Annotated in this window: 103 protein-coding genes (2 of these 103 cut by a window edge); 58 read left to right on the top strand and 45 right to left on the bottom strand. The window is 71.2% G+C overall.

What is annotated here, in order from left to right; all coding sequences use genetic code 11:
* A protein-coding gene (locus tag ABD331_RS09790) for an SDR family NAD(P)-dependent oxidoreductase (protein ID WP_344472828.1) crosses the window boundary here: on the bottom strand, positions 1–618 show its 5' portion. It extends 117 nt beyond the left edge of the window; the window shows 618 of its 735 coding nt (coding positions 1–618); the start codon lies at positions 616–618; its stop codon lies beyond the left edge, outside the window.
* Between the two features lie 77 nt (positions 619–695).
* Here ABD331_RS09790 and ABD331_RS09785 point away from each other — a divergent pair, with 77 nt between their 5' ends.
* Both ABD331_RS09785 and ABD331_RS09780 read left to right on the top strand, forming a co-directional pair.
* Positions 696–1,502, top strand: a complete 807-nt coding sequence (locus ABD331_RS09785) for a helix-turn-helix transcriptional regulator (RefSeq protein WP_344472825.1) — start codon at positions 696–698, stop codon at positions 1,500–1,502.
* A 484-nt stretch (positions 1,503–1,986) separates the two neighbouring features.
* Positions 1,987–2,724 (top strand): hypothetical protein, encoded by a 738-nt coding sequence (locus ABD331_RS09780; RefSeq protein WP_344472823.1) that lies wholly within the window; start codon positions 1,987–1,989, stop codon positions 2,722–2,724.
* Between the two features lie 270 nt (positions 2,725–2,994).
* Here the strand turns inward: ABD331_RS09780 and ABD331_RS09775 are convergent, their stop codons facing one another.
* On the bottom strand, positions 2,995–3,501 hold the full coding sequence (locus tag ABD331_RS09775; protein ID WP_344472821.1) for a cupin domain-containing protein: 507 nt from the start codon (positions 3,499–3,501) through the stop codon (positions 2,995–2,997).
* Positions 3,502–3,595: 94 nt separating this feature from the next.
* Between ABD331_RS09775 and ABD331_RS09770 the strand changes: the two genes are divergently transcribed.
* Together ABD331_RS09770 and ABD331_RS09765 are read left to right on the top strand one after the other, a co-directional pair.
* Entirely contained in the window at positions 3,596–4,501 is a 906-nt protein-coding gene (locus tag ABD331_RS09770; RefSeq protein WP_344472819.1) for a LysR family transcriptional regulator, read from the top strand.
* A gap of 136 nt (positions 4,502–4,637) precedes the next feature.
* Positions 4,638–5,384, top strand: coding sequence for an MBL fold metallo-hydrolase (locus ABD331_RS09765; RefSeq protein WP_344472817.1), 747 nt, complete (start codon positions 4,638–4,640; stop codon positions 5,382–5,384).
* Positions 5,385–5,393: 9 nt separating this feature from the next.
* Here ABD331_RS09765 and ABD331_RS09760 read toward each other — a convergent pair whose 3' ends face one another.
* Complete coding sequence (locus ABD331_RS09760) at positions 5,394–6,470, bottom strand: LacI family DNA-binding transcriptional regulator (protein WP_344472815.1); 1,077 nt, start codon at positions 6,468–6,470, stop codon at positions 5,394–5,396.
* A gap of 175 nt (positions 6,471–6,645) precedes the next feature.
* Here ABD331_RS09760 and ABD331_RS09755 point away from each other — a divergent pair, with 175 nt between their 5' ends.
* Together ABD331_RS09755 and ABD331_RS09750 are read left to right on the top strand one after the other, a co-directional pair.
* Entirely contained in the window at positions 6,646–8,484 is a 1,839-nt protein-coding gene (locus ABD331_RS09755; protein ID WP_344472813.1) for a DUF2264 domain-containing protein, read from the top strand.
* 39 nt (positions 8,485–8,523) lie between these two features.
* Positions 8,524–9,909 carry a S28 family serine protease gene (locus ABD331_RS09750; protein WP_344472811.1) on the top strand — a complete coding sequence of 462 codons (1,386 nt, stop codon included), beginning with the start codon at positions 8,524–8,526 and terminating at the stop codon, positions 9,907–9,909.
* Between the two features lie 39 nt (positions 9,910–9,948).
* Here the strand turns inward: ABD331_RS09750 and ABD331_RS09745 are convergent, their stop codons facing one another.
* From ABD331_RS09745 to ABD331_RS09725, 5 genes are read right to left on the bottom strand one after another with little or no spacing between them, the layout of a single operon-like run.
* Positions 9,949–11,070: a Gfo/Idh/MocA family protein gene (locus tag ABD331_RS09745; protein WP_344472809.1), complete on the bottom strand. Its 1,122-nt coding sequence runs from the start codon at positions 11,068–11,070 to the stop codon at positions 9,949–9,951.
* The gene (locus tag ABD331_RS09740) at positions 11,067–11,840 is read right to left on the bottom strand and encodes a ThuA domain-containing protein (protein ID WP_344472807.1); all 774 of its coding nucleotides are present in this window, start codon (positions 11,838–11,840) and stop codon (positions 11,067–11,069) included. Before ABD331_RS09740 ends, ABD331_RS09745 begins: the two co-directional genes overlap by 4 nt.
* A gap of 14 nt (positions 11,841–11,854) precedes the next feature.
* Positions 11,855–12,661, bottom strand: a complete 807-nt coding sequence (locus tag ABD331_RS09735) for a carbohydrate ABC transporter permease (protein WP_344472806.1) — start codon at positions 12,659–12,661, stop codon at positions 11,855–11,857.
* Entirely contained in the window at positions 12,658–13,596 is a 939-nt protein-coding gene (locus ABD331_RS09730) for a carbohydrate ABC transporter permease (protein ID WP_344472804.1), read from the bottom strand. Before ABD331_RS09730 ends, ABD331_RS09735 begins: the two co-directional genes overlap by 4 nt.
* 12 nt (positions 13,597–13,608) lie before the next feature.
* A complete protein-coding gene (locus tag ABD331_RS09725; RefSeq protein WP_344472803.1) occupies positions 13,609–14,835 on the bottom strand; it encodes a sugar ABC transporter substrate-binding protein in 1,227 nt (408 codons plus the stop codon).
* Between the two features lie 238 nt (positions 14,836–15,073).
* Between ABD331_RS09725 and ABD331_RS09720 the strand changes: the two genes are divergently transcribed.
* The 4 genes from ABD331_RS09720 to ABD331_RS09705 all read left to right on the top strand — a co-directional run bounded on the left by ABD331_RS09720 (position 15,074) and on the right by ABD331_RS09705 (position 22,290).
* Positions 15,074–16,081, top strand: coding sequence for a LacI family DNA-binding transcriptional regulator (locus tag ABD331_RS09720; RefSeq protein ID WP_344472800.1), 1,008 nt, complete (start codon positions 15,074–15,076; stop codon positions 16,079–16,081).
* 132 nt (positions 16,082–16,213) lie between these two features.
* The gene (locus ABD331_RS09715) at positions 16,214–20,167 is read left to right on the top strand and encodes a metallophosphoesterase (RefSeq protein WP_344472797.1); all 3,954 of its coding nucleotides are present in this window, start codon (positions 16,214–16,216) and stop codon (positions 20,165–20,167) included.
* Between the two features lie 61 nt (positions 20,168–20,228).
* Complete coding sequence (locus ABD331_RS09710) at positions 20,229–20,849, top strand: hypothetical protein (RefSeq protein ID WP_344472795.1); 621 nt, start codon at positions 20,229–20,231, stop codon at positions 20,847–20,849.
* 76 nt (positions 20,850–20,925) lie between these two features.
* Positions 20,926–22,290 (top strand): HAMP domain-containing sensor histidine kinase, encoded by a 1,365-nt coding sequence (locus ABD331_RS09705; RefSeq protein WP_344472793.1) that lies wholly within the window; start codon positions 20,926–20,928, stop codon positions 22,288–22,290.
* A 6-nt stretch (positions 22,291–22,296) separates the two neighbouring features.
* Here ABD331_RS09705 and ABD331_RS09700 read toward each other — a convergent pair whose 3' ends face one another.
* On the bottom strand, positions 22,297–23,499 hold the full coding sequence (locus ABD331_RS09700; protein WP_344472791.1) for a hypothetical protein: 1,203 nt from the start codon (positions 23,497–23,499) through the stop codon (positions 22,297–22,299).
* 252 nt (positions 23,500–23,751) lie between these two features.
* On the opposite strand from ABD331_RS09700, the gene ABD331_RS09695 reads away from it, so the two are divergent.
* A complete protein-coding gene (locus ABD331_RS09695; protein WP_344472789.1) occupies positions 23,752–24,039 on the top strand; it encodes a hypothetical protein in 288 nt (95 codons plus the stop codon).
* A 3-nt stretch (positions 24,040–24,042) separates the two neighbouring features.
* Here the strand turns inward: ABD331_RS09695 and ABD331_RS09690 are convergent, their stop codons facing one another.
* Positions 24,043–24,411 (bottom strand): STAS domain-containing protein, encoded by a 369-nt coding sequence (locus ABD331_RS09690; RefSeq protein WP_344472787.1) that lies wholly within the window; start codon positions 24,409–24,411, stop codon positions 24,043–24,045.
* Positions 24,412–24,592: 181 nt separating this feature from the next.
* On the opposite strand from ABD331_RS09690, the gene ABD331_RS09685 reads away from it, so the two are divergent.
* Positions 24,593–24,937, top strand: a complete 345-nt coding sequence (locus tag ABD331_RS09685) for a winged helix-turn-helix transcriptional regulator (protein ID WP_222871639.1) — start codon at positions 24,593–24,595, stop codon at positions 24,935–24,937.
* On the opposite strand, the gene ABD331_RS09680 is transcribed toward ABD331_RS09685, so the two are convergent.
* Positions 24,918–25,805: a DNA-3-methyladenine glycosylase family protein gene (locus ABD331_RS09680; protein ID WP_344472783.1), complete on the bottom strand. Its 888-nt coding sequence runs from the start codon at positions 25,803–25,805 to the stop codon at positions 24,918–24,920. The two genes, ABD331_RS09685 and ABD331_RS09680, sit on opposite strands and share 20 nt — an antisense overlap.
* A gap of 134 nt (positions 25,806–25,939) precedes the next feature.
* Here ABD331_RS09680 and ABD331_RS09675 point away from each other — a divergent pair, with 134 nt between their 5' ends.
* Positions 25,940–26,539, top strand: a complete 600-nt coding sequence (locus tag ABD331_RS09675; protein WP_344472781.1) for a TetR/AcrR family transcriptional regulator — start codon at positions 25,940–25,942, stop codon at positions 26,537–26,539.
* On the opposite strand, the gene ABD331_RS09670 is transcribed toward ABD331_RS09675, so the two are convergent.
* Together ABD331_RS09670 and ABD331_RS09665 are read right to left on the bottom strand one after the other, a co-directional pair.
* A complete protein-coding gene (locus ABD331_RS09670; protein ID WP_344472779.1) occupies positions 26,520–27,464 on the bottom strand; it encodes a MerR family transcriptional regulator in 945 nt (314 codons plus the stop codon). The genes ABD331_RS09675 and ABD331_RS09670 overlap by 20 nt on opposite strands.
* Before the next feature lie 33 nt (positions 27,465–27,497).
* Entirely contained in the window at positions 27,498–28,196 is a 699-nt protein-coding gene (locus tag ABD331_RS09665) for an SDR family oxidoreductase (RefSeq protein ID WP_344472777.1), read from the bottom strand.
* An 81-nt stretch (positions 28,197–28,277) separates the two neighbouring features.
* Between ABD331_RS09665 and ABD331_RS09660 the strand changes: the two genes are divergently transcribed.
* The 4 genes from ABD331_RS09660 to ABD331_RS09645 all read left to right on the top strand — a co-directional run bounded on the left by ABD331_RS09660 (position 28,278) and on the right by ABD331_RS09645 (position 31,452).
* Positions 28,278–28,640: a MerR family transcriptional regulator gene (locus ABD331_RS09660; RefSeq protein ID WP_344472776.1), complete on the top strand. Its 363-nt coding sequence runs from the start codon at positions 28,278–28,280 to the stop codon at positions 28,638–28,640.
* A gap of 41 nt (positions 28,641–28,681) precedes the next feature.
* Positions 28,682–29,497, top strand: coding sequence for a patatin-like phospholipase family protein (locus ABD331_RS09655; protein ID WP_344472775.1), 816 nt, complete (start codon positions 28,682–28,684; stop codon positions 29,495–29,497).
* Between the two features lie 25 nt (positions 29,498–29,522).
* Entirely contained in the window at positions 29,523–30,527 is a 1,005-nt protein-coding gene (locus ABD331_RS09650) for a 1-acyl-sn-glycerol-3-phosphate acyltransferase (RefSeq protein ID WP_344472773.1), read from the top strand.
* Positions 30,528–30,639: 112 nt separating this feature from the next.
* Positions 30,640–31,452: an SAM-dependent methyltransferase gene (locus tag ABD331_RS09645; RefSeq protein WP_344472771.1), complete on the top strand. Its 813-nt coding sequence runs from the start codon at positions 30,640–30,642 to the stop codon at positions 31,450–31,452.
* 11 nt (positions 31,453–31,463) lie between these two features.
* Here ABD331_RS09645 and ABD331_RS09640 read toward each other — a convergent pair whose 3' ends face one another.
* Positions 31,464–32,948: a cobyric acid synthase gene (locus ABD331_RS09640; RefSeq protein ID WP_344472770.1), complete on the bottom strand. Its 1,485-nt coding sequence runs from the start codon at positions 32,946–32,948 to the stop codon at positions 31,464–31,466.
* 125 nt (positions 32,949–33,073) lie between these two features.
* On the opposite strand from ABD331_RS09640, the gene ABD331_RS09635 reads away from it, so the two are divergent.
* A complete protein-coding gene (locus ABD331_RS09635) occupies positions 33,074–34,399 on the top strand; it encodes an MFS transporter (protein ID WP_344472769.1) in 1,326 nt (441 codons plus the stop codon).
* Positions 34,400–34,482: 83 nt separating this feature from the next.
* Here the strand turns inward: ABD331_RS09635 and ABD331_RS09630 are convergent, their stop codons facing one another.
* A complete protein-coding gene (locus ABD331_RS09630) occupies positions 34,483–34,764 on the bottom strand; it encodes an antitoxin (protein ID WP_344472767.1) in 282 nt (93 codons plus the stop codon).
* 147 nt (positions 34,765–34,911) lie between these two features.
* Here ABD331_RS09630 and ABD331_RS09625 point away from each other — a divergent pair, with 147 nt between their 5' ends.
* The 3 genes from ABD331_RS09625 to ABD331_RS09615 are packed head-to-tail and all read left to right on the top strand — an operon-like array spanning position 34,912 to position 37,824.
* Entirely contained in the window at positions 34,912–35,823 is a 912-nt protein-coding gene (locus ABD331_RS09625) for an ABC transporter ATP-binding protein (RefSeq protein WP_344472765.1), read from the top strand.
* Complete coding sequence (locus ABD331_RS09620) at positions 35,801–36,592, top strand: ABC transporter permease subunit (protein WP_344472763.1); 792 nt, start codon at positions 35,801–35,803, stop codon at positions 36,590–36,592. The genes ABD331_RS09625 and ABD331_RS09620 overlap by 23 nt, the downstream gene beginning before the upstream one ends.
* A complete protein-coding gene (locus ABD331_RS09615; RefSeq protein WP_344472761.1) occupies positions 36,592–37,824 on the top strand; it encodes a PucR family transcriptional regulator in 1,233 nt (410 codons plus the stop codon). The genes ABD331_RS09620 and ABD331_RS09615 overlap by 1 nt, the downstream gene beginning before the upstream one ends.
* A 208-nt stretch (positions 37,825–38,032) precedes the next feature.
* On the opposite strand, the gene ABD331_RS09610 is transcribed toward ABD331_RS09615, so the two are convergent.
* Together ABD331_RS09610 and ABD331_RS09605 are read right to left on the bottom strand one after the other, a co-directional pair.
* Positions 38,033–38,653: a LysE family translocator gene (locus ABD331_RS09610; protein WP_344472759.1), complete on the bottom strand. Its 621-nt coding sequence runs from the start codon at positions 38,651–38,653 to the stop codon at positions 38,033–38,035.
* Between the two features lie 36 nt (positions 38,654–38,689).
* Positions 38,690–39,637 (bottom strand): quinone oxidoreductase family protein, encoded by a 948-nt coding sequence (locus ABD331_RS09605; RefSeq protein WP_344472757.1) that lies wholly within the window; start codon positions 39,635–39,637, stop codon positions 38,690–38,692.
* Positions 39,638–39,744: 107 nt separating this feature from the next.
* On the opposite strand from ABD331_RS09605, the gene ABD331_RS09600 reads away from it, so the two are divergent.
* Positions 39,745–40,233: a hypothetical protein gene (locus ABD331_RS09600; RefSeq protein WP_344472755.1), complete on the top strand. Its 489-nt coding sequence runs from the start codon at positions 39,745–39,747 to the stop codon at positions 40,231–40,233.
* Positions 40,234–40,449: 216 nt separating this feature from the next.
* On the opposite strand, the gene ABD331_RS09595 is transcribed toward ABD331_RS09600, so the two are convergent.
* Together ABD331_RS09595 and ABD331_RS09590 are read right to left on the bottom strand one after the other, a co-directional pair.
* Positions 40,450–41,502 (bottom strand): Vgb family protein, encoded by a 1,053-nt coding sequence (locus ABD331_RS09595; RefSeq protein ID WP_344472753.1) that lies wholly within the window; start codon positions 41,500–41,502, stop codon positions 40,450–40,452.
* A gap of 275 nt (positions 41,503–41,777) precedes the next feature.
* Complete coding sequence (locus ABD331_RS09590) at positions 41,778–43,559, bottom strand: ABC-F family ATP-binding cassette domain-containing protein (protein WP_425565987.1); 1,782 nt, start codon at positions 43,557–43,559, stop codon at positions 41,778–41,780.
* A 127-nt stretch (positions 43,560–43,686) separates the two neighbouring features.
* On the opposite strand from ABD331_RS09590, the gene ABD331_RS09585 reads away from it, so the two are divergent.
* Entirely contained in the window at positions 43,687–44,223 is a 537-nt protein-coding gene (locus ABD331_RS09585) for a TetR/AcrR family transcriptional regulator (protein ID WP_344472751.1), read from the top strand.
* Between the two features lie 150 nt (positions 44,224–44,373).
* Here the strand turns inward: ABD331_RS09585 and ABD331_RS09580 are convergent, their stop codons facing one another.
* The 8 genes from ABD331_RS09580 to ABD331_RS09545 form a co-directional block, all read right to left on the bottom strand.
* A complete protein-coding gene (locus ABD331_RS09580; RefSeq protein ID WP_344472749.1) occupies positions 44,374–45,987 on the bottom strand; it encodes a serine/threonine-protein kinase in 1,614 nt (537 codons plus the stop codon).
* Between the two features lie 79 nt (positions 45,988–46,066).
* Positions 46,067–46,642: an RloB family protein gene (locus ABD331_RS09575; protein WP_344472747.1), complete on the bottom strand. Its 576-nt coding sequence runs from the start codon at positions 46,640–46,642 to the stop codon at positions 46,067–46,069.
* 62 nt (positions 46,643–46,704) lie between these two features.
* The gene (locus ABD331_RS09570; RefSeq protein ID WP_344472745.1) at positions 46,705–47,907 is read right to left on the bottom strand and encodes an AAA family ATPase; all 1,203 of its coding nucleotides are present in this window, start codon (positions 47,905–47,907) and stop codon (positions 46,705–46,707) included.
* Positions 47,908–47,948: 41 nt separating this feature from the next.
* A complete protein-coding gene (locus ABD331_RS09565; protein ID WP_344472743.1) occupies positions 47,949–48,554 on the bottom strand; it encodes an HAD family hydrolase in 606 nt (201 codons plus the stop codon).
* Positions 48,544–49,617, bottom strand: coding sequence for an ABC transporter ATP-binding protein (locus tag ABD331_RS09560; RefSeq protein WP_344472741.1), 1,074 nt, complete (start codon positions 49,615–49,617; stop codon positions 48,544–48,546). Before ABD331_RS09560 ends, ABD331_RS09565 begins: the two co-directional genes overlap by 11 nt.
* A complete protein-coding gene (locus ABD331_RS09555) occupies positions 49,614–50,462 on the bottom strand; it encodes an ABC transporter permease (protein WP_344472739.1) in 849 nt (282 codons plus the stop codon). Before ABD331_RS09555 ends, ABD331_RS09560 begins: the two co-directional genes overlap by 4 nt.
* Positions 50,450–51,277, bottom strand: a complete 828-nt coding sequence (locus ABD331_RS09550) for an ABC transporter permease (protein WP_344472737.1) — start codon at positions 51,275–51,277, stop codon at positions 50,450–50,452. The genes ABD331_RS09555 and ABD331_RS09550 overlap by 13 nt, the downstream gene beginning before the upstream one ends.
* The gene (locus ABD331_RS09545; protein WP_344472735.1) at positions 51,274–52,428 is read right to left on the bottom strand and encodes an ABC transporter substrate-binding protein; all 1,155 of its coding nucleotides are present in this window, start codon (positions 52,426–52,428) and stop codon (positions 51,274–51,276) included. The genes ABD331_RS09550 and ABD331_RS09545 overlap by 4 nt, the downstream gene beginning before the upstream one ends.
* A gap of 112 nt (positions 52,429–52,540) precedes the next feature.
* Here ABD331_RS09545 and ABD331_RS09540 point away from each other — a divergent pair, with 112 nt between their 5' ends.
* Genes ABD331_RS09540 through ABD331_RS09530 form a run of 3 tightly spaced genes read left to right on the top strand, consistent with a single transcriptional unit; the run spans position 52,541 to position 57,289 of the window.
* Positions 52,541–53,308, top strand: coding sequence for a GntR family transcriptional regulator (locus ABD331_RS09540; protein WP_344472733.1), 768 nt, complete (start codon positions 52,541–52,543; stop codon positions 53,306–53,308).
* Positions 53,309–53,366: 58 nt separating this feature from the next.
* Complete coding sequence (locus tag ABD331_RS09535) at positions 53,367–53,633, top strand: DUF6504 family protein (RefSeq protein WP_187414801.1); 267 nt, start codon at positions 53,367–53,369, stop codon at positions 53,631–53,633.
* Complete coding sequence (locus ABD331_RS09530) at positions 53,633–57,289, top strand: DNA polymerase III subunit alpha (protein WP_344472729.1); 3,657 nt, start codon at positions 53,633–53,635, stop codon at positions 57,287–57,289. The genes ABD331_RS09535 and ABD331_RS09530 overlap by 1 nt, the downstream gene beginning before the upstream one ends.
* 151 nt (positions 57,290–57,440) lie before the next feature.
* On the opposite strand, the gene ABD331_RS09525 is transcribed toward ABD331_RS09530, so the two are convergent.
* Both ABD331_RS09525 and ABD331_RS09520 read right to left on the bottom strand, forming a co-directional pair.
* The gene (locus tag ABD331_RS09525; protein ID WP_344472727.1) at positions 57,441–58,166 is read right to left on the bottom strand and encodes a DUF4328 domain-containing protein; all 726 of its coding nucleotides are present in this window, start codon (positions 58,164–58,166) and stop codon (positions 57,441–57,443) included.
* Positions 58,167–58,212: 46 nt separating this feature from the next.
* The gene (locus tag ABD331_RS09520) at positions 58,213–58,863 is read right to left on the bottom strand and encodes a response regulator (RefSeq protein ID WP_344472725.1); all 651 of its coding nucleotides are present in this window, start codon (positions 58,861–58,863) and stop codon (positions 58,213–58,215) included.
* Positions 58,864–58,955: 92 nt separating this feature from the next.
* Here ABD331_RS09520 and ABD331_RS09515 point away from each other — a divergent pair, with 92 nt between their 5' ends.
* Both ABD331_RS09515 and ABD331_RS09510 read left to right on the top strand, forming a co-directional pair.
* Positions 58,956–59,657 (top strand): ABC transporter ATP-binding protein, encoded by a 702-nt coding sequence (locus tag ABD331_RS09515; protein WP_344472723.1) that lies wholly within the window; start codon positions 58,956–58,958, stop codon positions 59,655–59,657.
* On the top strand, positions 59,654–61,597 hold the full coding sequence (locus ABD331_RS09510; RefSeq protein ID WP_344472721.1) for an FtsX-like permease family protein: 1,944 nt from the start codon (positions 59,654–59,656) through the stop codon (positions 61,595–61,597). The genes ABD331_RS09515 and ABD331_RS09510 overlap by 4 nt, the downstream gene beginning before the upstream one ends.
* A gap of 12 nt (positions 61,598–61,609) precedes the next feature.
* On the opposite strand, the gene ABD331_RS09505 is transcribed toward ABD331_RS09510, so the two are convergent.
* Positions 61,610–62,611, bottom strand: a complete 1,002-nt coding sequence (locus tag ABD331_RS09505; RefSeq protein ID WP_344472718.1) for an LLM class F420-dependent oxidoreductase — start codon at positions 62,609–62,611, stop codon at positions 61,610–61,612.
* 82 nt (positions 62,612–62,693) lie between these two features.
* Here ABD331_RS09505 and ABD331_RS09500 point away from each other — a divergent pair, with 82 nt between their 5' ends.
* On the top strand, positions 62,694–64,121 hold the full coding sequence (locus tag ABD331_RS09500) for a sulfatase family protein (protein ID WP_344472714.1): 1,428 nt from the start codon (positions 62,694–62,696) through the stop codon (positions 64,119–64,121).
* Here ABD331_RS09500 and ABD331_RS09495 read toward each other — a convergent pair.
* On the bottom strand, positions 64,118–64,816 hold the full coding sequence (locus tag ABD331_RS09495; protein ID WP_344472713.1) for a FadR/GntR family transcriptional regulator: 699 nt from the start codon (positions 64,814–64,816) through the stop codon (positions 64,118–64,120). The genes ABD331_RS09500 and ABD331_RS09495 overlap by 4 nt on opposite strands.
* Before the next feature lie 88 nt (positions 64,817–64,904).
* Between ABD331_RS09495 and ABD331_RS09490 the strand changes: the two genes are divergently transcribed.
* From ABD331_RS09490 to ABD331_RS09480, 3 genes are read left to right on the top strand one after another with little or no spacing between them, the layout of a single operon-like run.
* On the top strand, positions 64,905–65,636 hold the full coding sequence (locus ABD331_RS09490; protein ID WP_344472711.1) for a (Fe-S)-binding protein: 732 nt from the start codon (positions 64,905–64,907) through the stop codon (positions 65,634–65,636).
* Positions 65,633–67,024 carry a lactate utilization protein B gene (locus tag ABD331_RS09485; RefSeq protein WP_344472709.1) on the top strand — a complete coding sequence of 464 codons (1,392 nt, stop codon included), beginning with the start codon at positions 65,633–65,635 and terminating at the stop codon, positions 67,022–67,024. Before ABD331_RS09490 ends, ABD331_RS09485 begins: the two co-directional genes overlap by 4 nt.
* Positions 67,011–67,568 carry a LutC/YkgG family protein gene (locus tag ABD331_RS09480; protein WP_344472707.1) on the top strand — a complete coding sequence of 186 codons (558 nt, stop codon included), beginning with the start codon at positions 67,011–67,013 and terminating at the stop codon, positions 67,566–67,568. The genes ABD331_RS09485 and ABD331_RS09480 overlap by 14 nt, the downstream gene beginning before the upstream one ends.
* Here ABD331_RS09480 and ABD331_RS09475 read toward each other — a convergent pair.
* Together ABD331_RS09475 and ABD331_RS09470 are read right to left on the bottom strand one after the other, a co-directional pair.
* Positions 67,558–68,580 (bottom strand): baeRF2 domain-containing protein, encoded by a 1,023-nt coding sequence (locus tag ABD331_RS09475; RefSeq protein WP_344472705.1) that lies wholly within the window; start codon positions 68,578–68,580, stop codon positions 67,558–67,560. The genes ABD331_RS09480 and ABD331_RS09475 overlap by 11 nt on opposite strands.
* A 3-nt stretch (positions 68,581–68,583) precedes the next feature.
* The gene (locus ABD331_RS09470; protein ID WP_344472703.1) at positions 68,584–68,994 is read right to left on the bottom strand and encodes a DUF2795 domain-containing protein; all 411 of its coding nucleotides are present in this window, start codon (positions 68,992–68,994) and stop codon (positions 68,584–68,586) included.
* Positions 68,995–69,068: 74 nt separating this feature from the next.
* Between ABD331_RS09470 and ABD331_RS09465 the strand changes: the two genes are divergently transcribed.
* The 11 genes from ABD331_RS09465 to ettA all read left to right on the top strand — a co-directional run bounded on the left by ABD331_RS09465 (position 69,069) and on the right by ettA (position 86,070).
* Positions 69,069–70,148, top strand: a complete 1,080-nt coding sequence (locus ABD331_RS09465) for a GNAT family N-acetyltransferase (RefSeq protein WP_344472701.1) — start codon at positions 69,069–69,071, stop codon at positions 70,146–70,148.
* Positions 70,149–70,241: 93 nt separating this feature from the next.
* Positions 70,242–71,417, top strand: a complete 1,176-nt coding sequence (locus ABD331_RS09460) for a bifunctional cobalt-precorrin-7 (C(5))-methyltransferase/cobalt-precorrin-6B (C(15))-methyltransferase (RefSeq protein WP_344473397.1) — start codon at positions 70,242–70,244, stop codon at positions 71,415–71,417.
* A gap of 115 nt (positions 71,418–71,532) precedes the next feature.
* On the top strand, positions 71,533–72,378 hold the full coding sequence (locus tag ABD331_RS09455) for a sirohydrochlorin chelatase (RefSeq protein ID WP_344472699.1): 846 nt from the start codon (positions 71,533–71,535) through the stop codon (positions 72,376–72,378).
* Positions 72,379–72,430: 52 nt separating this feature from the next.
* A complete protein-coding gene (gene cobT, locus ABD331_RS09450; RefSeq protein WP_344472697.1) occupies positions 72,431–73,501 on the top strand; it encodes a nicotinate-nucleotide--dimethylbenzimidazole phosphoribosyltransferase in 1,071 nt (356 codons plus the stop codon).
* 10 nt (positions 73,502–73,511) lie between these two features.
* Positions 73,512–74,525: an agmatinase gene (gene speB, locus ABD331_RS09445; RefSeq protein WP_344472695.1), complete on the top strand. Its 1,014-nt coding sequence runs from the start codon at positions 73,512–73,514 to the stop codon at positions 74,523–74,525.
* 79 nt (positions 74,526–74,604) lie between these two features.
* The gene (gene cobA / locus ABD331_RS09440; protein WP_344472693.1) at positions 74,605–75,837 is read left to right on the top strand and encodes a uroporphyrinogen-III C-methyltransferase; all 1,233 of its coding nucleotides are present in this window, start codon (positions 74,605–74,607) and stop codon (positions 75,835–75,837) included.
* Positions 75,834–78,308, top strand: a complete 2,475-nt coding sequence (locus tag ABD331_RS09435; protein ID WP_344472691.1) for a dynamin family protein — start codon at positions 75,834–75,836, stop codon at positions 78,306–78,308. Before cobA ends, ABD331_RS09435 begins: the two co-directional genes overlap by 4 nt.
* Positions 78,305–79,927 carry a GTP-binding protein gene (locus ABD331_RS09430; RefSeq protein ID WP_344472689.1) on the top strand — a complete coding sequence of 541 codons (1,623 nt, stop codon included), beginning with the start codon at positions 78,305–78,307 and terminating at the stop codon, positions 79,925–79,927. Before ABD331_RS09435 ends, ABD331_RS09430 begins: the two co-directional genes overlap by 4 nt.
* A 464-nt stretch (positions 79,928–80,391) precedes the next feature.
* On the top strand, positions 80,392–81,432 hold the full coding sequence (locus ABD331_RS09425; RefSeq protein WP_344472687.1) for a single-stranded DNA-binding protein: 1,041 nt from the start codon (positions 80,392–80,394) through the stop codon (positions 81,430–81,432).
* Positions 81,433–82,486: 1,054 nt separating this feature from the next.
* The gene (locus ABD331_RS09420) at positions 82,487–83,782 is read left to right on the top strand and encodes a GGDEF domain-containing protein (RefSeq protein WP_344472685.1); all 1,296 of its coding nucleotides are present in this window, start codon (positions 82,487–82,489) and stop codon (positions 83,780–83,782) included.
* A 623-nt stretch (positions 83,783–84,405) separates the two neighbouring features.
* A complete protein-coding gene (gene ettA / locus ABD331_RS09415; protein WP_344472683.1) occupies positions 84,406–86,070 on the top strand; it encodes an energy-dependent translational throttle protein EttA in 1,665 nt (554 codons plus the stop codon).
* A 576-nt stretch (positions 86,071–86,646) separates the two neighbouring features.
* Here the strand turns inward: ettA and ABD331_RS09410 are convergent.
* On the bottom strand, positions 86,647–87,582 hold the full coding sequence (locus ABD331_RS09410) for a helix-turn-helix domain-containing protein (protein WP_344472681.1): 936 nt from the start codon (positions 87,580–87,582) through the stop codon (positions 86,647–86,649).
* Positions 87,583–87,960: 378 nt separating this feature from the next.
* Positions 87,961–89,271 carry an MFS transporter gene (locus tag ABD331_RS09405; RefSeq protein WP_344472679.1) on the bottom strand — a complete coding sequence of 437 codons (1,311 nt, stop codon included), beginning with the start codon at positions 89,269–89,271 and terminating at the stop codon, positions 87,961–87,963.
* Between the two features lie 154 nt (positions 89,272–89,425).
* On the opposite strand from ABD331_RS09405, the gene ABD331_RS09400 reads away from it, so the two are divergent.
* The 4 genes from ABD331_RS09400 to ABD331_RS09385 all read left to right on the top strand — a co-directional run bounded on the left by ABD331_RS09400 (position 89,426) and on the right by ABD331_RS09385 (position 91,905).
* A complete protein-coding gene (locus ABD331_RS09400) occupies positions 89,426–89,938 on the top strand; it encodes a VOC family protein (protein WP_344472677.1) in 513 nt (170 codons plus the stop codon).
* Between the two features lie 120 nt (positions 89,939–90,058).
* Positions 90,059–90,466 (top strand): Zn-ribbon domain-containing OB-fold protein, encoded by a 408-nt coding sequence (locus ABD331_RS09395; protein ID WP_148439789.1) that lies wholly within the window; start codon positions 90,059–90,061, stop codon positions 90,464–90,466.
* Positions 90,463–91,590, top strand: a complete 1,128-nt coding sequence (locus ABD331_RS09390; protein ID WP_344472675.1) for a thiolase C-terminal domain-containing protein — start codon at positions 90,463–90,465, stop codon at positions 91,588–91,590. Before ABD331_RS09395 ends, ABD331_RS09390 begins: the two co-directional genes overlap by 4 nt.
* 63 nt (positions 91,591–91,653) lie before the next feature.
* The gene (locus ABD331_RS09385; RefSeq protein WP_344472673.1) at positions 91,654–91,905 is read left to right on the top strand and encodes an SCO4226 family nickel-binding protein; all 252 of its coding nucleotides are present in this window, start codon (positions 91,654–91,656) and stop codon (positions 91,903–91,905) included.
* 44 nt (positions 91,906–91,949) lie between these two features.
* Here ABD331_RS09385 and ABD331_RS09380 read toward each other — a convergent pair whose 3' ends face one another.
* Together ABD331_RS09380 and ABD331_RS09375 are read right to left on the bottom strand one after the other, a co-directional pair.
* Entirely contained in the window at positions 91,950–94,031 is a 2,082-nt protein-coding gene (locus ABD331_RS09380) for an acetate--CoA ligase family protein (RefSeq protein ID WP_344472671.1), read from the bottom strand.
* A 5-nt stretch (positions 94,032–94,036) separates the two neighbouring features.
* Positions 94,037–95,191: an acyl-CoA dehydrogenase family protein gene (locus ABD331_RS09375; RefSeq protein WP_344472669.1), complete on the bottom strand. Its 1,155-nt coding sequence runs from the start codon at positions 95,189–95,191 to the stop codon at positions 94,037–94,039.
* A gap of 112 nt (positions 95,192–95,303) precedes the next feature.
* Between ABD331_RS09375 and ABD331_RS09370 the strand changes: the two genes are divergently transcribed.
* Positions 95,304–95,915 carry a TetR/AcrR family transcriptional regulator gene (locus ABD331_RS09370; protein ID WP_344472667.1) on the top strand — a complete coding sequence of 204 codons (612 nt, stop codon included), beginning with the start codon at positions 95,304–95,306 and terminating at the stop codon, positions 95,913–95,915.
* Between the two features lie 27 nt (positions 95,916–95,942).
* Here ABD331_RS09370 and ABD331_RS09365 read toward each other — a convergent pair whose 3' ends face one another.
* The gene (locus tag ABD331_RS09365; RefSeq protein WP_344472665.1) at positions 95,943–96,761 is read right to left on the bottom strand and encodes a MaoC family dehydratase; all 819 of its coding nucleotides are present in this window, start codon (positions 96,759–96,761) and stop codon (positions 95,943–95,945) included.
* 5 nt (positions 96,762–96,766) lie between these two features.
* Entirely contained in the window at positions 96,767–97,666 is a 900-nt protein-coding gene (locus ABD331_RS09360) for an SDR family oxidoreductase (RefSeq protein WP_344472663.1), read from the bottom strand.
* A gap of 74 nt (positions 97,667–97,740) precedes the next feature.
* On the opposite strand from ABD331_RS09360, the gene ABD331_RS09355 reads away from it, so the two are divergent.
* From ABD331_RS09355 to ABD331_RS09345, 3 genes are read left to right on the top strand one after another with little or no spacing between them, the layout of a single operon-like run.
* On the top strand, positions 97,741–99,171 hold the full coding sequence (locus ABD331_RS09355) for an MFS transporter (protein WP_344472661.1): 1,431 nt from the start codon (positions 97,741–97,743) through the stop codon (positions 99,169–99,171).
* A 23-nt stretch (positions 99,172–99,194) separates the two neighbouring features.
* The gene (locus tag ABD331_RS09350) at positions 99,195–99,617 is read left to right on the top strand and encodes an acyl-CoA thioesterase (RefSeq protein WP_425565977.1); all 423 of its coding nucleotides are present in this window, start codon (positions 99,195–99,197) and stop codon (positions 99,615–99,617) included.
* Positions 99,614–100,777 (top strand): MFS transporter, encoded by a 1,164-nt coding sequence (locus ABD331_RS09345; RefSeq protein WP_344472657.1) that lies wholly within the window; start codon positions 99,614–99,616, stop codon positions 100,775–100,777. Before ABD331_RS09350 ends, ABD331_RS09345 begins: the two co-directional genes overlap by 4 nt.
* Before the next feature lie 106 nt (positions 100,778–100,883).
* Here the strand turns inward: ABD331_RS09345 and ABD331_RS09340 are convergent, their stop codons facing one another.
* From ABD331_RS09340 to ABD331_RS09325, 4 genes are all read right to left on the bottom strand, one after another.
* Positions 100,884–102,404: a glycoside hydrolase family 13 protein gene (locus ABD331_RS09340; RefSeq protein WP_344472655.1), complete on the bottom strand. Its 1,521-nt coding sequence runs from the start codon at positions 102,402–102,404 to the stop codon at positions 100,884–100,886.
* A gap of 18 nt (positions 102,405–102,422) precedes the next feature.
* Positions 102,423–102,803 carry a globin gene (locus ABD331_RS09335; protein WP_148439799.1) on the bottom strand — a complete coding sequence of 127 codons (381 nt, stop codon included), beginning with the start codon at positions 102,801–102,803 and terminating at the stop codon, positions 102,423–102,425.
* A 10-nt stretch (positions 102,804–102,813) separates the two neighbouring features.
* The gene (locus ABD331_RS09330) at positions 102,814–103,737 is read right to left on the bottom strand and encodes a mechanosensitive ion channel family protein (RefSeq protein ID WP_344472653.1); all 924 of its coding nucleotides are present in this window, start codon (positions 103,735–103,737) and stop codon (positions 102,814–102,816) included.
* Between the two features lie 488 nt (positions 103,738–104,225).
* Positions 104,226–104,510 carry a hypothetical protein gene (locus tag ABD331_RS09325; RefSeq protein ID WP_253759101.1) on the bottom strand — a complete coding sequence of 95 codons (285 nt, stop codon included), beginning with the start codon at positions 104,508–104,510 and terminating at the stop codon, positions 104,226–104,228.
* A 274-nt stretch (positions 104,511–104,784) separates the two neighbouring features.
* Here ABD331_RS09325 and ABD331_RS09320 point away from each other — a divergent pair, with 274 nt between their 5' ends.
* From ABD331_RS09320 to ABD331_RS09295, 6 genes are all read left to right on the top strand, one after another.
* Entirely contained in the window at positions 104,785–106,341 is a 1,557-nt protein-coding gene (locus ABD331_RS09320; protein ID WP_344472649.1) for an NsdA family TPR-like regulatory protein, read from the top strand.
* On the top strand, positions 106,338–106,826 hold the full coding sequence (locus ABD331_RS09315) for a GNAT family N-acetyltransferase (protein ID WP_344472647.1): 489 nt from the start codon (positions 106,338–106,340) through the stop codon (positions 106,824–106,826). The genes ABD331_RS09320 and ABD331_RS09315 overlap by 4 nt, the downstream gene beginning before the upstream one ends.
* 352 nt (positions 106,827–107,178) lie before the next feature.
* Positions 107,179–108,390: a DMT family transporter gene (locus ABD331_RS09310; RefSeq protein ID WP_344472645.1), complete on the top strand. Its 1,212-nt coding sequence runs from the start codon at positions 107,179–107,181 to the stop codon at positions 108,388–108,390.
* A gap of 326 nt (positions 108,391–108,716) precedes the next feature.
* Entirely contained in the window at positions 108,717–110,315 is a 1,599-nt protein-coding gene (locus ABD331_RS09305) for a tetratricopeptide repeat protein (RefSeq protein ID WP_344472643.1), read from the top strand.
* Positions 110,312–110,764: a hypothetical protein gene (locus ABD331_RS09300; protein ID WP_344472641.1), complete on the top strand. Its 453-nt coding sequence runs from the start codon at positions 110,312–110,314 to the stop codon at positions 110,762–110,764. The genes ABD331_RS09305 and ABD331_RS09300 overlap by 4 nt, the downstream gene beginning before the upstream one ends.
* Positions 110,765–110,967: 203 nt before the next feature.
* Positions 110,968–111,738, top strand: a complete 771-nt coding sequence (locus tag ABD331_RS09295) for a hypothetical protein (protein ID WP_344472639.1) — start codon at positions 110,968–110,970, stop codon at positions 111,736–111,738.
* Between the two features lie 127 nt (positions 111,739–111,865).
* Here the strand turns inward: ABD331_RS09295 and ABD331_RS09290 are convergent, their stop codons facing one another.
* Together ABD331_RS09290 and ABD331_RS09285 are read right to left on the bottom strand one after the other, a co-directional pair.
* Positions 111,866–112,300 carry an NUDIX domain-containing protein gene (locus ABD331_RS09290; RefSeq protein WP_344473394.1) on the bottom strand — a complete coding sequence of 145 codons (435 nt, stop codon included), beginning with the start codon at positions 112,298–112,300 and terminating at the stop codon, positions 111,866–111,868.
* Positions 112,301–112,333: 33 nt separating this feature from the next.
* A complete protein-coding gene (locus ABD331_RS09285) occupies positions 112,334–113,317 on the bottom strand; it encodes a YbgA family protein (protein ID WP_344472637.1) in 984 nt (327 codons plus the stop codon).
* Between the two features lie 92 nt (positions 113,318–113,409).
* Here ABD331_RS09285 and ABD331_RS09280 point away from each other — a divergent pair, with 92 nt between their 5' ends.
* Positions 113,410–113,618, top strand: the beginning of a protein-coding gene (locus ABD331_RS09280; RefSeq protein ID WP_344472635.1) for an SDR family NAD(P)-dependent oxidoreductase. The gene runs 748 nt beyond the window's last position; only the first 209 of its 957 coding nucleotides appear in the window; it begins with the start codon at positions 113,410–113,412; the stop codon falls past the right edge of the window.

Genomic DNA, 113,618 nt, shown 5'->3' with positions numbered 1-113,618 from the left:
GGCGGCCCGGTCGTTGAGCTCGGTGCGCCGCAGCCCAGGGGCCAGCGCGTTCACCTTGAAACCGGCCTCGGCCAGGGTCTGGGCGTAGAAAAGCGTCAGCGCGTTCAGCGCCGTCTTGGACGAGCGGTACGCCGCGCCGGCGCCTCCCGCCACCGCGAACCCCTGCGCCGGGTCCGCGCTCAAGGTCAGCGAGCCGGTGCCGCTGGAGACGTTCACGATGCGGGGGGCGGGGGAGCGGCGCAGGGCCGGGAGGAAGGCGTTGATGACGGTGAGGACGCCGAAGAGGTTCGTCTCGAACGTGCGGCGGAAGCTCGCCGCGTCCGCCTCGTCGGGACGCCTGTCGTCCACCATGATCCCGGCGTTGTTCACCAGCACGTCCAGGCTGCCGACCAGCCGCGCGGCGGCGGCCACACTGTCGTCGTCGGCGACGTCCAGCACCAGCGGCCTGGCATCGCCGCCGATCTCCTCCGCCGCCCGCTCTCCTCTCGCGGCGTCCCGCGACCCGACGTAGACGGTCAAACCGGACGCCGCGAGCTGCCGCGCGATCTCCTTGCCGATGCCCTTGTTGGCCCCGGTGACCAGGGCGATGGAATCCTTCTTCGTCTCAGCGTCGTTCATACCGTTGACCCTTCCGCCCCCGCATTGGGCACATCCAGGGACAACCGATCCCTGGCAGCCAGTTTTGGAGGAGACGCGTGGCGAAACAGGAGCTGGCCCGCTTCCTGCGGTCGCGGCGCGAAAGCCTGCGGCCCGCCGACGCCGGCCTTCCCGCCTCCTCCCGCCGCACCCCCGGGCTGCGGCGGGAGGAGGTGGCCGAGCTCGCCCACATGTCCGTGGACTACTACGTACGGCTGGAGCAGGCGCGCGGGCCGCGGCCGTCGCCGCGCATCCTCGACGCGCTCACCGGCGCGCTCCGGCTCACCAGGGCTGAGCGGCGGCATCTGTTCCAGCTCGCGGGCACCGGCCCCACGCCTCCGCCCGGGCCGGTGCGCAGGGTTCGGCCGCAGGTGGCGGCGTTGCTGCACCGCATGCCCGACACGGCGGCCATCGTCACGGACGCCGCCTACGACGTGCTCGCCTGGAACCCGCTCGCGCAGGCCGTCCTGGGTTACGACCAGCAGCTCAACCTGGCCCGCCGCCGCTTCGCCGACACCGGAGGGTTCGGCTACGTCGAGTCGTCCAGCTTTGAGGAGTTCGGTCACATCGCCGTCTCCCGGCTGCGTCGCGCCGCCGAACGTTACCCGCACGACGAGGCACTCCAGCTGCTTCTGAGGGAACTACGCGCGGGCAGCGAGGAGTTCGTGCACATCTGGAACACCGACCCGGTCCACGAACCCGGCCACCGCACCAAGGTCGTGCAACACCCGGAGGTGGGAGCGTTGCGCCTCAACTGCGACGTCCTTCTCGTTCCTGACGACGACCAGCAGGTCGTCTTCATCACCGCCGACGCCGGTACCCCCTCCGCCCGCGCCCTCCGCCACCTGTCCGCCTCGGTACGGTGAGCAACCGCTCATCCCACCCCGATGTACGCATCAGCCCCCTGAACCGCCCGCCCCGAGACACCCACCACCTGAACCTCCGCCCCGAGACGCCCACCTGGCCCCCGGCCTGGCACGCCCGCCACCTGAACCCCGGCCCGATACCCCTCACCACTTGAACCCCGCCCCAAGATGCCCATCACCCTGAACCCCCGCCCGAGACCTCTCACCACCTGAACCCCGGGTGGCGGCGTCGGAGTGAGGTGCCGGGCGGGGCGCCGGGGTGAGGTAACACACGAGGCCTGAATTCCTACGCTGCACTCCCCGCCGTATGGCCTGGCTTTGTGGCAGTCGTTACGGATGAGCCGCAGGGGCAGTTGGGCCGGTTTTGACGCCGGAGCGGGATGGGACTTCCCGGCTCCAGGGCAGCCCGACAGGTGACTGCAGGACGACGGCTCTCCCACCAGGAGCAGCGGTCGCGGAGAAGCAGGAATCGGGGGTACCCGCGATGCGGACCACCATCACCAAGTTCGCCGTCGCCGGCGCCGTAGGCGTAACGGGTCTGCTCGGCGCTGCGGCTACGGCCCAGGCCGACGTGGGCGCGGGCCAGGTAAGCGCCCACGCCGCCCAGCCGGTGCCGCCGGACGACGACGATGACCTCCGGGTGGCCGACCCTGAAGGCGCGCCCGTACGTGCGGGGCCCGGGCCCGCGTACGAGATCGTCGATCGGATGAGTTACAGCGAACCGGTGCAGTACGAGGAGATGGCCGGCTACATCGAGATGACGCAGGAGGAGGCCGCCCAGATCGCCGGGATCATGCCGAGCGGCGAGATGCCAAGCGGGCAGATGATGCCCGGCGGGGAGATGCCCAGTGGCGAGATGCCGGGCGGGGAGACGATGCCGGGTGGGGAGATGCCCAGTGGCGAGATGATGCCTGGCGGCGAGGTGCCGAGCGGAGAGATGGTGCCCGGCGGGGAGATGCCCGGTGGCGAGATCGTGCCGGGCGGTGAGACCGATGGTGACGACACCTCCGGTGGTTCGGCGGCGCATGATGTGTACGGCGAGATGAATACCGGTGACCTGTCCGGTTCCTCCGCCGCCACACCCGGCCAGGCGACCACCAGCTACCCAGCCGCGTACGTCGTCCAGCAGGTCGCGAACGCCATCGGCCCGAGCACCTCGGAGGACGCCTGGCTGGACGTGGGCGACGGCTATGTCTGGCTCGGTGACGTGGAGCCGGATTGAGCCGCACGTCGGACGGCCCCGTCCCGGTGCGCGTGGAGTGCGCGCTGACCGAGCGGGGCCGTTCCCAGCGCGAGCAACTGCGGGTGCTTGGGTGATGAGCGGCAGGCCCTGCGGGTGCTCGGCCGGTGTGCGGCGGCCCCTGCGGGTGCTCGGCCGATGGGCGGGGGCCCCTGCTGGTGCTCGGGCGATGAGTGGCGGCCTCCCAGGACCAGAGACGGTCAGCAGCGCCCTCGACTCGTGCAGACGCGCCGCCGAGAGACGATCAGGTGCTCATTGAGCCTGCTCCCCCCGCCGCAACCTGGCGGATCGCCAGTCCGAATCGTCGACGAAGTGCACGTCGTAGCGCGTCTGCAGAGGAAGCAGGCTGTCGAAGGGTTCCAGACCGTGCTGGATCCGTCCCAGAGCACGGAAGTAGCCGAAGCGTTCGATGCCAGGGGTCAGCACCACCAGCAGGTCGGCAGTGCTGCCGGGCGCCGCGCCGAAGGCGTGCGGCAGGCCGGGCGGGATCGTCACGAGCCCGCCCCGCCCCACCTCGGTCAGGTGCCCGTCGAGCAGGAACTCCGCCGTCCCGTCGAGGACGTAGAACAACTCCGTGGACAAGGCGTGATAATGCGGGCGCGCGCCGTCGGCGCCCTCGCCGAGGACGAGCCGGTTGGCGCCCAGCGCGCCGCCGGTGCTCTCGCCGTCGGCCAGCAAGTGGAAGCCGCCGCCGCCGGGCAGCGCGACGTGTTCGGCATCGTGCGGCTGCAGGATCAGCGCGTCCGTGAAGGAAGACATGATCAGCTCCTCAGGTTGAGTCAGGTGTCCATTCGAACGCGCGAAGAGGGCGGCAACCAGAAGCGTTCGGCACGGTCATCGATCACTGATCGTGATGAATCGGGGGGCGCGGGTGGAGCTGCGGCAGTTGCGGTACTTCGTGGCGGTGGCCGAGGAGGGCGGGTTCGGCCGGGCGGCCGAGCGGCTGCACATCGTTCAGGCGGCGGTCAGTCAGCAGGTCGCCCGGCTGGAACGCGAGCTGGGCGTGGTCCTGTTCGAGCGATCCACCCGGCGCGTGCGGCTGTCCGGGGCGGGGGAGCGGCTGTTGCCCGAGGCGCGTGCCGTGCTGGCCGCCGCTGAGCGGACCCGGCGCGTGGCCGCCGATCTCGCCGCCGGTGAGGAGGCGGTGCTGCGTCTGGGCATCGTGCACAACGAGCGTGTCCACCGGCTGCTGAACGAGCTGGCGGCCGTCGCGCCCCGGCTTCGGGTACGGCTGCACCGGCTCGGCCCGGACGAGCGTTTGGCGGCCGTGCGGTCCGGTGAGCTGGAGGCGGCCCTGGTCCGTGCCCTGTCGGCGGCTCCCGGGCTGGAACTGCTGCCGGTGTGGGAGGACCCGCTGCTGGTGGCTCTCCCGGCCGGTCACGCGCTGTCCGCCGACCCGGTACTGAGCCTGGAACAACTGGGCGGTCTGCCCTTGCGGCTCGCGCCACGGGACGGCAACCCGGCCTTTCACGACCTGATCGTCGGGGCTCTGCGCGAGGCCGGGGTCGAACCGCGGCTCGGGCCGCCGTTCACCACGCTGCTGGACACGCTCACCGCGATCGGGCTCGGTGAGCCGTCCTGGACGGTCTTCTACCACGTGGGCGAACTGCCCGCCCTTCCACGGGTGGTCATCCGCGCGCTGGCCGCTCCTACGCTGACCACGTCACTGGCGGTGCCTCCCGGACCGCCCGCGCCCGCCCTGCGCCACCTCCTCCAGGCGATCACCGACCTGGATCCGGCACGCCCGACCTGGACATGACCGTCCGGGCGATGGCGTTTTGGAGGGATGTGGCGAGTGGCTGTCGGGGGGCTGGCGGGTGTGGCGAGTGGGCCGTTCGGGGGGTTGGCGTCTTGGTGTGGCGAGTGGCTGTCCGGGAGCCTGGCATTCTGGACGGATGCGACAGGTGACCGTCCTCGGCAGTTGCGGTGCGTTCCCCGAGCCGGGCCGTGCCTGCAGCGGTTTCGCCGTGGACTGGGACGGTTTCCGGCTGCTGCTCGACCTGGGCTACGCCACACTGCCGAGGCTGCTCGCGCACTGGCCGGACGGCGCGGTGGACGCCGTCGTCATCACCCACGAACACCCCGACCACTGCATCGACCTGCACGGCCTGTTCCGGATGCGGCTCTACGGCGCCCCCGGCGGCCCAAGGCTGCCGCTGTACTGCCCGCCGGGCGTGCTCGACCGGCTCGCCGGGCTGGAGCCCGACGTAGACCTGCACGCGGTGTTCGACGTGCGTCCGCTGCCCGGCACTTACCGGGTGGGGCCGTTCGCCCTCACCGGGCTGCCGCTGCCGCACTACGTGCCCAACGTCGGCATCCGCCTGGAGGCCGACGGGGTCGCCCTGGCCTACACCGGCGACACCGGCCCGGCACCGGCGCTCGCCGAGCTGGGGCGCGACGCCGACCTCTTCATCGTCGAGGCCACCGACAGAGAAGGCGAGACCGACCGTCCCACCCGCAATCTGATGGCTTCCACGGAGGCCGGTCAGTGGGCGAACGAGGCGGGCGCGCGCCGGTTGATGCTCACCCACTTCTGGCCGGGCAACGACCGGGACGCCGCCGTGGCCGCCGCCAGGAAGGAGTTCGGCGGTGAGGTGCTGGCGGCCGAGGAAGGACTCACTGTCCGGCTCGGGCGAAACTGATCAGCCGGCTCACCCCAGGGCGACCCGCACCGGCCGTACGGAGTCACGCACGATGATGTGCGTCCCCAGCAGCACGTGCTGCGCGGGCGCCACCACCTTCTCCTGCCGCCGTTCCAGCGCCAGCCGCACGGCCGTCCGCCCCAGCTCCTCGTGCGGCACGTGTACGGTGGTCAGGTCGATGTCCGCCGCCGGCGGCAGGTCGTCGAACCCGACCATGGACACGTCGTCAGGCACCCGCAGCCCGTGCTCCCGCAACGCCTGGCGAGCGCCGGCGGCGATGAGGTCGTTCCCCGCGAAGACGGCGGTGAAGTCGGGCGGCCCCGCCGCGAGCCGTTCCCTGATCATGCGGTAGCCCTCGCTCCGCTCCATCGTGCCGTCGGCCTCCAGCCCGGGGTCGTGCGGGACGCGGTGGTCGGCGAGGGCGTTGCGGTAGCCGGTGATGCGGCTGTCGGAGGTGGTGTAGCCCTCGTGCCGGCCGAGGAAGAGGATCCGCCGGTGCCCGGCCGAGAGCAGGTGGCTGGTGATGGCGTACGCGCCGCCGGTGTTGTCGTACTCGACGACGAGGGCTGGCACGTCGGGCCCCAGCGTGGGGCGCCCGCACAGGACGAGCTGGGAGCCGGCCGCCGCGAGCGCGCGGGCGTAGTCGGCCATGCGTTCGCGGTAGGCGTCGTTGTTGACGACGTTCCCGACGAGGATGACGCACTCGGCGTGCTCCTGCCGCATGAGCTGGACGGTGGCCAGTTCGCGCTCCGCGTCGCCGCCCGTGGTGCCGACGATGCACAGCTTGCCCTCAAGGGCGGCCTGCGTCTGCACCCCCTGTGCGACGTGCGCGTAGTGCGGGGAGACGACGGAGTTGACGATGATGGCGACGCTGCGGCTGCTGGCTCCGGCGAGGTTGCGGGCGTTGGCGTTGGCGACGTAGTCGAGCTCGCGCACCGCCTTCATGACCTTGCTGCGGGTCGCCGGGGCGCTCGGGTAGGAGCCGGACAGGATGCGGGACACCGTGGCCACCGACACGCCCGCGTGCGCGGCCACGTCGCGGATCGTCGTCGGCCGCTGCTCGCCGCTGTCGGACCGCCGGACCATGCCACCTCCCAGTGAAACACATGGGTAAACCGGTTACACGGATTGTTTCCGCCTGGCTGGCGCAGTGTCAAATCATCCCGCCGACCGTCGGCCTCAAGCAGGTAGGTAAAACGCTTGCATCGCCAAGCCCACTGAAGTCTCCATTTTCCCGGCTTATTGGCTTAGTATGCGCTTTATGTCGATGACCCGTGAGCGCTGGGAGGCCATGGCGGACCACCTGCTGGCCGCCGTGCAGCCGTACGCGACGGAAGGCTTCGCCCAGTACCGCCTGCCCGGCAAGGCCAGCAGGTCGGGGCCGGTGAGCGACGGGCTCGAAGGGTACGCGCGCACGTTCCTGCTCGCCGCGTTCAGGATCGCCGGAGCGCGCGGCGACGTACCGGCGGGGCTGATCGAGCGGTACGCGAGCGGGCTGAGCGCCGGCACCGACCCCGCGCACCCGTACGCGTGGCCCGCGCTGACCGACATGTCGCAGCAGCTCGTGGAGGCGGCCTCGATCGCGCTGGCGCTGCACGAGACCCGGCCGTGGCTGTTCGACCGGCTCTCGGCGGGGGAGCGGGAGCGGGTGGTGGAGTGGCTGGCCGGGTTCGTGGGGAAGCGGACGCCGGACAACAACTGGGTGATGTTCCGGGTGGTCGTCGAGCAGTTCCTGGCCGGGGTGGGCGGGCCGTACGAGCCGTCCGAGATCACCGGCGGCCTGGAGCGCGTCGAGGAGTGGTACGCGGGCGACGGCTGGTACTCCGACGGCAAGGGGAAGAACTTCGACTACTACTGCGGCTGGGCGCTGCACCTGTACCCGTCGCTGTGGGCCAGGATGAGCGGCGACACCGCCAGGCAGGAGCTGTACGCGGGGCGGCTGCGCCGCTTCCTGGAGCAGTACCAGCACTTCTTCGCCGCTGACGGCGGCCCGGTGCACCAGGGGCGGTCGCTGACGTACCGGTTCGCGACGGTCGCGCCGCTGTGGCTGGGGGCGCTCACCGGCGCCTCGCCCCTGCCGCCCGGCCGGACCAGGCGCATCGCCGGGCGGGTGCTGGAGCACTTCGCCGAGCGCGGCGCGCCGGACGAGCGCGGCCTGCTCAACCTCGGCTGGTACGACGCGTTCCCGCCCATCGCGCAGGCCTACTCGGGCCCGGCGTCGCCGTACTGGGCGAGCAAGGCGTTCCTCGGCCTGCTGCTCCCGCCCGGACACCCGGTCTGGACGGCGGCGGAGGAGCCCGCGCCCGTCGAGCTGGCCGACCAGTCGCTCACCATGCCCGCCCCCGGCTGGCTGCTGCACTCCACCAGCGCGGACGGCGTCGTCCGCCTCGTCAACCACGGCAGCGACCGCGACCGCGTCCAGTCTCCCGACGGCGACCCCGACCCGTACTACCTCAAGCTCGCCTACACCACCCACACCGGCCCCGACGTGGGCGAACACGCCCAAGGTGTGGACAACCACCTGGCCGTCATCGCCCCCGGCGGCACCGCGTCGCTGCGCCGTTTCATCGAGCCGCTCGCCGCGTCCGACCGCTTCGCCGCCTCGGCCTACCAGGACGGCCCGGTACGCGTGGTGACGGCCTCCGTCGTGGACGGCGCGGCGGAGATCAGGATCCACCGCGTCACCGCCCCGGCTGGGCACCAGGTGCGGGACGGCGGCCACGCCCTGGCCGCTCCGACCGCCCCCGACCTGCGAGAGGGCGACTCCCTGGCGCTGGCCCGCCGCCCGGACGGGCTGACCAGCGCCGTCCGCGCCCTGCACGGCTACTCGGGCACCGGCGTCGTCACGGCGGTGGACGCCAACGCCTTCGGCCGCCACTCCGCCGTCCCGTACGCCTTCGCGACGGCCCATCCAGGCGGCACCGCCCTCTACGCCAGCCTGGTGTGGCTGTCGGGGACGGCGGCGGAGCCGCCCGGTGTGTCCGTGCGGATCGAGGACGGCGAGACGGTCGTCCTGACCCTGGACGGGGGAGAGACGGTGACCGTCCACCTGGGGGACGTGCCCTCGGCGACCCGGGAGCTTCTGGCCGGAAGAGCATGATCGGTATACGTTCGGGCGATACCGGAAGGAGTGCGTATCGTGCGATTACGGTTTCTGGCCGCCTTGGCGGCCTCGCTGGCCCTCGTCCTGCCCGCGGCCCCGGCCACCGCCGCAGCCCAGGACGACCTGCTGGAACGGCTGAAGGCCATCCCCGGATTGACCGTCGTGTCGGAGACTCAGCCGTCCGGCTACCGGTTCTTCGTCCTGTCCTACACGCAGCCCGCCGACCACAGGAACCCCGGCCAGGGCGCCTTCCAGCAGCGGCTCACCCTGCTGCACCGCTCCGAGCAGGCGCCCGTCGTGCTGGCCACCGGCGGGTACGGGCTGCCGGTGAACCCGACGGCCTCGCGCAGCGAGCCGACCCGGCTGCTCGACGGCAACCAGGTGTCCGTGGAGCACCGGTTCTTCCGATCCTCGCGCCCCTCCCCGGCCGACTGGGACGACCTGACCATCTGGCAGGAGGCGACCGACGAGCACCGGATCGTCCAGGCGCTCAAGACGATCTACGGCGGCAAGTGGATCCAGACGGGTGTGAGCAAGGGCGGCATGACCTCCGTCTACCACCGCCGCTTCTACCCGGACGACGTGGACGGCGTGGTGGCCTACGTCGCGCCCAACGACCCGATCAACCCGCTGGACCACGCCTACGACCGGTTCTTCGCTCGCGTCGGCACCCCGGAGTGCCGTACCGCGCTGGAGAACGTGCAGCGTGAGGCGCTCAAGCGGCGTGAACGGATGGTGGCGCTGCTGGAGGCGGACGCCGCGCGCAACGGTTACACCTTCGCCAGGACACTGGGGACCGCCGACCGGTCGTTCGAGATGACGGTTCTCGACACGGCGTGGGCGTTCTGGCAGTACCTGAGCGTGAACGACTGCGCGTCCGTGCCGCCGGTGACCGCCACGGACGAGGAGCTGTACGCGTGGATCGACAACGTGGCCTCGTTCGCGTTCTACACCGATCAGGGCTTGGAGTACTACACGCCGTACTACTACCAGGCGGCCACCCAGCTCGGCTGGCCCGATCTCGCGTTCCGGCACCTGCGCGGGCTGACCAGGTACCGGGGGCTCTACCAGCCCAACTCGGTGCTGCCCGCCGAGCTGAGGTCCCGGCACGATCCGCGGCCGATGCCGGACGTGGACCACTGGGTGCGCACGCGCTCGGAGCGCATGTTGTTCGTGTACGGCGAGAATGACCCGTGGAGTGCCGAGCGGTTCGCGCCGAGCGGGAGGGACTCCTACCTGTACGTGGTGCCGGGGGCCAACCACGGGGCCAACATCGGGTCGCTGCCTGAGGCGGAACGGGCGGCGGCGACGGAGACGCTGTCGCGGTGGGCGGGGGTGCCGGCCGGTGATCGGCGGGCGCCGGAAGCCGTGCCTGCTCTTCCGGACGACCCCATGCTGCCTGATCGGCACCACCTTTCCTGACCACGCGGGTACACCGGGCTGCGCGGCAGCCCGGTGTCGTCAGCCCAGGACGGTGGCCACGGCGCCCCAGGACTTCAGCCGTTCCCGGACCTCGTCCCGCACCGGCAAGGCCAGCGCCTCCTCGTAAGCCTGCTCCATCAACGCCGCGACGTTCACCCGTTCCCCCGTCTCGGCCGACCGCACGGCCGCCTCGACCATGGCCAGGCTTCCCAGGTTCCCTCGGATGGCGCTGTCCGGCCGGCTCCCCGTCCGTACCGCCTCGGCGAACTCCGCGAGCGCGCCCGCGATCTGCTCGTGCGCCCCCGGCGCCACGTTCTCCTCCAGCCCCCGCACGCTGGAGGTGACGCGCGACTCCCCGTCCCAGGTGGCGGTGCCGCCGGCGGCGACGGCTCGCCACTCGCCGTTCCAGGACGTGTCGCGCCCCTCCGCGCACCAGCTCCCGGTGAACACGTACCGGGTGCCGTTGGAGAACAGGAAGGTGGCGGTCGCGGACGCGTCCCCCTGGAACCAGCTCCAGGACGGGTTCCAGCTCTCGCACACGACGGAGACCGGCTCGGCGCCGAGGAGGTGGCGGCTGGCGTCGAAGGCGTGGATGGCCATGTCGACCAGCAGCGGCTGGGGCATCTCCTCGCGGAACCCGCCGAAGTGCGGGGCGCGGTAGAAGTCGGTGGTGAGGAGGCCGGGCGGGCCGAGTTCCGCGACGCGTTCGCGGAAGGCGGTCAGGGCGGCGAAGTAGCGGCGGGACTGACTGATCATCAGCAGGTGTCCGGTCGCCTCGGCGGCGGCGGCCTGGACGAGTGCTTCGGCGAGGGTCGGGGCGGCGGGCTTCTCGCACAGGACGGGGAGCCCGGCGAAGAGCGCCTCGACGTTGACGGCGCTGTGGGCGGCGGGGACGGTGACGTTGACGACCGCGTCGGGCTCGACGGCCGCGAGCAGCTCGCCGAGCGACCCGGCCACCACGACCGAACCGCCACCGAGCCGGCTGCCCGAGCCCCCGGCCGAATCACAGCCGACCGACCGCACGGCGGCCTCGGCCCGCTCCACGTCGAGGTCCGCCACCCCCACCAGCTCGACCCCGTCCGCAGCCGCGATCGTCCGCAGCCACGCCACCCCCATCGCCCCGGCCCCCACCTGCACGAGCCGCAACGGCCGCACACTCACTGGGAGCCCTCCTTGTTGTGCATCGCCCCCCGATACCCGTGCCCGTTGAAGAAGTCCCCCGCCTCGTACCGCAGCAAGGTCGGCATCTCCCGCCGCGCCGGGGCAGCCCACTCCACCCCGTTGGCGATGACCTGCAGCACATCGGGATGGTGGTAGACGGGATAGTCCTGATCCCCAGGGCTGAAGTAGAAGATCTTCCCGTTGCCGCGCCGGAACGTGCACCCGCTCCTGAACACCTCACCCCCGGTGAAGGAGCTGATGAAGATGAGCTCGTCGGGGGTCGGGATGTCGAACTGCTCCCCGTACATCTCCTGCGCGGGAATCTCGATCGGATGCGGAACGCCGCGCGCGATGGGATGGCCGGGCATGACCGTCCAGATCAGCTCGCGATCGTTCTCGCTGCGCCACCGCAGCGTGCACGTGGTCCCCATCAGCTTGGTGAAGATCTTCGACCAGTGGCCGGAGTGCAGCACCAGCAGCCCCATGCCCGACAACACGTGCCGATGCACCCGTTCCACCACCTCGTCGGCGACCTCCGCGTGGGCGGCGTGCCCCCACCACGTGAGCACGTCGGTCTCGGCGAGCACCTCTTCGGTCAGGCCGTGCTCGGGGTCGTCGAGGGTGGCGGTCCGTACGGTGGCCCGCTCGCCGAGCCGCTCCTCCACCCCCCGCCGGATGGCGTTGTGCATGCCGTCGGGGTAGATCTTGGCCACTTCTGGCTCGGCCTGCTCGTGGCGGTTCTCGCCCCACACCAGGACACGGATCGTCATGTCGAAACAACTCCTCACTTGACGGCGCCGGCGACGGCGCCTGCCGCGATGTAACGCTGCGCGAAGATCAGGAGCAGGGCGGCGGGGACGGAGGCGAGGACGGCCGTGGCCATCACCGTGTCCCAGTCCTGGGTGTTCGCGCTGATGTAGTCGTAGATGCCGAGGGTGATGGGCCGCACTTCGGGCGTGCTGGTCAGGGTGAGCGCGAACAGGAAGTCGCTCCACGCCGACAGGAACGTGAACAGGGCGGCCGTCACGATCGCGTTCTTGCTGATGGGCACGACGATGGAGACGAACGCCCGCAGGTGGCCGGCCCCGTCCACCATGGCGGCCTCCACGAGCGCCCGCGGGATGGACCCCATGAACGCCCTGATGAGCAGCACCGCGAACGGGATGCCCGCGGCGGTGTTGGCGAGGATCAGGCCGAAGAGGTTGTTGATCAGGAAGAGGGAGTTGAACAGCGGGTAGAGCGCGTTCGCGATGACCATGGCGGGGATCATCTGGGTGATCAGCAGCACCAGGACGAAGGCGCTCGCGCCGCGTGAGCGCAGCCGCGACAGGCCGTAGGCGGCGGGGGTGGCGACGACCAGCGTGAGGACGACGGTGCCGAGGGCGATGAGCAGGCTGGTGACGAAGTTCTGCCCCTGCTCGGTGATGGCCTTCGCGTAGCCGGAGAAGGTGGCGTGCAGGGGGAGCCAGTCCCTGGTGGTGGCGCCGGAGCTGGACTGCAGGCTGCTGTTGAGCATCCAGTAGACCGGGAAGAGCATCACGGCCAGGAAGAGCACGCCCAGCGCGGTCATGGGGAGTCGTTTGAAGGTCATTCAGAGGGCTCCCTGCGCGAGAGGTACAGGTAGACCAGGGCGAAGACGAGCGAGACGACGATGAGCACGTTGCTGATCGCGGCGCCCTCACCGAAGTTGAACTCCACGAACGACTTGTTGTACGCGTTCGTCGCCAGCGTCTGCGTGGAGTTGGCGGGCCCGCCGCCGGTCAGGCCGAGGATGATGTCGACGACCTTGAGCGTGTAGACGACGCCGAGCACGATGACGACGCTGACCACGGGCCGCAGGTTCGGCCAGGTGATGTGCCGGAACGCCTTCCACCCGGTGGCGCCGTCCAGCGAGCCGGCCTCGTACAGGTCCTTGGGCACGGCCTGCAGCCCGCTGTAGAGGATGGCGACGTTGAACGGGATGCCGAGCCAGATGTTCACGCAGATCACGCCGACGAGCGCGAGCGTGGGATCGACCAGCCAGGGCACGGCGGGCACGCCGAACAGGCCGAGGAACTGGTTGAGCGCGCCGCTCTCCTGGTCGAGCAGCCATTTCCAGACCGCGCTGGAGGCGATCAGCGGGATCAGCCACGGCAGCAGCAGCATCGCGCGCAGGAACCCGCTGAGCGGGAAGTTGCGCTTGAAGAACAGCGCCAGCGCGAGCCCGATGGCGAACTGGAAGGTGATCGAGCCGATGGTGAACAGCGCGGTGTTCACCATCGTCGTGGTGAACAGGTAGCTCGACAGGATCGTGGCGTAGTTGGCGATCCCGACCCAGGGCGCCTGCCCGCTGTAGAACGTCGAGGTCGTGTACTCCTGGAAGCTCATGACGACGTTCTGGACGATCGGGTAGCCGAAGAACATCGCCACGAACACGATCGCGGGCAGGCAGAACAGCCAGGGCGTGGCCCGCCGGAGCAGCCTCGTCCACAGGACGGTGCGGTGTTCGCCCGCCGTGACCGGCAGGCTGAGATGGGCTGAGGTCATCAGCGGTGCTCCTTACTGCTCGCCCTGCGCCTGGCGCAGGGCTTCGGCGGGAGCGGCCTTGCCTGTCAGCGCGATCTGCACGGCGTTGTAGATCTTGGTCGCCGCTTTCGGCCAGTCGGGGCCGAGCAGCGCGGTACGCGAGCGCGCGGTGCGCACGGTGGTGACGAACGGGGCGAGCGCCGGGATCTCCTTACCGGCCTGCTCGGCGACCTCGGGGTTGGACGGCACCATCTGCTTGATCTTCGCCGTCCGGAGCTGGTTGTCCGTGGAGACCAGGCATTTCACGAACTGTCCTGCCTTGGCCATCCTGGCCTGGTTCCCGGTGCGCGGCACGGTGAAGACCTCGCCGCCGAGCGGGGCGACCGTGGTCTGCGACAGGTCGCGCTTGGGGATGGTGAACACGCCCCAGTTCACGTCCCGCTGCTCCTGGAGGGCGGGGATCTGCCACGGCCCGTTGACCACCATGGCCGCCTTGCCCGCGATGAACTGGTCGATCACGTCGTCCTGGCTCCAGATGATCGAGCTGCGCGACATCGACCCGTCGTTCTGCAGGTCGAGCAGGAAGCGCACCGCCTGTTCGGTCTGCGGGGTGGTGATGTCCTGCTCGGTGCCGCCGTTGCCCCACATGAACGGCAGGAACTGCCAGGTGCCCTCGTAGGTGTTGACGGTGCTCATCGCGAAGCCGTAGCGGTCCTGGCCGGTGAGCCGCTTCGCGGTGGCGCGCAACTCGTCCCAGGTCGTGGGCGGGGTCGTGATGCCGGCCTGCTGGAACAGGTCCTTGTTGTAGAAGACGCTCAGCGTGTTCACGGCGGGGGCGAGCCCGTACAGCTTGCCCGCGTACGTGCCCGCCTTCACCACGGCCGGCAGGATGCCGGCGCCGTCCACGCCGTAGTCGGACAGCGGGGAGAGCGCGCCGGACTCGGCGATCTGCTGCACGTCCGGGTTGTCGAGCATGAGCACGTCGGGCAGGGTGCGGGAGGAGCTCTGCTGGAGCACCTTGGGGATCAGTCCTGGCCCCGCCACGTGGCTGATCTCGATGGAGACGCCGGTGCTCTGCGCGCACGAGTGGTAGATCGGATCCTGGGCCTCGTCGTAATAGTCCTGAATGGTCAGCGTGTTGGGGGATTCCGTGCCGGAGGCGGCCGCTCCGCCGCACGCGGTGAGCGTGAGAGGGGCGAGCACCGCCGCCGCGACAGCCACTTTGGGCGCCCTTTCCGGGCGCTTCCGCGCTGTCTCCATGTGATGACTCCTGTCCCGTTGGAGCGGGTCGCGGAAATCGGCAGTGGAGGGCTTGTGAGCAGGGGGAACGAGGGTGATGGGCCAGACTCGCGCTGATCGATCAAAGCGCTTAACCGGCGTTCGCTTGTTGTGTATGTTGCGCTGATCTGTCTGTGATGTCAACAACAAGTTAAGCGTTTTGACGCAGGCGTCTCGGAGATATAGTCGCAGTGCTTCCTCACGGAAAGAGCCGGCAGCCATGGTCACGATGCGCGACGTCGCCGCGCGGGCGAATGTCTCCATCGCCACGGTGTCCTTCGTGCTCAACGGCACCAAACGGGTCGCGCCGGAGACCAGGGCCCGCATCGAGGCGGCCATCGAGGAGCTCAACTACCGGCGCAACGTCGTGGCGCGCGCCCTGGCCAGCTCGCGCACCCGCATCCTCGCCCTGCTCCACCCCGACCTGGAGTCGCGGGCGAACGCCACGGTGATCCAGTTCGTCATGGGCGCCGCGCACGGCGCCCGCGAGCGCGGCTACGACCTGGTGCTGTGGCCGGTCAACGACGACGAGCAGATGTCACACCTGCTCGCGGGCGGGCTGGTGGACGGCGCGCTGCTGATGGAGGTGCAGATCCGCGACTCGCGGGTCGAGCGGCTGGTCGCCTCCGGCCTGCCGTTCGCGCTGATCGGCCGTACGGAGAACGACGACCTGCCGTACGTGGACATCGACTTCGCCGCCACGATCCAGGAGGCGGTCGCCCATCTGCGCTCCTACGGCCACGAGCGCATCGCGCTGATCACCGACCGCGCCAGGGGCGGCCCGGGGCCCGGCCGGATCATGCGGGTCGAGTCCGCCTACCGCGACGCGATCGCCCCGCTCGGCGCCCAGCCCGTGATCATCGCCGTTGACAGCACGTCGGCGGGCGGGCGAGAGGCCGCGCGCACGCTGTGCGCGGAGCATCCCGAGTGCACCGCCGCCATCCTGGTCAACGAGGGCGCCTCGGCGGGGCTGGCCAAGGAGATCAGGGCGGCGGGCCGGTCCATCCCCGGCGATCTGTCCGTCATCTCGGCGTCCACCACGCGCGAGCTGGGCGAGATGATCGAGCCCGAGCTGACCGTGATGGCCGCGCCCGCCGCCGAGCTGGCCCGCCTGGCCGTGGACGCCCTCATCGACCAGCTCGAAGGCGTCCCCGACGCGCCGCCGCACACGCTCATCCCGTGCACGCTGGTGCCGGGGGAATCCGTGGGTCCCGTCACTGTTTCGTGACAAATGACCAGAATGAGTAGACATTTCCTGTTCTCTTCAGCCACTCCACGCTCAGCGTTCACACAAGCGCCCCAAGGTGCCCGGGGGCCGCCTGACCGGCGCCCCTGAACGTTTGAGAAGGGACTGCACCCGATGCAGCCAACGGCATCACGAAGGTTATTCGAGCGCGGACGGCTGGCCATTGCCGCCACGCTCACCGCACTGCTGGTCAACACCCTGGTGACGGCAGCGCACGCGGACCCGGAGCAGCAGGAGCGGGGCAGGCCGAGCCCCACCCCGACCACCTCCCAGAACCCGCCGGTGCTCACCCCGGCCGACGGCTCCTACCTCGAAGGCACGGTCAAGGCCGCCGCGGTCCCGGTCACGGCCGGCGACAGCGTCACGAAGCTCGCCGTGGACGACGCCGCGATCGAGGGCGCCACCCGTACCGTCGGCGTCTCCAAGCTCGCCTTCGACGTCGGCTCCAGCTCCACCGAGGCGATCTACCACAGCTACGTGCTGGTGAACGGCGCGTACAAGGCCGAGATCGGCAACTACGTCAGCCAGCGGGCGACGCTCGACATCCCCAACGAGCACCTGGTCAAGGGCGAGAACACCGTCGAGATCGTCGTCGGCGCCATCTCGTCGTCCTGCGGCACCAACTACGACGACTTCGTGCTGTCGGACGTGGGCCTCGAACTGCTCGGCGAGATCGCCGACGGCGAGGACAACCCGTACACGCTCTCGTTCGGCGACGGAAGCTGCGGCACGAACACGACGCTGCTCAAGCGGGCCACGCTGAAGTTCTTCACCCAGTCGGACCCGCAGGGCACCACCGGCCTCGCCGCCGACGTGGACACCACCAAGCTGGCCAACGGCCCGCACGTGCTCAGCGCCACCACCGCGGCCGGCGTCACGGTCAAGCACGCCGTGACCGTCAACAACGCCCCGGCCGGCGCGCCGCGCCTGCTGCCCACCGACGGCACGCTCGTCGCGGGCACCAAGGCCGTCTTCGCGACGGTCCCGGCGGGCAGCACGGGCGGCGTCAAGAAGCTCACCGTGGACGGCAAGGAGCCCGTCACCAAGGCGACCCTCGGCAACGGGGCCGCGATGCTCGCCTTCGACGTGGGCGCCGACCCGCTCGACGACAAGAACAACGACTTCCTGCTCGTCAACGGCAAGCGCGTGGACCTCGGCGGCTCGTACGCCAACGGCCGCGCCACCGTCGCCGTCCCGGCCCGCTTCCTGACGCCCGGCGAGAACACGATCAAGGTCGTCGCCGGCGACTACAAGGAGTCCTGCGGCAACGACCGCGACGACTTCACGATCTCCAACCTGGCCCTGACGCTCGACGGCGCCACGGTGACCGGGCAGGGCGTCGAGGCGTCGTACGCGATGGGCGACGGCACCTGCGGCAGCGACCAGGCGGCCAAGCGCGAGGCCGAGCTGCGCTACACCATCGACGCCCCCGCCGTGCACCTCGTCGAGACGCTCGGCTCCGGCGAGGCGAAGCTCAGCTTCACCGTGGGCAGCAACTCGATCGAGGCCCGCTACCAGAGCTACCTGCTCGTCAACGGCCAGAAGGTCATCGTGGACGGCGACTTCGTCAGTAAGCGCGTCGACCTGACGATCCCGAACGAGTACCTGGTGCCCGGCTGGAACACGGTCGACTTCGTGGCCGGCACGTACCCGACGTCGTGCGGGAACAACCGCGACGACTTCGCCATCTCCAACATCGCGCTGACCCCGGCGCAGGGCACCGCCACCGGACAGATGCTGAAGAGCTCGTACAGCATGGGCGACGGCAACTGCGGCGACTCGGTCAACCCGCTGACCGAGATCGACCTGGAGTTCCTCGTCGCTGCCCCGGCCGGCGGCCTGCGCGCCGACCTCGACACCACCGCCATCAAGGACGGCAAGCACACGCTGGCCGCCGAGTCGGGCAGCGGCGAGAGCGCCACCCGCACCCTCATCACCGACAACTCCGCGCCGAAGGTCACCAGGAGCGTCCCGGCAGCGGACGAGAAGATCAGGGCCACGGTCGTGCTGGACGTCAAGCTGGAGGACGCCTCCGGCGTGGTCACCGGGCCCGACGTCAAGCTCGACGGCCGGCCCGTCCAGCTCGGCACCCAGATCGGCCCCGGACTGAAGGCCGGAAAGCACACGCTCTCCGTGACCGGCGCCGACGGGCTCGGCAACACCGCGACGCGCGAGATCGTGTTCGAGTCGGCCGGCATCCCCGACGTGCCCGCCGAGCTGAGCCCGGCGCTGGGCGCCGTGGACGTCTCCGACCCCGCCACTCTCTCGGCCAAGGTGGCCGAGCCGGACGGCGGCCAGGTCACGGCCACGTTCTCGCAGGCCGAGATCCTCACCCCCGACGAGGTCTACCAGGGCACCGCCACGACCCTGCCCACCACGCTCAAGGTGCCAGGCGAGAAGAAGGTCAGGACCCAGGGGCTGGAGCCCGCCGACGGCCGGACCATCGACGCGCCCACCGGCCAGGACCTCGTCTACCAGCGCTTCGACGTCCAGGTGAAGGGCCACGCGGACAGCCCCGTGCTGCGCTGGGAGGGCTCCATCGACCCCGAGCGGCTGGCTTCGCTGCGGGTCTGGAACGCCGAGGCCAAGGCGTGGGACCTGCTGACCAGCTCCCGCGGCGCCGCCGAGGGCAAGACGGCGCTCACGGCCGTCGTGGACCCGAAGTACATCGACCGCCAGAAGGTGCACGTCATGGTGACGGGCGAGGACCCGTTCGCCGACGACATCGAGCCCGGCGACCCCAACGGCTTCGCCGACCCCTCGACGTACGACTTCTCGATCGTGCACTTCACCGACACGCAGTACATCTCCGAAGGCGCGGTCGAGCAGGAGACGGCCGAGGAGCGCGCCGTGTGGGAGTCCGCCTACGCCGGCATCGTGAACTGGATCAAGGACAACAAGGACCAGCGGAAGATCTCCTACGTCGCGCACACCGGCGACATCATCGAGAACAACATCCGCAAGCCCGCCGACGAGGCCATGCAGCGCCAGATCACCGGCGAGTTCGAGGTGTCCTCGAAGCAGCAGCGCGTGCTGGACGACGCCGGCATCCCCAACGGCGTCATCGCCGGCAACCACGACAACCAGTCGGGCACCGAGGAGGGCCCGGGGGCCATGTACAACCAGTACTACGGCCCTTCCCGGTACCAGACGGCCGCGCAGGGCTGGCAGCACGCCGAGTACGGCGGCCCGTGGAAGGAGGGCGACAACCAGAACCACTACGACCTGTTCTCCGCGGGCGGGCTGGACTTCGTGGTGGTCGGCCTGTCGTACGGGGTGACGAGGGACGAAGCCGAATGGGCCGACTCGATCTTCAAGAAGTACCCCAACCGCAACGGCATCCTGCTCTCGCACGACTACCTCGTGCCGAGCACCAACCCCGACGGGCGCGGCGCGGGCTTCTCCGCCCCCGACGGCTCGATGTTGTACAAGACGGTCGTCGAGAAGAACGCGAACGTCTTCCTCATCCTCGCCGGCCACGAGCACGGCGTGGGCACCAACGTCAAGCCGAAGGTCGGCCAGGTCGGCAACGGGGTCGTGGAGCTGCTGGCGGACTACCAGTTCTACACGGTCTCCGCCGACCGGCTCGGGCTCACCGAGATCGGCGGGTACAACCCGGCCGACCAGCTCCAGTTCGGCGCCAGCTTCCTGCGGATGCTGCAGTTCAACGTCAAGCGCTCGGAGCTGATCGTCGACACGTTCTCGCCGCTGCTCAACGAGTTCGGCGCGACCGAGTACGACCCGCTGCGCCGCTACAACGGCCTTGAGGACAACATGGTGCTGCCGGTCGACCTCAGCTCGCGCACGACGAGCCTGCAGACCGACTCGCTGGCCGTCTACAAGCCCACCCGCGTCATCGGGCGCGACCGGGTCGCCTCCGGCCAGGTCGCCTCCGTCAAGTGGGACCGGCTCAAGGACGACACGGCCTACGCCTGGTTCGTCACCGCCCGCTCCGCCGGCGGCGGCGTGACCGCGTCCGAGCCGAGCGTCTTCGTCACCAAGGACGAGCACGGCCGCCCCGGCAGGTGGGACGCCGGCTCGCCCATGCACCGCTGGTTCAACCGCTAGACGAACCTGCCGCCCCGGGCCCCGCGTCCGGGGCGGCAGCCCTTTTTCGCTGGAGATGCACATGTCCCGCTGGCTGCCCGCCATCGCGCTGCTGGCCGTCCTGCTGCTCCCCGCCCCCGCCGCCGCACACGATGCTTCCACGATCGCCCGTGCCGAGGTGACGGGCACGGGGGTGAACGTGCGGGTCGTGCTGGACCTCGAGTACGACGTCCTGATGAAGTCGGCCTGGCTGTACGCCTCCGCCTACGACGCCGAGGAGCGGGCCGAGCAACTGCGGCAGCTCGCGCTCAACCGCGACGCCGTGGCCGAGTACGTCACCCGCCGCTTCGCCGTCGCCTACGACGACCGGCCCTGCGCCCCCTCCCTGACCCGCGACGCCGACGTGCGCACGCGCGAGAAGAAGAGCTTCGCCGTGCTCGCCTTCGCCTTCGCCTGCCAGGGCGAGCCGGGCGGCACGCACGCCGTGTCCAGCGCGCTGTTCCCGGACGCGGAGACGTTCGTGCACAGCACGGAGACGGTCGTCCGGTACGACCTCGACGGGGAGCGCGGCTCGGCGGTCCTGGTCGCGGAGAGCCCGACCCTGAAGGTGGGGGAGCGGGCGGAAAACGGCCTGCCGAACTGGCTCCTCCTGGCCGTGCTCGCCGCCGCGGCCCTCCTGCTGATCAGGCGGCTACGCCGGTAGGCGGATTTGTCGGGGAATCTCCCGAGGTTGGCGGCGAACACGCCCGCTGTGTTCTGCTGATCCTCGGGGGAGGGGCGTGAGCAGACGGTTGGGCCGGTCCTTGCGGACGCGGCTGGCACTGTTGGCGAGCATCGCGATGTTGCTGCTGAACGTCATCGTGAGCGCCTTCGTGCTGTTCGGCATCCGCAACGAGGTGGCCGAGATCAAGGTGCGGGAGGTGTCGGGCCGGACGGTGCCCGTGCTGCTGCGGGTCAAGCGCGACAAACTGCCGCGGGTGCTGCCCCAGGACGGGCTCGACGGCCTTCAGGTGGTGGACCCGCGAGGCCGCCCGGTGGCCTGGTCGCCGAGCCTGGCGGGGGCGCCGCGGCTGACGACCGAGCTGCCGCGCCGCAACATGGCCAACGACTTCGCCAAGCTCTGCGACCTGCCCCGGTTCCCCGGTGAGTGCAAGACGGTCGTGGCGCTGGTGGCGTACCAGCCGGAGGGCGAGTGGGTGATCTACGGCGTCGGCCCGGCCGTGCCGTGGTACGTCGCGCCGCAGGTCGTCGCGTTCCAGGCCGCCGTGACGGCCGCGCTGGTGGCGCTGGCCTGGTTCGGGGTCTCCCGGGTGGTGGCCAGGACGTTGCGGCCGGTCAGCAGCATCACCAAGCGGCTGGCCGAGATCAGCGAGGGCGGCGGCGGGATGCGGATGCCCGTGCCCGAGACGGACGACGAGATCAGGGCGCTGGCCGAGACGGGCAACCGCATGCTGGAGCGGCTGGAGTCGGCGCTGCAGCAACTGCAGGTGGCGATGGAGCGGCAGCGCCAGTTCGCCGCCGACGCCTCCCACGACCTGCGCAGCCCCATCACCGCGATGCGCGCCCAGATCGAGGACGCCCTGCTGCACCCCGAGGACACCGACTGGCCGGAGACCGGCAACGAGGTGCTGACCAGCCTGGATCGGCTGCAGGCGATCGTGGCGGACCTGCTCACGCTGAGCAGGCTGGACGCGGGCGCGCCCGACGAGCGCGAGCCGCTCGACCTGAGCGAGCTGGCGGCGGCCGAGACGGCCAGGCCGCGCTCCAAGCAGGTCGTCACCACGTTGCAGACCGGCGTGACGGTCAACGGCGACCGGCTGCAACTGGCCCGCCTGCTGACGAACCTGCTCGACAACGCCGAGCGGCACGCCGAGTCGCAGATCATCGTGACCGTGCGGCGGCAGGGCGACGAGGCCGTCCTGGAGGTGGTGGACGACGGGACGGGGATCGCGCCCGAGCACCGCGAGCTGGTCTTCCAGCGCTTCGCGCGGCTCGACGCCTCGCGCAGCCGCGACGCGGGCGGCACCGGGCTGGGCCTGCCGATCGCCCGCGAGATCGCCACCTCGCACCTCGGCACGCTCACCATCGAGGACTCCGGCACCGGCGCCCGCTTCGTGCTCAGGCTGCCGGTGCAGGAGGCCTGACGCCTGTCAGCGATGCGACTGCAGGCTGTGAATGGGGTGCTCGCCCTCGGTCTGCAGCCGGTACTCCTCGCCGGACTTGGCGCGGTTGTCGTCGATGATCCGCTCCGAGGGCGCCTTCTCGCCGCCCATCAGGGCGTCCTGCATCTTCTCGAAGCGCTCGTGGGCCTCCTGCACGTAGCCGGTGCCCAGCGTGGTGTAGTCGATCTGGGTGGCGATCAGCTCCCGCAGGTAGGCCTTGTTCGGCTCGAACGTGACCGGCGCCGGCAGCTCGGGCGCGCACACCTGCTCGGGGTCGCGGCCGTCGTGCTTCTTGAACAGCTCGGCGGCCAGCCGCAGGTGCTCCAGCTCCATGTTCAGGTGCAGCTCCCAGATGTTCTTCACCTTCGGGTCGGACTCGGTCTCCAGGAACGAGTGGTACAGGTAGCACTCGTTGTACTCGTGGTTGAGCAGCATCTCCCACCAGCTCTCGCCCGGGTCGACCAGCGACTCGTAGTGGGTGACGTGCTCCTCCTCGATCAGGCCGATCTCCTGGTAGAGCTGGCGGGCGATGGGCTCCATGTAGGTGGGGCCGACGTTCATGTAGAAGTTCATCGTCTGCTGCTCGGCCGACATGATCGTCAGCGCGTGCAGCTTGCTGATCGGCGCGGTGTTCTCCCGGTCGTAGGGCTCGCGCACGTTGTCCACCGGGTCGCGGTGGTGCAGGTAGGTGGGCCGGCCCGGCATGACCTCGGTCAGGCCGTCGACGATCTTCTCGGCCTTGCGGTGCTCGATCATCTCGTACAGGTTGGCGTACCGGTACAGGTGGTCGAAGTCCTCTAGCACGCCGAACTGGTAGGCCTGCTTGAGGTAGGCGTCCGGCTCCATCCGCGCCACCCAGGCGGTCAGGTCCACCGCCACCTGCTCGTAGGCGATCGTGGTCTCCAGCACCGAGGCCAGGCCGGGCAGCAGCCAGTTGACCGCCTTCTGCTGCTGGGCCTCGATGTAGCGGACCCGGGCGAGCTGCTGCTTGAGCTCCAGGTCCGGGCAGTGCCGGGCGAGCTGGTGGCTGAACAGGATCGCCTCCACCTCGATCCCGTTCATCGTGATGATGCGGCACCGGGTGTAAGGGTCGGCGTGGTCCGGGTCGATCGGCGTGACGTTCAGCTCCCGCCAGTTCCTGAGCTGCTTGTCCAGCGGGATGCCCCGCTCGCGTAGTGGATTGAAGGTCATGTCCGTGACTTCCTCAGCGCTCGTCGTCGGCGTGCGACCTGTCCGCGCGCCCTACCCGAGGCTTCCCGGCTCAATCTCCGCGCGCCCTCGGCGCAACCTCCGGATCCGGTAAGGGATCTCCGCCGCGCTCCCGGGCGTCGTCGGGCAAGATCCTCTGACGGCGTCGCCGCGCCATGCTGCGGCATGACTGACCTCGCGGCGATCGGGGCATGGATCTCCGCACCAGGGTTGCGAGACCGGAGGGAGATCCACATGGACCAGCGGGGCATCGGCGGCGGAGACGTCCGTACCGTTGACGGGCGAGGGCCCGGACGCGTCCGCTGCACGCCTCCCGCCGCCGCCGAGCTGTTCGAGATCGCCGTACTGGACACCACAGGCGACGACGGCGAGGCGCGCTGGCACACGATCGGCTGGGGCGTGGACCGAGGTCACGCCGACAGCATCGCGGAGGCGTACGTGACGCGCCCGCTGTGCCCCTACGACGAGGCGCAGGTACGGCACAACGGTCACCTGGTGGGGGTGCACCGCCGCCCGGAGTAGCCGTCAGGCGGGCTCTGACGGGTTGACCAGGTCGAGGTCCGCGACCGCGGCGATGGCCTGCTCCACGTGGTCGTAGATCGTCACGGCGCGCTCGGCCCCGGTGATCTCCAGCAGGCGGGCCGGCATCGCCTGGAGCCCGGTCACGTGCACGCCCACGCCGTGGGCGCGCGCGAGCATGGCCGCGGCCAGCAGGACGGCCAGGCCCGAGCTGTCGAGGAACGACAGCTCGCTCATGTCGATGATGAGGTGCTCGTCCAGCCGTGCGCGGTGCTGGTCGATGTACTCCTCGAGCTGGGCGGAGGTCGTGGTGTCGACCTGCCCGGCCACGGCGATCAGCGTGGCGCCCGGGAGGTGGCGACAGGTGAGGTTCACGGGCACTCCTGGCGGTGGATGGAGCGGTGGTGGGGTCAACTGTTACCGCGGGTCTGCCTGCGTCGACCGCAACTCTATGCCCGTAGGTAGATACCGGAAAGACTTTTCGTCATAGGATCTTCGCGAAAGGTGTTTCGCTTGCCCGTCAAGGGCCGTGATCGGGGCCGAAGAGGCGAAGGACGTGAGCACAGCCGACGACAGAACGTCCAGCTGGACGTTCCTCACCCACCATGCCCGGGTGCTCGTGGAGATCGCCCGGGATCCCGACATCCGGCTGCGTGACATCGCCGCCGGGATCGGCATCACCGAGCGCGCGGTGCAGAACATCGTGCGCGACCTGCTCGAAGGCGGCTATCTCAACCGCGACAAGATCGGGCGGCGCAACCGCTACACCCTCAACCTCGACCAGCACTTCCGCTACCCGACCGAGGCAGCCCTGCCCATCAGCCTGCTGATCGACATCTTCACCCAGCACGACCTGCCGCGCGGCAGCAAGGCCGACGGGCTCACTCCCGATCGTCCATGACGCCGTACGCCGTCGCCCTGAACAGGAACGACGCCCACGAGCGGTAGGGCCGCCACGAGTCGGCGAGCTTCCTGTAAGCGGACGGCGGCGCGTCCTCCGCGAGCCCGTACGCCTCGCGCAGGATCGCGAACAGCCGCGGCTCGTCGCCGGGGAACGCGTCGGGGGCGCCCGCGCCGCGGATCAGGATCAGCCCCGCGGAGAACGGCCCCACGCCGGGCAGCGCCCGCAGCTCGGCCAGGGCCTCCTCAGGGGCGAGCGAGCGCAGGTGCTCGGTGGTCAGCAGGCCGTCGAGCGCCGCCCTGGCCAGGCCGCGCACCCACTCCTCCTTCTGCGCGGGCAGCCCGAGCCCGCCCGCGTCGAGCAGGGAGACGGGCGGCGGGAAGGCGGTGCACGGCTGCCCGTCCACCTCGACGCGCGCGCCGTACCGCTCGGCGATGCGCTGCTTGATCCTGGACGCGATCAGCATCGAGGAGCGCTGCACGATCACGGCCCAGCAGGCCGCCTCCCACGGGCTCCAGAAGCACACCGGGCGCAGGCCGGGGCGCAGCCGCTGCAGGTCGCCGAGCACCGGGTCGGCCTCGCCCAGCTTGGCGAAGCCGGCGCCGTCCACGTCGAGCGACAGGATCCGCGCCACCTCGCCCCGGATGCCGGGCCCGGCGGGGCGGGTGGTGGTGACCGTCACGCCGCCCGGCGCGCCCGTCACGCTCACGCCGATCGGCCGCCAGTCGGACTCCGCGCTGTAGGCGAAGCGCAGCGTCGTGCCGTCGGAGGGCAGCGCGCTCGTGGCGGGCCAGTCCTCGACGAAACGCAGCGAGTCGGCGAAGTCGAACGGCCCCTCGGCGGTCAGCGTGAATCCGTGCGTGGTCATGCGCGTATGGTAGGCGCGCCGTGCGACTACAGGCGGCAGCTGATCTCCATGCCGTCCTCCACCGGGAACGGGACACTCTGGTAGCCGTTGGCCGGTCGCGCACGTGGCCGAGGTAGGGCCGGACGCTGTCGAAGGTGGTGTCGTCGGCGGCGACGAGCGTGTCGCGGGCGTCGCCCTCCAGCACGGTGACCACGTCCGCCAGCCCGGTCTCGGCGAACGTGCGGCCGAGCGCCGCCTCCACGCGAGGGTCTTGGCGTCACCACGGCAACCGGCACGGCCGCAGTGAGGCCGCCCGGCAGGCGGTGCTCCAGGCGACCGACGACCTGCTGGCCGCGAAGGGCTTCGCGGGCGTCACCATGGAGGGCATCGCCGCGCGGGCCGGAGCCGCCAAGCAGACCGCCTACCTCGGCCGGCTCGCCCACGTGCTGAGCGCCACCGACACCGGGGCCGTGTTCAAGGCGCTGATCGCGCAGGCTCAGCACGACCCGGTCTTCGGGGCCGACTTCCGGGCCCGCTACCTCGACGAGCAGCGGCGGCGCGACCGGCTGCCGCTGGAGCGGGCCGTGGCGCGGGGGGAGCTGCCCGCCGATCTTGACGTGGCCGCCGAGACGGATCGGCTCGTGGGGCCGCTCTACTACCGTGTCCTGGTCACCGACGAGCCGATCGGCGGTGAGTACACCGATCGGCTCGCGGGGGACTTTCTGCGGCGGGTGGTCAGCGCAGCGCCTCAGTGAACCAGGCGAGTGCCGGGGCCAGGGGTCGCGGTGGTGGCCAGGCGTTGATCACGGCCAGCAGGTGGACGTACCGGTCCCAGCGCGGGTCGCCGGCCGTCTCCAGGCGGGTGGCCAGCGCCTCACGCTCCTCGCCGGTGGCCGTGACGAGCGCCGCGACGTACGGCTCCGCCTCCGGGGAGGCCGGGTCGAGGCCGGCCGCGAGGGCGGGGGCGGCGAGATCGCGTGCCATGGCGGCCGGGCCGGGCCGCAACACGGGCTCCCGGACGCGATCGCCTGCGCTGTCGCGTGCCCCGCCGCCTGCGCGGCCCTTGGCGCGTCCGGCGCGGCGGTCGGCGGCGTGGTCCGACGCGATGCGGCGCATCGCGGCGCGGAACGCCGGGTCGCGGGACAGCTCCGCCAGCTCGATCCAGGCCTCCACCTGCTCGTCCGACGGATCGTCCGGCAACTCGGGCGTCAACGAGGTCATGACCCCCGCGAATCCATCGCCCAGGCCGCCGAACGTCTCGGCGAGGAAGTCGCCGATCAGGCGGTGCCGCTCGTTCTCCGACAATCTGGCCAGCTCGTGCATCAGTTCCATCTCCTCCGGTGTGGAGCCGCGCCTGGCCACCGCCGTCAGCACCGCCCGCCGCAGCCGCAGCGTGCGGATCTGCGCCGCCAGGGCCTCGGCGTGCGCGGCCGCGACCTGCGGCAGCGACGTTTCCCGGTCCACCACCTTGCGGATGGTGGGCAGGTCGAGCCCGAGGTCGCGCAGTGTGCGCACGAGGTCCAGGCGGGCGGCGGCGGCGAGGTCGTACAGGCGGTAGCCGGCGGGGCTGCGGCAGGTGGGCGGCACGATCCCCGCGTCGGAGTAGAACCTGACGGTCTTGACCGTCAGCCCGGTGCGCCGGGCCAGGTCGCCGATCGAGTAGAGCGTGTCCCCGTCCATGCGCTCACTCTGGCGTCTCCCCTCGGTGGAGACTCAAGCGGCGTCGTAGAACGCGCGCGGGTCGCCGGCCAGCGACGCCTTGACGTGCGCGGACCACTGGTCGACCACGACCTCGTACGCGTCCGCTTCGACGCCGTCGAGCGCCGCCCGCGCGACGTCCGCCGGGTCGAGCAGGTCGCCCTCGTAGCCGGCCATCATGTCGGTGTCGGCGGCGCCCAGGTGCACGCCGGTGACCAGCGTGCCCTGGCCGCGCAGCTCCAGGCGGACGCCGTTGGTCAGGCTCCACGCGGCGGCCTTGGCCGCGGCGTAGGCGTTCGCGCCGTCGTAGGAGAACCACGACAGCGCCGACAGCACGTTCACGATCGCGCCGCCGCCGCCCGCGCCCAGGACGGGGGCGAAGGCGCGGACCATGGCGAGCGTGCCGTAGAAGTTGGTGTCCAGCTCCAGGCGGATCTGGTCGAGGTCTCCGGTGACGAGGTTCGTGTACGTGGAGACGCCCGCGTTGTTGATCAGCAGGGTGACGTCTCCCGCGGCCTCGGCCGCCGCCGCCACCGAGGCCGGGTCGGTGATGTCGAGCCGCAGCGCCTCCACGCCGGGCAGGTCGATGCGCTCGGGGTCGCGCGCGGCGGCGTACACCTTCTTGGCGCCCCGCTCCTGGAGCTGCTGGGCGAAGTGGCGGCCGATGCCGCGGTTGGCGCCGGTGACGAGCGCGACCGATCCAGAGATGTCCATGGCTTCCTCCTGTCGAGTGACCTGCGGATACGCTAAAACCTGACGTTGACGTCAGAGGCAAATCGTTGTGAGGGGGATCACGTGCGGATCGGTGAGCTGGCCGCCAGGACCGGGGTGAGCGTGCGCGCGCTGCGCTACTACGAGGAGCAGCGGCTGCTCGTCGCCGAGCGCAGCCCGAGCGGGCAGCGGGTGTATCCGGACAGCGCCGTGGACCGGGTGTCGATGATCCAGCACCTCTACGCGGCCGGGCTGCCGAGCAAGGCGATCGAACCGCTGATGCCGTGCGTGATGTCGGGGGAGGTGACGCCCGAGCTGCTGAAGCGGCTGCGGGCGGAGCGGCAGCGCATCGACGAGCGGATCGGCGATCTGGTCGGCACCCGAGACCGGCTCGACTCGATCATCTCCGTGGCCGCCGCCTACGAGGGAGGCGTCTGCCCGAGGTGAGCCCGTTATGAGCAGTCCGCCGGAGGGTACAGAATTCCTCCATGGCCGGGACCGCGTTCGTGCTGGGTGGCGGCGGCGTGCTCGGCGCTTACGAGGTGGGCATGCTGCGAGCGCTCGACGAGGCGAGCATCCGTCCCGACCTCGTCGTGGGCACCTCCGTCGGCGCGCTGAACGGCGCCGTCATCGCCGCCGACCCCGCTGAGGCCGTCTCCAGGCTGACGGGCCTGTGGCAGTCCGACGTCGTCCGTACGGCGTTCGCCGGGTCCTGGGTGTCGCGGTTGTCCACTTTGGCCAGGACGGGCACCCACCTGCACCCGATGGGCCCGCTGCGCGCGGTGCTGAGCAGGACGGTGGAGGTCGCCCAGATCGAGGAGCTGGCCGTGCCGTTCCAGTGCGTGGCGGCCTCGGTCGAGCGGGCGGCGGCGCACTGGTTCGACGGCGGGCCGCTGGTGGACGCGGTGCTGGCGTCGTGCGCGGTGCCGGGGCTGCTGCCGCCCGTCGTGATCGGCGGCGAGCACTTCTACGACGGCGGCCTGGTGCACAGCATCCCGATCGGCAGGGCCGTGCAGCTCGGCGCGGAGCGGGTGTACGTCCTGCACGTCGGCCGCGTCGAGCGCCCGCTGTCGCCGCCCAGGCGGTTCTGGGAGGTGGGCATGGTGGCGTTCGAGATCGCCCGCAGGCACCGGTTCGCCGAAGACCTGGCCACGCTGCCGCCGGGCGTGGAGGTGCACGTGCTGCCGACGGGCGTGACCGAGCCGCTGTCGCCGCTGCGCTACCGCGACGTCTCGCAGATCTCGGCCTGCATCGACCGGGCGTACCAGGCTTCTTCCAGCTACCTGCGGAACAGGGCAGGATGAAGAGGTAGCCCTGAAGGAGGCCCGGGTGCTTCCACCTCGGATCGTGCGCCGGCTCGTGCTGGCGCCCCTGGTCATCGTGCTGACCGTGTTCATGGTGGTGACGCTGCCGCTGTGGCTGGTCGTCGCGGCCGCCGCCGCGCTCCGGCTGCCGCCGCCGCAGCGCAGGAGCGCGCGGTTCGTCTGGTTCGCGGTGGTGTGGCTGACGCTGGAGTCGGCCGTGCTGGTCGCCTGCGCGTGGTTGTGGGTGGCGGGCGGGGCCCGGCGGCAGGAGCGTCACTACGCGCTGATCAAGTGGTTCCTGGAGAAGGTGTTCACAACCGCCGTGCACATCTTCCAGCTTCGTGTGGACATCGAGGAGCCCGAGCTGGCGGCGGGGGAGGGCCAGCAGGTCAAGCCGATCATCGTGCTGTCCAGGCACGCGGGCCCCGGCGACTCCTTCCTGCTGATCCATCACCTGCTGGAGCGCTACGAGCGCCGGCCGCGCATCGTGATGAAGGCCGCGCTCCAGTACGATCCCTCGCTCGACGTGGTCATCAACCGCCTGCCGAACGCGTTCGTCCCCCGCAAGTCCGGCCACACGCTGGTGATCGAGGAGATCCGCCGCCTGTCCGCCACGATGACCGGCCAGGATGCCCTGGTGATCTTCCCCGAGGGCGGCAACTTCACCCCGCGCCGCCGCCAGAAGGCGATCGCCCGCCTGGAGGAGAAGGGGCTGCTCGCCGAGGCCGAGCGGGCGCGCGGCATGGACCACCTGCTCCCGCCGCGCCCGAACGGCGCCATCGCGGCCATCGAGGCGTGCCCGTCGGCGGACGTCGTCTTCGTCGCGCACACCGGCCTCGACGACCTGGTCACGATCCGCGACATCTGGCGCTACCTGCCCGTCCGCGCACATATCACCGCCAAGTGGTGGCGGGTGCCCGCCTCCGCCGTCCCCCGCGAGCGGGAGGACAGGATCCACTGGCTGTACGACCACTGGGAGCGCATCGACGAGTGGATCACCGCCCAGCGCATGCCCGCCAGGCACGGTTGAGAGCTTCGGTGGCGATTCGTCCCTCATGCCCGGCTGTGGGCGTCTATGTTGATCTCTGACAGCAAGAGCACGGACTGACGGCACGAGCATGGACGCCGACGGGGAGGCACGAATGGGCGAGGGACCCGAGATCGACAGGGCGGCGGGGCTGGCCCGCATCGACACCTCAGTCCCGCACCCGGCCCGCGTGTGGGACTACTGGCTGGGCGGCAAGGACAACTACGCGCCCGACCGCGAGGTCGGCGACCAGATCGTGAAGGTCATGCCTGACCTGCCGGTCAACGCCCGCGCCGAGCGGGAGTTCATCGGCCGCGCCGTGCGCTTTCTGGCCGGTGAGTGCGGCGTCGACCAGTTCCTGGACGTGGGCACGGGAATCCCGACGGAGAGCAACACCCACGGCGTGGCGCAGTCGGTCAACCCCGCCGCCAAGATCGTGTACGTCGACAACGATCCCATCGTGCTCGTCCACGCCAGGGCCCTGCTGGTCGGCACCGAGGAAGGCCGAACCGACTATGTCGACGCCGACCTGCGCGAGCCCGAGCCCATCCTGCGCGAGGCCGCGCGGACGCTCGACTTCTCCCGCCCGATCGCGCTGATGCTCATGGGCGTCCTGGAGTTCGTCCCCGACGCGGGTCAGGCGCACGCCGCGGTCGGCACGCTGGTCAAGGCGCTGCCGCCGGGCAGCTACCTGGCGATCGCGCACAGCCTGCGCAGCCCGTCCATGGAGGAGGCCGCCGCCCGGTGGAATGCCAGCGGGGCGACGCCGCTCGCGTTGCGTTCCGAGGAGGAGCTGCTGGCGTTCTTCGACGGCCTGGAGCTGGTGGAGCCGGGGCTGGTGTCGCTGCCGAAGTGGCGGCCTGAGCCTGACACGAGCTTCACCGACCGCGAGGTGTTCCAGTACGGCGTCGTCGGCCGCAAGCCGTAACGTTCGGCCGCCTATACGGTGCCGGGCGGGAGTGTGGGCATGCCCCGCGGCGGGCCCTGCTCGATGAGGCGGAGCAGCGCGTCCGTGTCGAGGTGCTGCTCCACCAGGTCGCCGAGCGCGTCGAGCCGCTGCTCGCGCAGCCCCGCGAAGTCGGTCGCCGGGTCGGGGACGAAGTCGCGCCCCGCCCGCGCGGCCACGTCGGCGAGGAAGGCGCGGCGGAAGCCGTCGTTCTCCAGGGCGCCGTGCCACGTGGTGCCCCAGACGTCGCCGACCCGGCAGCCGTCGAGGAACGGCTCGCCGCCCTCGACCGTGGCGACCCCGTGGTGGATCTCGTAGGCCCGCACCGGCTGCCCGTAGGCCGTGCCCTCGGGCCTGGCCAGGCGCTTGTCCCGGCCGAAGCGCACCCGTACGGGCAGGATGCCCAGCCCTTCGACGCGCCCCGCGCCCGACTCGACCTCGTCCACGATCTCCCCGGCGAGCATCTGGTAGCCGCCGCAGATCCCCAGCACCGGCCCCTTCCTGGCGTGCAGGGCCGCCGCCAGGCCGGTCTCGCGCAGCCAGGCCAGGTCGGAGACGGTGGCGCGGGAGCCGGGCAGCACGACCAGGTCGGCGTCGTCCAGCTCGGCGGGGTCGGTGGCGAACCGCACCACGACGCCCGGCTCGGCGGCCAGCGCGTCCACGTCGGTGAAGTTGGAGATCCTGGGCAGCCGCACGACCGCCACCCGCAGGGTCTGCCGTCCGTACGGGGGGCGCACGGCGACGCGGCGGTTGTCGAGGGCCAGTGAGTCTTCGACGTCCAGCCAGAGCCCGTCGAGCCAGGGCAGCACCCCGTACACCGAGCGCCCGGTCAGCTTCCTGATCATGTCGAGCCCCGGCTCCAGCAGCTCCTTCGCGCCCCTGAACTTGTTGACCACGAACCCGGCGACGTGCGACTGGTCGGCGGCGTCCAGCAGGCCCACCGTGCCGTAGAACGCGGCGAACACGCCGCCCCTGTCGATGTCGCCGACCACGATGACCGGCAGGTTCGCGGCCCTGGCCAGGCCCATGTTGGCGAGGTCGCCGCGGCGCAGGTTGATCTCGGCGGGGCTGCCCGCCCCCTCGCACACCACCACGTCGTACCGATGACGCAGCCGCTCCAGCGCCTCCAGGGCGGTGTCGCGCAGCAGGTCCTTGAGCGCGCCGTACTCCATGGCGTCCACGTCCGCCACCGGGCTGCCCATGAGGACGACCTGGCTGCGGCGGTCGCTGCCCGGCTTGAGGAGGATCGGGTTCATGTCGGCGACGGGTTCGAGGCCGCACGCCTGCGCCTGCATGGCCTGGGCCCGGCCGATCTCGGCGCCGCCGGAGGTGACGTACGAGTTGAGCGACATGTTCTGCGCCTTGTAGGGCGCCACCCGGATGCCCTGACGGGCCAGCCAGCGGCAGATGCCGGCCGTGACCACGCTCTTGCCCGCGTCCGACGTGGTGCCCGCGACCAGCAATGCCCCCTTGACCATGCGATCAACGTAACATGGCGGGAATTTCCCGAAATTCCCCCTTCACGAACGCTGTGACTTCTGCCACTCTGGCTAGAACATTGCCCTAGAACTCAATTCTAGATTTACCTACGGAAAGGGTGGGCATGGTCGGGACGTTCGGTTCGCCGCGCACAGGCACCATCGACGCGCAGTCCCGCGCGCCATTCGGCTGGGCACCCCTCGTGGTGCTCTTCATCGTCGGACTAGTGGACCGGATCGAGCACAACCTGCTGTCGGGCGTGCTCCCGCTCATCCAGAAGGAATGGGGCTTCAGCGACACCGCCGCAGGCTCCATCCCGACGGCCGCCGCGCTGGCCGCCGTCGTGGTGTCGCTGCCCGCCGGCTACCTGGCGGACCGCTTCAGCCGCACCCGCATCATCGCGATCGTCGTCTTCTGCTGGGCCATCGCCACCCTCGGCTCCGGCCTCGCGACCGGCTTCGCGATGTTCTACCTCATGCGGGTGTTCCTGGCCGCGGCAGAGAACATCGACAACCCGGCCGCGGGCAGCCTGCTCGCCGACTACTACCCGCCGGTCAGCCGGGCCAAGGCGTACGGGCTGACGCGCGTCACCACGTACCTCGGCGGCGTCGGCACCCTGCTCGGCGGGGTGCTGGCCGACGCGTTCTCCTGGCGCACGGCGTTCCTCATCATGGTCGTGCCAGGCGTGCTCACGGCGGTGCTCGTATGGTTCCTGCGCGAGCCGCGGCGCGGCGAGCTCGACCGGCTCGTCGCCACCGGCGAGGCCGCCTCCGAGCCAGACGACGTGCAGCAGCCGCAGGTCAAGCCGCCGTTCTGGGCGCAGCTCCGCCAGGTGGTGGCCATCCCCACGCTGCTGTTCGTCTGCGCCGGCCTGGCGCTGCTCAGCCTCGGCCTGGCCGGCGTCTTCTTCTGGCTGCCCACGCTCATGGTGCGCGGCTTCGGCGCCAGCGTGGGCGCGGCCGGCTCCATCAGCGGCCTGATCACCATCGCGGGCACGCTGATCGGCACCCTCGTCGGCTCCTGGCTGGGCAGGAAGTGGCACGGCACCCGCAAGGGCGGCAGGCTGCTGGCGGGCGGCAGCGGCATCACGGCCGGCTCGCTGGTGCTGGCCGCGGCGCTGTCCATGGACTCCCTCGCCGGGCTCACGGCCCTGGTGCTGGTGGCCTGCTCGCTGATGTCGATCGCGATCCCCAACATGACCGCCTGCCTGGCCGACGTCGTCCCGGCCGCCTCGCGCGGCATCGGCTTCGCCGTCCTGCAGCTCCTGCTCACGTTCGGCACCGCGTTCGGCTCGCTCGTCGTCGGCATCGCCTCCGACCAGTTCGGGTCGCTGCTGTCCGGCATGTACGTCCTGGTCGTCCCCATGGCCATCGGCGGCCTGCTCACGCTGGGAGCCAGGGCCTCGTTCGAGCGCGACGCGCGCAAGGTCATGGAGGCCGCGGGCCGCTGACCACGGCATGGGAAGGGGGCGCGGCCCGGCCACGCCCCCTTCGCTCAGCCCTCTTGGCCAGCGCTCTTGGTCAGCGCTCTTGGTCAGCCTCGCCGCTCGCGCTCCTCCTGCGAGTACGGCTGAGCGGGCTGCTGCTGAGGCGGGTACGGCGGCCGTTGCGTGTTCCCAGGGCCGCTCTCGCCGGGCCCGCCGCCTCCGTAGCGGCGCTGCACGGCGTCCACACCCTTGGTGATCTGGTCGTCGTACTTGTGCCCGGTGCGCTCCTTCACGTACCGCTCGGCGCGGTCAAGCACCTGGTCGGCCTGCTTGGAGTGCCCTCTGGCAAGGTTCTCCGCCTTCTTCAGCCAGTCTCCTATGCGGCTCATGACCCATTCCCCGTTCCTTCAGACTCCGGTCCTTGCCCCTACCCCGGTAACCCCGGTTGATGTTTGCCGGGCTCCGGAAGCGAACCCGGGCACAAGCTGCCGTACCTTCTCCATGACGCCAGGCCCGGCAAGCGGGACGATGCGGGCATGACAGCAGTAGTGCAGGCCGAAGGGCTGACCAAGTACTACGGCAGGCGCCGGGGCCTGGAAGATCTCACGCTGGACATCCAGCCTGGGGAGATCTTCGGTTACCTGGGGCCGAACGGCGCGGGAAAGACCACCACATTACGGCTCCTGCTCGACGTGATCAGGCCCACCCGCGGCACGCTGCGCGTGCTCGGCGGCGCCCCGCGCGAGCCCGCCACCCGCGCCAGGATCGGCTACCTGCCGGGCGAACTCGTCCTGGAAGGCCGCGACCGCGCCGCCGACTACCTGCGCTTTCTCGGACGGGTGCGCGGCGGCGTGCCGGCCTCCCGCATCGAGGCGCTGGCCGAACGGTTCGACGCCGACCTGAACGTGCCGATGCGCAAGCTCTCCAAGGGCAACAAGCAGAAGATCGGGCTGATCCAGGCGTTCATGCACGAGCCCGAGTTCGTCATCCTCGACGAGCCCACCATGGGGCTGGACCCGCTGGTGCAGCAGGAGTTCCTGGCGCTGGTGCGCGAGGTGCGCACCTCGGGGCGTACCGTCCTGATGTCCTCGCACGTGCTGGCCGAGGTGGAGAGCGTCTCCGACCGCGTCGGCATCGTCCGCGCGGGCCGCCTCGTCGCCGTCGAGAACGTCGCCGCGCTCCGCGAGAAGGCCGTGCGCAGGGTCGAACTGCACTTCGAGTCGCCCGTCCCCGCCTCCGCCTTCGCGAACCTGCCGGGCGTGCGGGACCTGCGCGTCGAAGGGGCCGGCGTACGCTGCACCATCGACGGACGGCCCGACGCGCTCATCAAGGCGGCTGCCGCGTTCACGGTCGTCCACCTGGTCAGCGCCGAACCCGACCTCGAAGAGATCTTCCTGACCTACTACAGCGGCGAAGGGGAGCACGATGATCGCCAGAAGCCTGCGTGACCACCGGCGGATGCTGATCTGGTGGACCATCGGCATCAGCGCCTTCATCGCCCTGTACCTGAACGTCTACGCCAGCGTCAAACAGAATCCCGAGGTGTACGGCCCCGCCGCCGCCGCCAAGTTCCCCGGCCCGCTCCGCGACCTCATGGGCGGCATGACCGACATGGTCACCGGCGCCGGCTACCTCCAGACGGTCGTCTACCAGCTCTTCGTCCCCATGCTGTTCATCGCCTGCGCCACCCTCCTGGCCAACCGGGCACTCGCCGGGCCCGAGGAGACCGGCACGCTGGAGCTGATCGTCACCCTGCCGGTGGACCGGCGGCGGCTCGTCCTCGACAAGCTCGCCGCCCTGGCCCTCAGCCTCCTCCTCGTCGCCGCCGGGACGTTCGTCGTCGCCGCTGGGATCAGCGCCCTCGTGGACACGGGGGTGCCGCTCGACCGGATCCTCGCCGGGCACACCGGGGTGCTCCTGCTCGGCCTCTTCTTCGGCACCGTCGCCCTCACCGTCGGCGCCGCCACCGGCCGCCGGCTCGTCGCCTCCGCCGTCGTCGGCGTGTGGGTCGCGACCGGCTACACCGTCGTCACCGTGGGCCGGTCCGTGGACGCCATCGCCTGGCTGAAATGGGTATCGCCGTTCCACTACTACGCCGAAGGACGGCCCATCTTCGAAGGGTTGCCCGTGGGGGACTACCTTGTTCTGGCGGGGGCCACGGCCGTGCTCGCACTCACCGCGGTGCTCGCCTTCGACAGGCGTGACGTAGGAGTCTGATGGCGATCTCCGAGCCGGCCGCCGACCTGCTCAAGGGGCACTGGCAGCGGCTGGCCGACCACGCGGCGACCGGTCGCCTACCCGGCCGCGAGGCCCTGGACGCCTACCGCGCCGCCGGGACCAGAGCCGCCGAGCTGGGTGTTCCGCTGCGTTCGCTGGTCGATGCCGCGCTCGCCGCCGGGGAGGGGGTGCCGGGGGTGGTACCTGTGCTGCGGAGGGCTGTTCATGCGTTGATGGAGGGGTATGAGGCGGCGCAGCTTGCTGCCCTTCGTCGTGAGGAGGGGGCGCGGCGGGAGTTCGTGGATGATCTGCTGCAGGGGCGGGCTGAGCGGTTGGCTGAGCGGGCTGAGCATTTTGGGTTACGGCTGGCGGAGTCTTATGTGGTGGCCGTGGCACGCGGGTTGCGCCCCGGCGGCGGCTCCGAAGACGGCCATGGCTGTGGAAGCGGCGGCTCTGGAACTGGCCATGCCTTTGGAAGCGGCGGCTCTGGAACCGGCCGTGACTTCGGGGGCGGCGGCCAGGACGGCCGTGGCTTCGGGGGCGGCGGCCAGGACGGCCGTGGCTTCGGAAACGGGGATCAGGACGGCGATGGCCTCGGAGACAGCGCTGGGGACGACTTCGGCGGCACCGCACCGGACTGGGGCAGGATCGAACGCGACCTGATCGCCCGCTTCGGCTCCCACAACGTCCTCATCGCCGTACGCGACACCCTCCTCGTCTGCGTGGCCCCCGCCACCCTCCCCGCCGCCGTGGGCGAATTCACCCACCACGTACGCGCCCGCTTCCCACCCGGCTGGCGCGTCGGCGTCGGCCGCCCCCACCGCGGACCCGGGGGCGTCGTGACCTCCTACCGCGAGGCAGCCCAAGCCCTGGAACTCGCCGACGGCCTCCGCCTCGCCACCGACGTGGTCAAGGCCGCCGACCTGCTGGTCTTCCCAGTACTGCTACGCGACAGAAGCGCCATAGAAGACCTGGTGACCAGCGTGCTCAGCCCGCTGCTGGAGGCGCGAGGCGGCCACGAGCCGCTGCTGGAGACGTTAGAGGCCATCTTCGCCTCCCAGGGCAACCAGACGGCCGCGGCCCGGCGGCTGAAGGTCAGCGCCCGGGCGGTGACGTACCGGCTGGAACGCATCCGCCGCCTGACCGGCTTCTCACCCGACGACCCGACCCAACGCTTCACCCTGGAAACAGCCGTCCTGGGCGCCCGCCTCCTCGGCTGGCCCTCCACCTGACCAGCCCCCCGCCCGCCCAACCGACAACCCGCACCCCGTCCCCCACCGCAACCCCCTGACGGCAAGCCACCCAGCCCTTCACAACGGGCCGCCCCGCCCAGTCACGCATGGCAAGCCACCCACCGCCAGCCACCCAACCGCACGCGCCCCAGCTACCCGCGCCCCAGCCATAGGCCGCCCGGCCACTCACGGCGAGGTCGTACCCTGCTCACTCACTCACGGCGAGCCGGACGCCGAACCCCACGATCACCACGCCGGTCAGCCGGTCGAGGAACCGCCGGACAGCGGGCGACCGCAGCACCCCACCCATCCACGAAGCGAACCCGATCAGCAGCACACTCCAAACCAGCCCCTCCACCACATGCACCCCGGCCAACGCCAGCCCCATCAGCGCATGCGGCGCCCCCTCGGGAATGAACTGCGGCAACATAGCCACATAGAACGCCCCCACCTTGGGATTCAGCAGGTTGGTCAGCAGCCCGCGCCGCAACCCCTTCCCGAAGCGCATCTCCTCGGGCCGCTGCTCCTCAGGAAGCCGCTCACGCCTGGTCAGCAACATGCGCACCCCCATACACACCAGGTACGCCGCCCCGACCCACCGCAGCACGTCATAGGCAAGCTGCGAAGCCGCCACCAACGCCGACAGCCCGGCGGCGGTGAGGACGCCCCAGCAGAGCGTCCCGAGCTGGATCCCCAGCGTCACCCCCCAGGCGGGCCGCCGCCCACCCAAGAGGGACGTACGCAGGATCAGGGCCGTGTCGAGGCCGGGAGTCATCGTCAGCAGAGCGACCACGGCGGCGAACGACCAAATTGATCCTGCGATGTCCATGAACGGGAGGCTACAGCAGCGCCAAATGCGGATATTTCAGGGAATGAGAAGCAGCTTTCCGGTGGTGCGGCGAGCCGCCAGGTCCTCGTGCGCCTGCCGCGCGTCGGCCAGCGCATAACGGTGCGAGATGTTGATCGCGAGCTGCCCGGCGGTGATCCACCCGAACAGGTCGGAGGCCCGCTGCAGCAGCTCCTGCCGCTCCGCGATGTAGTGGACCAGCGTCGGCCGGGTGAGGAAGAGCGAGCCCTGCTTGTTGAGCGTCTGCGGGTCGAACGGCGGGACGGGCCCGCTGGCGGCACCGTACAGCGCCATGAGGCCGCGCGGACGCAGCGCCTGCAGCCCGCCGTCGAACGTGGACTTGCCGACACCGTCGTACACCACGTCGATCGTGCCGTTCAGCGCCTCGGCGAAGTCCTCGTACCGCAGCACCTCGTCCGCCCCGGCCGCCCTGGCCAGCTTCTCCTTCTCGCCGGTGGAGACCGTGGTGAACACCTTGGCGCCCTTGAGCTTGGCGAGCTGGATCAGCAACTGCCCCATGCCGCCGGCTCCGGCGTGCACGAGCACCTGGTCGCCCTCCTTGACCTCATGCGTGGAGTGCGTCAGGTAGTGGGCCGTCATCCCCTGCAACATCGCCGCGGCCGCCACCTCGGCCGACACGCCCTCCGGCACCGGCACCAACCGGTCAGCGGGCACGACGGCCTTCTCGGCGTAGCTGCCGAGCACGTTCGCCCACGCGACGCTGTCGCCCACGGCGACGTCCCGCACCCCCGGCCCGACGGCCGACACCGTGCCCGCCCCCTCCGAGCCGATGGGGGTGGGGAGGGACAGGGGGTATGCGCCTGAGCGGTGGTAGATGTCGATGAAGTTCACGCCGGCGGCGGCGACGTCGACCACGACCTCACCCTCGCCGGGGACAGGATCGGGGCGCTCGACGTACTCAAGGGCCTCGGGGCCGCCTGGGGTGGACACGATGATGGCATGCATGGTCCTAGTCAACTCCTCTCCTCGGGATCAATGCCACCCGGGCCGCGCCCCGTACGCTCCATGCCGACATCTCGCGGCATCGTTCGCGCCTGAAGGAGTGCAGCCGCATGGCGAACCTGCTCCACAGCCTGATCGACCACATCTCCATCGACCTGGGCGAAACGTTTCTCATCACCGAGATCACGAACGGAGAGATCACCGGCGACCCCGGTCCGGGTGACATCCCTCCGAACGGCAACTCGGACCTACGCGTGGGCCTCAGCGGCCTCCTCCTGACCAGCCGGGTCGATCAAGGCGACCAGCACTTCGTCCGTTATGAGCTGTGGGACGCCCGCCCGGACGCGCCGGAGGCCTGGGACGAGATCTGGATCGGCGAGTTACGGATCGACTCGGGGACGATCGCGATCGCGGAGTGGAATTCCTGGAGTGAGCCGATGGAGTTCCCGGTCTTCGATCTCGGAGAGACAGGATCGACCTGGTCCATCCGGGTGCTCACCAAGGTCATGAACAACACCGAGGAGCCGGACTTTCCCGAGGACATGTTCGTGGTCCAGCTCTACCGGCTGCAACTTTGGCTGGCGCCGGCGGCCATGTGAAAGGCGAGGGCCGCCGGGGATCGCGTCTGCCCGCCGGGATGCTCGGCTGCGCGCGCCGGTCCCCATCCTGCCGATCCCCTTTCTACGGTGAGTTCGACTTCTACGGTGCGTTCGACCGTAATCCGGTGAAGCTCGGGGGCACTCCTGCCGCACCGAGTAGCAGCGGCGGTCAGATGTGCCTTCGTGGGCATCGGCGATGTCCAGCTCCAGGACCGGCTACCGGCTACCGGCGCCGTTGGCCGGTCGGGCTGTTCGAGATCGGCCGGGTGCCAGCGCCGTTGGCCGGTCGGGCCGTTCGAGACCGACCGGTTGCTGGCGCTGTTCGTCGGTCAGGCCGTTCGGGGATCGACTGGTTGCAGGCGCTCCCGGTGTGGTCAGCCGAGGCGGGCCAGTGCGCCGGCCTCCAGCGCGACCCAGATCGCCCCATCCGGCCCGACAGTCAGCCCATGCGGCTCGGCCTTCCGCTGCTCCTTCTGCCCGTCCGGCTGATCCTCCGCTTCGCCCGGAACGCTGGGCAGCGGGTGCTCCTCGATGACGCCCTCGACGGTGATGCGGCCGACGCGGTTGGCCGCCCACTCCGTGAACCACAGCGCACCATCGGCCCCCGCGACGATCGCATGCGGCCGCGCCCCCCCGATCGGGAAGCGGGAACTCGGTGATCTTCCCGTCGGCGTCGATCCGCCCGACCTGCCCCGCCCCGATCTCGACGAACCACAGGGCCCCGTCAGGCCCGAGGGCGATCCCCACCGGCGCCGCTCCCTCGGTGGGCAGCGGGTACACGGTGACCTCGCCCGTCAGCGAGATGCGCCCGATCGCGTTGCCCTGATTGAGCGTGAACCACAGGGCGTCGTCGGGCCCAGCCGTGATGAACGACGGCATACCGCCCTCCACCGGCACCTCGAACTCGCTCATCGCCCCATCGGCGCCGATCCGCCCGATCTTCGTGGCTTCGAGCTGGGTGTACCACATCGCTCCGTCCGGGCCTGCGGTGATCCCGTACGGTGTGGCGGCTTCGTGGACGGTGAGCTGTCCGTCGGTGGTGATGCGTCCGATGCGTCCGCCCTTGTACTCGGTGAACCACATCGCGCCGTCGGGCCCCGGTGTGATCACGGTCGGTAGTCCGTCGGCTGGGTCGAGCTGGTGGATCGTGGGCTCCTCGCCCGGTACCAGCCTGCCGACGCATCCCTGGTGGACGAGCGTGAACCAGATGGCTCCGTCGGTGGCGGTCGTGATGCCGTACGGCGCACCTGCGTCGATCTTGGTCAACATGTGTGTCCCCCCGATGGTGGTGGTGGCTCTGGACGGTTGCCCGTTCGTGGCGGTCGAGGTCTTGGTCGAGGTGGCCCGGGTTTCGGGTGGAGCGGACGGGGTCTTGGGTGCTGCGGCCGGGACCTCGCGTGCTGCGGCCCTGGTTTCGGGTCGAGTCGGCTCTGGTTCCGGATGCTGTGGCCGGGGTCTTGGTCGAGTCGGCCCTGGTTCCGGATGCTGTGGTCTGGGCCTCGGGTGCTGGGCCAGGATTTCGGGTGCTGCGGTCGGGGTTTTGGTCAGCGTACGCGTCCTCCGACCAGCTCGATCTTGGTGCCTCGGAAGCGCCGGACGAGCGCGCGGTCGTGCGAGACCAGGACGAGCGCGCCCCGGTAGGTGGTGAGGGCCTGCTCCAGTTCCTCGGCGAGGACCGGCGACAGGTGGTTGGTCGGCTCGTCGAGCAGCAGCACGTCGTGCTCTCTGGCCAGCAGCCGGGCCAGCGCCAGCCGGCGCTGCTGCCCGACCGACAGTTCGCCCACCTTCTGGTCGAGGGTGTGGGCTCTGAAGAGGCCGGTGTTCAGGAGCATCGTGCGGCGTTCGTCCGCGAAACCCTCGCCGTACGCCTCCAGCACGCTCTGGCCGGGATCGAACGTCACCTCCTGCGGCAGGTAGCCGACCCGGCAGCCGGTCGCCCTGTCGGCCAGGGCACGCAGCAGGGTGGACTTGCCTGCGCTGTTGGCACCCTGCACCAGGAGCCGCTCGCCCTCCTGGATCGTCAGTGACTCGATGTGCAAGCGGTCGCCGATCCGCACGTCACGCAGCTCCAGCAGCATACGAGCGCCCACGCCCGCTCCCACGCCCGCAGCCACGCCCGCTTTCATGCCCGCAGCCACGCCCGTGCCCGTGCCCGTGTCTGCGTCTGTGTCTGTGCCCGTGCCTGCGTCCGTGTCCAAGGGTGTGTGGTGCTTGGGCTTGTAGGGCTCGTCGGGGGTTACGGGGGCGTTGAGGGGGGCGGGGGCGTCGAAGGTGCCTTGGAAGCGGAGTGGGGCCGGTGGGCGGGGGACCGGGTCGGATTCCAGGCGGCGGAGCCGTTCGTGGGCGTTGCGGACACGGGTGGCCACCGAGCTCTGCACCCGTCCGGCGTTGCGGTCGTAGGCCATTTTGTTGTTGTCGCGCATCGTCCGCCCCGCGGCCACCCGGTGGGCGGTGGTGGCGGCGTAGGCGCGGACCTGGCGGACCTCCTCGCACCACGCCGCGTACGACTGTTCCCAGCGAGCCCTGGCCGCCGCCTTGGACGCCAGGAAGCCCGTGTAGCCGCCGCCGAAGCGGGTGGCGGAGCCGTGTTCGACCTCGACGATCGCCGTGGCGACGCGATCGAGGAAGACACGGTCGTGCGACACCACGGCCACCGCGCCCCTGTGCTCGCGCAGCCGGTTCTCGAGCCAGGTGAGCGCGGACTCGTCGAGGTGGTTGGTCGGCTCGTCGAGCAGCAGCACGCGTGGTGCGGCGGCCAGTACGCAGGCCAGGCCGAGCCGTGCCCGTTCGCCGCCCGACAGGCTGGACATGCGCCGGTCGCGGCTCACGTGGGCGAGGCCGAGGCCGTGGAAGGCGCGGTCCACGCGGGCGTCGGCCTCGTAGCCGCCGCGCAGCTCGTACGCCGTGAGCAGTTCGCCGTACTCGTCCATAACCTCCGCGGTTGTGACCTCTGCGGCAGTGGCCTCCGCGTTCGTGGCCTTCCCGTCCGTGGCCTTCCCGTCTGTGGCGTCCGCGGTCAGGGTGGATTCCAGCTCTCGCATCCTGCGCTCCACGGCCCGCAGATCGGCCAGTGCGGTGTCGACGGCCTGCTGGACGGTGTGGGTGAGGGGCAGGCCGAGCTCTTGGCCGAGGTAGCCGACGTCGCCGGTCACCCGTACCTCGCCGTCGTCAGGGTGCTCGGTGCCGGCCAGCAGGCGCATCAGTGTGGACTTGCCTGAGCCGTTCTCGCCGACGATGCCGACCAGGTCGCCCGGGCCCGCGGACAGGGAGACGTCGGCGAGGACGGTGCGGCCGGCGTAGGACTTGTGGACCTTGCGGAGACTGATCAGGGTGGAGCTCCAATCGCAACTCGGGTAGCGTTAGTTTGGCATGGGGTTGGGGTTAATGCAACTGGAGTAGATTTTGCAGACGAGTAAGCGTCCCGGAGGGCGCAGTGCGCGGGTTCGTGATGCTGTGCGGCAGGCCACGCTCGCCGAGCTGGGTGAGAAGGGCTATCAGGGGTTGACGGTGGAGAACGTCGCCGAGCGGTCAGGTGTGCACAAGACGACCGTTTACCGGCGCTGGGGTGGTGTTGAAGGGCTGATCTCCGACGCTTTGGAGCTGGCTAGTGGCGAGGCGTGGCCCGTTCCCGACACCGGCTCGATCGAGGGTGATTTGCGGGGGGTCGTGCAGCTCGTGCGTAGTGGGTTCGCCGATCCGGAGCTGGGGCCGGTGTCGTCGGCGTTCGTGGCGGCGGCCGTACAGGATGCCGCTGCCGCGCGGGCGCTGCACGGGTTCTTCGCGGCCAGGCACGAGCAGTCGGCCGAGGTGGTGCGGCGGGCGGTCGCGCGGGGTGAGCTGCCCGGCGTGGTGGACGCCAGTGAGGTGATCAGGGTGGCGGTGGCGCCCGTTTACTACCGGTTGTTCGTCGCGCACGAGCCGGTGACCGAGCGGGACGCCGACCGCGCCGCCGACGCGGCCCTGGCCGCGGCCCGCGCGGGCGTCCTGTGAGCGCAGCGCTAGCCTGGGCGTCCTGTGAGCGGAGCGCTAGCCTGGGCGTCCTGTGAGCGGAGCGCTAGCCTGGGTGCTCTGTGAGCGGACGCTTCCCCGGGTGTCCTCGAACGGACGCCAACGCGGGCGTCGCCGTGAGCGCGAGAAGGGTCAGGGCTCCTTCGTGCCCCGCAGCTCGAAATCATCGAACGACATCTTCAGCAACGACTTGCCGTCCTTCGGCGTACGCGCGAACAACCCCACATACCCGTTCCCGATCCCGTTCGGATCCTCCACCTCGTGCACCCGCTCCCCGTTCACCCACATGGCGAGCCGCACCGCCGCCCCCGACTTCTCGCACGACGCCGTGACCCGCGCCTTCCCCGGCAGCCCCTCCACCTTGACGGGCTGCGCCAGCGTGCTGCCCGCCCCGTCGAAGATGCGCCGGATCCTCGCCTGCCCGGTCGTGTCGAGCCCGAACTCGTAGTACGTCCCGTCCTCGGCGGCATGGCAGTAGAGCCCGTACTCGCCCACCCCGGTGGCCTTCCTGACCTCGGCGATGGCGCTGACGACCACGGTCTCGGGCAGCATCGGCGTGGGCGTGGCCGACGGGTCGGGCGTGGTGGTCGGCTTGGCGATGAGGAAGGGCGCGGGCGCCTGGGCCCAGTCCTCCTCGTCGTAGGGCTCGACGTCCAGCCCGTACGTGCCGTCCGTGCGGTAGCCGCTGCTGGCCCTCAGCGTGGGGTCGTACGTGCCGCTCCAGCCCCCGGACGTCTGCGTGAAGTCCTCGGCGTACAGCAGGTTCAGCTCGGGCGGCCCGCTCGGCCGCAGCACGGCCCAGGCGCCCACGCCCACGGTCACCAGAACGGCCGCGGCAGCCGCCAGCCCCGCGTACAGCCGCCCGCGCCGCCGCCCCGCCGTCTGCGGCGCGGACGTGTAGGGGGTGGTGGACCAGGCGGCCTGTACGGTCTGAGCGGCCTGCTCGGGCGCGGCCGCCCGCCCGACGAGGTGGTCGAGCAGTTGCTGCGCGGTGGGCCGCATGGCCGGGTCCTTGCGCAGCGCCGCCGCGACCAGCTCGCGCAGGCCAGGTTCGACGGCGCCGAGGTCCGGCTCGGTGTTGAGCACCTGGTAGACGATGGCGGGCAGGGTGTCGCCGCCGAACGGCGCCCGTCCGCTGGCCGCGAACGCCACCAGGCAGCCCCACGAGAACACGTCGCACGCGGGGGAGACGGGCTCGCCCCGCAGCACCTCGGGCGCCATGTAGCGGGGGGTGCCGACGAGCTCGCCGGTGCCGGTGACGCCGCCGAGCGTGTCGAGCGCCCGCGCGATGCCGAAGTCGATCACGCGCGGGCCGACGGGCGACAGCAGCACGTTCGACGGCTTGAGGTCGCGGTGCACGACCCCGGCGCCGTGGATGGCGGTGAGTGCGGTGGCCACGCTGACGGCCAGCGCGTCGAGGCTGGAGCCGCGCAGGGGGCCCGACTGGCGTACGGCGGTGTCGAGGTCGGGGCCTGGCACGTACTCGGTGACCACGTAGAGCTGGTCGCCGTCGAGCGCGGCCTCGATCACGGCGGCCGTGCAGAACCTGCGCACCCGCTGGGCCGCGTCCGCCTCCCTGCGGAAGCGCATGCGGAACTGCTCGTGCTGGCTGAGCTCGGGGTTGATCACCTTGACGGCGACCCGTTGCCCAGCGGGATCCTCGGCGAGATGCACCGTGCCCATCCCGCCTCGTCCCAGCACGCCAAGCAGCCTGTAGCGCCCGATCCGGGAGGTATCACCGCTCACGGCGCGCTAGCTTACCGACATGGGGCTTCCCGCCGCAGACCTCAAGAGGCGAAACGCTCACAGCGCACAGGAGCAACGGTCAGCCACGCGTTCCTGATCGGCGGACGGCCTCGACTATCAGCCAGGCGTTGGTGGAGGGGTTGCGGCCCTTCCTGTTGGGCTCGCAATGCTCCGGGTCGGCTCGCCGGGCTCGATCGCGCGCGATCTCGTGATGAGCGAAGGGGAAATCCCGCCCCAAGTGCTTGTCGTAATCCTTGATGTGCTTTCTGAGCCGCTGCCGGACGCGTTCCTGATCGCAGGAGGCTGTGTGATCCTCGAAGTGGTAGAGGATCCACAGTTCGAAGCAGGGCAGGGAGATGACGAGGTTGACACGCCCTCTCCGGGCCTCGATCATGGCTTGGTCGAGGGTCTTGTGCTCATCGACGTCCACGACGCACCACACCTCGTCGTAGGCGATGTTGGCGTCCCGCTGCGTGCGCGCCTCCTTGTCCTTCTTGTCGCGTTCCCTGATGGCGTACGTGACGATGGCCGCCGGGTCGCGTCCGAGACCGATCACCTTGCAGTTGCGGATCTCCACGGGGAGAGAGCGGAAGTAATCGCGGACGCCTTGGAAGTACTCGACCTCCGTGACCTCGCCCTCGCACACGATGAGCACGCGCTTCTTGGGTGCTCGGCGGCCAGTGGGACGGTCAAGGCGTGGGGGGCTACGCCTGGGACTCATGGCTTCAGGACGGGCCCTTTCATGAAGATCTCGCGAATGTTGTCGAAGTTGAGATAGGGCACCGCTCCGTAACGGCCTTGAAGATAACCGCGTTCGATGTTCTCGTCGCGCCGGGTGTGGAATTCGGCGAGTGAGTAGAGGCTGGTGGCCCCGGAGTCGTCCTTCTCGGTGAACCAGACCTCGTCCCTGGCGAGGATCTCCTCCTCGAGCAGGGAGCCGAGAAGCGTGGTGTCATGCGAGGAGAAGATGAGCTGGGCGCCGTGCCGATTGATGCCGGGATCCTTGAACATCCGGATCAGCGTCGAGCTGAGCAGCGGATGAAGGCTGGAGTCGATCTCGTCGGCGAGCAGAGTGCCGCCGATGTAGAGGATGCTCAGCGTGTGCCCCAGCAGGGAGAGCCATGCCCTTGTTCCCGCGCTCTCCTCCTCCAGGCTCAGCGGCGGAGCGTCCATCCGGCGGCGTAGAACCACCTTCTTCTCCTGCGGGCCTGTCTCCACGAGTTCCATGCGCTCGACGCCCAGGTCCGCGATGCGGAGGAGTTCGTTGATGTCGTCCGTGACGTATTCCGCGTCCAGGATGTGCTTCACGACGTCGAGGCGGAACCTCTCGTGGATCTCGCCGTGCTGGATGAAGTGGGCGCCGCTGGACGTCAGGCTCTCGTAGAGGCCGCTGAGCAACGGATGATTGTTGGACGCCGCGCACGAGAGGTAGAGCGAGTTGGGGCGGGTGAGCTTGCGTATGCGCTGCGTCTCGCCGGTGAGGCCGCGTCCGAAGGTGAAATCGGCCGGCCCGCTGCGGTCCAGGAGCTTTCTGGCGCGGCCATGCGGAAAGGTGTTGAGCCATTCACCGCGCACCACTTCGTCATCGGCCTCGAAGCCGTAGGAGTAGCGGACGCCCTCGTGCAGGAAGTCAATCTCGTAGAACGACGGGGTCTCCCGTCCTGCGGGGGAGAGTTTGAACGGCCGTCGCGGCACGCCTCCCGTTGGCTTCCAGTGGGTGTGGGACAACCGGATGGCGTCGGACATCCACCGCATGGAGTCCAGGACGTTGGACTTTCCCGAGGCGTTGGCCCCGTAGATCCCGGCGACCTCGAGTGGCGCTGTCCGCTTGGCCTCTCCCCGGCGTGACGCGGCCGTCAGGGAGAGCGTCTGCTCGTCGCGGATCGACCGGTGGTTGGCGACCCGGAAACGCAACAACACAGCCTTCTCCCTGCCTTGCAGTCGACTGGAACCCTACACTTTCAAGCCTCCTCAGAGAGAGTTTCCCCGTAACAAGCGCTCCAAGCGCGAACAGCATGCAAAGGAGGGAGGCCCGTCTCCGGTGACGCCACCAGCACCCGGCACCCCGCCGCCCGGGCCGCCGCGATCCCCGCCGGGCTGTCCTCGATGGCCACGCACCGCGACGGCGCGGCCCCCAGCCGCCTGGCGGCCTCCAGGTAAGGGTCGGGCCACGGCTTGCCCCGCTCGGTGTCCTCGTTGGTGATCACCAGGTCGAACGCGTGCCCCAGCCGAGGCAGCACCAGCTCCACGATGCTCCGGGGAGAGGCGCTGACCAGCGCGGTGGGGATGGCGCTGGCGGCCAGGCCGGCGAGGAGTTCAGGCGCTCCACGCACGACGGTCAGGTCCTGGTGGATGCGTTCGGCGAAGGCGTCGGTGAGGGGGCCGGTGAGGGCGGCGGAGCCGAGGTGGGCGGCCACGTCCTCGATGGTGCGCCCGTGGACGAAGGGGACGTCCGCGTCGGTGAGCGGACGTCCCGCAACGAAGGCGACGGCCTGCCACCACAGCCCTTCGGTGTCCACCAGGGTGCCGTCCATGTCGAGCAGGACGGCCGCCGGGTCAGACGGCATCGGCGGCCACGACGGGGGCGGGGACGGTGACGGTGCGGGCCGCGACGAGGACGGGCCGCTCCACGAGGCGCACCTGGACGCGCGCGCCGGGGCCGAGCGTGGCGGCCTCGTGGCCGGGGACGTCGGCGAGCACCTCGCCGCCCTCGACGGCGAGCCGCAGCCGTACGGAGGCGCCGCGGAAGGAGGCGGCCAGCACCTCGGACGGCCCGTCGTCGGCAGGGACGACCCGTACGGCTTCCGGACGGACCAGCACGTCCACGGACGGATCCTCGGGAACGGGGCCGTCCACGGGCAGGAGCTGGCCGAGGACCGTGACCTGGTCGCCGGAGACCTGCCCGGCCAGGTGATTCATGGTGCCGACGAACTCGGCCACGAACGGCGTGGCGGGGCGGTCGTACACCTCGGCGGGCGCGCCGACCTGCTCCAGCCGCCCGTCGCGCAGCACCGCGACCCGGTCGGCGATCGACAGGGCCTCCTCCTGGTCGTGGGTGACGAAGACGGTGGTGATGCCCAGGTCGAGCTGGAGGCGGCGGATCTCCTCGCGCAGCGCGACCCGTACCTTGGCGTCCAGCGCGGACAGCGGCTCGTCGAGCAGCAGCACGCGCGGCTCCAGGGCGAGCGCGCGGGCCAGCGCGACGCGCTGCTGCTGGCCGCCGGAGAGCTGGTGCGGGTAGCGGTCGGCGTGTGTGGGCAGGCCGACGAGTTCGAGCAGTTCGGCGGCCCTGGCGTGCCTGGTGGCCACGGGGACCTTGCGGACGCGCAGGCCGAAGGCGACGTTGTCGCGGGCGTTCAGGTTGGGGAAGAGGGAGTAGGACTGGAAGACCATGCCCGCGTCCCGCTTGTTGGCGGGGACGTCGGTGACGTCCTTGCCGTCCACCAGCACGGCGCCGGAGTCGGGCCGTTCGAACCCGGCCACGCAGCGCAGCGCCGTCGTCTTGCCGCAGCCCGAGGGGCCGAGCAGGGCGACGAACTCGCCGGGCGCGATGACGAGGTCGAGGCCGTCGAGCGCGACCGTCCTGCCGAACGTCCGCCGCAGCGCCCGGAACTCCACCGATGCGGTCATTTCCCCTTCTCCCTACTGAAGACCGTGGACACGGCCAGCAAGAGCAGCCAGATGAGCAGCAGGCTCAGGATCGACACCGCGACCGAGAGCTGCCCCTTGGAGCCCGACACGGTCACGATCCACACCGCGAACGGCTCGTAGCCGAGCAGGCTCGCCACGGTGTACTCGCCCAGCACCAGCGCCAGCGTCAGGAACGACGCGCTGGCCAGCGCCGAGCGCAGGTTGGGCACCACGACCCGCACGAGCACGTACGGCCACGACGCCCCGAGGTTGCGGGCCGCCTCGACGAGGGTCCGCACGTCCATGGTGCGCAGCCCGGCGTCCAGCGACCGGTACACGAACGGCAGCACCAGCACCACGTACGCGAGCACCAGCACCACGGGGAACGCCGGGTCCTGCACGGCGATCAGGGTGGCCCAGAACGGCGTGGGGGCCAGCAGGTCGGTGCCGCCGCGCAGCGCCGTGCCGATCCCGACCACGAACGTGATGGGCGGCACGATCAGCGGCAGCGTGCACAGCACCTCCAGGACGGGCCGCAGCCGGGGCGCGAAGAGCCGGACGGCCAGCATCGCGGGCAGCGTCAGCAGCAGCACGAGCACGATGGTGGCCGCGGACAGCCCGAGCGAGAGCGACAGCGACCGCACGAAGCCCTCGGCCGTGAGCAGCTCCCCGTACGCCGACAGCGACACGCCGGCGGTGGGCGTGTGGACGGTGTACCAGAAGGCGGTGCCCAGGGGCACCAGGAAGTAGATCGCGGCGAGCAGGAACACCAGCCCGCGCCACCAGGCCCGCCGCGGGCGCGTGGCGGTGCCGGAGACCCGTTCCAGGCCGGTCAGTGCAGCCATCGGGAGGTCCTCCTCTGCAGCGGCAGGTAGATCGCCATGACGAGCCCGGCGACCACGACCATGTCGAGGCTGAGCGCCAGCGCGATGTTCTCGTAGCCGATCAGCACGTCGCCGGTCAGCGCGCTGGCGATCTTCAGGGTGACGAGCGGGACGACGGTGCCGACCATGGCGTTCGCGGTGGCGTACGCGGAGAAGGCCCCGCCGAACAGCAGCACGAACCCGCCGAGCATGGCCGGCGCCAGCACGGGCAGCGCGACGAGGCGCCAGTAGTGCCAGGCGGTGGCCCCGCTGTTCGCCGCCGCCTCGCGCCACTGCGGGCGCAGCCCGTCGAGGGCGGGGGCCATGGTCAGCACCATGAGCGGGATGGAGAAGTACAGGTAGACCACGACCAGCCCCCAGAACGTGTACAGGGAGCCGGAGGGCAGCCTCACCAGGCCGCTGACCACGCCGGAGTTGCCGAGCGTGGCGATCCAGAAGAACGCCAGCGGCACCCCGCCGAAGTTGGCCAGCACGCCGGACGCGGTCAGCACGGCGTCGCGCAGCAGCGTGCCGCGCGAGGCCACGACGGCGTACGCGAGGAATGTGCCGAGCACGGCCCCGAGCACCGCCACCACGGCGGACAGCCGCACGCTGCCGAGCATGGCGGTGAGGTAGCCGCCCTGGAGGCTCTGCGCCAGGTTGGCCAGGCTGGGCCGCCCCTGCGCGGTGAACGCCCCCGCCACCAGCACGATGGCGGGAACGCCGAACACGAGCGTGAAGAACGCCAGCAGCGGCAGCGCCCCGAGCCAGCCCCTGGACGATCGGGAGCGGGTCATCCCGAGATCGCGGTGTCCCAGCCGGCGGCCAGCTTGGCCTTGGCCGCGTCCACCTGCTCGGGCGTCGGGAACGCCGGCTCACCCTCGACGGCGGGCAGGTTGGCGGTCAGCGTCTGGTCCACGGTGCCGTCGGCGGTCATCGCGGGCAGCAGGACGGGGCGGGCGAAGCCCTTGAGGTAGAGGTTCTGGCCCTCGGCGCTGTAGAGGTACTCCTGCCACAGACGGGCGGCGGCCGGGTGCGGGGCGTCCTTGTTGACGGCCTGGGCGTACATCTGGAAGTACTTGCCGTCGGTCGGCACGTTCACCTTCCAGTCGATGCCCTTGGCGGTGAGCTGGGGCGCGTAGGCGGCGTTGTTGTAGTCCCAGTCGATGCTGATCTTGGTCTCGCCGTTCTCGATGGTGGCGGGCGTGGTCTCGACGGGGTTGTAGTTGCCGGCGTCCTTGAGCTTCTTGAAGAAGTCGATGCCGGGCTGGATGTCGTCGAAGGAGCCGCCGTTGGCGATCGCGGCGGCGTACACGCCGGCGAAGGCCGAGCCGGACTCGGTCGGGTTGCCGTTCATCGCGACCTGGCCCTTGTACTCGGGCTTGAGCAGGTCGGCGAAGCTCGCCGGGCAGGTCTTGATCTTCTTGGCGTCGCAGCCGATGGAGACGTAGCCGCCGTAGTCGTTGACCCACAGCCCCGTGGGCTCCTTCTGGCCCTCGGGGATCTTGTCGAACGCCTGCACCTTGTACGGCGCGAACAAGCCCTCCTTGGCCCCGCTGATCGCGAACGACTGGCCCAGGTCGAGCACGTCGGGGGCGCGGTCCTGGCCCTTGCGCGTCTTGACGGCGTTGATCTCGTCGGCGCTGGCCGCGTCTGGGGTCTCGCTCTCGATCTTGATGCCGTACTTGGCCTGGAACTTCTCGATGATCTCGCCGTAGTTGGCCCAGTCGGGCGGCAGGGCGATGACGTGCAGCGTGCCCTCCTTCTTGGCCGCCTCGACCAGCTTGTCCAGCCCGCCGAAGTCGGCGGCGGACGTCGCGGTGGCGGCGTTCACCCCGCCTTGCGAGGCCTGGGTGGTCTGCTGGGTGCTCGGAGCGGCGCCGCACGCCGCGGTGGCTAGGGTCAGGGTCGCGGCGACTGCGGCCGCACGGGCGCGAGGTGTGAACACGACGCCTCCACTTTCCAGGGGGTGTGGCAAGAACGTAGGGGAACTTGTACAAACAAGCGAGCACCAGTTAGTCGCATCAATGTTGCTCTTTCGTGAATGGGAAGGATCGGGGATGGTTGCGCGCTATGAACGGATCGCCGATGAGCTGCGGGGCGAGATCCTGTCCGGCGCTCATCCGATCGGTTCCCAGCTCCCCAGCGAGGCGGAGCTGGCGGAGCGCCACGGCGCGGCGCGCGGCACCGTACGCCAGGCGATCGCCGTGCTGGCCGCCGAGGGGCTGGTCGGCTCCCGGCAGGGCGCCAGGCGGATCGTGCTCGGCAGGACGCGCAGCCAGAGCTTCGCCGAGTTGCACAGCTTCGCCCAGTGGGCACGCGCGAACGGATACCGCTACGGTGGCCAGGTGATCGCCCAGCGCCGCAGGGCCGCACGGGGCCCCGAGTCAGCCAGGCTGGGCTCCTCGGAGGTGCTGGAGGTGCTGCGTGTGCGCACGCTGGAGAGCGAACCCGTGCTGCTGGAGCGGACGGTGTACGCGGAGTGGGTGGCAGGCGCGGTCGAGAAGCTGCCCGCCGACTGTGAGTCGGTTACCGAGGCGCTGTACGACTCCATCGGCCTCGTGTTCGCCTATGGCGAGCACCTCATCGACGCGGTCCCCGCGGGGGCGCAGGACGCCCGCCTGCTGGGAGTGCGCCGGGGCAGCCCGCTGCTGCGCCAGCGCAGGACCACGACCACCCACGAGGGACGTCCCGTGGAGTCGTCCGACGATCGTTACCGCGCAGGCAGCGTGGCCTTCAGCATCCGCAACTCGATCGGCGCCAACCCGCTCGTGCGGCAGGCCGGCGACTTGCGTTTCGGCGCCGGAGAACATATGTTCGAGTCATAGCGCCCGCCTTCCCCCGGGTGGCTCAACATACGGACCAGAGCCGCGGGGAGAAGCGATCTTGAGCAGACTCTATGGCGATCCGATAGAGGTGTGGACCCGAGACGGGGAGCCGACCCAGTTCGTCTGGCGCGACCGGCTCTACCTCGTCCGCCGCGTCCTCGATCAGTGGGTGGTCGCGCGCGAATGGTGGAAGACCGGCGAGGGCGACCCGGGCGAGCGCCAGTTCTGGCGGGTGGAGGCCAGCCCCGGCCGCGAGGTCGGCTCCTACGAGCTGCGTTACGACACCGCCGGCAACGGCTGGCTGCTGATGAGGGCGTGGGACTGATGGCGCCCCCGTTCCCGCACCTCGACGTGTGCTCCGCCTACTCCATGCGCTACGGCACCGCCTTCCCGCGAGCACTGGTGAGCCGCGCGGCGGAGCACGGGATGGACATCCTCGCCCTGACCGACCGCGACGGCCTCTACGGCGCGGTCAAGCACGTCCAGGCGTGCGCGGACGCCGGCATCGCGCCGGTCGTCGGCGTGAACCTGGCGCTCGACGCCCCCGCCCCGGCCTTCAACCCGGTGCCGGGGGGTCGCAGGCCGCGCCCGCGAACCGGCGCAGACGCCGAAGACCGCGTCACCGTGCTGGCCCGCGGCAAGGGCTGGTCCCGCCTGTGCCGCCTGGTCACGGCCGCGCACCACGCGGGGGAGCGCGGCGCGCCCAAGGTGACCCGCGAGCTGGTCGGCGAGTGGGCCGGCGGCCCGGGCGAGCACGGGTTCGGCGCTGAGGACGGGCTCGTGGTGCTGCTCGGCCCCAGGTCCGACGTGGGCCGCGCGGTGGCCGACCGGCGCGACGAGCACGCCATGGCGCTGCTCGGCAGGTGGCGCGCCGCCGTGCCTGGCGTGGTGATCGAGCTGGTCGACCAGTACGGCTTCCGCGACGCCACCACCGCCGTGCGCATGCTCGGCCTGGCCGAGACCATGGGCGTGCCCGCCGTCCTGACCAACGCCGTCCGCTACCTCGACCCCGCCGACCACCAGGTCGGCGACGTGCTCGACGCGGCCCGCCAGCTCGTCCCGCTGCACCCGCGCCACCTGGAGCGCACCACCTCCCACGCCTACCTCAAGAGCACCAAGGAGATGTGGCAGGTGGCGGCCAAGGTGTGCGGCGCCGACCAGGAGCGGGTGGGCAGGCTGCTGTTCACCACCAGGCGGCTGGCCGAGGCGTGCGCGATGGAGCCGCTCGACCTGCTCGCGCTCCGCAACGACCCGCCGGGCCTGCACCTGCCGGAGATCGGCCGCGACCCCGTGCCGCTGCTGCGCCACCGGGTCGAGGACGGCCTGCACAGGCGCGGCCTCGACCGCTCGGGCGAGGCCAGGCGGCGCCTGGACGACGAGATGGCCATCATCGAGCGCAAGCGCCTGTCCGGCTACTTCATCGCCGTGGCCGGCATCACGGACATGATCCGCGACAGGGGCATCCGCTGCGCCATCCGCGGCTCCGGCGCCGGCAGCCTGGTCAACTACCTCATCGGCATCGGCGAGGTGAACCCGCTCGAACACGGCCTGCTCATGGAGCGCTTCCTGTCGGAGGGCCGCATCGGGCTGCCCGACATCGACGTGGACGTCGAGGCGGCCCGCCGCCTCGACTGCTACCAGGCCATCTTCGACCGCTACGGCGAGTCCAGGGTGGCGTGCGTGTCCATGATGGAGACCTACCGGGCCCGCAGCGCCATCCGCGACGTCGCCGGGGCGATGGGCCTGCCGCCGCACGAGATCGACGCCATCGCCAAGGCGTTCCCGCACATCAGGGCCAAGCAGATCACCGCGTCCCTGGAGGACCTGCCCGAGCTGCGCGAGAGCAGGCTCGGCGAGGCCGGGCTCGACCGGGTGTTCCGGCTGGCCGAGAAGCTCGACGGGCTGCCCAGGCACATCGCGCTGCACCCGTGCGGCGTGCTGATCGGCAACGCCGGGCTGCGCGACCGCACGCCGGTGGAACGCAGCCTGCTGGAGTTCCCGATGTCGCAGTTCGACAAGGACGACGTCGAGGAGGCCGGGCTGCTCAAGCTCGACGTGCTGGGCGTGCGGATGCAGTCGGCCCTGGCGTACGCGCTGAGCGAGGTCAAGCGCGTGGACGACGTCGTGATCGAGCTGGACACCCAGCAGGGCGACGACCCCGAGGTCCAGTACGTGCCGCACGACGACCAGGACACCTACGACATGATCTGCGCCGCCCGCACCCTCGGCTGCTTCCAGATCGAGTCGCCGGGGCAGCGCGAGCTGGTCGCCAAGCTGGAGCCGCGCAAGATGCACGACCTGATCGTGGACATCTCGCTGTTCCGCCCCGGGCCGGTCAACTCCGACATGGTCACCCCCTACCTGGAGGCCAGGGGCGGGTGGCGGCAGCCGTACTATCCGCACGAGCGGCTGCGGGAGGCGCTGAGCGAGACGCACGGCGTCGTGGTCTTCCACGAGCAGGTGCTGAAGATCATCTCGGTGATGACCGGGCGCGACCTGTCCTACGCCGAGAAGCTGCGGCGCACGCTCGACACGCCGGAGGGCCGGGCCAGGGTGCGCCGGGCGTTCGTCCCCCTCGCCCAGGCCAACGGGTTCGACGACGCGGCCGTGGAGCGGGCCTGGCAGGTGCTCGACGCGTTCGGCTCGTTCGGGTTCTGCAAGGCGCACGCGGCGGCGTTCGCGCTGCCCACGTACCAGTCGGCCTGGCTCAAGCGGCACCACGCGGCGGCGTTCTTCGCCGGGGTGCTCACGCACGAGCCCGGCATGTACCCGCCGCGCGTCATCATCGACGAGGCCAGGCAGTGCGGGGTGCAGATCCTGCCGCTGGACATCAACAACTCCGGCAAGGACTGGCAGGTGGAGCGGCTCGGGCCGCGCGTCGAGGTCCGCGTGCGGCCCGCCGACCTGTCCGCCGACCCGGGCGACGCCCGGCAGCGGGTCAGGAACTTCAAGATCTCCGAGATCGGCAAGGGGTACGCGCTGCGGGTGCCGTTCTCGGCGATCAAGGGCGTGAGCGAGGCCGAGGTCGAACGCATGGTGGCGGGGCAGCCGTACACGTCGCTGGCCGACTTCTGGGACCGGGCCAGGCCCTCGCGGCCCACGATCGAGCGGATCGTCCAGGTCGGCGGCCTCGACGCGCTGCACGACCTGCACCCGGGCGACGGGCGCCGCTGGCGTCCCGGCGAGCTGACCAGACGCGACCTGATCGCCCACGTCGGCGCGCTCGACCGCGCGTCGGCGATCGGCGTGCAGGCGGGCCCGCGCAGGTCCAAACGCTACAACTCGCACCTGGACCTCTCCGGGAACGCGGCTCCCCCGGCGGTGCAACTCCCGCTCGGGTTCGGCGAGAGGATGTCGCCGGGGGAGCTGCCCGAGATGACGGAGACGGAGATGGTCGAGGCCGAGCTGGAGATCCTCGGCATCGACGTCAGCAAGCACGTCATCAGCTTCCACGACGAACTGCTGGAGGCGCTGGGGGTGGTGCGTTCCAGAGACCTGCTCACCCGGCGCAACGGGACGGAGATCCTCGTCGCCGGGGTCAAGGTGGCCACCCAGACGCCGGCCATCCGCTCGGGCCAGCGCGTCATCTTCACCACCCTCGACGACTCGACGGGGCCGATCGACCTGACCTTCTTCGAGTCGGTGCAGGGGCGGTGCGCGTCGATCGTCTTCGGGTCGTGGCTCATGCTGGCCAAGGGGGTGGTGCGGCGCACGGGGGCGCGGGCGGTGTCGCTGCGGGCGGTCGACTGCTGGAACCTGGCCGACCTCGACGCGCTGTGGCGGTCCCAGGGGATCGAGGCGGTGCGGGCCGTCGTCGAGCGCGCGCCGGAGGAGCTGGCGGGGGTCGGCGGGCGCAAGATCGAGTACGCCAACGGGTTCCGCCTGTCGCCCTACTCGGATCTCGCTCCCGCCGTCTCCGCGAACCCGCCTCGTCGGCTCTGGCACGCCAGTCCGGGCAGCTCAGGTCCTACTGCGGCATGACCTTCCAGTCTTTACGGCACAGCCAACGGCACCCCACCCGCCGCCCGTGGCCGGCCTCCGTCCAGGGAAACGCTCCTCCGGTTCACGGGGCTGGCCGCCGTGACGTGCGCATAGTGGGCCGTCCGCGTGGGCGACGCGTGGCCCGGGATGGTCAGCTCGTGCGTCCCACCGCCGTGGAGCCCGGCGCGGGCTGTGGCGCCTGCGGCGAGAAGGTGTGCACGGCGGCGGGCTCGACGGCCCGCGCCGAGCGGGCGGCCCGCTGCAGCCGCGTCAGCTCCCGCACCGTGCACCCGCACAGCAGCGCGGCCACCGAGGCGCAGGCCAGCTCCGGCACCCCCACCCCCGTGAGGTCGCCGGCGGAGGCGTCGAGCGGCAGCCGGATGGTGAACAGCGCGATCGTGCCCAGCCACGCCGCCCACCACCCGGCCAGCAGCGCCAGCCACCGCCCGCGCCGCCCGGCCGGCGGGCGGGTGCCGCGCCACACCTCGTCGATCAGCACCGCGGGCGCGATCAGGTTGACGCCGGGAAGCAGCCAGGCCGCGGCCACGGGAGCGGTCGCGGCGGAGCGGTCGTTGGCCTGCCTGGCGCGTACGAGCCAGGTCACGTAGGCGGCAGCGGCGGCGATCGTGGTGCCCGCCACCAGCATCATCAGCACCGCGAACAGCGTCACCGCCCCCACCACGGCCTCGGCGTCGGCCCCCTGGGGGCGTCCACCGAAGGCGGCCAGCTCGGCGGCGAGCCGGCGCCCGCGGGACAGCTCGAAGCTCACGAGAGCGCCGAGGGAGAGGATCTGGGCGGTGAGCGTCAGGTGGACGGCAGAGGCGGCTCTGGTGGGCGATGCCTGGGTGTAGCGCACGTTGATCTCCCCCCGGGCCATGCGCTGAGGTTCTGATTCACTTGTATCCCGGCAGCCCCGCTGTTAATCAGCTCACCACGCCGGATTCCCACGCCCAAGCTGCGATTTCAACCCGATTGCGGACACCGAGCTTGGCCTGGATGCTGCCCAGATGCGTCTTGACGGTCGACAGCGACACGAACAGCTCCCCGGCCACCTCCTGGTTGGTCCGCCCCCTGGCCACCAGGCGCACGACGTCCAGCTCGCGCTCGGTGAGCGGGTCGTTGACGGGCAGCGCGGCGGGCCTGCGGGGCTGGGCCAGGTGCTGCAGCAGCCGCACGGTGATCGACGGTGACACCAGCGCGTCGCCCGCCGCCGCGGCCCTGACCGCCTCGATCAGCAGCGTGGGGCCGCTGTCCTTGAGCAGGAAGCCGGTGGCGCCGGAGCGCAGCGCCCCGTAGACGTACTCGTCCAGGTCGAAGGTGGTGACGATGACGACCCGCAGCGGGTTCTCCACGCCGGGGCCGGCCAGCACGCGGGTCACCTCCAGCCCGTCGAGCTTGGGCATCCTGATGTCGAGCAGGCACACGTCCGGACGCAGCCGCCTGGCCTCCGACACGGCCTCGGCGCCGTCGGCGACCGCGGCCACGACCTCCATGTCCGGTTGGGCGTCCAGAATCATTTGAAAGCCGGTGCGCACCAGTTGCTGGTCGTCTGCGATGAGAACCCGAATAGTCACGGCCACAACTCTAAGGATCAGCCGTTCGGCCGAGGAGGGTATGGACGCACGGCCGATCCCCGGCGGCCCGCCCTGGCGGGAGCCTGGACGGCATGAACGACGTGCTTGTTGGACGAGCCCTGGCCAAGAGGTTCGGGCAGACGGTCGCCCTGGGCGGCGTGGACATCGCGGTACGGGCGGGCGAAGCCGTGGCGATCATGGGGCCGAGCGGTTCCGGCAAGTCGACCCTGCTGCACTGCCTGGCCGGCATCATGAAGCCGGACGCGGGCGAGGTGCACCTGCTCGGGCAGCGCATCGACGCGCTGGGGGAGCGCAGGCGCAGTGCGCTGCGGCGCACCCGCTTCGGCTTCGTCTTCCAGTTCGGCCAGCTCCTGCCGGAGCTGCCCGCCGAGGAGAACGTGGCGCTCCCGCTCATGCTGGGCGGCGTGCCGAGGGTCCAGGCCGTGCGGCAGGCCCGCGACTGGTTCGGGCCGCTCGGCCTGGGCTCCATGGAGTCGAGGCGGCCCGGCGAGCTGTCCGGCGGCCAGGCGCAGCGGGTGGCCATCGCCAGGGCGCTGGTCACCAGGCCGGCCGTGGTCTTCGCCGACGAGCCCACGGGGGCGCTCGATCAGCAGACCGGGCAGGAGACGATGCGGCTGCTGGTGGAGGCGACCAAGCACAACGACGCGAGCCTGATCGTGGTCACCCACGACCCGAACGTGGCCGCCTGGTGCGACCGCACCGTCGAGGTCCGCGACGGCCACCTCCTCACGGGCACGGGCACGGGCACGACCAGGAACGGGGCGTTCGCGTGAACCTGGATCTGACCTGGCGGCTGCTCAGGGGCGGCGGGCGCAAGGGCCTGCTCGGCACCTGGCTCACGCTGGCCGCCGTCGCGGTGGCCACGGCGCTGCTGCTGTTCGCCGTGGCCGCGAACTCCGCCTTCCAGGCCAGGGCCGAACGCGGCGCCTGGCGCAACCCCGTCCCGGCCGCAGCGGGAGCCGCGGTGGCCGTCGAGGCGTCGCGCTTCGACTTCGTCCGCGACCGGACCATCACCGTCGTCGACCTGGCCGCCCTCGCGGGCAGGAACCCGGCGCCGCCGCCCGGCATGCCGCGCTTCCCCGCGCCCGGCGAGGTGTGGCTGTCACCGGCCCTGGCCGAGCTGGCGAAGGAGCTGCCCGCCGAGGAGCTGTCCGGCCGCTATCCGAACCTGAAGGGCGTGCTCGGCGACGAGGCGCTCGTCCACCCGGACGAGCTGGTCGCGGTCGTCGGCCAGCGACCGGACGCCCCGGCCATGACAGCCGGGCGATCCGACGACTGGATCATCGCCAAGCCGCCCGTCAAGGTCGCGAGCCTGGCCGGCCAGCCGAGCGAGGACGCCGAGGCCTACCAGGCGCTCTCGCTGGTGGCCAGCGTGCTGATGATCGTGCCGCTGCTGGTGTTCGGGGGCGCGGCGGCCCGGCTCACGGTGGCCAGGCGCGACCAGCGGCTGGCGGCGTTGCGCCTGATCGGGGCGACGCCGGGGCAGGTGATCGCGATGACCGTGGCGGAGGCGGTGATCGTCGCGCTGGCCGGCGCGCTGGCGGGGGCCGTCGTCTTCGCCCTGTCCGTGCCCCTGCTGGCCATGATCGAGATGCAGGGCGGGCCGTGGTTCGCCGCCGACCTGTTCCCGGGCCCGCTCGTGCTCGCCGGGGTGCTGGTGGCGGTGCCGCTGCTGCTGGGGCTGTCGGCGGTGGCGGGCCTGCGGCGGGTGGTGGTGAGCCCGCTCGGCGTGGCCAAGCGGGAGACGCCGCCCGCCATGCGCTTCGTACGGGTGCTCGCCCTGCTGGCGGTGCTGATCGCGTTCCCGGTTCTGACCAGGGGCACCAGCGTGGCGATCGTGGCGGTGGCGCTGACCCTGGCGTTCCTGTGCGTCAACCTGGTGGGACCGTGGGTGGTCGGGCTGATCGGCCGGATCACGGCGGCGACCGCGCGGGGCCCGGCCCGGCTGCTCGCCGGGCGGCGGCTGGTGGACGATCCGCGCTCCGCCTGGCGCACGGTGAGCGGGGTGGCGCTGACCGGCTTCGTGGCGGGCTTCCTCGGGCTGCTCAGCCCGTCCGGCTTCGCCACCGAGGTGACGGGGCCGCCGCAGCTCCGCGTCACCGCCCCGGCGGGGCAGGTCGCGGAGGTGGCCGCGCAGGCGCGCGAGCGGCTGCGCGCGGCGGGGGTGACGGCCACGGTGAAGCCCGTCAAGGACGTCGTGGTCGCGGCCCTGGGCAGCTCCGCCGACGCCGCCATTCTGGACCGGGCCCGTACGGCGCTGGCCGGGCTGGTGCCGGGCCGCACGCCGACCACCGAGCGCGACGACCGGCGCTTCGGCAGCGAGATCCTGGCCGACGTCCGGGTGGGCACGATCGTGGTGCTGTCGGTGTCGTTCCTGGTGGCCATCGCCAGCTCGGGGATCACGGCCACGTCGTCGATCCTGGACCGGCGGCAGACGTACGGGCTGCTGCGGCTGGCGGGCACGCCGCTGGAGGTGCTCGACCGGGCGCGGCGCACCGAGACGCTCGTCCCGCTGACGGTGATGGGCGGCGGGGCGATCCTGGTGGGGGCGTTCTGCGCGGTGCCGTTCATGATCGGCGGCATGAACGTGGTCGGCACGGTCACGCTGGCGGGCTGCGTCGTGGCGGGCTTCGCCGGGGTGATCGCGGCGGGCGCCCTGAGCCGCCCGCTGCTCCGCTCGATCACCGAGGACCCGGCGCCCCGACCCGACTGACCACATTCCCTGCTAACCGAGGACCAGGTCGCGGACGAGCTTCAGTGAGGGCTCGTCCCGCACCCCCATCACCAGCAGGCTCGTGACCGGGCTGCGGTGCCACAGCTCCAGCCGCTCCTTGATCCGGCCGGGCGGCCCGACGAGCGAGATGCCGTCGGCCAGCTCGTCCGGGATCGCCCGGAACGCCTCGTCCCTGCGCCCCGCCAGGTACAGCGCCTGGATGTGCTCGGCCGCCTCGGCGTAGCCCATCCGGCCGATGATGTCGGCGTGGAAGTTGCGCTGCTTGGCGCCCATGCCGCCGATGTAGAGCGTCAGCATCGTCTTCACCACGTCGAGCGCGGCCCGCAGGTCGTCGGAGATGAGCACCATCACCATGGCGGCCACGTCGAAGCCGGGCTCGGCGCCGGACAGCGCCTCGCCGTACATCTCCTCGATCTTCTCGGGGAACGCGAACAGCGGCAGCCAGCCCTGCGCCACCTCGGCGGCCAGCGCCACGTTCTTGGGCCCTTCCGCCCCGAGATAGAGGGGAATGTCGGCGCGGAGCGGATGCGTGATGGACTTGAGCGGTTTGCCCAGCCCGCCGGGCAGCGGCAGCGGGTAGTGGCCGCCGTCGCTGGTGACCGGCTCCTCGCGCGCCCACACCTTGCGCATGATCTCGACGTACTCGCGGGTCCTGGCCAGCGGCCTGGCGAACGGCTGGCCGTACCAGCCCTCCACCACCTGCGGCCCCGAGGCGCCCACGCCGAGCAGCAGCCGGCCGCCGGTGAGGTGGTCGAGGGTCATGGCGGTCATCGCCGTCGTGACGGGGGGTCTGGCGGAGATCTGGGCGATCGAGGTGCCCAGTTTGATGCGGGACGTGCGTGCGCCGTACCAGGCGAGCGGGGTGAAGACGTCGCTGCCGTACGCCTCGGCCGTCCACACCGAGTCGTAGCCGAGCCGCTCGGCCGCCAGGACCGATTCGGTTGCGTCGTCGGCGTTGCGCTGCCAGTAGCCGAGGTTCAGGCCGAGCTTCATGGGACACCTCCGGAATTAAGTTCTATTACGGCCGGGGATGTCCCAAGTGTCAATGGAGGATCTTCCGGGGAAGTCACACTCTGTGCTCAAGGTCCTCTGCCGACTCGCCTGCCTGCTGCTTCTCCTGCCGGCGGCCGAACCCACGGTCGCGCAGGGCGACTCCCGGCCCAACATCGTCGTCGTGCTGGCCGACGACCTGGAGACCGGCACCCTGCCCCTCTTCCCGAACATCTCGCGGCACCTGGTGGATCAGGGCGCCTCGTTCGACCGCTTCTTCGTGACGAACTCGTGGTGCTGCCCCTCCAGGGCGTCGATCCTGCGCTCCCAGCACGTCCACAGTCATGGCGTGCTGACCAACACCGCCCCTGAGGGCGGTTTCGACCGCTTCCACGCGCTGGGTCTGGAACGTTCCACGCTCGGCACCTGGATGCGGCAGGCCGGCTACCGCACGGGCCTGATGGGCAAGTTCCTCAACCACTATCCGGGCGAGGCGGCCGACGAGGCGTACGTGCCGCCCGGCTGGGACGAATGGGACGTGCCGGTACGCAAGCTCTACGAGGAGTACGGCTACCGCCTCAACGAGAACGGCGTGCCCCGCGACTACGGCTGGCAGGAGGAGGACTACCTGTCCGACGTGCTGGCCCGCAAGGCCCACGACTTCATCACCGGCTCGCGGCAGCCGTTCTTCCTCTACCTGGCCCCGATCGGCCCGCACAACCCGGCCAACCCCGCCCACCGGCACGCGCACGCCTTCCCGCTGGCCATGGCGCCGCGCACGCCGTCGTTCAACCAGACGGACGTGAGCGGCGAGCCGTACTGGCTGCGCAACAGGCCCGCCCTCGCGATGGACGCCGAGGCCGACGTGGACGAGCACTACCGCAGGCGGCTGCGCGCCATGCTCGGCGTGGACGACCTGGTCGGCTCGGTGGTCAGCGCCCTGCGCGAGACGGGGGAGCTGGACGACACCTACATCTTCTTCACCTCGGACAACGGCTTCCATCTCGGCACGCACCGCCTCAAGCAGGGCAAGACCACCCCGTTCGAGGAGGCGATCAAAATCCCCCTCGTGGTGCGCGGCCCAGGCGTCGCGGCCGGCTCGACGATCACGCACATGGGCGCCACGATCGACCTCGCCCCGACCGTCGCCGAGCTGGGCGGAGCCACGGTCCCGGCGTTCGCGGAGGGCCGCTCGCTGGTGCCGCTGCTGCGGGGCAGGCCGCCCTCGGAGTGGCGCGAGCACGTGCTGGTGGAGTTCACCCGGCCGGCGAACCGGTCGTCGGCGGCCCAGACGCCCGTGCCCGCCTACCAGGCGCTGCGCACCGGGCAGCACACGTATGTCAGGTACGAGACGGGGGAGCGGCAGCTCTACGACCTGAACGCCGACCCCTACCAGCTCACCAACCTGGCGGCGACCGCCGACCCTGCGCTGGTCGCGCGCCTGGACCGGCAACTCACGGCGATGGCCGCCTGCTCGGGCGCGAACTGCCGCCAGGCCGACAGGCTGGGTTAGCGGAACAGCGACGGGTAGGCGTGGGCCAGGTGCTCCGACACGGCCTCGGTCGCCTCGCCCGCCTCGCCCCGCTCGATGGCCTCCAGGATGCGTACGTGGTCGGCGCGCAGGATCGAGGTGTCCCCGAGCCGCTGCACCGCCTCGACCGAGTACCTGCGCATCGAGTCGCGCAGCGAGCGCATGATGGCGGCGATGAGCCGGTTGCCCGAGGCGTCCGCGATCGCGCAGTGGAAGGCCGTGTCGTGCTCGACGAACTCCTCGGCCGTGCGCGCCCCGTCCATGCCCGCCAGGGCGGCGGCCAGGGCGGAGGTGTCGGCTCCCGCCGTGGCGGCCTGCGCGGCGGCCCACTGCTCGATCATGTGCCGGGTGTCGATGACCTCGCGCATCTCCAGGCTGGCCAGGCCGAGGTGGAGGCGGAGCAGGTCGGTCAGCGCCGAGTCGGGGCGCGAGGTGAGCACGGCGCCCGCGTCGGGGCCCCTGCCGACCTGGGAGGAGACCACGCCGAGGGTCTCCAGCACGCGCATCGCCTCGCGTACCGAGGAGCGGCTGACGCCGAGCTGCTCGGCGAGCTGGCGCTCGGCGGGCAGGCGGTCGCCCACGGTGAGCCCGTCCTCGGCGATGCGCCGCTCGATCTGAGCGAGTACGTCCTCGAACGTCCGCGTCCGCTTGACGGGACGCCAGCCGGTGTCCTCCACCCCGGAGCCTCCTCACGCTGGCCGGAAACGTTGTGGTTCGATATGGTCTGACCATACTGTGGTCGGACCATACTTCGGAAGGAGAGCCGTGCGAGTCGCCCTGTTCATCACGTGCGTGAACGACACGCTCTTCCCGGGCACCGGCAAGGCCGTGGTGTCGCTCCTGCGCAGGCTCGGCTGCGACGTGGACTTCCCCGCCGCCCAGACGTGCTGCGGGCAGATGCACGTCAACACCGGCTACCGGGCGGAGGGTGTGCGGCTGGCCAGGCACTTCACGGAGGTGTTCGCCGGGTACGACGCGGTCGTCGCGCCGTCGGGGTCGTGCGCGGCCATGGTGCGCGAGCAGTACCCGAAGCTGGCCAAGCCGGGCAGCAGGGGAGCGGCGGCGATCGCGGAGGTCACGCCCAAGGTGCACGAGCTGTCGGAGTTCCTGATCGACGTGCTGAAGGTCGAGGACGTCGGCGCGTACTTCCCGCACCGGGTGACCTACCACCCGACGTGCCACTCGCTGCGCGGCCTGCATCTGGGCGACCGGCCCACCAGATTGTTGCGGCACGTCAGGGGCCTGGAGCTGGTGCCGCTGCCCGGCGCGGAGGAGTGCTGCGGCTTCGGCGGCACGTTCGCGGTGAAGAACCCGGCGGTCTCCGCCGCGATGGGCGCCGACAAGACCCGCAGCATCATGGACACGGGCGCCGAGGTGCTCTGCGCGGCCGACAACTCCTGCCTCATGCACATCGGCGGCACCCTCAGCCGCCAGCAGACCGGCGTCAGGACCATGCACCTGGCCGAGATCCTCGCATCGACGGAGGAGGCCCAATGAGCGCGACATTCCTCGGCATGCCCGGAAATTTCCCGCAGAACTCCCGGAAGGCCGTCCAGGACTCGCAGCTCCGCTTCAACCTCCGCAAGGCCACCCACACCATTCGCGGCAAGCGGGCGAGCGTCGTCGGCGAGCTGCCCGACTGGCAGGAGCTGCGCGCGGCGGGCAAGGCCATCAAGGACCACACGCTGCGCAACCTCGACCGCTACCTGCTCCAGCTCGAAGAGGCCGTCACCAGGGCGGGCGGCACCGTGCACTGGGCCAGGGACGCCGCCGAGGCCAACCGCATCGTGGCCGGCCTGGTCAAGGCCACCGGCGAGACCGAGGTGGTCAAGGTCAAGTCGATGGCCACCCAGGAGATCGAGCTCAACGACGCGCTGGCCGCGCAGGGCATCACCGCGTACGAGACGGACCTGGCGGAGCTGATCGTCCAGCTCGGCGACGACTTCCCGAGCCACATCCTGGTCCCCGCGATCCACCGCAACCGGTCGGAGATCCGCGAGATCTTCCTCGACAAGATGCCGCACGTCACCCCCGACCTGACCGACGACCCGCCCGCCCTCGCCGAGGCGGCCCGGCTTCACCTGCGCGAACGTTTCCTGCGCAGCAAAGTGGCGATCTCCGGCGCCAACTTCATGGTGGCCGAGACCGGCACGCTGGTGGTGCTGGAGTCCGAGGGCAACGGCCGCATGTGCCTGACCCTGCCCGAGACCCTCATCAGCGTCGTCGGGATCGAGAAGCTGCTGCCCTCCTGGCGGGATCTGGAGGTGTTCCTCCAGCTCCTGCCGAGAAGCTCCACAGGTGAGCGGATGAACCCCTACACGAGCATGTGGACCGGCGCCGTCGAGGGCCAGGACTTCCACCTGGTGCTGCTCGACAACGGCCGCACCGACGTGCTCGCCGACGAGGTGGGCCGCCAGGCGCTGCGCTGCATCCGCTGCTCGGCCTGCCTGAACGTGTGCCCGGTGTACGAGCGGGCGGGCGGCCACGCGTACGGCTCGGTCTATCCCGGCCCCATCGGCGCGATCCTCACCCCGCAGCTCAGAGGCATGTCCTCGGAGCTGGACGCCTCGCTGCCGTTCGCCTCCAGCCTCTGCGGAGCCTGCTACGAGGCCTGCCCGGTGGCCATCGACATCCCCGAGGTCCTGGTCGACCTGCGGGCCAAGGCGCCGCACGCGGCGGCGGAGAGGGCCGGCATGAAGGTGGCCGGCTGGATACTCAACGACCACGAGCGGCTGGCCAAGGCGCAGCGCGCGGCGAGCAAGGTGCGCAAGCTGGTGCCGAAGCGGCTGCCAGGCCCCCTGGCCGCGTGGACGGACACCAGGGACATCCCCGAAATTCCGGAAGAATCCTTCAGAGACTGGTGGGAGCGGAATGAGCGCGCGTGAGGAGATCCTCGCCAGGGTCCGCAAGGCCGTCGCCGGGGCGGAGGACGTCGAGATCCCCCGGGACTACCGGGCGCGGCGGCAGCCCGAGGGCCTCGTCGAGCTGTTCGCGGAGCGGGTGGACGACTACCGGGCGATCGTGCACGTGGTCGCCTCCGCCGACCTCCCCGCCAAGATCGACGAGTGCGTGGCCGGGCGGCGCATGATCGTCCCCGACGGCTTCGGCCGCGAGGGCGGCTGGGACGACCTGAACACCGCCGACGGCGTGATCACGAACTGCGCCGTCGGCATCGCCGAGACCGGCACCATCGTCCTCGACCACGGCCCCGGCCAGGGCACCAGAGCCCAGACGCTGGTCCCCGACTACCACCTGTGCGTGGTGCGGGCCGGCCAGATCGTGGCGGGCGTGCCGGAGGCCGTGGCCCGGCTCGACCCGTCCCGCCCCCTGACCTGGATCAGCGGCCCCTCGGCCACCAGCGACATCGAGCTGAACCGGGTCGAGGGCGTCCACGGCCCCCGCACCCTCGAAGTGATCATCAGTACCTGAGCACCGCGGCCACGTTCTCGACCGCGTCGGTGAACCACAGCTCGGCGTCCGTCATCGCGGCCGCCCTGGCCAGCGCGGAGTCCGAGCGCTCCTGCACGGGCTCGTTCACGCCCCAGCGCTGCAGCTCGCCCCGGTCGGTGGCGAGCTGCGTGCCGCCCTCGCCGATCCACACGGAGCCGGGTAGCTCGCCGGGCAGCAGCACCGCCTGCACCCGGCCCTCGCGCAACGCCTGCGAGACCCGGGCCATGCCGGTCGGGCCGGCGGACTCCTGGTGACGTTCGAGCAGCTCGGCCCGCCTGCGGTCGAGCCACTCGTCCAGCGCCCGCTCCACGTCCCGCTCGAACTGGCCGTGGTCGTCGCGGCTGCCGTGCTCGACCATCATCACCCGGTCGGCCGCCTTGGTGCCGAGGTGACGCAGCAGGTACGAGCGCGACTTCGGCTCGCCCGCGACCAGGATCAGCTCGGCGCCGATCCTGCGCACCTGCTCGTCGATCTCGTGGGCCACGGCCGCCGCGTTCTTCTCCCACGCCTCGTCCACGGCCCGCTCGTACCGCTTCTGCGACCAGCCGCCCTGGGCGGTCTTCTGCAGCGGCCACTTGGCGGCCTCCACGGTGGTCTTGCGCGGCGACCCGCCGCCGAACACCGTCACCTCCGCCCCCGCGTGGTCCACGATGACGCGGATGTGCGGCACGTTCTCCCCGCGCCGCATGAGCAGCGGCGTGATGTGCGGCAGCGGCGTCCAGGTCGCCATCTCCGACGGCGCCTCGCGCAGCGACTCGGCCAGCACCACGTCACCGTGCGTGGCGAACAGCGCCCGCCCGGGGGCGGCGCTCAGCGCCTCGCCCTCCAGGGCGTCCAGGGTCGCCTGGTCGCCCTGGCCGTCGTGCCCGTCGAGCCGGTCGCGCATGCTACGCCAGTGGCTCTCGCGTTCAGGGCCGGTGAGCGCGCCCAGGTACACCGACGCGTACGGGCCGCGCCGCTCGTACAACGGCCGGATGAAGTCGAGCCGCACCGGTCACCACCTCCGCTTCTCCACGCCGAGACCGAGCGCCTTGGCGACGTCGGCCATGTTCGTGTAGCTCCGCTCGGGCAACGACTCCACCATGTCGATCACCGGGTCGGGCGCGCCCTCGCGGCGGGCGCGCGCCAGCAGGTCCCGTTTGGACGAGGGCCAGTGGGTGTCGCTCAGCCACTTGGCGAGATCACTGCGGACGTCCACGTCCCGCTGCGTCATGCCCTCGGGGACGCCCGGCTCGTGGCCCGGCGCGTACGAGTGAGGCGACTCCTCGCCGGGCGCCGGCATGGCCTCGGGCTGCTTCCACTCCTCGGCATGCGTCGAGCCGCCACCGCGAACCAGCCCCTCGGTCTCGTGCTTCTGCTCGTCGTCGAGCCGGGGGCCGTGCTTGTCGCTCCCACGTTCCATCATTGACCTCACTCCTCTCAACCCGCCCCTACCCCCGCTTTCGTGGGCAAACATCGCCACTGTGTACCCTCCACAGCGTGTTCGATCCCGACGTGAGCATCGCCACGGAACGGCTTGCACTCCGGCCGTTCAGCCCCAAGGACACCCTGCGCATCCGCTCCATCGTGCAGTCCGGCGCCCAGTTCCTCCCGCCGGGCGCCCCCGCCAAGGTCTCGCAGATCGCCGCCTGGCTCATGCACGGCGTGCACGAGCTGCGCCGCTCGGGGCAGGGCGTCCACCTCGCCATGATCGACGCCGAAGGGCTCATCGTGGGCGCCATCAGCCTGTTCAAGACCTCGTGGAGCGCGGGCACGACCGAGGTCGGGTACGGCGTGCACCCCCTCTACCGGGGCCGCGGCTTCGCCACCGAGGCGGTGCGCGGCCTGACGGCCTGGGCGTTCGACACCCTGGGGTTGCGCAGGGTCGACCTGACCGCCAGGCTCGACAACCTCGCCTCGCTCCGCGTCGCCTGCAAAGCGGGCTTCACCTGGGAAGGCGTGCTCCGCGACGCGGTGCTGGACGAGGACGGCGCGCACGACCTCGTCATCCTCGGCCTGCTGCGCCAGGACAGGCGCAGGCCCGTCCCCGCCCTGCCCAAGACCGAGCTGCGCACCCAGCGGCTGCTCCTGCGCCCGCAGACGCCCGCCGACGTCCCCGACCTGGCCGTCACCGGGGCCGACCCGATGACCCAGGCGTACACCGGGGTGCCGCGCGGCTACGACGAGGAGCACGCGCGCGGCTACCTCGCCCACGCCGAACGCCTGCAGATGCGGGGCGCGGGCGCCGCCTGGACGGCCGAGGAGCTGGCCACCGGCCGCTTCGCGCTCAACGTGGACCTGCGAGATGTCAACTGGAACAGCAGGAGCGCCGAGGTCGGCTACATGACCGCGCCCTGGGCCAGGGGCAACGGCTACGCGGGCGAGGCCGTGCGGGAGATCGCCCGCTGGCTGTTCGAGCAGCACGGCTTCGCCCGGCTCCAGCTCCGCGCCGCCCCCGCCAACACCGCCTCCCAGCGGGTCGCGGAGAAGGCCGGGTTCGTCCGCGAAGGCGTCGCCCGCGCCTCGCTCGGCGGCGAGGACCTGGTCGTCTACAGCCTCATCCCCTCGGACCTGGCCTAGTCTTCCCCCGCCTGGGGGACACCGGACTGGCCCCCGCACCCTTTGTGAAACCACCCCGCAGCCGTCACCCTTGAGGTGAGGACGGTGAGGCGCATGATCACGGTGGTCGGCTGGGACGGATCCGAGCTCTCGGCCAGGGCGGTCGGCAAGCTGCGGGAGGCCAGGCTCGTCGTGGGCCCCGACGCCGTTCTCGGGCAGCTCCAGCTCACCGCGGCCACCGCGGCCGACGGGGCGCTGCTGGAAGCCCTGGACGACCACCTGGAGCACGGCGAAGGCCCCGCGGTCGTGCTCACGCCCGGCGACCCCGGCTTCTTCGGCGTCGTCCGCAGACTCCGCGCACACGGCCTCAAACCGGACGTGCTGCCCGCCACCTCGCTCGTCACCCGCGCCTTCGCCTGCGCCGGGCTCAACTGGGAGGACGCGCTGGTCGTCGCCCCGTCAGGCCCGCGCCAGCTCGGCAAGGCCGTCAACGCCTGCCGCGCCCACCCCAAGGTCGCGCTGCTGGTCGCGCCCGGCGTCGGCCCCGGCGAGATCGCCAGGGAGCTGGCGCCCACCACGCCCCGCGCCCTCATCGTGTGCGAGGACCTCGGCGGGCCCGACGAGCGCGTCACGCACAGCCGCATGGGCGAGGCCACCACCCGGCCGTGGAAGGACCCCGACGTGGTCCTCGTCATCGACCCGCTGCACCGGCCCAAGGAGCCGGGCTGGGTGGCGGGCGCGCAGCCGGGGCCGTCGGAGTGGGCGCTGCCGTTCGAGGGCGGGATGCCGCCGGAGGCGCGGGCGTACGTGCTGGCCAAGCTCGGCCCCCGGCTCGGCGACCTGGTGTGGGACGTCGGCGCCGGCGCCGGCCAGATCGCCGTCGAGTGCGCCAGACTGGGCGCCGCCGTGATGGCCGTCGAACGCGACGAGGAACGCTGCGCCGCGCTGCGCGCCAACGTACTCGAACACGGCGTCAAAGTGGCTCTGACCAGGGGCCAGGCGCCGCCCGCGCTGGAGCCGCTGCCCGACCCCGACGCCGTCTTCGTGGGCGGCGGCGGCCTCGACGTCATCGTGGCCTGCGCCGCCAGGGGGCCGCGCGTGCTCGTGTGCGCGCTGCGCAAGGTCGAGCAGGTCGCCGGCGTGCTCGGACGGCTGCGCGAGCAGGGCTACCACGGCGAGGGCACCCAGATTCTGGCCTCCAAGCTGGTGCTCGACCCCGACGGCTCCCACAGCCTGGCCGCCGCCGACCCGGTCTTCGTGGTACACGCGACGCCCGCGCACACAGCGTGACCACCCTGCTCCCGCGGCGGGCGCGACGCCCGCGCACACAGCGTGACCTGTTCCGCACACCGGCGCATCGGTTATCCTCGCGTGTCCTTGTCCACCGCACCGGAGAACCCTCACGATGAAGCCGCCGCTCCTGCTGATCGGGCAGGGCTCCCAGGATGACGCCTACGCCGCCGAGTTCGGCAGGTTCGTACACCGCCTGCGCTGCCGTCTCGACCAGTCGGGCGCCGACGTGTCGGGGGGTTACCTGGAGCGGGCCACGCCGCGGCTGAGCGACTCCGTCGCCTCCCTCGTCGCGCGGGGACACCACCGGCTCGTGGCGCTGCCGCTCAGCCTCAGCAGGGTGGGCGAGGAGTTCCCCGCCGCGATGGCGCTGGAGCAGCAGCGCCACCCCACGCTGATGTACGACTACGGCCGCCCCCTCGGCCCCGACCCGCGCGTGCTCGCGCTGCTGGCCGAGCGGCTCAACGAGGCCGCCGCCGAGCTGTCCAGGCCGCGCGCGCTGGAGCTGGCCGGCGCCAGGCCCCGGCTGCGCGCCGTCGACTCCCTGCCCGCCGAGGACCTCCACCAGCACATCGAGCCGGGGGAGACCGCCGTCGTGCTGGTCGGCGAGGGCTCCACCGACGCCACCGCCAACGCCGAGATCCACCGCGTCTCCCGGCTGTTCTGGGAGACGCACGCCTACGACTTCATGACCGTCGAGACGGCCTTCGTCTCCGTCACCCCTCCCGGGGTGCCCGGCGGGCTGGAGCGCTGCCGCCGGCTCGGGGCCAAGCGGGTCATCGTGGTGCCTTACCTGCTGTTCGCGGGCGGGCTGCTGGAGCGGGTCTGGGCGCAGGCGCTGGCGTACGGCGCCGGGCACCCCGACCTGGACATCCGCTGCGCCGAGGTGATCGGCGACTGCGAGACCCTGGCGGACGTCGTGATCGACCGCTACGAGGAAGCGCTCCAACTCGTTCCGTAATGTGGAGGTTTCGTGTTCGCTGAGACGCCGGCGGCTGACCCCTGGAGGTTCCGTGTTCGCTGAGACGCTGGCGGCGATCCGTCCCGCCGACCCGCGGGTGCTCGCCGAGGCCCGCGCCCACCAGGACCGCCTCACCAAGCCGCGCGGCTCGCTCGGCGTGCTGGAGGAGGTCGCGGTACGCCTGGCGGGCGCGGCCGGCGCCTGCCCGCCGCCCATGCCGGAGCCCGCGGCCCTGGCCATCTTCGCCGCCGACCACGGCGTGCACGCGCGCGGCGTCAGCCCGTGGCCGCAGGAGGTCACGGTGCAGATGGTGAGCAACTTCCTGGCCGGCGGCGCCGTCGCCAACGCCTTCGCCGCCCAGGCCGGGGCGTCGGTGACCGTCGTGGACGTGGGCGTCGCCGCCGACCTGCCCGACGCGCCCGACCTGGTCAACCACAAGATCGCGTACGGCACCGCCGACCTGTCGCAGGGCCCCGCCATGACCGTCGACCAGGCCGTCCAGGCGCTGGAGGCGGGCATCCTGGTGGCCAGGGACCTGGTCGCCAAGGGCGCGCGCTGCCTGATCACCGGCGACATGGGCATCGCCAACACCACCGCCTCCGCCGCGCTCGTCTCGGCCTTCACGGGTAAGGACCCGGCCGAGGTGACGGGGCGGGGCACGGGGATCGACGACGAGACGTACCAGCTCAAGGTCGGCATCGTCCGTGCGGCCCTGCGCGTGAACGCGGTGACCGAGCCCGCCTCCTCGCCCAGCGAGACGCTGCGGGCGCTGGCCGCCGTCGGCGGGTTCGAGCACGCGGCCATCGCGGGCTTCATCCTGGGCGGCGCGGCGCTGCGCGTGCCGGTGATCCTCGACGGCGTGATCGCCGGAGCCGCCGCCCTGGTGGCCGCCGCGATGGACCCGGCCGCCGCGGACCACTGCGTGGCCGGCCACCGCTCCGCCGAGCCCGGCCACACCGCCGCGCTGGCCCACCTCGGCCTGCGCCCGCTGGTGGATCTGGAGCTGCGGCTGGGCGAGGGCACGGGCGGGCTGCTGGCGCACCCGATGGTGTGCGCGGCGGTGCGCGTGATGCACGACGTGGCCACGTTCGACTCGGCGGGAGTGACCGAAAAGCCCGTGTGATGATGGTGAAGTGTCTCGTTATGGATCCATGTTCGGCCCCGACATCACCTTCCTCGGGGTTGACCGCTGCGACGTGAACGACCCCGGCAGCTACGCGGACGCCGACGTGGTGATCATCGGCGCCCCGTTCGACGGCGGCACGTCGAACCGGCCGGGCGCCAGGTTCGGCCCGCAGGCGCTGCGCCAGGCCTGCTACCTGCCGCACGACGGCTCCAGGCCCAGCCTCGCGCTGCGCGTGGACGCGCTGCGCGACCTGCGCGTGCTCGACGCCGGTGACGTGGAGTGCTACTCGGGCGACGTCGAGGGCTCGCTGGCGGCCATCGAGGAGGCCGTGCACAGGATCGCGGCCTCGGGGGCGATCCCGCTGGTGCTCGGCGGCGACCACACGGTGGCGCTGCCGGACGCGCGGGGCACCGCCAGGGCGTACGCGCCAGGCCGCACCTCGATGATCCACTTCGACGCGCACGCCGACACGGGCGACATCGCCTTCGGCCATCTCTACGGGCACGGCCAGCCGATGCGGCGGCTCATCGAGTCGGGGGCCATCAGGGGCGACAGGTTCCTGCAGATCGGCCTGCGCGGATACTGGCCGGAGCCGGAGACGCTCGGCTGGATGGCTCGGCAAAATATGCGTTCCTATGAAATGACCGAAATTGTGGCTCGCGGCCTTGACGAATGCCTGACCGAGTCCTTCGGCATCGCGCTCGACGAGTGCGACCAGATCTTCCTGTCGGTCGACATCGACGTCTGCGACCCCGGCCACGCCCCCGGCACGGGAACCCCCGAGCCGGGCGGCCTCACAGCCCGGCAACTGCTCGACGCCGTGCGCCGCATCTGCTACGAGATGCCGGTGGCCGGCATGGAGGTGGTCGAGGTCGCGCCGCCCTACGACCACGCCGACATCACGGCCTACCTCGGCAACCGGGTTATCCTGGAGGCCCTGTCAGCGATGGCCAGACGCCGCAAGGACGACGACGGCGGGCCTCGCTGGGATCCCCGGCAGCCTCTTCTTGACGGTCGTTAACCCGTGCGCAGCAAATGACGCATGCGGAGCCGGTAGGTTTACCTCCTAACACAACCTTCGCGAACGGGAGATTCCCCCCATGGGTCCCTACCTCCTCGGCCTGCGGCTTTCCGGCCGCCGGGTCCTCGTGGTGGGCGGCGGCCGCGTCGCGCAGCGACGGGTCCCCGCGCTGCTGGAGGCCGGTGCGGAGGTCACCGTCGTGTCACCCGGTGTCACCCCGGCCCTCGACGACCTGATCGCGGCCGGCCGGGTCACCTGGCACGACCGGCCCTACGAGGTCGGCGACTGCGACGGGGCCTGGCTCGTACAGGCCTGCACCGACGACAGGTCCGTCAACACCGCGGTCGCCGCCGAGGCGGAGGCCAAGCGCGTGTGGTGCGTGCGCGCCGACGACAAGGACGCCTCCGCCGCCTGGACGCCCGCCACCGGGCGGGTCGACGAGATCAGCGTCGCCGTCACCGCGGGCGGCGACCCGCGCCGCGCCGCCGGCATCAGGGACGCCGTCGTCGAGGCGCTGCGCGACGGCACCGTCGACGCCCGGCGCAACCGCACCAAACCGGTCGGCGTCGCCCTCGTCGGCGGCGGCCCCGGCGACCCCGGCCTCATCACCGTGCGCGGCCGACAGCTCCTCGCCCAGGCCGACGTCGTGGTCGCCGACCGCCTCGCGCCCCGCGCCCTGCTCGACGAGCTCGCCCCCGACGTCGAGCTGATCGACGCCGCCAAGGTGCCCTACGGCCGCTCGCTGTCCCAAGAGACGATCAACGAGCTGCTCGTCGACCGCGCCAGGCAGGGCAAGTTCGTCGTCCGGCTCAAAGGCGGAGACTCCTTCGTGTTCGGCCGCGGCGGCGAGGAGATGATCGCCTGCGCGGAGGCCGGCATCCCCGTCCTGGTCGTCCCTGGCCTCACCAGCGCCGTCGCGGTCCCCGCCGCCGCCGGCGTGCCCGTCACCCACCGGGGCGTCAGCCAGGAGTTCCACGTCATCTCCGTGCACGTCGCGCCCGACGACCCCAAGTCCACCGTCGACTGGCCCGGCCTGGCCCGTTCCCAGGGCACGCTGGTGCTCCTCATGGCCGTCGAACGCCTCGCGAAGGTCGCCGAAGCCCTCATCCGCGACGGACGTTCGCCGGAGACTCCCGTAATGGTGGTACAGGACGGTACCCTTCCGACCCAGCGGGCGGTCACCGCTTCGCTTTCCACCGTGGCCGACCGCGTGTCCGCGGCTGGGATACGGCCGCCGGCGATCGTCATCGTCGGCGACGTCGTGCGGGTCGGCCAGGAGGTCGAGATGGTACGAGCGGAGCGCTTGCCGTGAACACGGCCATGGATGACGGGCGGCACGAGTCACCCGGTGAGCAGACGTTGAGCTTCCGGCCGGTGACGGACGAGGACCTCGACGCCGAGGCCCGGGGCGACGGCGCTCCCACGCGGGGCGCCCCCGAACCCTCCGCCAGTTCCTCGGAGCCGGCGGGTGCGCAGGGTGAGCAGGACGTGGGCGAGGAACCGCCCGCACGGCGGCCCTCCCTCTTCGAGAAGCCTGCCATCCTGCGGCAGCCACGCGCGGGCGACGAGCCGCCTGCGGCCAGGGGCGGCGAGGCGGCCTCCGGCCGGCCGTCCCTGTTCGTGAGACCGGCACCCCCTGCGCCGCCCGCGGCTGCCTTCGACCCCGACGCCGACGCCGACGCCGCGTCCGATGCCGAGGCCGCCTCCGACGCTGCCGACGCCCCCGACACTGACGCCACCTCCGGCCCTTCCGACGCCTCCGACGCTGCCGACGACACGGCCCCTCACGCCTCCGAGGCCGCCTCCGACGACGCTGCCCCTCACGTCGCCGGCGCCGCCCCCGACGCCGCCCCCGACGCCGAAGCTTCGTCCGACGCCGACGCCGACATCGACACCGCGTCCGAGACCGCGTCCGAGCCCCAGGCCGCTTCCCACGCGCCCGACGAGGCCGACGCCGACACCGTCCCCCACACCGCCTCCGACCCCGACGCCGAGGCCGCGTCCGAAGACGAGCCCGACACCACCCCCGAGGCGAGCACCGACACCGACAGCGCCCCAGAGCCCGGCCAGGAACCCGCCACCGACCAAACCTCCGAGCCCGAGGACCCAACCCCACCCCAGCCGGGCGAAACCCTGGAGGAGCTCCCGCCAGAGGCCGTCGAAGCCCTCATGACCGCCCTGGCCACCCTCCGCGAAAGCGTCTCGGACCTCCGCTTCGGCCTCGACCTCCCCGGCTCGGAGGAGGCGAGGCAAGCCAGGTCCGACCTCCTGGCCCAACTCGAGAACTACGTCCTCCCACGCGTCAGAACCCGCACGGCCCCCGCCCTCATCGTGATCGCCGGCTCCACGGGCGCAGGCAAGAGCACCCTGGTCAACAGCCTCGCCGAGAAGAACGTCTCACGCACCGGCGTACGCCGCCCGACCACCGGCACCCCCGTCCTGGTCTGCCACCCCGAGGACCACGAGTGGTTCGCCCAGGGCGAGCTGCTCGGCGGCCTCGAACGCCTGGACAAGCCGTCCCCGGAGGCGGGCCTGAGCAGCCTGGTCATCGTCGCGACCGAGAAGCTCCCGCAGGGCGTCGCGCTGCTCGACACCCCCGACATCGACTCGGTGGTCGAGGAGCACCACGAGATCGCGCACCGCATGCTCGACGCCGCCGACCTGTGGATCTTCGTCACCACGGCCGCCCGCTACGCCGACGCCCCCGCCTGGAACCTGCTGCGCCTGGCCAAGGAGCGCGGCGCCCGGCTGGCGATCGTCCTGTCGCGGGTGCAGGAGCGTTCCGCCGACGTGGTGCTGAAGCACTTCGTCCGCATGCTCACCGAGTACGGTCTGGGCGACATCGACCGGTTCGTCATCCACGAGGCGAAGGTGACCGACGGCAGGCTGCCCGACGCCGAGATGACCGACCTGCGGCTGTGGCTGGCCGAGCTGTCGGTGGACGAGGAGCGGCGGGCACAGGCCGTCCGGGAGACCCTCAACGGCGTGCTCAACAGCTTCCGCACCCGCGTGCCCGCGCTGGCCAAACACCTGGAGGCGCAGGTCGCGTTCAGGGCCGAGCTGCGCAGCGACGTGGAGGCGGCGTTCCTGAGGGCGCTCAGCGAGATCGACAAGGCCTCCAGGAACGGTTCCCTGCTGCACGGCGAGGTGCTCGCCCGGTGGCAGGACTTCGCTGGGTCCGGCGACCTCGTACGGTCGCTGCAACTGCGCAAGCGCGGACGGGCGGCCAAGCAGGCGCCTGAGCGGGTGCTGGCGTTCAAGGCGGCGATCCGCACCGGGCTGGAGTCCGTCATCGTCGCCGCCGCCACCCGCGCGTGCGAGGAGGTGGTGGCGCGCTGGCGGCACCGCGCCGAGCTGGGGGCCAAGCTGGGGGAGGACCTGGACCGGCCGTCCGACGATCTCGTCAGGCACACGGGACGGGCGATCGCGTCCTGGCAGGAGCACCTGGGCGAGCTGGTGCGCACGGAAGGCGTCGCCAAGCGGTCGGTGTCGAAGCTGGTGTCGTTCGATCCCGAGTCGCTCGCCCTGATCTTCATGGTCGCCATGTTCAGCGGCGGCAACGGCGAAGGGGTGCCGCACCGGCTGGTGAACGCCCTGCTCGGCGCCGAGTCGCTGCGCGGCATCGGCGCGAAGGCGCTCAGCGACCTGCGGGCCAGGATCGGCATGCTGTTCGACGAGGAGGCCATGCGTTACGTGCAGGCGCTCGACTCCGCGGGCGTTCCAGACGAGTCCGTCGCGACCCGCCTCTACCAGGCCACGTACAACCTTGAGGTCGCTCGATGACCACCACGACCACCAGACCGGGGCTCGCTCCGCGGCTGACCGCGCTCACCAAGGTGGTGGAGCTGGGCCCGGGGCGGCTGGACAAGCCGCTGCTCGCCGAGGCCGGCACGCTGCTGCAGCGGGCAGGCAACCGGCTCAAGCTGTCCTCCGAGCACACCGTCGTCGCCCTCGCGGGCGGCACGGGCAGCGGCAAGTCGTCGCTGTTCAACGCGCTGTCGGGGCTGGAGCTGTCGCCGACCGGCGTACGCAGGCCGACCACCGCCCGTACGCACGCCTGCGTGTGGGGGCTGGAGGGCGCGGGGCCGCTGCTCGACTGGCTGCAGATCCAGTGGCGGCACCGCTTCTCGCGGGCCAGCGCGCTCGACAAGGCCGACAGCCAGCTCAACGGGCTGATCCTGCTCGACCTGCCGGACCACGACTCGATCAGGGCGCTCACCGACACCGAGGCCGACCGCCTCATCGGCTTGGCCGACCTGGTGGTGTGGGTGCTGGACCCGCAGAAGTACGCCGACGCCTCCACCCACCGCCGCTACGTGACGGAGCTGGCGGGGCACGAGGCCGTCACGGTGTTCGCGCTCAACCAGGCCGACCGGCTGACCGCCGAGGAGCTGGCCGAGCTGGTCATCGACCTCAACGACCTGCTGCGCAGGGAAGGCGTCGAACACCCGAGCGTCGTACCGACCTCCGCCGTCACCGGCCGCGGCATCGAGAGCCTCAAGAGCGTCATCGCCACCGCGGTCGCCCGGCGCAGGGCCGCCATCCAGAAGCTCGAAGCCGACCTGCAGCGGCTGGAGGCGAAGCTCGGCAAGGCCATGCCGCTGGGGGAGGCGCTCTCCGCGCCGTCGTCGGTCGACGAGGCCCGCAGGATGGGCCTCACCGACGCGCTGTGCGACGCGGTCGGTGTGCCGGCCGTGGGCGAGGCCATGGAGAACGTGTACGCGGAGCGGTCGAGCCGCTGGGTCGGCTGGCCGTACCCGCGCTGGATCGGCAAGCTGCGCGGCGACCCGCTGAAAAGCCTGCGGCTGGACGACGTGAGCGACGAGATCCGCGGCATCTCCACCTCCTCGGTCTCAGCTCAGTCGGCCGAGGTCTCCAACGCGGTCCAGGCGCTGGCCGACGGGCTGTCCATGGGCATGCACCCGGTGTGGCGCACCGCCGTACACCAGGCGGCCAGATCCCGCTCGACCCAGCTCCCGCAGGCCCTCACGGAGGACCTCGCCGAGGTGGCGCCGCAGCTCGACCGCGTGCCGGGCTGGTGGCGGGCGCTCAAGGTGTGGCAGTACTTCCTGGTGGCGGCGTTCGTCGCGGGCCTGGCCTGGCTCGCGGTCGGCCTCCTCATGCCCGGCCAGCTCCCGCCGTCCCTGGAACTCCTGGGCGACACGGCGACCCTGCCGTGGGTGGGGCTGATGATGGCCTCCGTACTGGGTCTAGGTGCCCTGTCGGGCATCGCGTCCCGCAACTTCGTGGAGCTGGGGGCCTCGCGGGAGCGGGAACGCCTCGAACGCGAGATGCGCCGCAGGGTCGCGGCCGTGGCGAACACGATGGTGGTGGAGCCGGTGGAGCGGGAGCTGGGGCGGCACCATGCCTTCTACACGGCTCTGAGGGACCTGTCGGTGTGAGACGCCGGCGCCGGCACCCCCAACCCTGACCTCGCCCGGTGCCGTCTCTGCCCTCCCCCTCACCCGCAGGCATCCTCCACCCTCCGCCTCACCCGCCAGGCCACCTTCCACCCTGCGCCTCACCCGCCAGGCATCCTCCGCCTTCCCCACACCGGCCAGGATCCTTCACCCTCCACCTCACCCGCCGGGCATCTTCCACCCTTCCCTCCCCTCCACACCCGCCGCCACCCAAGCACCTTCCATCCACAACCATCGCGATCCCAGCCCCCTCCCTCCCCCGCGATCGCCACTCTTTCTCCACAGCCGTCGCCACCCCAGCAGCCCTCCCCCCACAGCCCTCACGACCCCAAGCACCGTCTTTCCACAGAACCCCGTTCGGCCCCCTCCACCCCCCTCCCTCCACGGCACCGTGTTCCTCAGACCGCGCGGGCAGCCGGCCCGCCACCTTGGGAGGCACGGGACAAATGAACGACATCTACATCACACTCACCGGCAACGTCGCAGCAGAGCCCAGGCAGTACAGCTTCGACGAGGGCATCAAGGTCACTTCGCTGAGGGTGCTCACCACCCACCGCTACTTCGACAAGAGAACAGGCCAGTGGGTGGACGGCGAGAAGGTCTGCTTCACAGTCCGCTGCTGGCGCGCCCTGGGCGAGAACGTCGCAGCCTCCATCCGCGCAGGCCACCCCGTGGTGGTGTCAGGCAAACTCCGCATCAGGGAGTTCGGCGCCGACGGCGACCGCCGCTTCATGCCGGAGATCGAAGCAAGCGCGGTAGGCCACGACCTGCGCTGGGGCACCGGCGCCTTCACCAAGCCGGAACGCGGCGGCTCCGGCTCGGTGAGCAAGGAAATGCGCGAACGCCTGGACGAGGAAACCCGCGACTGGGCCATGGGCCCCCGCCCCCAACGCTCCCTGACAACCCGCCCCGGCCCTCGCGAAGAACCCAACCCCTTCCACACAACCGACGCCACCACCGACAACGACCAGCCCCTGACCACCGAAGACGGCCCCCTCCACCCGTCCATCCCCGCAGACGCACCATCCACCGAACCGCCGAACACGCTCACCCCGGCAGCCCTGAACACTCCGACCCCGAACGACGACACCGCCAACCCCTTGCAGCCAGTGCAACCGCTCGGCCTGGACGGCGACATTCCGCACGAGTCCGACGGCAGCCCTGCCCGAAAGCGAGGCCCCAAGCCCGGCACCCTCCGCGCACTCGGCGCAGAAGGCAGCACCATCCGATCCCTGGACCGCGAGCCCGGCGATGCCCAGGGCAGGTCTGGCGCCGCGCAAGGCCGAGCCGGCAACGCACAAGCCAAGACCCGTGACACGGACATCAAGACCCGTGACACGGACATCAAGACCCGTGACACGGACATCAAGGCCCGCGACGCGGATGCCAAGGCCCGCGACGCGGAAGTCGCAGAACGCGATGCGGACGGCAAGACGGCCGACGAGGACGACAAGCACCTGACGATGGCGGGGAAGGCCGCAGCCTAACCACGGCACGACAAGGTGCAGGGGCGCCGACCACACTGCGGCGCCCCTAGCCTCACTGCGCTACCCCCACGGCCCGCCGCCCGCGACTGCCTTGCCCCGTCCGCTACTGCGCTGCCCGCCCCGCCCGCCCCCCGCCCGCCCCTGAGTTGGCCCGCCCCGCCCGCCCCGCCCGCCCTTGCGTTGCCCGTCCGCCATAGCACTGCCCCACCCGCCATGCGGTGACGTCCGCGACGGCGTTGCCACGGTCCACCACTCCGTTGCCACGGTCCACCACTCCGTTGCCTTGCCCGCCACTCCGTTGCCTTGCTCGCCACAGCGATGCCTCGCCCCGCGACTTGAGCTTTCCGCCACTGCGGCACCGTCCGCCCTCCACCGCAGCGCCGTCCGCCTACGCCATCCACCGCGCCTACGCCATCCACCCGCGACCGTTTCGTTGTGGCGACTGCGGTGCCCTCATGATCTCGCCCGCCCAGCACCGCGATGTCGGCCCGCCACGGCGATGCCCGCCCGCGACCGCACCTCTCGCTCACCCTGCCCGCCCGCGACCCGCACCTCTCGCCCGCCTGCCCACCCGCAACCCACACCTCTCGCCGCCCTTCCCCCCCGCATGCAGGTGCGATGGCGGCGAAGGCGCGCGACTCGATGAGTACCGCAGTGAAGGCAGGCGGCCTGAGGGCACAAGGGACGCCAGACGTCCAAGACCACCCAGACGCCCAAGACCACGCAGAAGGCCGCAGCGAACAGCCGGAAATGTCCAGAACGAAGAAAGACGCAGGGGAAACAGCCGGATTGGAGGGGGGAGGGGGCACCGGCCGGGTCCCGTTGACACCCCGAGGGGCGGCCGATGGTGTGTTGCCCGCGTCAGATGGCTAGAGCATCTGTCAGGTCCAGGTCACGCCCCGCACCATGGCTGCTCCTTTCCAGCACGACTCCTTTTTCACGGCCCGCCCACAAAAGCGAGCAGGTGTGGTCACTGCCAACGTATCGGTTCCCATCGCACAACGCACACTCCGCAATTATTGTGTTACACATCGTTAGTCAGAGAGGAGACGAGATGGCGGTGACCAGTCACGCATCGATCAAGTCTCGCGACAGTGTGTCAACACTGGCCGACCGCTGGCCGTTGCTAGGGCAACGTCGGCCGCTTGTGGTCTATTTGTGCGCGATTGTCGCTCTTGACCTTGCTGCGATCGCGGCGCTCTCGGCGTCCACGATCTTCACGTGGCGGGACGCGCTCACCTTCGCCGCCCTCATGGGCTGCGGTGCGGTGTGCATCGAGGCGAGTCGGCGGCTGGGGATGCCCGCCGGTGTGTCGCGTGACCTCTTGTCGGCTTGGTGGTTGCCGGTGGCGCTGCTCCTGCCCCCGGTCTATGCCCTTTTCGCACCTATCGTGCTACAAGTGCTGCTCCAGGTGCGCGTGCGGGCCACGGTGGTCTATCGGCGGGTGTTCAGCTCTGCGGCCATCGGCTTGGCCGGGTGTACGGCGTCCATCGTGTTCCACGCTCTGGTGGCCGATCCATGGGTGCTGTCGCAGGGCGGCAGCACGCCGATTCTCTGGGCGGTGGCGGCCGCCGTGCTCTTCTCCCTGCTCAACATCGCCCTCATCGCCATCGCCGCCCACACGGCCAACCCCGACAGCGCCTGGCGCGAGGTGTTGTGGGACAGGGAGAGCGTGATGCTCGATGTCGTCGAGCTCTGCCTGGGCATCATCGTCTCCATCGGCTGCAGCCTCAACCCGGGCCTGCTCATCCTCGCGCTCCCGCCCGTGGTCCTCCTGCAACGCAGCCTCCTGCACGCCCAGCTCCAGGCCGCGGCCCGTACCGACGCCAAGACCGGGCTCCTCAACGCGGCGGCCTGGCAGCGCGAGGCCGACACCGAGATCGTCCGCGCCCGCCGCACCGGCGAGACCCTGGCGCTTCTCATCATCGACATCGACCACTTCAAACGCGTCAACGACGCCCACGGCCACCTCGTCGGCGATCAGGTTCTGGTCGGGGTGGCCTCCATGCTGCGCAGCCAGCTTCGCGACTATGACGTGGTGGGGCGGTTCGGTGGTGAGGAGTTCGTGGTTCTGCTACCGGGGGCCGACATCGACGAGGCCCGCCGGGTGGCCGAACGGCTGCGCGTCCGCATCGGGCACATGGCCATTCCCGTGGACGACACGCTTGTCCGGATCACGATCTCGGCTGGGGTGGCGTTGATGAGCGTGCACGGTGATGATCTGATCGATTTGCTGACGGCGGCTGATCTGGCTCTTTATCGCGCCAAGGAGCTTGGTCGAGATCGCGTCTGCATCCCTGCCGTGCAGCCTCCGCCCCGGTCCCTGCCCAACGACCCCTCGACCCCATAACCGCCTTCTCGCCGCGGAGACGTCCTCGCACGTCGTTCCGCCTCCCCGCACGCCCTCGCACCCGCGCGCGTCTTCGAGCTCTGTGCTCGTCCGAGTCTGCCCGCGTCCCTGCGTCTTCGAGCCCTGCGCGCGCCGGACCTCCGCACGTTGCCTCGCGCCTTCGAGTTCCGTGCGCCTCCAGGTCTGCCCGCGTCTGCGTGTCTCCGGGCTCTGTGCGCGCCGGGCCGCCGCGCGTCGCCTCGCGCCTTCGAGTTCCGTGCGCCTCCAGGTCTGCCGCGCCTCCAGGTCTGCCGCGCCTCTGCGTCTCCGTGCGCGCCGGGCCGCCGCGCGTTGCCTCGTGTCTCCTCGGCTCTGTGCGCCTCCGAGTCTGCGCGCGTCCTTCTTCTCTTCTCCAGGTCGTGCGTGCGTACGGGCCTCCGCGCGTTCGAGGCGGACCGTACGAACGGAATGGTCGCCCACGCGCATGAGAGGCAGGCGTGCGTGAGACGGCGGAGCGTCCCCGCATATGCGGCGCGCTCACGAACCCCGGAGCCCCCGCACCCAGAGGGGCTCGCAGCAGGGCGGAGGCGGCGGCGAGGGAGGAGCGGCGGAAGCCTGGGTTGGGAGCCCCTAAGCTAGAGGGCATGCCGGAGTACATCTACACGCTGCAGCGCGTGCGCAAGGCGCACGGCGACAAGGTTGTGCTTGACGACGTCACGCTGTCGTTCCTGCCCGGAGCCAAGATCGGTGTTCTGGGGCCGAACGGCACAGGGAAGTCGACGCTGCTCCGGATGATGGCCGGCCTGGAGCAGCCGTCCAACGGTGAGGCCAAGCTGATGCCGGGCTTCTCGGTGGGCATGCTCCAGCAGGAGCCGCCGCTCAACGAGGAGAAGACCGTCCTCGGCAACGTGCAGGAGGGTGTCGCCGAGACGATGGCGATGCTCCAGCGCTACAACGACATTGCCGAGCAGATGGCCACCGACTACAGCGACGAGCTGCTGGACGAGATGGGCAAGCTGCAGGACCAGCTTGAGCACCGCAACGCGTGGGATCTCGACAGCCAGCTTGAGCAGGCCATGGACGCGCTGCGCTGCCCGCCGCCCGACGCCGAGGTGTCGAAGCTGTCCGGTGGTGAGCGGCGCCGGGTCGCGCTGTGCAAGCTGCTGCTGGAGGCGCCCGACCTGCTGCTGCTCGACGAGCCCACCAACCACCTCGACGCCGAGAGCGTGCAGTGGCTGGAGTCGCACCTGGAGAAGTACGCGGGCACCGTGCTGGCCGTCACCCACGACCGGTACTTCCTCGACAACGTCGCCACCTGGATCCTCGAGCTCGACCGGGGCCGGTGCTACCCGTACGAGGGCAACTACTCGACGTACCTCGACATGAAGGCGCAGCGGCTCAAGGTCGAGGGCCAGAAGGACGCCAAGCGCAAGAAGCGCCTGGAGGACGAGCTGGAGTGGGTCCGGTCGAACCCCAAGGCCCGCCAGACCAAGAGCAAGGCTCGACTCCAGCGGTACGAGGAGATGGCCGCCGAGGCCGACAAGTACCGCAAGCTGGACTTCGAGGAGATCCAGATCCCGCCGGGCCCGCGCCTGGGCACCACGGTGATCAGGGCCGACCAGCTCACCAAGGGCTTCGGCGAGCGGCTGCTGATGGAGAACCTGACGTTCGATCTGCCGCGTAACGGCATCGTCGGCGTCATCGGCCCCAACGGCGTCGGCAAGACCACGCTGTTCCGCATGATCACCGGCGGCGAGACCCCTGACACGGGCGCGATCGTCATCGGCGACACCGTGAAGATCTCCTACGCCGACCAGAGCCGGGGCGGCATCGACCCGGGCAAGAACGTCTGGGAGGTCGTCTCCGACGGGCTCGACCACATCAAGGTCGGCAACGTCGAGATGCCGTCGCGGGCGTACATCGCGGCGTTCGGGTTCAAGGGCCCTGACCAGCAGAAGAAGGCCGGGGTGCTGTCGGGTGGCGAGCGCAACCGGCTCAACCTGGCGCTGACGCTCAAGCAGGGCGGCAACGTGCTGCTGCTGGACGAGCCCACCAACGACCTCGACACCGAGACGCTGTCGTCGCTGGAGAACGCGCTGCTCGACTTCCCGGGCTGCGCCGTGATCACCTCGCACGACCGGTGGTTCCTTGACCGCATCGCGACCCACATCCTGGCTTGGGAGGAAGGGTCCAACTGGTTCTGGTTCGAGGGGAACTATGCGGATTATGAGAAGAACAAGATCGAGCGGCTGGGGGCTGATGCGGCGCGGCCGCATCGGGTGACTTACCGGAAGTTGCACCGCGACTGAGGTCGGCTGCTTCTTAGCGCGATTGACGGCCCATGGATCATGCTGCTGACGGCATGGTTCATGGGCCGTCTGCGTGTGGGGGTGGGGTGGCGGGCGTGCGGCAGGGTGAATGGGACCCGGCCAGGGGCACGGCATGCGACGCCCTGGCAGCGCCGCGTTGGCCGCGTTGGTGGCGGGTGAGCGACGGGGGGAGCGGGGCGGGTCAGGGGTGCGGTAGGCGACGCCCGGCAGCGCCGCGTTGGCCGCGCTGCTGGCGGGTGAGCGGCAGGGGGAGCGGGGCGGGTCAAGGGTGCGGTAGGCGACGGCTGGCAGTGCCACGTTGGCCGCGCTGCTGGCGGGTGAGCGGCAGGGGGAGCGGGGCGGGTCAGGGTTGCGGCAGGCGACGCCCGATAGCGCCGCGTCGGCCGCGCTGGTGGCGGGCACGCGGCAGGGTGAGCGCGGCGGGGCGGGGCACGTGCGGGGCAGGCAGCGCCGGGCCGTCCACGCTGGTGGTCAGGGTGGAGCTTTGGCCGGGCCGTCGGACGGAGGTTGCTGCGACGTCGTCTTCCCGCGCTGGACGGCGTCGAGGAAGAGCAACTACAGCGGCTCCCACCACCCGCGCCGAGCAGCCAGCACCCCCGCCTGGAACCGGCTCGTCGCCGACAGCCGCGCCATCAGCCCCTGGATCCGCCGCTGCACCGTCCGATACCCGATGCCGAGCTGCCGGGCGATGGCCTCGTCGGAAAGCCCGTGCGCCATCAGGGACACGATCCTCCGCTCCATTTCACTGAGCGGCGGACAATCCCCTTCCACCCCGGCGGCGAACGGCTGAGCCTGTGCCCACAACAGCTCGAACAACGCGGACAACGCGTCCAGCAGGGAGGAGGGATGCACGAGGACGCAGGAGTCGAGCCCACGGGGTGTGGCCCGCAGCGGGATCAGCCCGAGGTCGTCGTCGGCAAGGATCATCCTGATCGGCAGGTTCGGGAGGATGCGCACCTCCTCACCGGCGGCCACGCTCCGCTCGATCTCCGCAGCTTGCCCGGCGGCCTGAAGCGTGTCGCGGTCGTGGATGAAGCGTCGGCGCACGCCGTGATCGGCCACGGCCTGAGATGGCGCGTCGATGCCGCGGACGATGTCCTTGGCTCGGCACAGGAGTTGCTGCTCACAGCGGGCCACTGCCTCGGCCCCGGAGATCACCTCGATCAGCTCGGTGGCGGGACGCGATGCGCCGTCCCTGCGGTGGCGCTCGCCGAGGTGCTGTGCGAGCGCGCGGACCCGTTCGATGTCGCGCTCGCGGGCCAGCAACAGCACCTCGATGGCGGGCTCGGGAGGCAGTGCCGCGTACCTGGCGGGCCGTCCGGGCAGGCGGCTGATCAGTCCGTGGTCCTCCAGGCGGGGTAAGACGTCGCCGAGGACGTCAGGTGAGACGGCGGTCAGGGCGGCCAGCTCGGACGCGGTGAGCGGCCCGTCCCCGACCAGCGCCAGGTACGCCTCTTCGCCCCAGCGATCGACCCCCAGCACCTCGAGCACGCCCGCACTCCTCCCACCTGGACAGCGCCGCGAGACCTGCCTGGACAGCGCCGCGAGTCCGCCTGGACGGTGCCGCGAGACCTGCCTGGACAGCGCCGCGAGTCCGCCTGGACGGTGCCGCGAGTCTCGCCCGGGCAGTCCCGCGCGTCCTGCCTGGACGGTGCCGCGCGTCCGTCTGGACAGTCCCGCGAGTCCGTCCGGACCGTCCCGCGAGGCCGCCCCGACAGCGCCGCGAGTCCCGCCCGGACAGTCCGCGCGTCCTGCCTGGACCGCGCCGCGAAGTCCCGCCCGGACGATCCCGGGAAGCCCGCCCGGACAGCACCGCGAACGGCACCAGGGAAGATGCTAGGGGAGCCACATGACCAGCCTGTTAACCGATCAACCTTCGACACCGACGGTGGCGGGAGCGGGGGCGGGGCGTCGTCGCCACGGCCCGTGGAACATCACGATCGCCGGGATGAACAGGACAAGGCACCCGAGCGCCACGAACAGCCACGTCTGCCAGTTGGTGGCCGCCACCACGCGCGGGATGACCAGCAGCCCGATCACGGCGATCCCTTTGCTGAGGAACCCGAACAGCCCCCACGCGGTGCCCTGCAGCCGGGGATCCGCGTCCTCGGCGTCCTCGGAGTAGTTGGCCATCCAGGGCGCGTAGGCGACGCCGAGCGAGCCGCCGAGCAGCGCGCCCACCACCATGAGGGTGCCGGTGGAGACGCCTTCCTGGCCGAGGGAGACGGCGAGGTAGGCGGTGACGAGTACGGCGGCGACGGTGCCGCCGAGGCAGAACGGCTTGCGGAGCTGGGTGCGGTCGGACAGCCGCCCGGTGACGATGAGGGTGATCAGGTTGAGGCTCCAGAAGGCCGCCATGATCGTGGACGCTTCGGCGCTGCTGATACCGAGGGCGCCGACCAGCATCGTCTGGCCGAACAGCGACAGCGTGATGTAGAGGACGAGCCACATCGAGATCCCGACGACGTGCGCCCAGATGTTGGGCCGTACGAAAAGGGAGCGGACGCGCGGCGGCTGGGTGAGGTCCACGACCTCGGTGGCGGCCCGTTCGGTGTGCTGGATCCTGGCGCGCAGCTCGGGTGACAGGTCCGCGATGTTGAGCGCGATCACGACCGAGATGACCAGTGAGAAGCAGCCCATGATGACGAACTGCGAGCGCCACGAGTCGTTGAAGAGCGGCAGGGTCAGGCCGGCGATGGCGGCGGCCAGGAAGTTCGCGCCGACGGGGCCCCAGGTCCAGAAGCCGAACGCCTGGGCGCGTCCGAGACGCGGGGAGAAGTCGCGGACCAGTGGTGCGGTGCTGGCCATGGCGACGCCGTCCACGAAGGCCAGCACGATTCTGGCGATGAGCAGGTCGCGCGGGCTGTGCACGAGCGTCATGGCGAAGCAGCACACGGCCGTCAGCGCCATGAGGGGGATCAGCAGGCGGACCCGGCCGAGCCGGTCGGTGAGCCGTCCGCCCAGGATGGAGGCGATCGCCCCGGCCACTGCCGCCGCGCCGGACACGGCGCCGTACGTGGTCAGCGTCATGTCGAGGTCTTCGAGCAGCAGGGGGACGACGGGCGCGATCTGCCCTTCGTAGGAGCCGATGAGGATGGCCAGCACGGCCATCGTGAGGATCTTCATGCGCCGGGCGCCGGTCGGGTACTCGTCGAGCTCACGGACGTAGGACAGCCTCATGGCTAGCCTTTCTGATCGGGCTGGACCCCCCGCACGTTCTAGAAGCTAGCTCTAGAATTCCTTTCTGTGATGCTGCGCCTCACATCAAGTGCTCGTCAAGGGTGAGCGGCTAGAATGAAATTCTAGGATTCCCAATGTGGAAGGAGCCCCCCGCGTGGACCTGGAACTCGACGGGCTGGAAGTGCACTTCGACCACACGGCGGTGGCCGCGCCCCGGATCAGGGACCTGCTCCCGATCTACCGCGACCTGCTCGGCGGCCGGCACCTGGGCGGCGGCGGAGACAACCGGATCGCCGGCTACCGCACCCTGCAGCTCACCTACGGCAACGGCAACAAGGTCGAGCTCATGGAGCCGCTGGCCGGGTCCACGTTCTTCGACAGCTTCTTCGAGCTGACCAGGGGGCGGGGTGGGGTGCACCACCTGAACTTCCATGTCAGCGACCTCGGGGCGGCGGTGGAGCGGCTGACCGGGCGCGGTTACCGGCTGCACGGGCTCAATCGTGCGGACGCGCGCTGGCAGGAGGTGTTCCTGCACCCGAAGGAGGCGCACGGCGTTTTGATCCAGCTCGCCCAGCCGGGCTGGCGCGATCCGGCCGACGTGCGTCCCGCTCTGGAGGAGGTGCTGGACGGGCGCGGCAGGAACGGCAACGGAATCCCCAGCCCATGAGACGGCGCCGCTCCAGGCGCTGAGGCCCTGACGGCCCTGAGGTCGCGGTGCGCCAGGCTCTTGAGCTCCAGCAGAACCTAGATCTAGAGTGGAATTCTAGAACTAGGATTGGGGAGGCCGATGAAGCCGGCACCTAAGCCCACACCCGAGACCCAGCCGTTCTGGGACGGCACGGCCGCGGGCGAGCTCAGGATCCAGCGCTGCGAACCCTGCGCGCGGCACTACTTCTACCCGCGGCCGAGCTGCCCCCGCTGCGGCGGCGACCAGGTCGAATGGGTCCGCGCCAGCGGTCGCGCGACCCTGTACTCCTACGTGATCAACCACCGCCCGGCGCCCGGCTTCGAGGACGAGGCCCCGTACGCCATCGCCGTCGTCGAGCTGGAGGAGGGCGTGCGCATGATGACGAACATCGTCGGCGTGCCGAACACCCCCGAGCACCTGGAGCTGGACATGGAGCTGCAAGTGGTCTTCGAACGCCGCGGCGACGTCAGCGTGCCGCTCTTCGAGCCGGCCGGAGGCGCCGCATGACCATCGTGATCGCGGGCGCCGCCGAGACGGACGAGGTGGGCCGCCTGCCCGGCCACTCCACCGTGCAACTGCACCTGGAGGCCGCCAGGAACGCCCTCGCCGACGCCGACATGACCATCCACGACATCGACGGCATCGCCACGGTCGGCACCCCCGGCCCGATCCAGATCGCCCACGCGCTCGGCATCACCCCCGCCTGGCTGGACGGCACGGGGGTGGGCGGCTCGTCGTTCCTGTTCCACGTCCGGCACGCGGCCGCCGCGATCAAGGCGGGGCTGTGCCGTACCGTGCTGATCACACACGGCGAGTCGGGGCGCTCGCGGGTCGGGGCCGGGCGGTTCGGGCTGGGCGCCGACTCGCTGCTCGGGCAGTTCGAGCTGCCGTACGGGGTGGTCGGGCCGCCCACGTCGTTCACGATCACGGCGCTGCGCTACATGAAGGAGACCGGGCTCACGCACGAGCAGCTCGCCGAGGTCGCGGTGGCGCAGCGGCGGTGGGCGCACCTCAACCCGCGCGCGATGTACCGCGACCTCATCACGGTCGAGGACGTGCTCGCGTCGAAACTGGTCGCCTACCCGTTCCACCTGCTGGAGTGCTGCCTGGTGACCGACGGCGGCGGCGCGCTGATCGTCACCTCGGCGGAGCGGGCCCGCCGCTCCCCGGTCTACCTGCTGGGCTCAGGCGAGGCGGCCGACTCGCCGATCATCTCGCAGATGGAGGACTTCACCACGTCCAAGGGCTTCCGCCTGTCGGGCGAGGCGGCCTTCCGCGAAGCGAAGATCACGCACGCGGACGTGGACCACCTCATGGTGTACGACGCCTTCGCCCACGTGCCCATCTACGGCCTGGAGGACCTGGGCTTCGTCGGCAGGGGCGAGGCGGGCGCGTTCATCGCCGAGGGGCACACCTCGCCCGGCGGCCGGCTGCCGCTGAACACCAACGGCGGCGGCCTGTCCTACACGCACACCGGCATGTACGGCATGTTCGCCATCCAGGAGTCGGTGCGCCAGCTCCGCGGCGAGGCGGCGGCGCAGGTGCCCGGCGTGGAGGTGAGCGTGGTGCTGGGCAACGGCGGCATGTTCGCCTCGGCCGCCACCCTGGTGCTGGCCAACCGCCGGCCCTGATGGCACGGGATGGAACGCCTCACGGGAAAGAGGGACACTCTGAGCCACGAGGAGGGATGCGCCATGCCGAAGTTCATGGACGTGCACAGTGGATTCGTCGGCGCGACCGAGGAGCAGCTCCGCGCCGCCCACGAGCGTGACCTCGCGATCGAGGAGGCGGAGGGCGTGCACTTCGAGCGGGCCTGGCTGGACCCGGAATCGGGGAAGGTGTTCTGCCTGTCGTCGGGGCCGTCGAAGGAGGCGGTGCTGCGGGTGCACGAGAAGGCCGGGCATCCGACCAGCGAGATCTACGAGCTCCCGGTCGAGGTGGAGTAGCCACGCACGCAACGGGCGGCCCCCCACGGGGCCGCCCGTTCCGCTTAACGCCAGGTGATCAACGCGTCCAGGGCCTCGACCCGGGAGCCGCTGACGAGCAGCGGGTTGATCTCCAGGGACTCCAGCCCGTCCCCCAGCGACTCGGCGAACGCCGCCACCCGCGCCACCACGTCCGCCACCGCGTCCAGATCGGCAGGCTCGCTCCCCCTGAGCCCGTTCAGCAACGCGGCGCCGCGCAGCTCCGCGAGCGCCGTACGCACCTCGCCCGCGTCCACCGGCAGCACCCGCAGCGCGGTGTCGCGCAGCACCTCCACCCAGACCCCGCCCAGCCCCACGGCCAGCGTGAGCCCCCAGGCGGGATCCCGCACGACGCCGACCAGCAGCTCGATGCCGCCGCCGCGCTGCGGCTGCACGAGGACCCCGTCCAGCGACGGCACCGCGGCGACCACCTCCCGGTAGGCCCGCCGCACCTGCTCCGCCTCGCTGAGCCCGAGCCGGACGCCTCCGACGTCGCTCTTGTGCCCGAGCCCCTCGGCGGCGGCCTTGAGCACCACCGGATAGCCGAACCGCTCGGCCGCCGCGACCGCCGCCGGCTCGTCGGCGGCCAGCTCGGACGGCACCACCGGCAGCCCTGCGGCGGCCAGCAGCGCGGCGGCCCGGTGCTCGGCCCACACCCCGCTCGCCCCCTCGGGAGGCGCGACGGCGCGTGGGGGCGGCGCGGCCCTGGACAGCACCCGCGAGCGCTGCTCCGACCAGCGCACGGCCGCCCCGATGGCGTGCAGCCCGTGCTCGATCCCGCCGGCGACGTACGGGAAGCCGGTCTCGGCCTGCACCCGCCGCCCGAACTCGGTCACGTCGGTCAGCACGTTGCTCACCACCACGACCGGCACCGGCGAGGAGGCGATCCGCCCCGCGCTGGCCGCGTAGGTGGCCAGCACGGGCGCCGGGTCGGGCGGCGCCACCTTGGGCGGCTCCGACAGCAGCATGATCAGGTCGATCCCGGGGTCGGCGGTCACGGCCTCCAGCGCCCGGCCCAGCAGGGTGCGGTCGATGAGCACGTACCCGGTGACGTCGAGCGGGTTCTGCACGGTGCCGAAGGACGGGACGATCTCCGCCAGCTTCGCCACCGTCTCCGGCGCGAACGGCGGCAGCTCCAGCCCCTCGTCCTCGGCCCGGTCGGCGATGATCTCCGAGGCGCCGCCCGAGGGCGTCACGACCCCGACCCGCCGTCCGGGCAGCGGGCCCGTGGACGCCAGCAGCCCGGCCGTGATGATGAGGTCCTCCAGCGAACGGACCCTGATCACGCCGAGCTGCCGCAGCGCCGCGTCGATGACGTCGTCGTCGCCCACCAGCGCGCCCGTGTGCGCCTGCGCGGTGTGCGAGGCCAGCTTGCTACGGCCGATCTTGAGCGCCACGATCGGCTTGCCCGCCTCCAGCGCCCGCCTGGCCACGCGGGAGAACTCGGCCGGGTTCCTGATCGTCTCCAGGAACAGGGCGATGACCTTGGTGGCCGGATCGTCCACCAGATAGTCGATCACGTCGGTCACGGTGACGACCGTCTCGTTGCCCATGGACGTCAGCAGGCTGATGCCCACGTTGCGGGCCTGCGCGAACCCCAGCACCGAGCTGGCCAGCGCCCCGCTCTGCAGCACCACGCCGACCGCGCCGCGCAGCAGCGGCGGAGGGATGGGCAGCCCGTACGGGGTCACGCCGGCGGCGGCGTTGATGAACCCGTTGCCGTTCGGCCCCAGGATCGTCAGCCCGTTCTCCACGGCGAAGGCGGCGATCTCCGCCTCCAGCCGCGCCCCCTCCTCCCCGGACTCGCCGAACCCGGCCGTGAGGATCACATAGCACCGGATCCCCAGCTTGGCCCCCTCCCGCAGCACGCCCAGCACGGCCGCGGTCGGCACCATCACGTACGCCAGGTCCACCCGCTCGGGAATCTCCGTCAGGCTCCGGTGGGCGGGCTGCCCGTGCACCACGCCGCCCCGCGAGTTGACCAGGTGGACGGGGCCGGGGAACCCGTGGGCGCGCAGGTTCGCCAGCGTGCTGATCGACCACCCCGACTTGTCCGTGGCCCCGACCAGCGCGATCGAGCCCGGATTGAACAGTTCCCCTACCGACATGTGCGTCATTCCCCGATGAGGCCGAGCCGGGCGTGGCCCTTGATGAGGTTGCGGGCGATCGTCCGGCGCTGGATCTCGTCGGTGCCCTCGAAGATGCGCAGCAGGCGCAGCTCCCGGTACCACCGCTCGATCGGCAGCTCCTTGGTGTACCCCATACCCCCGTGGATCTGCAGCACCCGGTCCACGACCTGGTTGGCCATGACGGCGCCGTTCAGTTTGGCGATGGAGGAGGCGTGGCGGGCGTCCAGGCCCTGGCCGACGCGCCAGGCGGCGTAGAGGGTGAGCCACTTGGCGGCCTCGATCTCCACCTGGGAGTCGGCGATCATCCACTGGATGGCCTGGTAGTTGGAGATCGTCTGGCCCATGGACTTGCGGATCTTGGCGTAGTCGACGGCCATCTGCAGCATGCGCTCGGCGGAGCCGATGGCGCGCGCCGGGATCATGTAGCGGCCCTGGCCGATCCACTGCATGGCCAGCTCGAAGCCCTTGCCGAGCTCGCCGAGGATGTTCTCCTCCGGCACCCGGACGTCCTCGAACACGAGGGAGGCGGGGCCCCACTGGCCCATGGTGGGGATGGGCTCGGACTTCCAGCCCATGTCGCGGTCCACCAGGAAGCAGGTGACGCCGTGCTCCTGCGCCACGGCGAACACCATGACGAAGTCGGCCTCGTTGCCGCCGGTGATGAACGTCTTCTCGCCGCTGATCACCCATTCGGAGCCGTCGCGCACGGCCTTGGTGCGGATGTTGCGGGCGTCGGAGCCGGCGCCGGGCTCGGTGATGGCGAAGCAGGAGCGGCGCTCGCCCTCGATGGTGGGCAGCAGGTAGCGCTGCTTCTGCTCCTCGGTGCCGGCGTAGAGGATGTTGTCGGCGCTGCCGCCGAACGAGAACGGCACGAACGTGCGGCCGATCTCCATGGCGATGATGGCCGACATGATGGGGCCCAGGGCCGCTCCGCCGTACTCCTCGGGGGTGTTGATTCCCCAGAAGCCGGACTTTCTGGCCTTGGCCCGCAGGTCGCGCAGGATCTCGGGGTCCAGGCCCGGGCGGCCCTCGCGCTCGTTGCGCAGGACCTCGGGCTCCAGCGGCATGACCTCCTTCTCGATGAAGGCGCGGACGGTGTCGCGGATCTGGCGTTCCTCCGGGGTGAGCGAGAAGTCCACAGCCGCCTCCCTGGTGCAAATTTCTAGAATCTGTCTCTAGGAAGACATTCTATGCGTTACGGCTCTGTGTCAAGAATCTGATTCTAGAATTTGGGCGGCTAGGATGGCGGGCATGGCACGCAAGTCCTCGTGGGAGTGGAGCCGTACGGCACAGACCCGCAAAAGCATGCTCCAGGCGGCGCGCGAGGTCTTCAGCGAGCACGGCTTCGCCGAGGCCAACGTCTCCGAGGTCGTCGCGCGCGCCGGCTCCAGCGTCGGCAGCCTCTACCACCACTTCGGCGGCAAGACCGAGCTCTTCCTCGCCCTGTACGAGGACCACCAGGCCGCCCACGAGCAGGCGTCCGCCTCCAGCGTGGCCAAGGCCAGGAAGGAAGGCGTCTGCGATCCCGTGGAGCTGCTGATCGCGGGCGCGCGGGCCTACCTCGCGGGCGCCTGGGACCGGCGCGACTTGGTCCGCCTGTTCATCGACGGCGACGGGCCGCCCGGCTTCGAGCTGATCCGCCGCACGCGCGGGCGGGAGTGGGTGCGGCAGAACGCGGTGCTGCTGGGGGCCGGGGGAGACCCGCTCGACCGGTTCACCGTGGCCGTGCTGACCAGCGTCATCGGGGAGGCCGCCCGGGAGGTCGCGACGTCCGACACCGAGGAGGAGGCGCGCGAGGTCATCGAGGCCGCCGTGACGTTGATCCACCGGCTCGACCCCCTCAAGTCACTGGACGAGAGCTGACCCCGGGCGCCTCCGCCCGGCATGGCCTCAGGTGATGGTCGCGCGGCCCCGGTCGATCACCACGGTCCCGTCGTCCTTGGCCGTCCTGAACACCACGCCGGTCCCGTCCACCCAGATCGACACGGTCAGCGACTCGCCGGGGAAGACCGGGCTGGAGAACCGCCCGGACATCGCCTTGAACCGCGCGGGATCGCTCCCGGCGACCGCGTGCAGCAGCGCCCGGCCGGTGACCCCGTACGTGCACAGCCCGTGCAGGATGGGCCGGTCGAAGCCGGCCCTGGCGGCGAAGGCCGGATCGCTGTGCAGCGGGTTGTAGTCGCCCGACAGCCGGTAGATCAGCGCCTGCTCCGGCAGCGTCGAGTAGGTCACCTTGTGGTCGGGCGCGCGGTCCGGCAGCGCCCACTCGTCGCGCGGCCCGCGCTCGCCGCCGAACCCGCCCTCGCCCCGGATGAACACCGAGCTGCGCGAGGAGATGACCAGCTCGTCACTGGCCAGGTCCACGGCCCGCGCCTCGGTGGTCACCAGCGCCCCCGAGCCCTTGTCGTAGATCCCCGTCACCCGTGACGTGGTCCGCACCCCGCCGGCGGCGGGCAGCTCGCGGTGCAGCTCGAAGCCCTGCTCGGCGTGGACGAGCAGGGCCGGGTCGAAGTCGCCCAGCCGCCGTCCCGGCGCCTGGGCGGCCAGGACGGCGAAGGTGGGCAGCACGCGCTGGTCCTTCTCGGTGGTGAACTCCAGCTCGGAGGCGCCTGCTCCGACGCCGAGCGCGTACAGCATGGTGTCCTTGGCGGTCCACGTACGCTCGTACGCGGCCCCCTCGACGCCGATCAGCGAGTGGTCCAGTGCCATGGCGGTCAGTCCTCCCGTCCGGGGATGCGGCCGTTGGTCAGCGCGTTGGGCGCGGCCTTCTCGACGAGGGCGGGGATGACGGCGCCCAGCTCGGCCGGGTCCCACCGGCCGCCCTTGTCGGCCTCGGGCCCGGCGTGCCAGCCCTCCGCCACGCTGATCTTGCCGGCCCGCACGTTGAAGACGCGCCCGGTGATGCCGCGCGCCTCGGCGCTGGAGAGCCAGACGACCAGGGGCGCGATGTCGTCGGGGTCGGCGCCGGTGGCTCCGGCGGGCATCAGGTTCTCGGTCATGCGGGTGAGCGCGGCGGGGGCGATGGCGTTCACGGTGACGCCGTACCGCTCCAGCTCGCGCGCGGCGATGATCGTCAGGCCGGCGATGCCGGCCTTGGCGGCGCCGTAGTTGCCCTGGCCGGGGTTACCGTAGATGCCGGAGGACGAGGTGGTGTTGATGATCCGGGCGTCCACCCGCTCGCCCGCCTTGGCCTTGTTCCGCCAGTAGGCCGCGGCGTGGCGCAGCGGGGCGAAGGTGCCGCGCAGGTGCACCTTGATGACGGCGTCCCACTCCTCGGCTGTCATGTTGACGAGCATCCGGTCGCGCAGGATGCCGGCGTTGTTGACCAGCACGTCGAGGCCGCCGAAGTGGTCGACGGCGGCGCGGACGAGCCGCTCGGCGCCGTCGAAGTCCGAGACGTCCTCGCCGTTGACGACGGCCTGGCCGCCCATGGCCTCGATCTCCGCCACCACCTCCGCGGCGGCTCCGGACGAGCCGGTGCCGTCCACTTCCGCGCCGAGGTCGTTGACCACCACCTTCGCGCCCTGCCTGGCGAACTCCAGCGCGTGTCCCCGTCCGATGCCCCTGGCCGCACCGGTGACGATCACCACGCGGCCTTCGACGATCCCGCTCATCCGACACCTCGATCCTTGACCGGCTGACGATTTGAATTGGATTCTAGTATTAAAATCTAGAAAGGACAGAGCCCTTGCTGGCGACGACCACCCCCATCCGCGATGCCTGGCGAACGCTGTCGGTCGTCAGCCTGGCGAGCGTGCTGACCGGCCTCAGCGGCAGTGCCATCAACGTCGCGCTGCCCGAGATCGCCAGGCACACCGGGGCCGGCGCCACGGCCGCGAGCTGGATCCTCCTGGGCTACCAGTTGACCACGACCGTGCTGATGGTGGTGTTCGGCAGGTTGGCGGACATGTTCGGCAGGCGCCGAATGTACCTCTTAGGGCTTGCGACGTACACGCTGGCGGCCTTGCTCGCGGGCCTGGCGCCGGACGCCTGGGTGATCGTCGCGATGCGGGTGCTGCAGGCCGTGGGCGGCGCGATGCTGCTCACCAACAGCGCGGCCCTGATCAGCGACGCCTTCCCGCGCGAGCGGCTGGGCGAGGCGATGGGCGTGTACGTGGCCTCGTTCTCGATCGCCGGGCTGATCGGCCCGACGCTGGGCGGGGTGCTGGCCGAGAGCCTGGGCTGGCGTTGGGTGTTCTGGTTCAACGTGCCCGTCGGCCTGCTGTGCCTGCTGTGGGGGGTGCTCGTGCTGCCCAGGCCGCCCAGGGCCGAGCGGGACAGCGGGCTCGACGGCCCGGGGAACGTCCTGGTCCTGGCCACCCTGGGCGGGCTGCTGCTGGCGCTGTCGGAGTTCACCCGGCTCGGCTGGGACCACCCGGTGGTGCTGGGCGGGCTGGCGGCCTTCGCGGCGGGCCTGCCGCTGTTCCTGCTCAGGGAGTCGCGGGCGGCCCATCCCGTCGTGGACCTGAGCCTGTTCAGGGAACGGGCCTTCGCGTTCGGCACGCTGGCCTCCTTCCTCAACGCCGTCGCCCGCATGGGCATGGTGTTCCTCATCGCCCTCTACTTCCAGGCCGTGCGCGGCGACGACCCCGTGCAGGCGGGGCTGAAGGTGCTGCCGCTGGCCATCGCCGCCATGATCGGCTCGGTCAGCTCGGGCTTCCTGCAACGCCTGGCCAGCGCCCGCACGCTCGCCGTCGCCGGCGCCGCCACGACCACGTGCGGGCTGGTCGTCATGCTCTGCGTGATGTCGGCGGACATGCCCTACCCGGCCGTGGCGGCCGGGCTGGTGCTCATCGGGCTCGGCTCGGGCGCGTTCCTGCCCTCCAACACCACCGCCATCCTGGACGGCCTGCCCTCCAACCGGCTCGGCATCGTCAACGCCATGCGCCTGATGCTGCAGAACACCGGCAACGTCGTCGGCACCGGCCTGGTCCTGTCGATCCTCACCGCGCCGCTCCCCGCCGAGCTGCACCAGAGCGTGTTCGCCGGCACGCTCGCCCAGCTCTCCGGCGGCGCGGTCGAGCAACTGGTCACCGGCTACCGCTGGGCGCTGGGCTCGATGGCCGCCGTCTCGGTGCTGACCGTGCTCTCCTGCCTGGCCCGGCGCAGGGCCACCTGACCCGGGCGGGTACGGTGGCGGACGTGGCAGAAAGCACCCAGGCCGAACGGCACATCTATCCCCGTACGGTGAGATTCGGCGACATCGACTCCCAGGGGCACGTGAACAACGTGCGCTTTCTCGACTACCTGGAGGACGCCCGCTTCGGCATGCTGAGCATCGATCCGTACGTCGCGGGCGACGAGCCGTTCAAGGGCCTGGTCGTGACCCGGCACGAGATCGACTACCGCCGCCCGCTGGGCTTCCGCGCGCAGCCGGTGCGGGTCGAGACCTGGGTGACGGAGATCAGGACGGTGCGGTTCACGCTGCGGTACGAGATCCGCGACGACGAAGGGCTCTACGTCACCGCCATGTCCGTCATGGCGGCCTACGACGTCGAGCGGGCCGCCCCGCGCAGGCTCACCGAGAACGAGCTGACCTACCTGAAGCGCTACGCCACGGAATGAGGCGCTGGTGGATGCTGGCGCTGGGCGTCAACGCGCACGCCGGCGTCACCCTGGGGCTGTTCGGGCTGCCCCTGGTCATGCCCGAAATTTTGCGACATTTCAAGGTATCGCTGCCGGTGGGCGGGCTCATCGCCAACGCCCCGGCCATCGGGGTCATGTTCGCCCTCGTCGCCTGGGGAGCCCTGGCCGACCGGTACGGCGAACGGGTGGTCCTGGGCGCGGGCGTGGGGCTGGCCGGCGTGTCGCTGGCCGCCGCCGCCTTCGCCGGGAGCGCCTGGGCGGTGATCACGCTGCTGGCGGTGGCGGGCGCGGCCGGATCGGCGGCGATGGTGGGCGGCGGGCGCATCGTGCTGCGCTGGTTCGAGCCGGCCGAGCGCGGCGTCGCCATGGGGGTACGGCAGGTCTCCTTCACCCTCGGCATGGCCGTGGCCGCCTTCGCGCTGCCGCCCATGGCGCGGGCGCACGGGTTACCCGGCGTGCTGCTGCTCTGCTCCGGCGTGAGCCTGCTGGCCGCCGTGCTGGCCGCGCTGTTCATGGCCGAGCCGCCGCGCGCGATCTCCGGGCCGGGCGCTGAGCGGGCGGGCTCGCCGTACCGGCAGCCCGCCCTGTGGCGGGTTCACGCCACCAGCGCGCTGCACGTGGTGCCGCAGGTCGTGGTCAGCACGTACGGCGTGGACTGCCTGGTCACCACCTACGGCTGGGACGACGTGGCGGCCGGCCGGCTCTTCGGCGTGGCCGCCATCGGCGGAGCCGCGATCCGCGTCGCGGCCGGGCGCTGGTCCGACCGCACCGGGCTGCGCATGCGGCCCCTGCTGATCCTCACCCTCGGCAACCTCGTGGTGCTGGCGCTGCTGGTCGCCGGCACGCTCACCGCCACCCGGCTCGGGGTGGCGGCGCTCGTGCTGGCCTCGGTGATGACGGTGGCCGGCAACGGGCTGGCCTACCTCGCGGCGGGCGAGCTGGCCGGGCCCGGCTGGGCGGGCAAGGTGCTCGGCACCCACAACACGATCCAGAACACCGTCTCCCTGGCCGTCACCCCGGTGGCCGGAGCCCTGATCGTCGGCGCGGGTTACTGGGTGGGCTTCGCCGCGGGGCTGGCCTGCGCCGCGGCCTCACTGCCCGTCATCCCCCTGCGCCGGGAACGGCCGAGCCGCTCCTGAAGGGCAGGGCCGTCCGTCATCGCGCTGCTGAAGAGCCGCGCCTGAGCGACAGGGCCGCCCGTTATCGCGCTGCGGAAGAGCCGCGCCTGAGCGGCAGGGCCGTCCGTTATCGCGCTGCGGCCGAGCCGCTTCTGAGCCACACCGCCGTGTCGGGCGGCAGCAGCCCGCGCTTCAGCGGCCCGCTCGCCAGCAGCACCTCCTCGTGCCCCGGCAGGCGCACCGGCCGGGTGCCGCAGTTGATCGCGCAGATCAGCGGACCCCGGGTGAAGAAAAGCGCCCCCTCGGGGGACTTCAGCCACTCCAGCGTGTAAGGAATGCTCCGCACCAGCTCCCGCCGGCAGGCCAGGGCCCGCCGGTAGAACTCCAGCGTCGAGTCCGCGTCCCCCTCCTGCTTCTCGACGCTCAGCCCGGCGAACGACTCCGGCTGCGGCAGCCACGGCTCCACCCCGCCGGGGGAGAAGCCGTGGGAGGGCGGGTCCACCGTCCACGGGATCGGCACCCGGCAGCCGTCGCGCCCCGGCAGCTCGCCCTTCGACTGGAAGAACACCGGGTCCTGCCTGGCCTCGTCCGGCAGGTCGGTCACCTCGGGCAGCCCCAGCTCCTCGCCCTGGTAGAGGTAGGCGGAGCCGGGCAACGCCAGCATCGTGAGCAACGCCGCCCTGGCCCGCGCCACGCCCGTGCCCGGATCGGCCGTGTCGTAGCGGGTGAGATGGCGTACGACGTCGTGGTTGGACAGCACCCAGGTCGCGAACGGCACCGTGCCCAGCGTGTCGTCGATCACCTTCTTGAACGCCGTCGGCGACCACGGCGCCTGCAGCCAGGCGAAGTTGAAGCTCTGGTGCAGCTCGTCGGGCCGCACGTAGCGGGCCAGGTCCTCGGGGCTGTCGGTCCACACCTCGCCGACGGCCATCCGCTGACCGGGATAGCCGTCGAGCACCCGCCGCCAGTCGCGGTAGACGTCGTGCACCTCCGGCTGCCCCCACACCGGCGAGACCGACTTGAACGACTGGTCGCCCACGTCGGGCAGCCCCTCCGCCTTGTAAAGGCCCATCGCCACGTCGATGCGGAAGCCGTCGACGCCCCGGTCCAGCCAGAACCGCAGCACGTCGAGGAACTCCGCGTGCACCTCGGGGTTGCGCCAGTTGAAGTCGGGCTGCCCGGGCGCGAACAGATGCAGGTAGTACTGCCCGTCGTCCACCTGGGTCCAGGCCGGGCCGCCGAACGTGGACTGCCAGTTGTTGGTGGTGTCGCGGAAGATGTACCGGTCGCGGCCCTCGCCCCGCAGCGCCGCCTGGAACCAGGGATGCTCGGACGAGCTGTGGTTGGGCACGATGTCCACGATCACCCGCAGGTCGTGCTCGTGCGCGTCGGCGACCAGCGCCTCGAAGTCGCCGAGCGAGCCGAACAGCGGGTCCACGTCACGGTAGTCGGCCACGTCGTAGCCGCCGTCGGCCATGGGGGAGCGGTAGAAGGGCGTCAGCCAGATCGCGTCGACACCCAGCCCGCGCAGGTACGGCAGGCGCTCGCGCACCCCCGCCAGATCGCCGACGCCGTCTCCCGAGGCGTCGGCGAAGCTGCGAACGTAGATCTCATAGACGACTGCGTCACGCCACCAGGGGATATCCATGTGGCGTGTCATGCCCCGTTATGTGGGTGAGTTCACCAGGCTGTGGGCAGCGTAGACCAGATAGTCCCAAAGCCTGGTCTCCAGCTCGTCGGGCAGGTCGAGCGAATCGACCGCGTCGCGCATGTGCCGCAGCCAGGCCTCCCGCTCGGGCTCGCCGATCACGAAGGGCATGTGCCGCATGCGCAGCCGGGGATGGCCACGCTGCTTGCTGTAGTCGTTGGGCCCGCCCCAGTACTGGATCAGGAAGCCCCGCAGCCGCTCCTCGGCGCCCGTCAGATCGGACTCCGGGTAGAGCGGCCGCAGGATCGGGTCTTCCGCGACCCCCTCGTAGAAGCGGTGCACGAGGCGCCGGAAGGTCTCCTCGCCTCCGGCGGCGTCGTAGAAGGAGGTCTCTGTCACGTTTCCTAGCTTAGGCGGTGGCGACCATGGGGATGCCCGCGGTGTCGAGTGCCGTCTTGACCCTGAGCCGCAGCTCCCGCGACACCTCCGCCTGCGCGGCTGGCAGCGTCTTGGCCGTGATGCGGAACACCAGCGAGCTGTCGGAGAGCTGCTCGACACCGTACACCTGCGGCGGCTCCACGATCTTGGTCTCGCGCAGCTCGGGGTCGGCCCAGACCTCCTCCGCGACGTGCTCCAGCAGCACCCGCACGCCGACCACGTCGGCGTCGTAGGCCACCGGCACGTCCATGTACGCGCGCGACCAGCCCTGCGACTCGTTGCCGACCCGGGTGATCGTGCCGTTGCGCACGTACCAGACGCGGCCGTCCGCGTCGCGCAGCCTGGTGACCCGCAGGGTGACGGCCTCGACCGTGCCGACCGCCGGCCCGGCGTCGATCACGTCGCCCACGCCGTACTGGTCTTCGAGCAGCATGAACATGCCCGCGATGAAGTCCTTGACCAGCTCCTGCGCGCCGAAGCCGATCGCCACGCCGAGGATGCCGACGCTGGTCAGCAGCGGCGCGATGGGGATCGTCAGCCTGTCGAGGACGGTCAGCACGGCGGTGCCGAGGATGACGATGGAGGCGATGTGCTTGAGCACCGACCCCATCGTCTCGGCCCGCTGCTTGCGGCGCTCGTGCAGCAACGCGTCGATGCCGTCGGTCGCCGCCGCCTTGCGGAACCGGCTGGTGAGCGATCCTCCCGTGGCCGCCCGGGTGACCACCCTCGTGATCACCCGGTGCGCGACGTTTCTGAGCACGTACGCGAACACGAGGATCAGTAAGACGACGACGAGCATGGCTGCCAGCGGTGCCCAGACCGCGTTGTTGAACAGCCCGGCGATCATCGAGCAGACCGGGTCGTCTGTGCAGGTCGCGGTCACTTGTGAGGTCACCTTGTCAATATCGGGCAGCACCGATGGAGTCGTCGGCGGTGGCGACGGCGTCACCAGCAGTAACACTATGGTGGATCCCCTCCGGAAGCGGTTCGGTCTGCGTTTCTGGACCGTTTCGAACCAAAAATACCGCCGACCGAACCGCCCGCCGTCACATCACGCCGGGGAAGACGGGGTCGCCCGCTCTCTGGGCCGCGGAGGGAGAGAGCGGACGCTCCGATGACGGACGGCTCGGTACGGGACAGGCACCCGGAAGCATGCCCCGCGCCGGTTCCGGGAGGGATCCCCCGAACACCCGCCCGGCTGACCCGGGCGGGCGGCTTGCGGGCGCGGCGCGTGGCGCCGCGCGGGCCAGGCCGGAACCGGCGGAGTGACCAGGGCTCCGTTGCGCGGGAGACCCTCCGCACCGGCCACTCCGCCGGCTCCCAGTAGCCGTCGTGGGATGCGGTGAGCCGCGGTGGCTGCGCTCCACCCGGTTCACCGGGTCGTCACTCCCCCACGACGGCGAGCACGCGGGCGACCTTGGTCGCGGCGCCGGCCGGGTCGTCGGCGGTGTGCATCCGCTCGCCCCAGGACCAGCAGTACCACCAGTCGCGCATGTCGGAGACGGCTGCCGACCGGCAGGTGACGTTCTCGGACAGGCTCGTCGCGCTCGGGTTGATGACCCGAACGAACGTGCGTCCGCTCTGGGTCCGGACCACTCGTGCGAGCAACCCTCGCGCGTCCAGTTCTGCCACGAGACGCTCCAGGTGCTCGAAGTTGTCGTCCCCCACCGTTCGTTCCTCCCTCAGGAATCGTTGCTGGTGGGCCAAAGATGGCTCAAGTCAAGGGATCGCGCAACGAGGGGATCCGCTCACGGGGAGTGGCTTCTCACTCGTGGGATGTAAGAAACAGTCCCGGGGAGGATGTTCCTTAACCGTAGGGTGGTTGAGGGCGTTCCCATCAACTCGGCATTGCTTCATAGTCATGGGTAGGCGCAGGGCAACTTGAGGGCTACGCTGAGTCACCAGTTGCGGACCGGTCGAGACATGCGGGAGAGGGGCCGGGATGTCCGGCAGACAGCACAGGGAGACGGAGATCGCCCGGCGGATCAGGGCCAAGGGCCTCGCCGCCGGGCGCACGTCGGCTCAGGTAGCTGATGAGATTCACGAGGCGTGCGCGGCCCACTTCAGCACGAGCCGCATAAAGGCGCATCGGCTGGCCTACGGCATCGCGCTGGCCGACGTCATCGAACAGGTCAGAGCCCTGTTCGAACGCGACGGCAAGGCGATGCCCGGGATCGGCGAGACGCTCCTGTCCGCGTACGAGAGCGGGCTCAAACGCCCGGGGCCCGAGTACCTGCACTACTTGTGCACGGTCTACCGGGTCGAGCCGGTGGCGCTCGGCTACGACTCGCCCTGCATCTGTGGCCACGGCCACCGGATGCCGGGCGTGCTGAGCGGCGCGGCGGAGCCGAAGGAGCGCCCGCAGCTTCCCCAGGAGCGGGATCTGGTGATCCAGCCGATGGAGACGGAGCCGGAGGACGAGGAGAACGAGAACATCCTCCGCCGGACGCTATTAAATTCACTGCAGGCCGACGCCAACCTCACCGACCTGGAGGGCCCCGTGCTCGGGGCCTGCGAGGGCATCAGACGCAGGATGGACGAGACGCTGGTCATGGCCACCGTCTCCGCCGCGATGCTCGACCAGTGGGAGGAGGCGACGATCAGCTTCGGCCGTCAGTACACCACGACGGCCCCGCTGCGGCTGCTGTGCGACGTGCTGCTGGAGCTGAGCGCCGTGCGGACGGCGATGTCCCGGCGGCAGCCGATCGACTTGCAGGAGCGGCTGTGCAGGATGGCGGCCCAGCTCGCGGGGCTGGCCGGCATGATCATGATCAACCTGGGTGATCACCGGCTGGCGCGCTCGTTCTTCCGCACCGGCCGCACGGCCGCCGACGAGACCGGCGACCGGGCGCTGCGGGCGTGGATCGCGGCCCGCGAGTCGCTCGTTCCCCTCTACTTCGGCGACGCCCGCGAGGCGCTCACCCTGGCCAAGAAGAGCCGCGACATGGCGGGCTCCACGCCGTGCGCGGCCCAGGCCATGGCGCCGGTCGTCGAGGCCAGGGCGCTGGCCATGATGTCCAACGGCGAGACCAAGAAGGAGATCGTCGACCAGGCCAAGCGGGCCCTGGCGCGGGCCAGGAACGCCTTCGCCCACATGCGTCCCGAGGACCAGACGGACGTGGCGTTCGGGTACACCGAGAAGCAGCTCTACTTCTACCAGGGCGACGTGCTCACCAAGCTCGGTCAGACGATCGAGGCGGAGGTCGTGCTCGACCAGGCGCTGGAGAAGTACGAGGACCACATTCTCGACCAGACGTTGATCAGGCTCGACCAGGCGCAGTGCCGGCTGATCGACGGCGATGTCCGGGAGGCGGTGGTGATCGCCACGAAGGCGCTGAACCTCGTCGGCGACGAGTATCTCACCGACCTCATCGTGCGGCCCGCGCTGCAGCTCGAACGGGCGATCCTGGCGCGGGACGCCACAGTCCCAGGTCTGGACGGCTTGTCGGCCGCCCTCAGGCGGACCCGGCAGCCCGAGATGAAAGGGGGCGATGGATGAAGCTGAAGATCAGACGCTATCGGTGGTCGGATCTCGACACCATCCTCGCACTCCACCGGATCTGCCTCGCCGAGGTGGGTCTGATGCCCGGTGACGGCGTCTACTACGACGACGACTTCCCGCGCATCCAGGAGATCTATCTGGCCTGTGGCGGCGATTTCCTCGTCGGCGAGAGCGACGCGCGGGTCGTGGCCATGGGCGGGCTGAAACCCGTCGACACGGGCACGGCGGAGATCTGCCGGTTACGGGTCCATCCCGAGTTCCAGCGGCGTGGCTTCGGCGCGGTCATGCTCGTCGCGCTCGAACGGCGCGCGGTGGAGCTCGGTTTTCACAGCGTCAGAGGTGACACCACGCTCAACCAGGAGGCCGCACTGGCGCTGTACGAGCGCCTGGGCTGGCGCGAGCTGTCCAGGGAGCAGGTCGGCGGCCTGACCGTCGTCTACGGCGAGAAACGCCTGGTCCCGCCCGCAGTTCTGGAGTTCTAGACCGTCCCGACCGCACGGCCCCAACCCCTCCCCCTCCTGGGGCCGTCAGCTTCGTCTTCCCCGGTGACCTCTCCCGGGGGCCCGCTCGGCGTGAGGGTTCCGCCGTCACAGCGGGTGACGCTTCCCCCGCCGCTGAACCCGACATCTTTCGCCTAATTCTCATGAGCGATATGTCGGAGACACCGTAAAGCGGCGTCCACGGATAAGGATGCACGAACCAGCGGGTGAGGGTCTTACCACCCAGGTGTAAGCAAGCATCACCGGCTGCGCCCTGTACATCTTAGGCTGCGAATAGTAGTGCCATGCTTTTCCTATGGCAGACGTGCCCGCTCCCCGCCCCCTTCTGGGAGCCGTGCTTCTGTTGTTCGTCAGCGCCGCTTGGGGGTCGGCCTTCCCGCTGATGAAAGATCTCATCCATCGGTTACCAGTGGAGGACCTGCTCGCCGAGCGCTATCTGCTCGCCGCGCTGACGCTGTTCCTCATCAGGCCCCGCTGCCTGCGGAGGTTGCCGCGCGAGACGTGGATCAACGGGGCCGTGCTCGGCGTGATGTTCGGGGTCGGGCAGGTGGGCCAGGCCATGGCGCTGGGCAGCCTGCCGTCGGCGGTGTCGGGGTTCGCCGTCGGGTGCAGCGTGATGATCACGCCGATCCTGTCACTGGTGATCTTCAAGGAGCCGGTGCGGCGGCGCGTCTGGGGCGGGGTGGCGCTCGCGCTGGCGGGCATGGCCGTCTTCACGCTGGTGCGCGGGGTGGAGGAGCACCGCATCTCGCTGCTCGCGCTCGGGGTCACGCTCACCGCCGCCGCGCTCTACTCCGGTCACACCCTGCTGCTCGGGCGCCTGTCCGAGCGTCCCGCCGGTTTCTCCCCGTACGCGCTGACCGTCATCCAGCTCTTCACCATCGGCGTGCTCACCGGGGGCTTCGCCGTGCGCGACGGGATCTCCGTGCCGGTCGCGCTGCCCGACTGGATGATCCTGCTGCACCTGTCCGTGATCTCCTGCGCGCTGGGCTTCCTGGCGCGCTCGCACGCCCAGGCGCACCTGCCGGCGGTGCCCAGCCAGATCCTGATGTCGTCCCAGCCGCTCTGGGTGGCCGCGATCGCGGTGATCTGGTTCGACGAGCGGCTCGGCTGGGGCATGGTCGCGGGCGGGGTGCTCATGGCCGGGGCGATGATGCTCGCGCTGCCCGCCAGGGGAGAGGCGCGGGGAAAGGAACGCCGCCGTCTGCTGTCCGTCGCCCGCCGGGCCACCAGGGTGCTCGCCGGCCACCGGATCAAACGTGAGGACCCGTTGCACCTGCAAAGGGGTGGGACGCCGTACCTCGTCAAGAGCGCCTGCGCGGACGTTTCCTCGTGTCCGTGGCAGACGCGCTCGCTCAAGGGAGGCGCAGAGCCCAGTCTGGAACGGTTGATCGAGCGGGCCACCCGCATCGTGCGGGCCAGGAACCTGCCGGGGCCGGGTTGCTGCCAGTCGGTGACGCTGCTCGGCAGGTGCCTGTGCGACTTGATGGAGGAATCCGAGCGGGCGCATACCACAGGATTGCAGCGATGGTTTCGGTCCTCATAGGTTAGAGATGCCCAACAAAAGGCAACTGCTTTTTATCCATTAGCCTCCCACTTATTCGCGATAAACCTTGATATTCGGTGGGGTGACCCAATAATGGGTGTTCAACCCCAAGTGGAGAGGTATGTCATGAAGCGCATCGTCGTCCGCAAGCCTGGAACCGCGAGGTTGGCTGGGACCTCCAGCGTCATTCACAAGGGGTGACTGAGGAGAGGTCCCACCTCAGGGTCCAGGGCGAACCACCCGCCCGATGGGGGGCCGTGCGGCTGCTGACGCCGTTGATCGACGCACATCGTCGGCCGCACGGCCCCTATACCGTCGCCGGAGAATTGCTGCGCCGGTTGGTGCCGCCCGTGCTGCGGCGCTCCCCTGAGCTGGTGGCCGCCCACGACCTGGAGATCCTGGCGGCCGCCCCCGACCTGGCCGGGACCGTACAAGCAGGAAGAGCCACGATCGACGCGGAGCTGCCCGACGAGGAGCGCATCCTCGTGCCCGCGCCCCGCCGCACGCTGCGGCTGGCCAACGGGATCGCCGAATTCGTCCGCGACGCCGTGCGCCCGGGGCGGGCGATCGCCGTCTGCAACGCCGACGCCGCCGACCCCACCGACACCGAGCTGCTGGACGTCATGACCCGGCGGATCCCGCCCGCCACCCTCACGATCATGGTGTACTCCGGCGGCCCCGAGCCGCCGCCCGACACCCGCGACGCCGCCGAGCTGTGGGCCCTGGTGGACCGTTGCACCCGCGAGGGCTTCCTGCACGCCGTGGCCGAGCTGGGAGAGCGCGGCATGGCCGCGACACCGCCCGGCGACCAGAGCTGGTGGCGCTTCGCCCAGCGCACCGCGACCGCGCTCGGCGGGCTCGGCCGCACCGACGAGGCCCGCGCCGTCTGGGACCGGGTGCGCCTGGTCAGCCAGGACCCCGCGATGCACGCCGCCGCCGCGTACGGCACCGCCACGCTCGACGCCCGCCACCCCGACCCCGCCCGCCGCGACCTGACCAGGGCCAGAGGCTGGATCAACGAGGCCATCGCGATCTCCACCATCCTGCCCGACCCCGCCGAGCGCGCCTTCAAGCTCGGCTTCGACCGCAACGGCCTGGCCCTGATCGAGCTGCGGCAGGGCCGCCTCGACGCCGCGCTGGCGCTGGTGGAGTCGGCCATCGAGCTGGCCCGCGAGCTGGGCGAGCGCCACGGGCCGCACCGGATGGTGCTGCTGGCCAACCGGGCGCAGCTCCTCGCCGCCATGCACAGGACCAAGGAGGCCCTGGAGGACTACGGGGCGGCCATCGCGATCGACCCCGGCTTTCCCGACCACTACCTGGAACGGGGCAACCTGCTGTTCAAGCTGGGCCGCCACGACGAGGCGCTGACCGACTTCGAGCAGGCCATGCAGGCCGGGCCGCCGCTGCCAGAGGCGTACTACAACCGGGCCGAGCTGTGCGCCGTGCGCGGCGAGATCGAGGCGGCGCTGGCGGACCTGGGCCGGGTGATCGAGCTCGACCCCGCCTACCTGGACGCCTACATCAACAGGGCCGGGCTGCTGGCCGGCTGCGAGCAGGACCAGGAGGCCAGGGCCGACGTCGAGACCGGGCTGCGGCTGGCGCCGGGGAACCCGTACCTGCTGACCGTGCTGGGCCAGCTCGAGACGGCGGCGGGCCGCCACGCGGAGGCGGAGGCGGCGCTGGAGCAGGCCCTGGGGCGTGCTCCAGGCCTGGTGGCGGCCTGGGGGAGCAGGGGAGTGCTCCGGTACGCCACCGGCGACCTGGAAGGCGCGGTGGACGACCTGACGCACGCCATCGAGCTGCAACCCCAGCCCAACCTGTACGCCAACCGCGCGGTCGCCCTGCGCGCCCTGGGCCGTCACGCCGAGGCGGAGGCGGACGACCATCGGGCGGCGGGAGCGGCTGATGGGAACATTGGCGTATGAGGGGGCGAATAGGACGAGCGGCGGCGGTCTGCGCCGCACTCGGCGTGTTGTGGTGGGCCACGGTCCGGCTGGCCTGGGCAGGGGTCGGCTGCGAGGACTGGGGCTGCCTGGCGCCGGCCGTCGGCGTCGTCGTGGTCATCAGCCTGGCCCTGCTCGCCGGGTCCGTGCTGGCTCTGGAGCGGGTGGCGGTCCGGCCGGGACGCCGGGTGGCGCTGACGGCCGCGGGGGTGCTGGTCGTGTTCCGGCTGGCCGGGGAGTCGCTGCCGTCGTGGACGTCGTCGCTCGCCGACGCGGCCGTGGCCGGGGCGGCGTTCGCGGGGGCGGGGGCGCTGGCGGCGTTCGTGACGGAGAGCGGGGTGTCGCGGCGCAGCCGGGGGCTGACGGCGCTGGCCGTGGTGGCGCTGCTGCCGGTCGCGCTGGCGGCGGCGCTCACGAGGCACGGCTTCTGATCGCTTGACGGCGGCTCGCTCCCGCGCCGGGCGGCTCGTCCCCGCGCCGGGCGGCTCGTCCCCGCGTCGGGCGGCTCGTCCCCGCGTCGGGCGGCTCGCCCTCGCGTCGGGCGGCTCGCCCTCCGCGTGGGGCGCCGTGATCCGGCTCGCGGAGTGGCGTGAACGGCGCTGAGTGCGTCCCCGGTGGGTCTACGGTGGGAGGCGTGGGCTTCAACGAGCTGCTAGCGGACCTTGACCACAGTGCCAGCGCCCAGGCGGCGGGCATCAGACGCGGCTACGGCGGGCCGCCCGCCCGCGCGGTGAGCGTCAGCGCGGGCATGACCCGGCTGCGCTGCGCCTCCCTGCTCAAGCCCCTGTACGCGTGGGTGAGCGCGGCCCGCGTCCCCGACGCCGAGCGGTGGCGCCGCCACGCCGAGCCCGCCGTCGTCGTCTCCTCCAACGCCGACACGCTCAACCTGTGGCTCGCCGTCGGCCCCCGCGTCATCCTCGAAGATCTGCGCGAGCGCACCGGCGTGGCCTGGGACCTGCCCAACGGCGACCCGTCCAGGTTCGGCTCCGTCGAGGTCACGGCCGGGGAGGTGGCCGCCGCCTACGCGGTGCTCGCCCAGGCCGCCGCCGCGGGCGACCCCGTGGCCGGCGCCGTGCTGGCCTGGATGGGCGAGGTGGCCGACCCGCAGGCGTTCGGCGCGCGCGAGGCGCTGGGCTGGCCGGAGTCCGCCGTCAAGTGCGGCTGGTACGGCGCTCCCGACGAGACGTGCCTGCGCACGCACGCCGTGGCGGTGCAGCCGCGCGGCGGCACCAGGGTGAGCGTGATCGTCGCGATGACCGCCCTGCCCTACACCGACGCGCAGGAGCGGGAGGTCTACCGGGAGCGGGTGGGCAAGGGGCTGTCGGTGGAGGCGGAGCACGAGAAGGTGTCCGGCACGGTGCTGCGGGGGCTGATGACGGCGACGCGGGAAGAACTGGGCGCCTGAGAGGTGCTGGGCGCTTGGGAGGTGCTGGGCGCTTGGGAGGTGCTGGGCGCTTGGGAGGTGCTGGGCGCTTGGGAGGAGCCGGCCGCTCGGGAGGTGCCGGGCCGGGCGCGTGAAGCGTCGGCGGGCGTCACCGTGATTCTCGCGTGAGCCGTTCCACGACCTTCGCCAGCTCCGGCGGCTCCACGCCCGCGGGCAGCTCCTCGGCCCACGCGTACCCGAGCCAGGCCGCACTCTCCTCCTCCGTCAGCTCCCCCGGATCCACCTCCGGCCGCTCCCCGTCGAAGCGCGCCAGGAAGAACACCTCCCGCTTCACGAACCGCGTCCCCAGCCAGCGAAAGTCCCGATCCACCTCCACGTGCCGGTCCAGCACCGCCGAGCCGGGCAGCCCGGTCTCCTCGGTCAGCTCCCGCCTGGCCGCCTGCAACGGGGTCTCACCGGGTTCCAGCCTGCCGCCCGGCGGCTCCCAGACCTCCGCGTCGTCGATCCGGTCGTACCAGTGCAGCAGCAGCACCCGTCCGTCGCGGTCCAGGCAGACCACGCGCGCGGCGGGACGCACGTCCATGTCGCTCACGCCCGCAGAGACTACCGGGGGAGGCTACCGGGGGACGTGGTGGCGCAGGCGCAGGGCGTCCGGGTAGGGGGAGAAGTACGTCTGGTCGCGCACCCACGCGGCGGCCTCCCCGCGGGCGTGGTGGCGCAGCAGCGTCGTGGGGACGCTCAGCGGCACCAGGCCCGACCGGTAGTCGTCGATGACGTCCACCAGGTCGGCCCGCCTGACCGGGTCCAGCGCGAGCATGCCCAGGCAGTGCTGCAGCACGTTGACGTTCTTGCCCGTGCTGGCCTTCGTGCAGAGGATGCGCCGGAACGCCTCGGTGTAGCGGGCGGTCACCTCCTCGTGCGGGCGCCCGCCCGCCGCGGCCACCACCCGGCCCGCCTCCCGGTAGAGGTGGGGGTCGTGGGCGAGCAGCTGCATCTTGTGGCGGGCGTGGAAGGAGACGAGGTCGCGGGGCCGCCAGCCGGCCTCGACCAGGACGCGCAGCCTGGCGTGCGCGAACACCCGTTCCACGAAGCTCTCCCGCAGCAGCGCGTCGTGCAGCCTGCCCTCGTCCTCCACCGGCAGCAGCGGATGCCGCTCCATGACGATGCCGCTGAACAGCCCCTTGTTGCGCCGGTCCGCGGGCATGCCGTCAGGCCGGTAGACGGGCACGCCGTGGATGCCGCAGGTGGGGCTCTTGGCCTTGAACACGTACCCGTCCACGTCGAGCTCGGCCAGCTCCGCCGCGCGGCGTACGGCCAGCTCGGTCATGCGGTCGGTCAGATCGACCCGCGTCATCCGCGTCACCAGGCGAGGGCCGTCCGCTGAACCCACCTGCCGCAGCGTCTCGCGCGGGGCACCCAGGCCCACCTCGATCTCGGGGCAGACCGGGACCCAGTCCACGTACGGGTCGAGCTCGCCGGTCAGGAAGCGGTCGCGGCTGTGCCCTCCGTTGTACCTGACCGGCTCGCCCAGCAGACAGCTGGAGACGGCCACCCGGGGGCGTGCTTCCTGCTCGCCGGCCGTCCCGGGTTCGGTGATCACCTTCACATTTCAGCCCGGAAAGGCGGGCGCGGGCAACCAAGCCCGGGAAGATCATTTGACTTCGCGTGCACTCTCCTTCGTAGCTTGGACACATGACCACGCCACAACACAAGATCGGGTCCGGTTTCGGCGCCGCCAGCACCGCCGACGACGTGCTGCGCGGGATCGACCTGTCAGGCAAGCTGGCGATCGTGACCGGCGGCTACTCGGGGATCGGCCTGGCCGCCACGCGGGCGCTGGCCGCCGCCGGCGCGCACGTCGTCGTGCCCGCCCGCCGCCGCGCCGCCGCCGAGGAGGCCCT

This window comes from Nonomuraea monospora (assembly GCF_039531895.1).
In the GTDB taxonomy this organism is placed as follows: domain Bacteria; phylum Actinomycetota; class Actinomycetes; order Streptosporangiales; family Streptosporangiaceae; genus Nonomuraea; species Nonomuraea monospora.
Note: the sequence above shows the minus strand (reverse complement) of the source record. Positions and strands in the feature narration are given on the sequence as shown.

Bases quoted from the DNA above. Each gene is read 5' to 3' on its own strand.
- ABD331_RS09735 (WP_344472806.1), bottom strand. From the start codon at position 12,661: ATGACCTTCAAACGACTCCCCATGACCGCGCTGGGCGTGCTCTTCCTG.
- ABD331_RS09395 (WP_148439789.1), top strand. From the start codon at position 90,059: ATGAAGCCGGCACCTAAGCCCACACCCGAGACCCAGCCGTTCTGGGAC.
- ABD331_RS09605 (WP_344472757.1), bottom strand. From the start codon at position 39,637: ATGCATGCCATCATCGTGTCCACCCCAGGCGGCCCCGAGGCCCTTGAG.
- ABD331_RS09770 (WP_344472819.1), top strand. From the start codon at position 3,596: ATGAATCGGGGGGCGCGGGTGGAGCTGCGGCAGTTGCGGTACTTCGTG.
- ABD331_RS09600 (WP_344472755.1), top strand. From the start codon at position 39,745: ATGGCGAACCTGCTCCACAGCCTGATCGACCACATCTCCATCGACCTG.
- ABD331_RS09480 (WP_344472707.1), top strand. From the start codon at position 67,011: ATGAGCGCGCGTGAGGAGATCCTCGCCAGGGTCCGCAAGGCCGTCGCC.
- ABD331_RS09425 (WP_344472687.1), top strand. From the start codon at position 80,392: ATGAACGACATCTACATCACACTCACCGGCAACGTCGCAGCAGAGCCC.
- ABD331_RS09655 (WP_344472775.1), top strand. From the start codon at position 28,682: ATGGCCGGGACCGCGTTCGTGCTGGGTGGCGGCGGCGTGCTCGGCGCT.
- ABD331_RS09300 (WP_344472641.1), top strand. From the start codon at position 110,312: ATGAGGGGGCGAATAGGACGAGCGGCGGCGGTCTGCGCCGCACTCGGC.
- ABD331_RS09710 (WP_344472795.1), top strand. From the start codon at position 20,229: ATGTCCCGCTGGCTGCCCGCCATCGCGCTGCTGGCCGTCCTGCTGCTC.
- ABD331_RS09405 (WP_344472679.1), bottom strand. From the start codon at position 89,271: ATGAGGCTGTCCTACGTCCGTGAGCTCGACGAGTACCCGACCGGCGCC.
- ABD331_RS09700 (WP_344472791.1), bottom strand. From the start codon at position 23,499: ATGACCTTCAATCCACTACGCGAGCGGGGCATCCCGCTGGACAAGCAG.
- ABD331_RS09595 (WP_344472753.1), bottom strand. From the start codon at position 41,502: ATGTTGACCAAGATCGACGCAGGTGCGCCGTACGGCATCACGACCGCC.
- ABD331_RS09635 (WP_344472769.1), top strand. From the start codon at position 33,074: ATGGTCGGGACGTTCGGTTCGCCGCGCACAGGCACCATCGACGCGCAG.
- ABD331_RS09380 (WP_344472671.1), bottom strand. From the start codon at position 94,031: ATGTCGGTAGGGGAACTGTTCAATCCGGGCTCGATCGCGCTGGTCGGG.
- ABD331_RS09420 (WP_344472685.1), top strand. From the start codon at position 82,487: ATGGCGGTGACCAGTCACGCATCGATCAAGTCTCGCGACAGTGTGTCA.
- ettA (WP_344472683.1), top strand. From the start codon at position 84,406: ATGCCGGAGTACATCTACACGCTGCAGCGCGTGCGCAAGGCGCACGGC.
- ABD331_RS09505 (WP_344472718.1), bottom strand. From the start codon at position 62,611: ATGAAGCTCGGCCTGAACCTCGGCTACTGGCAGCGCAACGCCGACGAC.
- ABD331_RS09765 (WP_344472817.1), top strand. From the start codon at position 4,638: ATGCGACAGGTGACCGTCCTCGGCAGTTGCGGTGCGTTCCCCGAGCCG.
- ABD331_RS09630 (WP_344472767.1), bottom strand. From the start codon at position 34,764: ATGAGCCGCATAGGAGACTGGCTGAAGAAGGCGGAGAACCTTGCCAGA.
- ABD331_RS09615 (WP_344472761.1), top strand. From the start codon at position 36,592: ATGGCGATCTCCGAGCCGGCCGCCGACCTGCTCAAGGGGCACTGGCAG.
- ABD331_RS09780 (WP_344472823.1), top strand. From the start codon at position 1,987: ATGCGGACCACCATCACCAAGTTCGCCGTCGCCGGCGCCGTAGGCGTA.
- ABD331_RS09610 (WP_344472759.1), bottom strand. From the start codon at position 38,653: ATGGACATCGCAGGATCAATTTGGTCGTTCGCCGCCGTGGTCGCTCTG.
- ABD331_RS09370 (WP_344472667.1), top strand. From the start codon at position 95,304: ATGGCACGCAAGTCCTCGTGGGAGTGGAGCCGTACGGCACAGACCCGC.
- ABD331_RS09340 (WP_344472655.1), bottom strand. From the start codon at position 102,404: ATGGATATCCCCTGGTGGCGTGACGCAGTCGTCTATGAGATCTACGTT.
- ABD331_RS09385 (WP_344472673.1), top strand. From the start codon at position 91,654: ATGCCGAAGTTCATGGACGTGCACAGTGGATTCGTCGGCGCGACCGAG.
- ABD331_RS09695 (WP_344472789.1), top strand. From the start codon at position 23,752: ATGGACCAGCGGGGCATCGGCGGCGGAGACGTCCGTACCGTTGACGGG.
- ABD331_RS09665 (WP_344472777.1), bottom strand. From the start codon at position 28,196: ATGGACATCTCTGGATCGGTCGCGCTCGTCACCGGCGCCAACCGCGGC.
- ABD331_RS09320 (WP_344472649.1), top strand. From the start codon at position 104,785: ATGTCCGGCAGACAGCACAGGGAGACGGAGATCGCCCGGCGGATCAGG.
- ABD331_RS09360 (WP_344472663.1), bottom strand. From the start codon at position 97,666: ATGAGCGGGATCGTCGAAGGCCGCGTGGTGATCGTCACCGGTGCGGCC.
- ABD331_RS09715 (WP_344472797.1), top strand. From the start codon at position 16,214: ATGCAGCCAACGGCATCACGAAGGTTATTCGAGCGCGGACGGCTGGCC.
- ABD331_RS09775 (WP_344472821.1), bottom strand. From the start codon at position 3,501: ATGTCTTCCTTCACGGACGCGCTGATCCTGCAGCCGCACGATGCCGAA.
- ABD331_RS09725 (WP_344472803.1), bottom strand. From the start codon at position 14,835: ATGGAGACAGCGCGGAAGCGCCCGGAAAGGGCGCCCAAAGTGGCTGTC.
- ABD331_RS09290 (WP_344473394.1), bottom strand. From the start codon at position 112,300: ATGGACGTGCGTCCCGCCGCGCGCGTGGTCTGCCTGGACCGCGACGGA.
- ABD331_RS09560 (WP_344472741.1), bottom strand. From the start codon at position 49,617: ATGACCGCATCGGTGGAGTTCCGGGCGCTGCGGCGGACGTTCGGCAGG.
- ABD331_RS09455 (WP_344472699.1), top strand. From the start codon at position 71,533: ATGAAGCCGCCGCTCCTGCTGATCGGGCAGGGCTCCCAGGATGACGCC.
- ABD331_RS09680 (WP_344472783.1), bottom strand. From the start codon at position 25,805: ATGACCACGCACGGATTCACGCTGACCGCCGAGGGGCCGTTCGACTTC.
- ABD331_RS09755 (WP_344472813.1), top strand. From the start codon at position 6,646: ATGTCGATGACCCGTGAGCGCTGGGAGGCCATGGCGGACCACCTGCTG.
- ABD331_RS09540 (WP_344472733.1), top strand. From the start codon at position 52,541: ATGGTTGCGCGCTATGAACGGATCGCCGATGAGCTGCGGGGCGAGATC.
- ABD331_RS09720 (WP_344472800.1), top strand. From the start codon at position 15,074: ATGGTCACGATGCGCGACGTCGCCGCGCGGGCGAATGTCTCCATCGCC.
- ABD331_RS09640 (WP_344472770.1), bottom strand. From the start codon at position 32,948: ATGGTCAAGGGGGCATTGCTGGTCGCGGGCACCACGTCGGACGCGGGC.
- ABD331_RS09760 (WP_344472815.1), bottom strand. From the start codon at position 6,470: ATGGTCCGGCGGTCCGACAGCGGCGAGCAGCGGCCGACGACGATCCGC.
- ABD331_RS09430 (WP_344472689.1), top strand. From the start codon at position 78,305: ATGACCACCACGACCACCAGACCGGGGCTCGCTCCGCGGCTGACCGCG.
- ABD331_RS09390 (WP_344472675.1), top strand. From the start codon at position 90,463: ATGACCATCGTGATCGCGGGCGCCGCCGAGACGGACGAGGTGGGCCGC.
- ABD331_RS09530 (WP_344472729.1), top strand. From the start codon at position 53,633: ATGGCGCCCCCGTTCCCGCACCTCGACGTGTGCTCCGCCTACTCCATG.
- ABD331_RS09555 (WP_344472739.1), bottom strand. From the start codon at position 50,462: ATGGCTGCACTGACCGGCCTGGAACGGGTCTCCGGCACCGCCACGCGC.
- ABD331_RS09730 (WP_344472804.1), bottom strand. From the start codon at position 13,596: ATGACCTCAGCCCATCTCAGCCTGCCGGTCACGGCGGGCGAACACCGC.
- ABD331_RS09670 (WP_344472779.1), bottom strand. From the start codon at position 27,464: ATGGACGGGGACACGCTCTACTCGATCGGCGACCTGGCCCGGCGCACC.
- ABD331_RS09345 (WP_344472657.1), top strand. From the start codon at position 99,614: ATGAGGCGCTGGTGGATGCTGGCGCTGGGCGTCAACGCGCACGCCGGC.
- ABD331_RS09365 (WP_344472665.1), bottom strand. From the start codon at position 96,761: ATGGCACTGGACCACTCGCTGATCGGCGTCGAGGGGGCCGCGTACGAG.
- ABD331_RS09470 (WP_344472703.1), bottom strand. From the start codon at position 68,994: ATGATGGAACGTGGGAGCGACAAGCACGGCCCCCGGCTCGACGACGAG.
- ABD331_RS09315 (WP_344472647.1), top strand. From the start codon at position 106,338: ATGAAGCTGAAGATCAGACGCTATCGGTGGTCGGATCTCGACACCATC.
- ABD331_RS09460 (WP_344473397.1), top strand. From the start codon at position 70,242: ATGATCACGGTGGTCGGCTGGGACGGATCCGAGCTCTCGGCCAGGGCG.
- ABD331_RS09565 (WP_344472743.1), bottom strand. From the start codon at position 48,554: ATGCCGTCTGACCCGGCGGCCGTCCTGCTCGACATGGACGGCACCCTG.
- ABD331_RS09525 (WP_344472727.1), bottom strand. From the start codon at position 58,166: ATGGCCCGGGGGGAGATCAACGTGCGCTACACCCAGGCATCGCCCACC.
- cobA (WP_344472693.1), top strand. From the start codon at position 74,605: ATGGGTCCCTACCTCCTCGGCCTGCGGCTTTCCGGCCGCCGGGTCCTC.
- ABD331_RS09625 (WP_344472765.1), top strand. From the start codon at position 34,912: ATGACAGCAGTAGTGCAGGCCGAAGGGCTGACCAAGTACTACGGCAGG.
- ABD331_RS09550 (WP_344472737.1), bottom strand. From the start codon at position 51,277: ATGACCCGCTCCCGATCGTCCAGGGGCTGGCTCGGGGCGCTGCCGCTG.
- ABD331_RS09485 (WP_344472709.1), top strand. From the start codon at position 65,633: ATGAGCGCGACATTCCTCGGCATGCCCGGAAATTTCCCGCAGAACTCC.
- ABD331_RS09740 (WP_344472807.1), bottom strand. From the start codon at position 11,840: ATGACGATCCGTGTCCTGGTGTGGGGCGAGAACCGCCACGAGCAGGCC.
- ABD331_RS09645 (WP_344472771.1), top strand. From the start codon at position 30,640: ATGGGCGAGGGACCCGAGATCGACAGGGCGGCGGGGCTGGCCCGCATC.
- ABD331_RS09515 (WP_344472723.1), top strand. From the start codon at position 58,956: ATGAACGACGTGCTTGTTGGACGAGCCCTGGCCAAGAGGTTCGGGCAG.
- ABD331_RS09620 (WP_344472763.1), top strand. From the start codon at position 35,801: ATGATCGCCAGAAGCCTGCGTGACCACCGGCGGATGCTGATCTGGTGG.